Origin of the sequence: Streptomyces sp. NPDC048420, from assembly GCF_040651535.1 — a bacterium.
Lineage (GTDB): Bacteria > Actinomycetota > Actinomycetes > Streptomycetales > Streptomycetaceae > Streptomyces.
Window position 1 is genome coordinate 1 of sequence record NZ_JBEZKG010000025.1, and the last position, 115058, is coordinate 115058.

The window sequence follows — 115058 nt, forward strand, 5'->3', positions numbered from 1 at the left end:
GTACCGCTTCGTGTACTTGCTTCCCACCTGGTGCTACTTCCTCTGGAACCTCAAGATCCCAGTCTCCAGGTGTCCACGATCAAGGGGAAGCTTCACAAGTCCTTCCATTTCCGGCGAGGCTCTGTCGTATGGTGAAAGAACGCCTTTAGCACCACGCGGACCTTCAGTGATGAGTTGACACTGAAGGTCTCTTTTGTGCCCCGATCAGCAAGGAACCACCATGGCGTCCAGCCTGACGAAGGACTCGGTGAACCCGGGCACCCCCGGAACCGACAGGACCTTCCTCGGCCACCCCCTCGGACTGGCCACGCTCTTCATGACCGAGATGTGGGAGAGGTTCTCCTACTACGGCATGAAGGCCCTGCTCACCGTCTACCTGCTCTCCGGCGGACCCGATGCCGGCAAGGGCAGCATGGGCGGCGGCCTCGCGATGGACGTGGCGACCACCACCGTGATCGTCTCGGTCTACTCCGCGATGGTCTATCTGCTCGCCATGCCCGGCGGCTGGCTCGGCGACCGCGTCTGGGGCCCGCGCAAGACGGTCACCATCGCCGCCGTCACGATCATGGCCGGCCACCTCACGCTGGCGCTGCCCGGCGGCCAGGCCCCGTTCTTCGTGGGCCTGGTGCTGGTCGCGGCCGGTTCCGGCCTGCTCAAGGCCAACATCTCCACGATGGTGGGCCACCTCTACGACGGCCCGGACGACCCGCGCCGCGACGGTGGCTTCACCGTCTTCTACATGGGCATCAACGCGGGCGCGTTCTTCGCCCCGCTGGCCATCGGCACCGTCGGCCAGGAGGTCAGCTGGCACCTCGGCTTCGGCCTGGCCGCGGTCGGCATGGCGATCGGCCTCGCCGCGTTCCTCATCGGCTCCCGCACGCTGAACCCGCGCAGCAGCCTCGTCCCGAAGCCGCTGGCGGCCGAGGAGCGCGCGGCCTGGCTGCGCAAGGGCCTGCTCTGGGTGATCGCCGCGACCGTCTTCTACGGCGTCGTCGGCTACACCGGTCACTTCACGCTGAACTGGGCGATGATCCCGCTCACCGTCATCGGTCTGATCATCCCGGCCGGTGTGCTGCTGCGCATCAAGCGGGACAAGGAGCTGTCGGCCACCGAGCAGTCGAAGATGACCGGCTACATCTGGTTCTTCGTCGCGGCCGCCGTGTTCTGGATGATCTACGACCAGGGCGCGTCCACGGTCCAGGCGTTCGGCTCGAACGACCAGAAGACGGCCGGTTCGCTGCTCGGCTTCGACTTCCCGACCTCCTGGTACCAGTCGCTGAACCCGCTGTTCATCATGGCGCTGGCCCCGGTCTTCGCCTGGCTGTGGGTGTGGCTGAACCGCAAGGGCAAGGAGCCCAGCACCATCGTGAAGTTCTCGATGGGCCTGGTCCTGGTCGGTGTCTCGTTCTTCTTCTTCCTGATCCCGATCGCCATGGCGGCGAACGGCACCGCGGTCAGCCCGATGTGGCTGGTGGGCATCTACTTCATCCAGACCGTGGGTGAGCTGTGCCTGTCCCCGGTCGGTCTGTCGGTGACGACGAAGATGGCTCCCGCGAAGTACGCCTCGCAGATGATGGGCGTCTGGTTCCTCGCGGTCACCGCGGGCGACTCGATCACCGGGCTGCTGTCCAACCCCGCGATCGCCGGGGTCGATCTCAGCGGGACGCCCGCGGTGTTCGGGGAGGCGGCGCTTGCGGCTCTCGCCGGGTTCGCGGTGTGGATGTACCGGCGGAAGGTGAAGTCTCTCATGGGGGACGTTCGTTAGGGCCGGGCTGAACCGACGGGGCCGCTGCACCTGCCCGGGTGCGGCGGCCCTGCGCGTTTCACCGGCGTGCGCGGTTCCCCGCGCCCCTGAGTGGGTCAGCGCACCCTTCTCCCGGGCATGAACGTGAACACGGCCGCCCCCAGCAGCACCGCCGTTCCCGCCACCAGGCCCAGGGCCTTCAGTGCCGCGTGGTCGTCCGAACCCGTCGCCGCCAGGCCGCCGCTCGTCGACCCGCCCGCTGACGAGCCGCCGGAGGTCGACGAACCGCCCGACGCCCCGCCCTCCTGCTCCTCGGTGGTCAGGGTCAGGGAGACCTGCGTCCTGTCCGGTTTGCAGGTCGTGGTCGTGCCCAGGGCCTTGATCGTCAGGACACCCGGCGACAGGGTCGAATCACCCGTCGCACCCGGCTTGTACGTGCCCGTCATGTCCGGGATCTCTATCGGGTCGCCCGACTTGATGGCCGCGGAGTTGGTGGGGCCCTCGACATGGACCGAGCCCGTGTCGTCGCCGCCCAGAACCACGTCCATGGAGGGCTTCACCGAGTCCGCGGGGATGTCGGCGGGGCTGTCCATCGGGGAGTTCTTGAACTGCACGGTGAGGCCGTAACTGCCGCCGTCCTTCTTGGCGTTGATCTGGATCGTGGAGGTGGCCTTCTTCTCACCGAGGGGCGACTGGCAGGTGTAGGGGATGTCGACCGCCTTGCCGGTGAAGTCGGTCTGCCCGTCGTCCGACGCGGTGGGGGTCGGACTCGCACTGGTGGTGTCGGTCGGGGTCGCGCTGTCCGTCGGCGTCGCGCTGTCGGTCGGGTCGGGCGAGTCGGTCGGGGTGGTGGTCGGGGTGGTGGTCGGCGTCGACGTCCCGTCCCCCTGGGCCACGTTCACCGTCGCCGCCTTCGGCACCGTCTCCGTCGGAGTGCACACCGTGTTCGTGCCCATGGCGTTCACCGTGTACGGCCCCGGCGTCAGCGTGAGTTCGCCTGCCGCCGTCAGCTTCAGCGTGCCCTTCATGTCGGACAGCACCATGTCGCCGCCCTTGGGGATCGCCGGGTTCTCACGCGGCCCGGTCATGGCGATGTCGGCGCTCTGCGCGCCCGTGACCTTCAACGTGCCGGTCGGCTGCACCGAGTTGGCCGGCAGATCGATGATGTTCGGGTTCTTCGACGCGGCCTGCGTGAACTTCCACACCACGTCGATCTGGTCCCCGACCTTCGCCGTGGCCGGTGCGGTGATCTCGACCTTGGTGGTGCCGTTGACGGGGTCGAGGCCGACGCCCGCGGGCGGTACGCACCGGGTCGCGAACGACACCTCGGCGGCCTGGGCGGGCCCGGCGCCGAGGCCGAGCACCAGGCCCGCCCCGGCCAGCACCAGCGCCGCACCCGCCGCGCCCGCTCTTCTCGGCCCGGCGGCCGGGGTGACTCTCCTTCGCTCGCTCACTTGGATCCCTCTCTGGTGGGAGTCGTGGGACTCGTCGGGCTGTCGTCGTGCGGTGCGGAGAGCCGGTCACCGGCCGCGCCCGGATCGGCGTCCGGGGTGAACCACGGCAGGGTGGAGGCGGGTGGGGCCGCGTGGGCGGCCGTGGAGGGCTTGAACACCGGCAGGCGCAGGGCGAGTTCGGGCAGCCGCAGCCCGCGGTGCCGGATGCCTCCGGCGGGGCGTGGCCGTACCCGGTCCACCACCGCCATGCCGACGCGGAACATCGCCGCCGGCACGACCAGACAGACCAGGATCCAGAACAGGGTCACGCCCCAGGGCCGGCCCACGTCCCAGGGCTGCTCGGCGAGCACCTTGCCGCCGTACTTCAGCGACACGGTGTAGTCGCCGTGCGCGCCGCCCGAGAGCTCCACGGGCAGTTCGATCCGTGCCTTCCCGCCCGGCGGGATCGTGCCGCGCCACGGCTGTTCCTCCCACTGCGGGGCGAACACCCCGTGCGCGGTGCCCACTTGGAAGACCGGGTTCTTGACGTCGGAGGTGCCGACGTTGCCGACGGTGAAGACGAGGGTGCGGGCGGGGGGTGCCCCGAACCAGGTCAGCAGCCCGCCGGAGCCGTCCAGGCCGGTGTCGGTGAGGACGGACAGCCTCCCGCCCGAGGTGTCCGCGGGCAGCGGTTCCACGGCGTGCCCGGCCACCTGGAAGATCGCGTCGGCCTCGGCCTTCGCCCCGGTCACGGTCGCCACGTGCACCACGCAGGGGCAGGGGACCGGCGGTTCGGAGACGGGCAGATTCCTGCTGAAGCGCCCTTCGGAGTCCGTGGTGACGGCCCGACCGTCCGCGTTGGCACAGGAGTTGGTGCCCCCGGGCACCCCGCGCGAGGGCACGGACTGGCCGCAGATCAGGAGCATCAGCAGCGTCCGCTGCCGCCAGCCGCTGCCGGACACGGTGATCGAACTGCCGGTCCCCGCCTGGGACTTGGAGAGCCGCACACTCGGCCCGTCCGCCGCGGCCGCGGTGCCCGCCGTACCCGCCACGGGTCCGAGCAGCAGCGCGAGCACCGCCGCCAACGCCGCGATCCGCACGGTGCGGCTCAAGCTCGCCCTCACGTCGTCCCTCCCGTCAACTCGGCTTCCGCACACGGGGATTCGGGCGCGGATTCGGGCGTACGCCGCCTTGGACGCCGTACGGGAGACCGACCACCGCCCGCCATCGCGCCGTAGCGCGCGCCGGACCGCCCGTCGGCGGCGCGAGCCGGCGGGATCGGCGAGGACAGGCCACGGGCGGTGGACGGCATGGGGCGGCTCCAGCTGTCGTACGAGAGCGAACCGCGCCGCTCAGTGGCGGACGCGGGCCGCCTGGTTGCGCCGGGTCAGCCACAGCGCGCCCGCCGCGCCCGCGAGCAGCACCGTGCCGCCGAGCGTGCCGAGGGCGATGGCCGAGTCCTCGGGGCCGGTCTGCGGGAGTTCGGCGCCCGAGCCGCCGGTGCCGCTGTCGCTCTGGGTGCCGCCGGAGGAGCCCGAGGCCGCGGTGACGTCCAGGGTCAGGGAGGCGCCGGGGCTGTTGGTCGGCGTGCAGGTGGTCGTCGTACCGAGCGCCTTGATGGTGAGGACGCCCGCGGTGAAGGTGACCTTGCCGGACTTCTTCGGGGTGTACGTCCCGGTCAGGTCGTTGATCTTGATGGGGGTGTTGGCGGGCACGACGGCCTGGTTGGCCGGGCCCGTCACGTTCATCGTCCCGCTGTCCGCGCCGCCCAGCTTGATGGTGGCGCTCGGGTTCATCGCGCCCTTGCCGAGGTCGACCGGGCTGGAGGAGACGCCCTTCTGCCAGGACATGGTGATCTTGTAGCCGCCACCGCTCTCGACACCCTTGATGTCGATGGGCGAGACGGCGCTCTTGTCCCCGATCGGTGTCTTGCACTGGTAGTTGACGTTCACGACCTCGGCCCTGGCCGCGGGGGCGGCCATCAACACCGCCGAGCCGGCCAGGGCCGCGGCGGTCGCGAGAGCGCGGGTTCGCTTCTGCTTCGCCACGGTCCCCTCATTTCTGACGGCATATCAGATCGGCCGTCAAGGTACGCCGGGGCACGAGAGGAAGGAAGAGAAAGTAAGTGTCGGAACTGTGGGGACACCGCCGGGCGGATGCCGGGCCTGTCCGGCGGATCATGGCGGAGTCGCGGGATCCGGCACGCGCCCCCGGCCGGGTCCCGGCCGTGCTGCCGTCGGTCGCCGCCGCGGCTGATCCACACGGCTGCTCACCCATGTGCGCCGACGCACCGTTTGCGGGAACAGGTCCGGTCCCGCCGGGTCACTCCAGGACAGCTGCTAGGCGGGAGCCCCCAGCTCCGCCCACACGGTCTTGCCGGCCACCCCGGGGGCCCGGACGACTCCCCAGTCCAGGCAGAGCCGCTGCACGATGAACATGCCGTGGCCGCCGGGCCGTCCGGCCCGGTGCGGGGTGCGCGGGGCCGGCTGCCCGGCGCCCTTGTCCGAGATCTCGACCCGGATCACCTTGTTGTCGCAGGAGATCCGCAACTGGTCGGGGCCCTCCGCATGGAGGCAGGCGTTGGTCACCAGTTCGGAGACGACGAGCAGGACGTCCTCCGCCGTGGCGCGCTGGTCCGCGGACGCCGCCGGCAGCCAGCCCCACGCGTACAGCGCCTGCCGGGTGAAGTCGCGTGCGAGGGGAACGACCCCGCTCTCGTCGTCGAAGCTCAGCCGGCGGACCTGCCGACCGGTCGACACCTCGGCTTCGCCGCCAGGCTCCGCGCTGGGCTCCGGGTCACGGTCGCCCGGCGAGTAGGGCCGGGTGGTGCTCATCAGCGCTTCACCTCACCGATTCACCGGTTCACGATTCAAGACGTCACTGCAAGGTCGCTCACCGAACAGTCAGTACGGATGTCTCCTGCCCGGGCGGACCGGCAGAACACCCCTGTATTCGGGACGTATGTCCGGCACGAGGAGTGTGACACCCGATGAGTACCGGCCGGAGAGGACGAGCGGGGCACGACCGGGGGCACCGGGGCGGCCGCTCGGCCCCGCCACCTCAGCCGCCGGCCTCGTCGGCCAAGGCCTCGTCCAGGGTGTCGTGCACGGTGAAGACCGCATCGGCCCCCGTGATCTCGAAGACCCGCGCCACGACCGGCAGCATGCCCGCAAGATGTACGCCACCCCCCGCCGCCTCGGCCTTCAGCCGCGCCCCCAGCAGCACGTTCAGACCGGTGGAGTCACAGAACTCCAGCCGTGTGCAGTCGACGACAAGCCGACTCTTTCCCTTGGCGAGGCAGTCCTCGAGTGGCTCACGCAACAAATCGGCCGTGTGGTGATCCAACTCACCTGCCGGAGTCACGACGGCACTGGAGCCCTCTTGCCGCACTTCAACCAGAAGCCGGCCAGACTGTGCGCTGCCGACCGTCCCGCGGTCCATGCCGTCTCTCTCTCCCGACGTCGTGGCTGCTGATGACGCCCTCGAACACTACGCCTTCTCCACACCCTCCGACACCCGAACAATCACCCACAAACGGACATAACCGCACAGAAAACACTTGCGGTCGTGTCGGGAAACCGGGTAGGGCTAGTAGAGACACGTACTCGACACGGCCGGCTTTGGAGGCGCCGCACACCGCAGTGCACGAACTGGCTTCGGCAGCCTTATGCCGAGAACGATGGAGGACATCATGTCACCCCGGCTCGACGCATCGCATACCCAAGAGGCGACGTCGACATCCCCCCCGGAACATCTGGATCCCATCGAGCAGGACAGCGAAGGCGATGTGCTCGCCGGGCTTCCGGAGATCCCGCCGTACGAAGAGGTGGGCCCGGTCGACGCACGAGCCCTCTCCAAGACCCTCTTCGCGCGGCTGGAGTCGCTGGAGGAGGGCACGCACGAGTATTCGTACGTCCGCAACACGCTCGTCGAACTGAACCTCGCCCTGGTCAAGTTCGCCGCCTCCCGGTTCCGCTCCCGCAGTGAGCCGATGGAGGACATCATCCAGGTCGGCACCATCGGCCTGATCAAGGCGATCGACCGCTTCGAACTGAGTCGCGGAGTGGAGTTCCCCACCTTCGCGATGCCAACCATCGTGGGCGAGATCAAGCGATTCTTCCGGGACACGTCCTGGTCGGTGCGGGTGCCGCGCCGCCTCCAGGAGCTCCGGCTCGACCTGGCCAAGGCAGGTGACGAACTGGCCCAGAAGCTCGACCGCGCCCCCACCGTGGCCGAGCTCGCCGAGCGCCTGGGGCTGTCGAAGGACGAGGTCGTCGAGGGCATGGCCGCGTCCAACGCGTACACCGCCTCCTCCCTGGACGCCCAGCCCGAGGAGGACGACTCCGAGGGCGCGCTGGCCGACCGCATCGGCTACGAGGACCACGGGCTCGAAGGCATCGAGTACGTCGAGTCCCTGAAGCCGCTGATCGCCGAACTGCCGTCCCGGGACCGCCAGATCCTCTCCCTGAGGTTCGTGGCGGGCATGACCCAGTCGGAGATCGGCGACGAGCTCGGCATCTCGCAGATGCATGTCTCGCGGCTGCTGTCGCGGACGCTCGTGCGGCTGCGGAAGGGCCTGACCGTCGAGGAGTGACACGTCGGCGCCACTGACCTGCGCGCGTGCCCGGTGTCCTGTGGGACACCGGGCACCGTGCGTTCGCGGCACCGCTTGATTACTTGGAGAAACCCTTTCCCCAACGGTTCGCTTCCTTCACTATGGTCGCTCACAGACTGGCCGGTACGTCAGGAGGAGGCTCCGCATGGCTCGCCCCGAAGGCGCGTCCGACGCCCGGCTCACCGAGCTGCTGCGCGCCGACCCGGCCACGGCGTACGCGGCCCTGCTGGAGCTCCGAGGCCGCCACCAGCCCTCGGTCCTGGCCTACGCCCGGCTGTGCACGGCCGGTGAGAGCGCCGCCCGGCAGCTGGCCGCGCAGGCCTTCACCCTCGCGGCCCGGGAGACGGCCCGCGGGGTCGACCCCGGCGTCCCCTGGCGGCTGCGGCTCCTGCTGCTGACGGCCCGCTCGGCGGCGGCGTGGGCCGGGGACGAACGCTCGGCCGGCCTGGACGCGAGCGTGCTGCTGCTCCTGAACACGGCGGCGCCCACGGGCCCGGTCCCGCCCCTGCTCACCGCCTTCGAGTCCCTGCCGGCCCGCACCCAGGGCCTGGTCTGGTACGGCCTGGTGGAGCTGGAGCCGGCGCCCCGCACCGCCGACCACCTGGGCCTCACCCCCGAGGACGTGGTCTACGGCACGGAGGGCGCCCTGCAGTCCCTGGCCCAGACGTGTCTCAGGTTCCGCCTCGCGGCCTCGGACGACCCCCGGTGCGCGGACTTCCGCCGCCTCATCGAGGAGTCCGCACGACCGGACAGCCCCCGCGACAGCACCGATCTGCAGACCCACATGACGCGCTGCCCGCACTGCACGGCGGCCTACGAGGAGCTGTGCGCACTGCGGGACGCCCCGCGGGCGGCGCTCGCGGAAGGGCTGCTGCCGTGGGGCGGGACGGCCTACGCGGGGCGGAGCGCGGCCGAGCCGGAGCCGCGAGGCCGGGCGAGCTCCCGCACGCCGGCCGGCACCTGGCCGCGCCCGCGCCGGCTCGTGCTGGCCTCGGCGGCGCTGGGGGTGGCCCTGGCGCCGCTGCTGCTGTTCCTGGTGTCACAGGGGGACGGCTCTCCGGCGGGCGCGTCGGCCTCGGTCCCGGCTTCGGCCTCTGCTCCGGCGGGTGGGGCGCTGCCGGGCCCGCCGCAGGTGACGGTGACGACGACGGTCTCGCCCTCGCCCTCGCCCTCCCCGTCCAGGTCCGCCACGAGCAGACCGCCGTCGCCCTCTCCCACGAAGACTTCGGCACCGCCCCGGAAGACGCCTCCCCCGTTCCGCCCACCCGGTGGCTCCTACGCCCAGGTGGTCAACGTCTCCACGGCCCGCTGCCTGGACGTCCCCGGCGACTTCCACGACGGCACGGACGTCGTCACCGCCCCCTGCACCTCGGCCGCCTCCCAACGCTGGAGCGTCGACACCGGCCGCGGTGTCCTCAGGTCCGCCGCCGATGCCGACTTCTGCCTCGACAGCCGCGGTGACGTCGACAAGGGCCTCGGCATCTGGTCCTGCGACTCGGTCGAGGGCGACAACGGCGACAACCTGCGCTTCACGGTCGACTCCGACGGGGTGATCCGCCCGGCGATCGCCATCGCCACGGCGGTGACGCCGGGGGGTGGGGGCGGGGTGTCGCTGGAGCCGCTGACGGGGGGTGCGGGGCAGCGGTGGCGGGCGGGGGCGTCGTAGGGGTGACCGTGGTCAGACCACGCGCACACCTCTCCGCCAGACCCCGTCGACCAGCGGGACGCCCGGTCGGTAGGCCAGGTGCACATGGCTCGGGGCGTCCAGGAGGATCAGGTCGGCGTAGGCGCCGGGGGTGAGGCGGCCGATGTCCTCGCGGCGGAGGGCTTGGGCACCGCCCGCGGTGGCCGACCAGACCGCCTCGTCCGGGGTCATCCCCATGTCGCGTACCGCGAGTGCGACGCAGAAGGGGACCGAGGACGTGAAGGACGAGCCCGGGTTGCAGTCCGTGGAGAGGGCCACCGTGACGCCCGCGTCCAGGAGGCGGCGGGCGTTCGGCCACTGCGCGCGCGTGGAGAACTCGGCGCCGGGAAGGAGCGTGGCGACCGTGCTGCTGTTGGCCAGGGCGTCCACGTCGTCGTCGGTGAGGTGGGTGCAGTGGTCGGCGCTGGCGGCGTCGAGCTCGACGGCGAGCTGCACTCCGGGGCCGTAGGAGAGCTGGTTGGCGTGGATGCGGGGGTGCAGGCCCTTCGCCTTGCCGGCCGTGAGGATCGCGCGGGCCTGGTCGCCGTCGAAGGCGCCCTTCTCGCAGAAGACGTCGATCCAACGGGCGTACGGGGCACAGGCGTCGAGCATCTCGCCGGTGACCAGGGCCACATAGGCGGCCGGGTCGTCGGCTTGGTCCGGGGAGACGATGTGGGCGCCGAGGTAGGTGACCTCGTCGGTGTGGGCGGCGGCGATGCGCAGGGCGCGGGATTCGTCGTGGGTGGTGAGACCGTAGCCGGACTTGGTCTCGATGGTCGTCGTGCCCTGGCGCAGGGCCTCGGCGAGGTAGCGGGTGAGGTTGCGTTCGAGTTCGCCGTCGCTCGCCGCCCGGGTCGCCGCCACCGTCGTGCGGATGCCGCCCGCGCTGTAGGCCCGGCCGGACATACGGGCGTTGAACTCCTGGGTGCGGTCGCCCGCGAAGACGAGGTGGGAGTGGGAGTCCACGAAGCCCGGGAGGACCGCCCTGCCACCTGCGTCGACCCGATTGTCAGTGGCGGGTGCTTTGCTTTGATCACCGGTCCACACGACGCGGTCGCCCTCGATGGCGACGGCCGCGTCCTGGATCAGTCCGAGGGGAGATCTGTCACCCAGGGAGGGGTCGTTGGTGACGAGGGCGGCGATGTTGGTGATGAGCGTGCTTGCGGTGCTCGCGGAGTGGGCGGGGCTGACGGTCGTCGCGTTGCTCATGGCGTCCTCGGTGGCCTGGTCGGCGGTGGGGGCGGGTCCGGGGGCGGGCCGGGCCGGTGACCGGCCCGGGTTCATCCGCTTCATCCGCTTCGTTCGCTTCGTCCGCGCAGGGCTGCGACGGCGTCCGCGAGGGCTTTCGGCACATCCGGTACGAGGGCGTGCGCCCCGTCCCGTACGACGTGCCGACCTCCCACCACCGTGTGCGACACGTCTGCTGCCGACGCGGCGAATACGGCCGTCTCGGCCCCGAGCCGCGGAAGCGGCCCTGCCGTCCTGACCGAGTCCAGCGCGATGGTGGTGAAGTCGGCGAGGGCGCCCGGTTCCAGGGTGCCCGCGCCGTCCCAGCCGAGGGCCGCGTGGCCGTCGGCCGAGGCCGCCCGCAGGAGGGCCGCCGCCGTCCAGTGACCCCGGGTGCGGGTGCGCAGGCGCTCGTTCAGCTCCATTGCACGCGCCTCTTCGAGCAGGTCGATGACGGCGTGGCTGTCGGAGCCGAGGGAGAGCGGGGAGCCCGCGCGTTGCAGGGCGACGGCGGGGCCGATGCCGTCGGCGAGGTCCCGTTCGGTCGTCGGGCACATGCAGGTGCCGGTGCCGCTGTCGCCGATCAGGGCGATGTCCTCGTCGGTGAGGTGGGTGTTGTGGACGCCGGTGGTGCGCGGCCCCAGCACCCCGTGCTCGGCGAGGAGCCGGGTCGGCGTGCAGCCGTGGGCCTGATGGCAGGCGTCGTTCTCGGCGGTCTGTTCGGACAGGTGGACGTGGAGCGGGGCCCGCCGCTCCTCGGCCCAGCGCGCCACGGTCGCCAACTGGTCGGCGGGCACGGCCCGTACGGAGTGGATCGCCGCACCGATCCTCGCGTGATCCCGGTCCTTGAGAACTGAACAGCGTTCGGCCCAGGCGTCGGCCGTGCCGTCGGAGAAGCGCAGCTGGTGGGTGTTGGGGGCCTCGCCGAAGCCGGAGGAGAGGTAGGCGGTGTCGAGGAGGGTGATGCGGATTCCGGCGTCGGCGGCGGCCTCGACGAGCGCCTCGCCCATCGCGTTGGGGTCGGCGTAACGGGCACCGCCGGGGGCGTGGTGCACGTAGTGGAACTCGCCGACCGCCGTGACACCCGCGAGCGCCATCTCGGCGTACACGGCGCGGGCGAGGGCGTGGTAGGTCTCCGGGGTCAGCCTGTCGGCGAACGAGTACATGACCTCGCGCCAGGTCCAGAAGGTCCCGGAGCCGACCTGGACGGTGCCGCGCAGGGCCCGGTGGAAAGCGTGCGAGTGGGCGTTGGCCAGCCCGGGGAGCGTCAGTCCGCGCAGGATCTCGGCGCCGGGCGGCGGGGCGTCGAGGCCGGTGCGGACGGCGCTGACGCGGCCGTCCAGTACGTCCACGGCCACGCCCGGCTCGACGTGGGTGTCGAGCCAGGCGTGCTCCAGCCAGTACGTCTTCGATGTCACCGGCAGGCCAGCCCTTCCAGTACGTCGGCGAGCGCGAGGACCCCCGCCACGCAGTCGTCCTCGGCGGCGGACTCCGCCGGGGAGTGCGAGACACCCGTGGGGTTGCGCACGAACAGCATGGCGGTCGGGATGCTCCCGGAGAGGATTCCGGCGTCGTGTCCGGCGCCGGTACCCAGGACGGGCACCTTGAGATCGGTGTGGGTGCCCAGGATGCGGGCGAGTTCGTCGCGCAGGGCGTGGTCGAACTCGACGACGGGGGTGAAGGACTCCCGGACGACGTCGAGGTCGATGCCGTGTGCCGTCGCGTACTCCCTTGCCGCCTTCTCGACGCCGCCGACCACCTGGTCCAGGCTCGCCTGATCGGCGGCGCGGGAGTCGAGCCAGCCGCGCACGAGGGAGGGGATCGCGTTGACGCCGTTCGGCTCGACGGAGATCTTGCCGAAGGTGGCGACGGCACCGGCGAGTTCGGCCTCGCGACGGGCCGCCAGCACGGTCTCGGCGTACGACAGCATGGGGTCGCGCCGGTCCACGAGGCGGGTGGTGCCGGCGTGGTTGGCCTCGCCCCGGAAGTCGAACCGCCAGCGGCCGTGCGGCCAGATGGCACTGGCGATGCCGACCCGGTCGCCGGAGAGGTCCAGCGCCCTGCCCTGCTCGACGTGCAGTTCGACGAAGGCGCCGATACGAGCGAGCCGTTCGGGGTCGGCGCCGATGCCGTCGGGGTCGTAACCGGCGGCCTCCATGGCCCGCGGCAGGGTGACCCCGTCCCCGTCGGTCAGCCGGTGTGCCTGCTCGACGGTGAGCTGCCCGGCGGTGAGCCGCGACCCGACACAGGCGAGCCCGAACCGGGCGCCCTCCTCGTCACCGAAGTTGACGAGGGCGAGGGGCCTGGCGAACTCGGCCCGCCGCGCCCGCAGTTCATCGAGTGCGGCGAAGGAGGACACGACTCCGAGGGGGCCGTCGAAGGCGCCGCCGTCGGGCACGGAGTCCAGGTGCGACCCGGTGACGACGGCGTCCCCGGCGGCCGGGTCCCCGAGCCAGGCCCACTGGTTCCCGTTCCGGTCGACCTCGTAGGCCAGTCCGCGAGCTTCGGCCTGCTGCTTGAACCAGGCCCGGCACTCGGCGTCGGCCGCGGTCCAGGCGAACCGGCGGTAGCCGTGGGAGTCGGGGTGCCGGCCGATGGGGACCAGCTCATGCCACATCTCGTGAAAGGAGGGGGTGTGTTGGCCAGGCTGTGGGCAGTCGTTCCGCAGGGCGGAACGGGTGGGCTCAGCCTGACCCGCGCACGGCGACGGAACACCCGCCCCCACCGAAGAGTTGCCGCCCACCGTCACTCCGAGCCACCTTCACGCATCGGCACCCGCACGCCCCGCTCATCGGCAACAGACTCCGCGATGTCGTACCCCGCGTCCACGTGCCGGATCACACCCATCCCCGGGTCGTTCGTCAGCACCCGCCGGACCTTCTCCCCGCCCAGCGCCGTACCGTCGGCCACCGTCACCTGCCCGGCGTGGATGGACCGCCCCATCCCCACCCCACCCCCGTGGTGAATGGACACCCAGGACGCCCCCGACGCCACGTTGACCATGGCGTTCAGCAGCGGCCAGTCGGCGATCGCGTCGGACCCGTCGAGCATGGCCTCCGTCTCCCGGTAGGGGGAGGCGACGGACCCGGCGTCCAGGTGGTCCCGTCCGATCGCCAGCGGTGCCGCCAGCTCACCGGAAGCCACCATGTCGTTGAACCGCTCGCCGGCCTTGTCCCGCTCCCCGTAACCCAGCCAGCAGATGCGGGCAGGCAGCCCCTGGAAGTGCACCCGCTCACCCGCCATCTTGATCCACCGCGCGAGGGACTCGTTCTCGGGGAACAGCTCCAGGATCGCCTTGTCGGTCTTGGCGATGTCGGAGGCCTCACCCGACAGCGCGGCCCAGCGGAAGGGCCCCTTGCCCTCGCAGAACAGCGGTCGGATGTAGGCGGGGACGAACCCGGGGAAGGTGAACGCCCGGTCGTACCCGGCGAGTTGGGCCTCGCCGCGGATCGAGTTGCCGTAGTCGAAGACCTCGGCGCCTGCGTCCATGAAGCCGACCATGGCCTCGACATGCCGGGCCATGGACTCGCGGGCACGCACCGTGAACCCTGCCGGGTCCTTGGCGGCGGCGGACGCCATGTCGTCGAAGTCGACGCCCACCGGCAGATACGCCAGCGGGTCGTGCGCGGAGGTCTGGTCGGTGACGATGTCGACGGGCGCGCCCTCGGCGAGCATGCGCGGCAGCAGTTCGGCGGCGTTGCCCAGCAGTCCGATGGAGAGCGGCCGGCGGGCGTCACGGGCCTCGACGGCGAGCTGGAGCGCGTGCTCCAGGTTGTCGGCCTTCACGTCGAGGTAGCGGTGCTCGATGCGCCGTTCGATGGCACGCGGGTCGCAGTCGATGCAGATCGCGACGCCGTCGTTCATGGTGACCGCGAGGGGCTGGGCGCCGCCCATGCCGCCGAGGCCGGCGGTGAGGGTGATCGTGCCCGCCAGTGTGCCGCCGAACTTCTTCGCGGCGACGGCGGCGAAGGTCTCATAGGTGCCCTGGAGGATGCCCTGGGTGCCGATGTAGATCCAGGAACCGGCGGTCATCTGCCCGTACATGGTCAGCCCCAGCTGCTCCAGGCGCCGGAACTCCTCCCAGTTCGCCCAGTCGCCCACCAGGTTGGAGTTGGCGATCAGGACGCGCGGGGCCCACTCGTGGGTCTGCATGACGCCGACGGGGCGGCCGGACTGGACGAGCATGGTCTCGTCCTGCTTGAGGGTGCGCAGCGTGCGGACCATGGCGTCGAAGGAGCGCCAGTCGCGGGCCGCCTTGCCGGTGCCGCCGTAGACGACGAGCTTGTCGGGGTGCTCGGCGACCTCGGGGTCGAGGTTGTTCTGCAGCATCCGCAGGGCGGCTTCCTGCTGCCATCCCAGGGCGCTCAGTTCCGTACCGCGCGGCGCTCGTACGGGGCGGGGTCCTGACATGGTCTGCCTCCTGGGGGCTCAGCTTCGGATTGCTGCTGCGGACTGCTGCTGCTGATATTCACATCCTGGCTTTCTGAATAGAACTAGTCAATACGTTCTCGCGTCAGCCTCGGTGGGGAACGGATGTTTCGCTGGGCATGAGGACGCGGAGGACGGAGACATGGTGAACGGGTACAGCGACACCGCGCGGGACCGGGCCGTGCGCCGCGACGAGGCGGTGCGGGCCGCGGTCGAGCGGGGCCTGCTCGGACCGGACTCCCCCATCGTCGGACTCCTCGACGTCACCGGCATCCAGGAGTCGGCCGGGGAGCTGCGCGCTGCCTTCGACGAGGTCACCGCGCCCGGCACCCCGGTGCTGCACGCGTTCGCGGTGAAGGCGACCCCGCTGGTGCCGGTGCTGCGGCTGTTGCATGAGGAGGGCATCGGCGCGGAGGTGGCGAGCCCGGGTGAGCTGGCGCTGGCACGGGCGGCGGGGGTGTCACCGGACCGGACCGTCCTGGACTCGCCGGCCAAGACACCGGCCGAACTGCGGGAGGCGCTGGCGCTGGGGATCGCCGTCAACGCGGACAACCCGCAGGAGCTGGACCGTATCGACGCCTTGGTGCTCCCCCATAGCCCGAAAGGCATGGGAGGTGCCCCCATGGCGGCCAGCCGCTCCCCGCTCGGCATCCGGGTCAACCCGCAGGTCGGCGGGGGTTCCATCGGGGCGACGTCCACGGCCACGGCGACCTCGAAGTTCGGTGTGGCGCTGCGGGACGCGGGGGCGCGGGAGTGGGTGGTGCGCGCTTACGCCGAGCGGCCCTGGCTGTCCCGGCTGCACGCACACACCGGCTCGCAGGGCATCCCGCTCGCTCTGATGACCCAGGGGGTCGCGGAGACGTACGCGCTCGCCGAGGAGATCAACCGGTACATCGGGCGGCCGCAGATCGACACGATCGACATCGGTGGCGGGCTGCCGGTCAACTTCGCCTCGGAGGCGACGGCGCCGACGTACACGGAGTACGCGCGGGCGCTGAAGGAGGCGGTGCCAGGGCTGTTCGACGGACGGTACGGACTGGTCACCGAGTTCGGGCGGTCGCTGCTGGCAAAGCACGGCACGATCGTGGCGCGGGTGGAGTACGCCAAGAGCGCGGGCGGGCGGCCGGTGGCGGTGACGCACGCGGGCGTGCAGGTGGCGACGCGGACGGTGTACGTGCCGGGGTCGTGGCCGCTGAGGATCGCGGCGTACGACGGCAAGGGGCGGCCGAAGAGCGGGCCCGACGTGGTGCAGGACGTGGCGGGGCCCGCCTGTTTCGCGGGCGACCTGCTGGCCGAGGGGCGCGCGCTGCCGCTTCTGGAGCAGGGCGACTACGCGGCGGCACTGGACACGGGCGCGTACTACTTCGCGCACCACTACGCGTACAACTCGCTGGCCCGGCCGGGCATCTACGGCTTCGCCCCCGACCAGGCGGGAGGCGTCCGCTTCGCGACCGTACGGGATCCCCAGACGCTCGCCTCGATCGTGGCCGAATCCGGAGGGGCGCACGCCGGTGCACTCACCACCCTCCACGCGCCCGGGAGCCGTTGACACACACCGGCCGGTCCGCTGATCAATTTGCCTGTAAAACAAGGCAAGTTGACCCACTCTAGCCACCCTGAGCATGTTCCACCGGAAAATGCCAGATCCCTCACCCCTCGCGCACACGTTGCGTAGTTTCGGCGTCACTCAGCCGAACCGCAGGCAGGAGGGGAGCCACGGTGCAGGGAATCGACGAGTGCCTGCTGGAAGCCATGCGGCTGCCGGGTGCGCGGGGGGCCGCGCTGGTCGACTGGACGAGCGGGCTGGCCCTGGGAGCCGTGGGGGAATCCCCGGGCGGCGACCAGGAGGCGGCCGCCGCGGAGGCCGCCGAGCTCGCCCGGCTCGCCGCCGAGCAGCGCGCCTTCGCCTCCGGGAGCTCCGACACCGGTGACGCGGGGGCGGCGGGTGACGAGCCGGACCCGCCGGTCGAGGACCTCATCCTCAGCAACCGGGACAGCTACCACGTCCTGCGGTTCGTGCCGACGTCCTTCGACAGCAGCGTGTTCCTGCACCTGTGGCTGGCCCGCGCGGAGGGCAATCTCGCGCTGGCCCGGATCCGGCTCGGCGAGATGGCGGGACGGCTGGAACTCGGATGACGACCGTGAAGGCCACCCACGCCACCCCGCCGCCCCGGCTGCCGGTCCGCGACAAGGCGGCCGCCCTCGGTCGCGGCTGGGGCGGTGTCTCGCCGATGCTGACCCGGCTGGCCGCCGAGCGCGCCACCGGCGTCCTGGTGCGCGAGCGCGGCACACTGCACCTCGCCGACGGCAAGGTCGTGCACGCCGAGAGCCCGACCGCCCCCGGCGCCCACGTCCTCCTCGCCGCCCACGGCACACTCGACCCCGACGTCTGGCGCCAGGCCCTGGCCGAGAGCATCGCGAGCACCGGCGGCGCCGGCACCGGGACCCGCCGCCTCACCGGCGCGGAGGCCGTGCACCGGGCGGGCCGCCGACTGGTCGCGGGCGGGCTGCTGCCCCCGGGCGCCCTGGAGATGTGCCGACTGACGGCCCTGTACGACGCGGCCTACTTCGCCCTGGCCCCGAGCAGCACGCCGGGCCGCTTCCGCTACGGCACGGAGGACGGCCCCGGCGACTTCACCGACCCGGACAGCGCCTCGGGCGCACTCGGCAGCGCCGGTACCTCCGCCGACACCTCGGGCACGCTCGACGCCCGCGGGGCCTCCGCCCGTGCCCCGGAGGCGCTCGGCACCCGGGAGGTACTCGACACCGCCGCCACTCGCACCGGCACCCCTGGCCCACTCGCCGGCAGCACCCGGCGCGGCGCACCGGGCGGTGCGACAGACAGCGGCCTCGGCGGCACCCCCACCGTCCCGCACACCGACCCCCTGACCGACTCACTCAGCGCCCCACCCACCAACCCACCCACCACCCCCGGCACCCCCCACCCCGTCCCCGTCGCCGACCTGGAGCGTGAGACGCTGCGCCGCCGCGACCTCCTGCACCGCATCTGGCCGGACGCGCTGCCGGACGAGGCCCCGCTGACCCGCGAGTACCGGCTCGCGCTCCCCCTGCTCCCGGCCCGGCGGCAGGCCGTACTGGCCCTCGTGAACGGCGTTCGCACCGCGTCGGACATCGCCCGCGAGCTGGGCCGCCCGGCCTTCCACACTCTGGTGGACATACGGCGGCTGGTGGCGGCCGGAGCCGTGTCGCCGTGTCCCCCGATGCCCACGGCCGACCCGCTGTGCGGGCCGATGTCCGGTCTGCCGGGTGGGCCGGAGGGCACCGGCCCACCCGTCGATCTCACCGGCGCCGTCGCACCCGTCGATCCCCACATCACGCTGCTGAAGAGGCTCAGGGATGCGCTGGAGGCCCTTTGAACGGCAGCGGATCCGCGCCGAGAGGAGAGACCTGATGGCAGCAGCTCAGGACGGGATCCTGGAGGAGCTGCGTCGGCTCAGGGCCCGTGTGCCGCAGCTCACCGGCGCCCTCGCGGCCGACGCCGACGGTCTCGTCCTGGCCCAGGACACCCCGGGCGTCGACCCGGAGACCGTGGCCGCGCTCGCCGGGGCCACTCGCACCCTCGCCGCCCAGCTGGCCGACGAGACCGGCCAGGGCGACCTGCGTGAACTGCTCGTGCGGGGCTTGTACGGCTACGTCGCCTCGTACGCGGCGGGCGCCGGGGCCGTCGTCACACTGCTCGCCCAGGACCGCGTCAACGTCGGCCGCCTCCACCTGGAGGGCCGCCGGGCGGGCGCCCGCATCGGGGAGCTCGTCGACAGCGCGGCCGCCACAGCCGGGGCGGCCACCGCGGCCACCGCGCCCACCACCGAGACCACCGCGAAGGCGCCCGCCAAGCCCGCTCCGGCACGTCCCAGAGCGGCCCGCACGTCCCGGGCCAAGCCCGCGGACGCCCGCGCCACGGCCACCGCACCGACGGTGGCCCGCACCACCACCGAAAGTTGACAGAACCGAGGAGACACAGTCATGGCCAACACCGAAACCGCACTGAAGGAGGCCCTCGCCTCCATCGAGGGCGCGACCGGCGTCGCGCTCGTCGACTACACCAGCGGCATGGCGCTCGGCACCATGGGCGGCAGCAAGGGCTTCGACCTGAACGTGGCCGCCGCCGGCAACACCGATGTGGTCCGCGCCAAGATGCGCACGATGGAACACCTCGGCCTCAAGGGCCAGATCGAGGACATCCTGATCACCCTGTCCGACCAGTACCACCTGATCCGCCTCATCAGCGGACGCGGCGGCAACGGGCTCTTCCTCTACCTGGTCCTGGACGCCAAGCGCTCCAACCTGGCGATGGCCCGCCACCAGCTGCGGGCGATCGAGGCCGACCTGGAGGTGTGACCCCGTACCGAAAACGCTAGACCAGTGCCGCGGTGCGGCGGCGCGCCCCGCCCGGGGCCGCGTCGCCCGCCGCGACACCCGTGCTGCGGTACGCCTTGACGGTCTTGCCGGCCGGGCGGCCGCCGTTCGCGGCGAGCCAGTCGACCCGCACCCACAGCAGCGCGTCCCCGTCCCGCTCGCGCCGCCCGAGCCAGGCGGCCTTGAGCCTGAGGCCCGTACCGCACCCGGCGAGCAGCAGGCCGCCCGCGACGGGCACGGCGAAGTTGCAGCCCAGCGCGGCCAGCCAGGCCAGCAGCAGCCACCAGCGGTGCCCGCGGCGCCAGTTGCGCACACTGACCGCGCGGTCCTGGAGCACGTCGTGCCTGCCCGCGCGAGCCGCTGCCCGCTCCAGCGTGGTGTACCGCCCGCGGCGGCCGTACGACACCACGGCCACGGCCACGATGAACAGCGCCGCGCCCGCCATAACCCCGATCCGGCGCCCGGTCAGCCCCGGGATGAGCAGCCCGACGCCCGCCGCGAACAGCCCGAGCCACCACAGGGGTGCGGCCCCGGCGCGCACGACGACGGCCACCCGAGCCAGCCCCTGAGCCCTGCGATCTGCGTGTGCCACGTCCCGCCTCCTCGTCGTCCTGGCACAGTCCTGCCGGTCGGGGAGGGTAGCGAGCGAACGTGAGACGAGTCTGAAAAAGCGCCTACTCGACGAACAGCCCCCGCGTCGCCGCCCGCGCGTCGAACTCCTCCAGGCGGGCCTGCGCGTCCGGCAGGTCGTCGCACATCGCCTCCAGGAGGACCCGGCCGAGGAGCATCGGCGCGCAGGCCGTGTCGAAGGCGAGGCCCGTGCCGACGGCGGCGGGCAGCAGCAGGTCGGAGACCTTGGCGACCGGGGCGAAGGCGGAGTCCGCGACCGTGACGACGGTGAGCCCGGCCTCCTTGGCGTAGGCGAGGGTGTCCACGACCTCGCGGGGATGCCGGGGCAGCGCGAAGCACAGCAGGGTCGAGGCGCCCGCGCGGACGGCGGCGTCGATCCGGTCGTGGATCATCGTGCCGCCCTCGTTGAGCAGCCGTACGTCCGGATGGACCTTGGCGGCGAAGTACGCGAAGCCGTACGCCTGTGAGGCCGCGGCCCGCAGCCCGAGCACCGGCAGGGGGCGGGAGGCGGCGAGCAGCCGCCCTGCCTTCTGCACCGGCCGCGGGTCGGCGAGGACCTCCGCCAGGTGCCTGAGGTTCTCGATCTCCGCCTCTACGGCCTGCTGGTACTCGTTGTACGACGCCGAGTCCGCCGACTGCTCGGCGGGTGCGACCTCGCGCAGGTGCCGGCGCAGGGCGGGGTAGCCGTCGAAGCCGAGGGCGACGGCGAAGCGGGTGACGGAGGGCTGGCTGACGCCGGCCAGTTCGGCCAGCTCCACGCTGGACAGGAACGGCACGTCGGCGGCCCGGCGCACCATGCTGTGCGCGATGCGCCGCTGGGTCGGTGTGAGCCGGTGCCCCTCGAACAGTGCCTGCAGTCGTCCGGCAGGAGTGTCCGCCACACCCGTCCCACCCATGTCGCTCATGCCCCGCTCCCCCTCCAGATGTCCGTGAACCGGTCCAGCAGTGCGGCCGCCGCCGTCACGTCGCCCGTGAGCGGCCGGTCGGCCGGGTCCTCCTCCAGCACCGATTCGGCGAGCTCCAGCGCGCGGCCCACCGGGAGGTCCGGGTCGGGCCTGAGGTCGCGCTGGCGCAACGCTCTTACGGCGGCGACGAGTTCGCAGCCGACCACGAGACGGTACGCGCCGCACGCACGCAGTGTCTGACGGGCGGCGAGCGAGGCGAAGCTGGCCTGTTCCTCGACGCCTCGGGAGAGTACAGCGTGGCCGAGGGAGGCGGGCGCTGAGAAGGCCCGCAGGTCGCCGAGGGCGGCTCCGGCGGCGTACTCCAGGATCATCACGCCGGAGGAGGCGGGCTCCGGGTCGGCAAGGAAGGGCCTGAGGCGGGTGAAGGCGGGCTCGTTGAGGGTGGAGAGCCGGGACGTGGACAGCCGGGCGACCTGGGTGAGGGCGAGCCTGAAGTGGTCCAGGGCGAGAGCGAGTTGGGCCTGGTAGAAGCCGCCGTGGTGGTAGGCGGCCATGTCCTCGGGGGAGATGAGGGGGTTCTCGGCGGCCGCGTTGATCTCGATCGTGAGGACCTCCTCCAGGGCGTCGGCCGCGTCATGGGCGGGGCCGTGGATCTGGGGCAGGCAGCGGAAGCCGTACGGGTCCTGGATCCGGCCGAGCGGCGGCGTGGGCCGGTCCTCGGCGCCGATCAACTGCCGCATCCGCCGGGCCACTTCGGCTGACCCGCGGTGCGGCCGGGCCGCGTGCACGGGAGCGGCGTACGCCTCGTGCGAGCCGTCCACGGCGAGCAGCGACAGCGCCCCGACGACCTGCGTGGCCTCGACGAGCCCGCGCAGCTCGTGCAGGGCGAGGGCGGCCTGCCCGAGGGTGAGGGCGTTGCTGCTGATGAAGGCGAGGGCGTCGTTGTTGTCGAGGGGCTGCGGCCGGGGGGCTCCGACGACGCCCCGCCACGGGTGTTCCCCAGTGAGCGCCAGCCCCGCCTGGGCGAGCGCCGCGATGTCCCCGGTGCCGACCGAGCCGAACTCGTTGACGACCGGGTACGCCCCGTTCTCCAGCGCCTCGCACAGGGCCGTCACCACCGTCGGCCGCAGTCCCGCGCCGCCCGCCAGCAGCTGGTTGGCGCGGACCGCGAGCATCGCGCGGACCTGCCTCGCCGGGAGCTCCTCGCCGATCGCGCCGGCGTGGCTGCGCAGCAGCCGCAGACCGTGTTCGGCGGCCGCCTCGGTGGGCACGTCCTCATTCCGGTTGGCACCGACTCCGGTCGAGCGGCCGTAGACGCGTCCGGTCGCGGCGATCTGCCGGGCGGCGTCCCAGGACTCGGTGACCCGCTTCATCGCGTCGGTCCCGGGCACCGGTCGCGCGCTCCCGTCGGCGAGGCGGGCGACGTCCGCGACACCGAGCCCGATCCCGTCGAGGATCACCAGACCGGTGTGCCCGACCGCGACGGGATCAGGAGAGTCCACGATCCGAGACGACATATTGCCCAAACTCCCCTCAACGCGGACACCTGATCTTGCCTGGCGGTCATCCGTTACCTCGGATTAACACCGAACCGTTGACAAACTATTCAGCTACCAAGAACTCTGCATGACGTTATACAGCCGGGCAAGGGACATCTCATGATCCAGTTCGACGCGGTCCACAAACGCTTCCCCAACGGCACGACAGCAGTGCACGATCTCACCCTCGACATGCCGGAAGGCGGCGTGACCGTCCTCGTCGGATCTTCCGGTTGCGGCAAGACGACCACCCTCAGGATGATCAACCGGATGGTCGAACCGACCTCCGGCACCGTCAAGGTCGGCGGCAAGGACGTCACCGAGCAGGACGCGGCCGAGCTCCGCCGCTCCATCGGCTACGTCATCCAGCAGTCCGGCCTCTTCCCGCACCGCACGGTGCTGGACAACATCGCCACCGTCCCGCTCCTGCTCGGTCACGGCCGCAGGAAGGCCCGGGCCAGGGCGGCGGAACTGCTGGAGACGGTCGGCCTGACCGCCGAGTCCGGCAAGCGCTACCCGCACCAGCTCTCCGGCGGCCAGCAGCAGCGCGTCGGCGTCGCCCGCGCGCTCGCCGCCGACCCGCCGGTGCTGCTCATGGACGAGCCCTTCGGCGCGGTCGACCCGGTGGTGCGCACCCAGCTCCAGGACGAACTGCTCAGACTCCAGAAGGAGTTGAGCAAGACCATCGTCTTCGTCACGCACGACATCGACGAGGCCGTCCGCCTCGGCGACCGCATCGCGATCTTCCGCACCGGCGGCCACCTCGTCCAGTGCGCCCCGCCCACCGAACTCCTCGCCCGCCCCGCCGACGACTTCGTGGCCGACTTCCTCGGCGCCGAGCGCGGCCTGAAGCTGCTCTCGCTGAAGACCCTGGCCGAGGTCCCGCAGGGCCCCGCGCCGGAAGGGACCGCCTGGTCCCTCGTGTGCGACGCGGCAGGCAGGCCCCTGCACTGGGCGACCGACGACGCCGAAGTCCCCGTACGACCGCTCAGGGACGGCGACTCCCTGCTCGCCGCCCTCGACGAGTCCGTGGCCTCCCCCACCGGCCTGGTCGCCCGCGTGGACGCGAACGGCGTCCTCACCGGTGTCACCTCCCGCGACGACGTCCACCGGCACGCCGGCCGGGCGCACACGGAAGCCCGGGTGGCCGCATGACCATCGACTGGTCGTGGATCTCCGGCCACACCGACGACCTGACCACCCTCACGGTCTCCCACCTCCAGGCAGCCCTGAGCGCCGTCTTCTTCGGCCTGCTGATCAGCCTCCCCCTCGCCGTGGTCGCCCACCGGATCCGCCCCCTGCGCGGCTTCCTGCTCGGCCTCTCCAACGTCCTGTTCACGATCCCCTCGATCGCGATCTTCGTGCTGCTCCTGCCGGTCAGCGGCCTGACCCGCACCACCACCGTGATCGGCCTGACCGTCTACACGCTGGTCGTCCTGCTGCGGAACACAGTCGAGGGCCTCGACTCGGTCCCCGCGAAGACCAAGGAGGCCGCGAGGGCGATGGGCACCCGCCCTCTGCGCACCCTCCTGACCGTCGAACTCCCCCTGGCACTCCCGGTGATCATGGCGGGCGTCCGCATCGCGACCGTCATGTCGATCTCCCTGGTGTCGGTCGCCACCTACATCGGCGACGGCGGTCTCGGCCAGCTCTTCACCGACGGCTTCCAGCGCGACTTCCCGACCCCGGTGATCGTGGGCGTGGTCCTGACCATCCTCCTCGCCGTGGTCGCGGACGCCCTGCTGGTGGCCGTGCAGTACGCCCTGACCCCGTGGCGCCGGAAGCGAGCCTGAGCGATGTACGAACTCCTCAAGAACCTCGGCACGTGGCTGACCAGCGGCTCCCAGTGGGCCGGCTCCGACGGCATCGCCCACCGCCTCGCCGAGCACCTCCAGTACTCGCTCCTCGCGACCCTCATCGCGGCCGCGATCGGCCTGCCCCTCGGCCTGCTCATCGGCCACACCGGCAAGGGCGCCTTCCTCGCGATCAACCTCGCGTCCTTCGGCCGCGCCCTGCCGACCGTCGGCCTGGTCGTGCTGGTCTTCCTGGCCGGCGGACTGTCCATGCTCCCGGTCTACGTCGCCCTCGTCGCCCTCGCGGTCCCTGCGATCGTCACCAACACCTACGCCGGCATGACGGCCGTCGACCCTGACGTGCGCGACGCCGCCCGCGGCCAGGGCATGCGCGGCCACCAGGTCCTCTTCCAGGTCGAACTGCCCCTCGCGCTCCCCCTGATCATGACCGGCCTGCGCCTGGCACTGATCCAGGTCGTCGCCACCGCGACCATCGCGGCCTACGTCTCCTTCGGCGGCCTCGGCCGCTACGTGTTCGACGGCCTCGCCCAGCGCGACCTCGTGCAGGTGCTCGGCGGCGCGGTGCTGGTCGCCGTCATCGCCGTAGCCCTCGACCTGCTCCTCTCCGCCCTCCAGCGCTTCCTCTTCCGCCACCGCACCGCCTAAGGACCCCTGAGATGAACCGACGCACCCTCCTCGGCGGCCTCTTCGCAGCGGCCTCCGTGCCCGCCCTCGCCGCCTGCTCCAGCGGCATCACCTCCCTCGACGGCGGCGGAACCACCTCCGGCGGCAGCGGCTCCAGCAAGGGCGGAATCACCATCGGCACCGCCAACTTCACCGAGAACCAGGTCCTCGGCTACCTCTACGCGGCGGTGCTCCAGCAGGCCGGCGTCAAGGTCAAGGTCCGCCCCAACCTCGGCACCCGAGAGATCGTGATCCCCGCCCTCAAGGCGGGCGACATCGACCTGCTCCCCGAGTACCAGGGCGCCCTCCTCAACTACCTCGCCCCCAAGGACACCTCCGCCGAACCGGGCACCATGCAGAACGCCCTCACCCTGGCCCTGCCAGGCGGCCTCCAGGTGCTCCCCTACGGCCAGGCGGCCGACTCCGACTGCTTCGTCGTCACCCGGGCCACCGCCGAGAAGTACGGCCTCGTCACCCTCGCCGACCTCGCCAAGCAGAACGGCAAACTGGTCATCGGCGCCGCCCCCGAGGTGAAGAAGCGCCAGGTGGGCGTGGTCGGCCTGAAGGACGTGTACGGCGTCGAGTTCAAGGAGTTCAAGTCACTCGACTCGGACGGCCCCCTGGTCAAGGGCGCCCTGAAGAAGGGGGACGTGGACGTGGCGAACCTCTTCACCACCGACACCGACATCGCCGCCCACGACTGGGTCGTACTGACCGACCCCAAGAACCTCATCCCCAGCCAGCACATCGTCCCCCTGATCGCCGACCGCAAGGCCGACGACACCGTCCGCAAGGCCCTCGCCCGCCTCGGCAACATCCTGACCACGGCCCAGCTCACCCAGCTCAACAGCCAGGTCGACAACGACAAGAAGGACCCGGAGGACGTGGCGAACGCGTACGCGAAGCAGCACGGTCTGACGACCTCCTGAGATCCCGACCCCGAACACGGGGGCTAACCCCCGTGCAGCGGGGCGCGGGGCTCCCTACCGTGGAACCCATGACCGGAATGGACGCGCGGGACCCCGAACTCAAGAAGGAACTCAACGCCACCCTGCAGGCCCGCAGGGAACTGGGCGAGGAGTACGAGTCCGCGCTGGTCGACTCGTTCCTGGAGAAGGTCGACCAGCGGATCGACGGCGCGGTGGACCGCCGGCTGCGCAGGCAGCTCGCGGAACAGCAGATGGTGACGGCGCGCGGCGCCCGCTCACCGAAGCCGACCGACTCGTTCGGCGAACGCTTCGGCTTCGGCATCGTCTCCATGGTGCTGGCGATCCCGCTCTCCGCGATCGGCGGCGGCATCGCCCACCTCCCGGGCCTCCTGGTGGCCTGGGCCGGCATCGTGGGCGTGAACGCCTTCCAGGCAGCGAAGACCAACCCGGAACTGTTCCGGGGCCGCCGCGACCGGCGCGGCAGCGACTGGCAGGACTGAGGGGCGCCCCGTAGGGGCGCGGGGCTGTATCGACATGCGGCTCCGCCGCGCGGGCGCGACCAGCCCCCATGAACCCGCACCCGCCCCACAACAGCCCCACCCGAGCTCTTGGGCGAACCTCACACCTGACGCGTAGGCAACACCACAACCTGCCGCAGATTCACATGCCGAGGCCGACTGGCAACGTAGGCGACCACATCCGCCAGCTCGCCCGGCGCCAACGCGCCGAACGCCTCGACCAGCCCCCCGACCATCTCCTGCCCGCCCTCGTCGAGATGCGAGACGATCTCCGTCTCCGTCACCCCCGGCTCGATGTTGGTCACCCGTACCCCCCGCGGCCCGAACTCGCTCCGCAGCAGAGCCGAGAGATGCGTGACCGCGGCCTTCGTCGCCCCGTACACCGCGACGCCGGGATAGCCGGTCAGATGCGCGGCGATGGACGAGACGTTCACCAGATCCGCGCTGCCGCCCCGCGCCGCCGCCTCCCCGAGGTCCTTGGCGAACGCGCCGGTGATCCGCAGCACGCCGGTGAGGTTGGTGTCGATCATCGCCTGCCACTCGTCGACGCGCGCGTCCTCGATCGGGTTCGGCTGCATGACGCCCGCGTTGTTGACGACCAGGTCGACGGACCCGTAGGCCTCATGGATCCGCTCCACCGCGGCCGCGACCGACGCGTCGTCCGTGACGTCGGCGACCACGGCCAGCGCCTGCCCGCCGTCCGCCCGGATCTTCTCCACGACGGCGTCGAGCCGCTCCGCGCGCCGCGCCAGCAGCGCGACCCTCGCCCCCTGCGCGGCCAGCGTCACGGCGACCGCCTCACCGATCCCGCTCGCGGCCCCGGTGACGACGGCGGTTCGGCCGGCCAGATTCTCGTACGACATTCAGGTGCTCCTCGGCTGAAAGGTCCGCCGGGGTGTGTCCCCGGCCTCGGCCCTCACCCTCCGCCGCCCGGGCGGCCGTACCCAGGGATGAGCTTTTCCTGGGTCTGCCAGTACCAGGTTCGAATCCTGGCCCTCCCCTACGATCGAACCCATGGACGGGGATCTCGGAGACTTCCTGCGCTCGCGCCGCGCCCGCATCCAGCCCGAGGACGTGGGGCTGCCCTCGTACGGCAGGCGCCGGGTGCCCGGGCTGCGCCGCGAGGAGGTGGCGCAGCTGGCCGGGGTGAGCGTCGACTACTACATCCGCCTGGAGCAGGGCCGCGGGCCGAGCGTCTCCGACGCGGTCCTGGACGCCATCGCCCGGGTGCTGCGCATGGACGGGACCGAGCACGCCTATCTGCGCACGGTGGCCCGGCCACCGAAGAAGGACAGGCACCGCCACAGCACACCACCCCCAGGTGTCCGCCCCGGCGTCCAGCGGCTGCTCGACAGCATGGAGCACACTCCGGCCTTCGTCCTCGGCCCCGCCATGGAGGCACTCGCCTGGAACTCCCTCGGGGACGCCCTGCAAGGCTTCAGCCGCCTGGCTCCCGCCCGGCGCAACGTCGTCCGCCAGCTCTTCCTGGAACCCGAGGGCCGCGACCTCTATCCCGAATGGAACACGGTCGCCGCGCAGTGCGTCGCCACCCTGCGGCTGAGGGCGGGCGAGTACGCCGACGACCGGGACGTGCGCGAGCTGGTCGGCGAACTCTCCCTCAAGAGCGAGGACTTCCGCCGACTGTGGGCCGACCACCAGGTCAGGGCGTGCATGTACGGCGTGAAGCGCTTCCGGCACCCGGTCGCAGGCCCGCTGACCCTGTCGTACGAGTCGCTGACGCTGCCGGAGTCACCGGAGCAGACGCTGGTGGTCTACACCCCGGAGCCGGGCTCGGAGACGGCTGAGCGCCTGGCGCTGCTGGGAAGTTGGGCGACCGCCCACTGAACCGGGAAAGATTGTGCGCGGGGACCGCCGCACCCCCGTTACCGGGGGGCGGGACGACGGCGGTCCCCGCGAGGGACGTCGACCGGGTCAGGGCCAGGTCTGACGTCCGGCGTCCTTGGAGGTCCGGGAGCCGCTCCGGAGGTCCTTGGACGTTCGGTGCCGGCCTGGGCGGGGAGCCGCTCCCGCCCTGCCGACATCCACTAATGTGCCGGACCCGTGTTAAGCGTGTGCTGCGTGGACGTGACGCGCTCGTACCAGTTCCGCGAACCCCACCCGATGGGTGGGAAACCGCAACTTCACCACGTCCACGCCCCGTTCACCGGACGTTTGCCGTCACTTGCCGCCCTTGGCGAGGAAGGCCAGCAGATCCTGCCGGCTGATGACTCCGGTGGGCTTGCCCTCGACGAGGACGATCGCCGCGTCCGCGGAACCCAGCACCTGCATCAGGTCACCGACCGGTTCGCCGGAGCCGACCTGGGGCAGCGGGGCCGACATGTGCTTCTCCAGCGGGTCCTCCAAGGACGCCCGCTTGGCGAACAGGGCGTCGAGCAGTTCGCGTTCGACGACCGAGCCGACGACCTCGGCGGCCATCACGTCCGGGTGACCGGCGCCCGGCTTCACGATCGGCATCTGCGAGACGCCGTACTCCCGCAGGACCTCGATGGCCTGGCCGACGGTCTCGTCGGGATGCATGTGGACGAGGGAGGGGATGGCGCCGTGCACCTTGTCGCTCAGGACGTCGGCGACGCGGGCGCTGGGGCCCTCGTCCTCCAGGAAGCCGTAGTCCGCCATCCACTCGTCGTTGAAGATCTTCGAGAGGTAGCCGCGTCCGCTGTCCGGCAGCAGCACGACCACCACGCCGTTCTCGTCCAGCCGCTCGGCCACCCGCAGCGCCGCCACGACCGCCATCCCGCAGGAGCCGCCCACCAGCAGGCCCTCCTCCTTGGCGAGGCGGCGGGTCATCTGGAAGGAGTCCTTGTCGGAGACGGCGACGATCTCGTCGGCCACGGTCCGGTCGTAGGCCGTCGGCCAGAAGTCCTCGCCGACGCCCTCGACGAGATACGGCCGCCCGGAGCCGCCCGAGTACACCGAGCCTTCGGGGTCGGCGCCGATGACCTGGACCTTGCCGTCGCTCGCGTCCTTCAGATAGCGGCCGGTCCCGGAGATGGTGCCGCCGGTGCCGACGCCCGCCACGAAGTGGGTGACCTTCCCCTCCGTCTGCTCCCACAGCTCGGGGCCGGTGGAGTGGTAGTGGGAGAGCGGGTTGTTGGGGTTGGAGTACTGGTCGGGCTTCCACGCGCCCGGCGTCTCACGGACCAGCCGGTCGGAGACGTTGTAGTACGAGTCCGGGTGCTCGGGGTCGACGGCGGTCGGGCAGACGACCACATCCGCCCCGTACGCCCGCAGCACGTTGATCTTGTCCGTGCTCACCTTGTCGGGGCACACGAAGATGCACTTGTACCCCTTCTGCTGCGCCACGATGGCGAGTCCGACCCCGGTGTTGCCGCTGGTCGGCTCGACGATCGTGCCGCCGGGCTTGAGCGCGCCGCTCTCCTCCGCCGCCTCGATCATGCGCAGGGCGATGCGGTCCTTCACGGAACCGCCGGGGTTGAAGTACTCCACCTTGGCCAGGACGGTCGCCCGAATGCCCTTGGTCACGCTGTTGAGCCTCACCAGCGGGGTGTTGCCGACGAGGCTGATCATCGAGTCGTGGAATTGCACCGTTGTCTCCGGATGCTGCAAAAGAAGTGGTCGTAGTGGTTCCGCCAGCCTATGGCCTGTTCGGGCGCCATGACGGCCGTTCACTCCCCGTTGGGATTGGGCCACGGTCGGTGCGGGGCAAGGAGTGGGTGTAGCCCAGTACGACGGAGGTGGCGGCGACGTATGACGAGCATGTCGAGGGCGAGGGTGGCCCGGCGGATCGCGGCCGGCGCGGCATACGGCGGCGGCGGGATCGGTCTGGTCGGCGCGGCGGCCATGGGCCTGCTGCTGGCGGAGGTGCGGCTGGCCAAGCGGCAGGTGGGCAACGGCACGACGCCGCACGTCCCGCAGGCCGAGGGCCGGTACGGCCATGTCTACACCGTCCCCGGCGAACCTCCCCTGCGTCTGGTGATGCTGGGCGACTCCACGGCCGCGGGCCAGGGGGTGCACCGGGCGGCCCAGACCCCGGGCGCCCTGCTGGCCTCGGGTCTCGCAGCGGTGGCGGAGCGCCCGGTGGAGTTCCGTAACGTCGCCCTGCCCGGGGCCACCTCGGACGACCTGGACCGCCAGGTCGCGCTGGTCCTGTCGGACCCCGCGCGGGTGCCCGACATCTGCGTGATCATGATCGGCGCGAACGACGTCACCCACCGGATGCCGGCGACCCGTTCGGTCCGTCACCTCTCTTCGGCGGTACGGCGGCTGCGCACGGCCGGTGCCGAGGTCGTCGTCGGGACCTGCCCCGACCTGGGCACGATCGAGCCGGTCCAGCAGCCGCTGCGGTGGCTGGCCCGCAGAGCCTCCCGGCAGCTGGCGGCCGCCCAGACGATCGGCGCGGTCGAGCAGGGCGGCCGCACGGTGTCCCTCGGTGACCTGCTGGGCCCGGAGTTCGAGGCGAACCCCCGCGAGCTGTTCGGCCCCGACAACTACCACCCCTCCGCGGAGGGGTACGCGACGGCGGCCATGGCGGTCCTCCCCACGGTGTGCGCGGCCCTCGGCCTGTGGCCGGCCGACGAGGACCGCCCGGACGTCTCCCGCCGCGAGGGCTTCCTGCCGGTGGCGAGGGCGGCGGCGGAAGCGGCCTCGGAGGCAGGCACGGAGGTCGCGGCGGCGATGCCGACGGGTCCCAGGGGCCCGTGGGCCCTGCTGAAGCGCAGGCGGAGGCAGCGGGTCAGGGCGACGGAGCCTTCACCCACCAGCGTGACAGGCGTCCAGTGAACAGTGCCGGTTCGGGCACTTTCAGCCTGTCCGGCGCTTGAGGACGAGGCCCTTCGGGCCGATGGGGGTCTGGGGGCGCAGCCCCCAGGACGCACGCCCTCACCGGCCCGCAGTCCTGTCGGCTGAACCGCCGGAGGACCAAGCAAGCGCTTAGACATAGGTCACACCGCCGTCCCCGTGACCCGGGCCATACGTCCGGGTAACTTCGCAAGCAACCACGCCCGGAAGAACACCCTGTACGCCAATGGAGCCGTGATGCCCGAAGCCGTGATCGTCTCGACCGCCCGCTCCCCCATCGGCCGCGCCGTCAAGGGCTCGCTCAAGGACCTGCGCCCCGACGACCTCACCGCCACGATCATCCAGGCCGCCCTCGCCAAGGTCCCCGAGCTGGACCCGCACGACATCGACGACCTGATGCTCGGCTGCGGCCTCCCCGGCGGTGAGCAGGGCTACAACCTGGGCCGCATCGTCGCCGTACAGATGGGCATGGACCACCTGCCGGGCTGCACGATCACCCGTTACTGTTCCTCCTCGCTGCAGACGAGCCGCATGGCCCTGCACGCCATCAAGGCCGGCGAGGGCGACGTCTTCATCTCGGCCGGTGTCGAGACGGTCTCCCGCTTCGCCAAGGGCAGCTCGGACGGCCTCCCGGACACCACGAACCCAATCTTCGCCGAGGCCCAGGCCCGCACCGCCGCCACCGCCGCGTCCGAGGGCTCCACCTGGCACGACCCGCGCGAGGACGGCCTGCTCCCCGACCCGTACATCGCGATGGGCCAGACCGCGGAGAACCTGGCCCGCAGCAAGGGCGTCACCCGTCAGGACATGGACGAGTTCGGTGTCCGTTCGCAGAACCTCGCCGAGGAAGCCATCAAGAACGGCTTCTGGGAGCGCGAGATCACCCCGGTCACGCTTCCCGACGGCACCGTGGTCAGCAAGGACGACGGCCCCCGCGCCGGCGTCACCCTGGAGGGCGTGCAGGGCCTGAAGCCGGTCTTCCGCCCCGACGGACTCGTGACCGCCGGCAACTGCTGCCCGCTCAACGACGGCGCCGCCGCGGTCGTCATCATGAGCGACACCAAGGCGCGCGAGCTCGGCCTCACCCCGCTCGCCCGCATCGTGTCGACCGGCGTCTCGGGCCTGTCCCCCGAGATCATGGGCCTCGGCCCGGTGGAGGCGTCGAACCAGGCCCTGCGCCGCGCCGGTCTCACGATCGACGACATCGACCTGGTCGAGATCAACGAGGCGTTCGCCGCCCAGGTGATCCCGTCCTACCGCGACCTGAACATCCCGCTGGAGAAGCTGAACGTCAACGGCGGCGCGATCGCGGTGGGCCACCCCTTCGGCATGACGGGCGCCCGCATCACCGGCACCCTCATCAACTCCCTCCAGTTCCACGACAAGCAGTTCGGTCTGGAGACGATGTGCGTGGGTGGTGGCCAGGGCATGGCCATGGTCATCGAGCGCCTCAGCTGACGGACCGTATCCAGGCGGAAACCCAGCGCCACCCTTTGGCCCAGAACCAAGGAAAGTCCAAGGTTCTGGGCCGATTTGTGATCCAATCTCCCCCAGGATGTGACCTATATCGCTCGCGGCGGGATTTCCGCAGGTCACACCCTTCCCTCGCTAAACCCCGGGCCCAAAGTCCTGTCCGTTTCGTGACGTTACGCACTGACAGTTGGATAGTCCGCCCTTCAAGCTGATGTAGGAAGTCGGGGGTCGACTTTGAACCGGGAGTACGTCAGTGAGCGCCATGCCGATCGCCTTGTTGGTCACCACGGCCGCCACGGGCGCCGTGGGCGTCGCCGTCCTGCGCACCCTCATGGTGCTGCGCCGGCAGGTCGCCGCCCTGCACACCGAGCTCGCCAGGAACAACACCGCGCCCGTACGGGGTCTCGTACCGGCCGCCCGCCCCGCCACTGACGTCGACGAGATACGCGCCGCCGTTGCCGAGGCCCTCGCCGAGGAGCGGGAGCGGGAGCTCGCCGAGGCGCGGGCGTTCTGGGCAGCCCAGGAGTCGCGTGAAGCCTCCGACGCGCCCTCACTGCTCGGCCTCCCCGACAGCGAGCTGTTCCTGCCCCGTCAGGCCGACTTCGTGGGTCTGGAGCCGCTGGAGCCGGTGACGGAGCCGACCGCGGACACCGACGAGTTCGCCGCCGACAGCCCTGAACTGGCCGCGGCCCGCCGCCGCCACCCCTCGCACCCGGACTTCGTGCCGGTCGCCTCACCGATGGTGAACGACCACGAACGCACGGTGGCCACCCTGGAGGAACTGGCCTCCTCCGGCACCGAGCTGGCGGATGTCCGCCCGGGCCCCCTCGGCACCCTGGACGTCTACGTCTTCGCCGACGGTACGACCCTCTGCATGACCCCGGGCCACAGGGAAACCGCCGAACGCCTCGCGGCAGCCCTCCGCGTAGGCCAGACCCCGGTCCTGCTGGGCGGCTCGGGCATCTCGGGCGCGTACACACTGACGTTCGCGTGCGGAGAAGAGAACGTCTACATCTTGGCGGACAGGGTCATAGCAAGTCTTTGAGGGGCTCGCCTCGGGGCGCAGGGCAACTGCAACTCCCAGGGGCGCGGGGAACTGCGCGACTAGCCCCCACCGGGCCCGCAGTCGCCACGAAACCTCAAACCCCCGCCCTCTTCTGCGCCTCCTCCACCAACCGCACAGCCTCATCAACCTGGCCCTCGTCATCCAGCACGAGGGCCAAGTCATGCACAGCCACGGTGATCTGGTCGGCCGCGGCGAACATCCCCGCCTCCGGCATCTCACGCAGCGACGTCCCCGGCTCCTCCAGAACCTGCGCCCGACGAGCGAACTCCCGGGCCAACTGCAAAGCCTCAGCGGCAGCGCCCCGCTGCAAACGGGACTGCGGCGCGGCCCGCAACCGGTCGGCGAAGTGGTCCACAGCCTGGGTCAGACGCGAGGTATCAGCCACGCCGCAACCGTACGCGTCCCACCGGGACTGTTGCCAACACGCGAACGCTCAGGCACGGTGACCTGAAGGACCGGCTTACATCCCATGCGCACGGAGGCGCCGATGTCCCAAGTCTTCTCCGAGGAGACCCACCGCAACATGCTCGCCCGCATCCCCCATTGCACCGGTCGTGAAGTGTCCGACTGGCTGCGCACCGTCGACGAAGGCCCGGCCCTCTTCCGCTTCGAGGAAAAGGTCAGCTGGCTCCGCCACGAACACAACCTCGCGTACGGCCACGCGAAGGCGATCATCCACGAGTACGACCTGAGGAGGGCCGCGCGCAGGTACTTCTGAGCCGCGCACATGCCGAAGGGCCCCGGGTGGCAGACCCGGGGCCCTTCGTCGTACGACCGTCGGAGGCTAGTCGTTGCTGTTGAGGATCGCGATGAGCCTCAGGAACTCCATGTAGATCCAGACCAGCGTCAGCGTCAGACCGAACGCCGCCAGCCAGGCCTCCTCCTTCGGCGCGCCGAAGGCGATGCCGTCCTCGACCTGCTTGAAGTCGAGGGCCAGGAAGCACGCGCCGAGCAGGACGCCGATGATGCCGAACAGGATGCCGAGGCCGCCGCTGCGGAAGCCGAGGCCGTCACCGCCGCCGAAGACGGCGAACAGCATGTTGACCACCATCAGCAGCACGAAGCCGAGCGTGGCCGCCATGACGAAGCCGTAGAACCGGCGGTTGACGCGGATCCAGCCGGCCTTGTACGCCACGAGTACGGCGGTGAAGACCGCCAGCGTGCCGATCACGGCCTGCATGGCCGCGCCGCTCGCGATGCGGTTGTCGACGATGCTGGAGATGACGCCGAGGAACACGCCCTCGAACGCGGCGTACGACACGATCAGCGCGGGCGTGGCCGTGCGCTTGAAGGACTGGACGAGCGCCAGGACCATGCCGATGACCGCGGCACCGATGCCGATGCCGTACGAGCGGCCGATGTTGGCGTCGTCGACGGGCAGCAGCGCCCAGGCGAGCGCGGCCGTGACGACCAGGACGCCGAGCGTGGTGCCGGTGCGCATGACGACGTCGTCCATCGTCATCCGGCCGGTGGTGACCGGGGCCTGCGGCGGCGCGCCCTGCTGAAGGTCCTGGGCGTAGGGGTTGGTCGCATAGGGGTTGGTCGCGTACGGGTTGGTGCCCTGCGCGCCTACGGCTGCGCCCCCGGCCTGCGGCGCGGTGTTGAAGCCCGCGTAGCCGTTGTCGCGGCTGAACCCCCGTCGCGAGAAGACCGGGTTGCTGCTCCTCATTTCACTCCTCCATGGCCACCGTGTGTGGGCCTTGCCTCAAGAGTAATGGGTAGGCAAAGGAATGACCCTAGTGCTTGAGGAGGATCTTCCCTCGTTGTGCTGGCCAACACGCTACGCGCACGCGTGATTCCCGGCACCGGGAGGGGCCTCACTCGAAGGGGAAGCCGGTGTACCCCTCCGCGAGGTCCGTCTCGGCCGCCTTCGACCCGGCGATCCGCTCCAGCCGGGCCCGCTGCATCCGGTCCTCGAAGGGAGTGGCCTCGGGCGCCCGGTGCAGGAGGCTCGTCATGTCGTACGAGAACCGTTCGGCCTGCCACACCCGGCGCAGGCAGGTCTCGGAGTAGGCGTCGAGGCGCTCGGCCGAACCGGTCTCCTTCTGGTACGTCAGCGCCCTCGCGAAGGTCACGACGTCCCCCACGGCGAGGTTCAGGCCCTTGGCGCCGGTGGGCGGGACGATGTGCGCCGCGTCGCCGGCCAGGAAGAGGCGGCCGTACCGCATGGGCTCGTGGACGTAGGACCGCATGGGGGTGACGGACTTCTGGGTGATCGGGCCCCGGTCGAGCGTCCAGTCGTCGTCGGTCTCGAAGCGGCGCTCCAGCTCGTCCCAGATCTCCTCGTCGCCCCAGCTGTCCGCGTCGGTGCCCTCGGGGACCTGGAGGTAGAGGCGGGAGACGGACGGGGAGCGCATGGACAGCAGGGCGAAGCCGCGGTCGTGGCGGGCGTAGACGAGTTCGTCGTGGGAGGGCGGGACGTCGGCGAGGATGCCGAGCCAGCCGAAGGGGTACGTCCGCTCGAAGACCTTGGTCAGCTCGGCAGGGATCGCCTTCCTCGCGACGCCCCAGGAGCCGTCGCAGCCGACGACGTACTCGCACTCCAGGACGTCCTCACGCCCCTCGTGCCGGAAGCGGATCTTCGGGGCGTCGGTGTCGGCGCCCTCGACGGCCAGGGCCTCGGCCTCGAAGAGGAGCGGGCCGCCGTCCTTGAGCTGGAGGGCGATGAGGTCCTTGCAGACCTCGGTCTGGGCGTAGACCATCACGGACCGGCCGCCGGTGAGGGCGGGGAAGTCGACGCGGTGGCGCTTCTTGTCATAGCGCAGCTCGATACCGTCGTGCTGGAGCCCCTCGCGGTCCATGCGCTCACCGGCGCCGGCCTCGCGCAGGACGTCGACCGTGCCCTGCTCCAGGATTCCGGCACGCTGGCGGTGCTCGACGTAGGCGCGGTCGCGGCTCTCCAGGACGACCGAGTCGATGCCTGCGTTGTGGAGGAGGCGGGCGAGGAGGAGGCCGGCGGGGCCGGCTCCGATGATGCCGACGGTGGTGCGCATCGGGCGTTCCCTTCGGAGAACCGTTGTTCGCATGGTGAAGTTTTTTTCACTTTACGAGGTGAGTCTGCGCTGCGGGTCTGCCGGTGTCAATGGTCCGCGCGGTCCGTCCGGCCCACGGAAGGCTGCCGTGGGCCGGACGGGCGGTCGGATCAGCGGGGTGGCCAGCCGTCCAGGTGGCGGCGCATGGTGACGTCCTCCTGGGCGTCGCCCTTCGGGGCGCTGTCCACGGCGTCCTTGAGGATGCCGTTGACCTCGGCGGCCAGGGCGTCGGCCTGGGTGCGCAGGTCGGTCGCGGGGATCTTGGAGCGGGTCAGGGTGTCCAGTCGGCGGTGGACGTCGGCGAGTTGGCGGCGGTGGGCGGTGTCGAGGGTGAGCGGGGTGGGCGTGGAGACCACGAACTGGTAGGCGCCGGCCAGGGTCTGGCAGCCGGTGCAGCTCTTGTTGGCGGCGTCACTGAGGTTCACGGCGTTGAGCCGTGTCTGCTCACCGGCGAAGGTGACGATCTGGAAGGACAGCGCGACCGAACGGCAGGCGTCGTCGGCGGAACAGCCCGACGAGACCGCGTTGGCCTGGTTCCGCACGTTGGCTGCGCTCACCTTGCCGTACTGGCGGATGGTGAACGAGTCCTTCGACTCCGTGTGGTCGAGCTGGTTGGCCCGGCTGAACACATGGTCCGAGGCGACGGCGACCTTCGAGGGACCGCCGGTGGAGGCCTGCGCCGGCACAGCGGTCGCCACACCGGCGACACCGGCGGCGAACAGCCCCACACGCATGGCACGCCGGGTGAGTGGGGTGGTGGTACGGGGTTTTCGGTGGCTGCTCAAGGGATCTCCTTGGGTGGATGGATCGTACGGAAGTGGGGGGTGACGGACGAAGCCGACCGCCGGAACCGGCCACTACGGGGGCTACGGGGGGCGGGCGGAGCGCGGCCTGGGAGGCGGGCGGAGCGCGGCCCGGGACGAGGGCCGAGCGGGACCCGGAACGAGGGCCGAGGCCGGGCCCCGGAAAGCGGACCCGGGCGTGGCCTCGAACGCCGGCGCAGTACCGCCGCCCCCCCAGGACCCGGGCCGAACGTGACTCCCGGGACGAGAGCCGATTTTGTTGAACCCCGGAACGCGGACCCGGGCGTGGCCCTGCAACGCGGGCGCAGTACCAGCCCCGGACCCCGGGCCGAGCGCCCCACCGGGACGAGAACCGAGCGCACCCCCGGAACGCGGGCCAAGGCCGGACCCCGGAAAGCGGACCCGGGCGTGGCCCTGCAACGCGGGCGCAGTACCAGCCCCAGGCCCGGGCCGAACGCACCCCCGTAACGAGAACCGAGCGCGCCACCGGAACACGGGCCAAGGCCAGGCCCCAAAACGCGGACCCGAGCGCGGCCCTGCAACACCGACGCAGTACCAGCCCCAGGCCCGGGCCGAACGTGACCCCGGGACAAGAACGCGGCCGCAGTGCCGGCCCCAGAGGACGGGCGCACTGGCCCCAGGACGAGAACCGAGCCCCGCCTCCAGGCCGGCCCTGTGGCACGCGCGGAAGGTCGCGTCGGGCCTGGGCCGGGATATGGGCACCCACCGACGAGCCATCGGCCGGACCTGGGAGCGGGAAGGCATTGCTCGAATCGGCCCGCACAGCAGTGCCCCCTCAGGACGCCCCCGGTGAACCGCTCGCCGGTGACGGGGACGGGGTGTCCGGCGGGGACGGCGGGATGCTCTCCGACGGGGTCGGGGAGGGATCGGGGGTCGAAGAGCCCTGCCCCGTGCCCGGTGACGACGGCTGCGGGCCCGCCGACGTGCCCTGGGTCGGGGACGCGGGCCCGCCGGACGCGCCGGTCGACGCGCCCGGCGCCTTCGCCGAGGGTGCCGGTGAGGCGGACGCCGACGCACCCTTGGACGCCCCGGGCGAGGAGGCGCCGCCGGAGCCCGAGGGGCGTACCGCGTCCGACTGCGGGACCCCGCCGGGTACCGTGCCCGCGGGGTCGTCGGAGCCGTCCCCGTCCGACGTCGACGTGTTGCCGTCCGGAGTCGTGGCCTGGCGGGGCCCCGGTTCCTCCGTCGACACCCCGGGCTGGAGGATCGGCGCGATCGGGGGTTTCTTGGGGAGCGGCTGGGGTGTCAGCCCGGACGTCCAGGCGTAACTGAGCCCCGTCAGACCGGCGAGGACGCACGCGCACAGGGCCAGCCGCAGCTTCGGCCGCCCCGCCGTCGAGCGCTTCGCGGCGCGGACGATCCGCCCCCCGATCTTCACGGTGAGATAGACGACCCCGCCCATCGGGATCAGCAGCATCAGACAGCCCAGCACCCCGACGAGTCCTTCGACGACCTTGCCGTCCGCGAGGGCCGACCCGGTGCCGGAGAACTGCTCGACCATGGACCGGGTGATCGTGGCGATGATCCTCGGCAGGTTCCACAGCGCGTACGCCAGCTCGCCGATGATCAACGGCACCATGGTCAGCACCCAGGTCGCCACGACGGTCCGCGCCGACTTCTTCAGCCCGGCGACCTCCTTGCGGGCGGCCCGCCCCCTCCGCCCCGGCACCAGACCGAGGAGGATCGGCTTGATCTTGCCGTAGAGGTCGGGGACACCCGCGAGGTCGCCCAGGATGTAGTAGCCGTCCAGGCGTACCGCCGGCATCAGCTGTTCGAGGATCTCGAAGTGTCCGAGATAGACCGCGGCGAGGAAGAACGGCTCCCCCGTGGCGAAGTACAGGCCGGCCATGGCCAGCATGAAGACCACATTGAAGTAGACCCCGCCCAGGTCGGTCCTGATCCGCCCGCCGCGTCCGATCCGGTAGACGTCGGTGACGTCGGTGTACATCGACGGCCAGATCAGGAAGATCCCGCAGCCGATGCACCCGGGCCGGGCGCCGCCGTATCTGCACGCGGAGGCGTGGCCGAACTCGTGGAAGACGAGCGAGGCCACGGTCAGGACGAACACGACCAGGATCAGCACCGGCTGGTCGAGGACCTCCAGGACCGGTTCGATCGCCCCGTAGAAGGCGAACAGCCAGACGTCCATGGCCACGGCCGCCGCCATCATGACCGCGACCACGACCGGCCGGTGCAGCCACGTGAACATCCGCGCGATCCGTGCCGTACGGCGCTCGTTGAAGATGACCCGGTGGCCCTTGAGGGCGAGCAGCAGGTCGGAGCGCGGTGCGTCGACCTCGTCGCTCTCCTGGCCCTCGGGGACCGTCACCCCGAGTGGTTCGAGCTTCTTCTCCACCAGGTAGCGGATGTTCTCGCCGCTGACCTCGCGGCCGAATCTCGCGCTCACCCGGTGGGCGATCGACTCGATGTCGCGTACGCCGTCCACGGACGACGCCACGAGATACAGCAGCCGTGACAGCTGCACGACCTGCCCGTCCCCCCGACGGGCGATGTACTTGGGCTCGGTGAACCCCGATCCCTGGTACTCGCCGTGCAGTTGAAGCCCCGCGCTCAGCCGCGGCACCAGCTGCTGTTCGACGACCGGCAGGCTGCCCGTCGCCACCTGCTCGTAGGTCACCGGCCGGCCGCCGGGCCCGGGCACCGGCCCGGGGTCGTACAGCGTCGGGGTCCCGTCTCCGAGCACTGTCATATGTGGTCTCCCCCCATGTCCTGCCCCCCTCATGGCCGCCGGGGCGGACCGCGCACAGGTGCGGTCCGCCCCGGCGGCCGTCGTCAGCGCAGGGTCACTGCTTGACGGAGATCGTCTGCCCGGCCTGCGACTCGGCGACCGACCACGCGGAGTGGTCGTTGACGGCGGCGGACTGGTTGTCGGCCTGGATGTTGGCGATGTGCTTGGTGACGTTGGTCGTCCGGTTGAAGGTGAACTTCAGCTTGCCCAGGGCCTCGCGGCCCGGCAGCAGCTCCGCGGACTCGGTGTCCAGCTCGTGCATGTTCATGCTCATGACAGATGTCCTCTCAGAAGATGACGCTGGTGGTGGTGCTGGTGGAGGTGGTGCGCGGGCGCTACTGCGTGACGCTGATCGTCTGCGAGGCGCTGGAGGCGGCCGCGGACCCGACCGAGTGGTCGTTGAGGGCGAGGGACGAGTTGTGCGCCTCGATGTTGGCGACGTGCTTGGTCACGTTCGTCGTCCGGTTGAAGGTGAACTTCAACTTGCCCAGGGCCTCCCGGCCCGGCAGCAGTTCGGCGGACTCGGCCTCGAGCTCGTGGGCATCCATCATGGTCAGTTCCCCCTCAGGGATGGGCGTTTCCGGTCGGACCGAGTCAGGTTCCCCCCACACTCCGTCCAACTTGGTCGGACGGGCTGTCCAACGAGATTGGACACTAGGGCCTCGCGGGGGCGTTGCGCAACCCGTTCGGGGAATCACCCTTTCGGCGGCGGGTGGGCCCGCCCGTAGAATCGGCCCCGACATGGACGGTTCCGCCGAGCGGCGAGCAGGAAGTGACCCACCCGTGGCCAACGCACTCCAGCAGTTGATCCGTGAGCGCCTCGACCGCAAGGGCTGGTCCTACGGCGACGTGGCCCGACGCGGTGGCGTGCCGCGCTCCACCGTCCACCACCTGGCGACCACCGACAGGGTCGTCCGCATGCCCCAGTCGACCACGTTGGAGGGCCTGTCCAAGGGCCTGGAACTCCCGCTGGACACCGTCCGCCGCGCCGCCGCCGAGGCCTGCGGCATCCACGTGTACGGCACCCCCGCCACCGAGGACACCGCCGCCCACCCGGCCGACCCCGAGGTCGACCTCCTCATCGCCAGCGTCCAGAAACTCTCAGCCGACGACCGCCGCCACGTGGCCGCGCTGGTCGAGTCCCTGCTGGACCGCACCCCGAAGAACTAACCCCGGACAAGCCGGCCCCCTCCGCGAACCCGACCCCGAAAAGCCGACTCACCCCGGCGGCACCGACCCCCAGCAATCCGACCCACACCGCGGAAGAGCCCACCCTCAAGCGAGACCACACCGGGAAGCCGACCCACTCCGCGGAAGAGACCGGCCCGAAAACCAGCCAGCACCCCGGAACCACCCCCGGGAAGCCGACCCACCCCGCGAGACCCCCGAGACCCGCCCCGCCACCGACGACGAGACCGCCCGAAACCCGGGCGGCACCGCGGAGGAGGCAGGCCACCCGGGAACCGAACCCAGCCCCGGACGCATCTCCACAAGCCGCCGCGAGCTATCCGGACCCCGCACCGGAGAGGGGCGTACGAGACAGGGCCGTACGGCCCGCACCGCGAAGCACCCCGGGCCCGCCCCCGCCCCCACCCCCAGCCAACGGCCCGGCCCCACCCCGGCCACCCACAACTCCCCCCACACCCCAGAAACGCCACCCCCCGAAAGCTCCCACACCCCAACCCCTGGCCAAGGAAGTGACCGTCCGGAAGCCGGTCCCGGCGGTCCGCGATCGCGGATGTTCACTCTTCCGTGAAGTCGGAAAAAGAATTCGACTGTGGCCGAAAGCGCCGGACTCCCCCCGCTAGTCTCTCGTCCTGCCCGAGGAGCGAGAGCCGCACGACCCCGGGCTCCCAGGGGGGAATGTGTTGTTCGTGCATGGCGGCCCGGCCACAGCCGTGGTCCGCGGGCCCGCCGGTGAATCGGTCGTTCTGCTCTCCGGCGAACTGCCCGACGTACTGACCGACGAGTCAGTGATGGAACTCGTACAACTGGCCGCCGCCGTCCTGGACGCGGACGAACTGCCCGTCTTCCACACGTGTCTGAGAACACTGCGCCGCGACGGCCTGCGCGCCGGCCGCAGGATCGAGATCGACGGTGCCGTACTGACCGTCTACGAGGGATGACGCCGGGGTGACGACGGAGTGACGGCCCACGCGCGCGAGATCACCGCGTGGGCGGGAAGTGCCCGGAGCCGGACTTGAACCGGCACGCCCGCGAAGGGGCAGCGAGGTTTAAGCTCGCCGTGTCTGCATTCCACCATCCGGGCAGGTCATGGGCTCCGCGTTTGAAGTTCCGAGCCTATCGGGACGCATCCTTCCAACAGCGGACGGGCGGACCGATGTTGTCTTATTTTATTGATGTCTGAGGGTGCATCAGACCATGGAACAGGCCATCCGCACTTGCCAATAGCGTTGCGTGGGGCACTCGGCCGCGCATGCGGAATGACGGAATTTCACCGCCCGAACGAGGGGGCTCCACCTGTTCTCCGCGCGCGCCGGGATCAGGCCCCGCCGTCATCCCCAGGTATGACGCCGAGCCGTCCGGTCCGTCCGAAGTCTGCCTTCGGAACCAGGACTGGGACTGACTACACGCCCCGGGACGGCCAGCACGATGGAAGGCGTACTTCAACGACGCCGTCCCGCTAGGAGTTCCATCCCGTGACCACCACCCCCGTCGCCGGCCGGACCACCACCGTGGCCGCACGCGCCACGGATCTGTCGAAGATCTACGGACAGGGCGAGACCCAGGTGGTCGCCCTGGACCGGGTCACCTGCGAGTTCCGGCAGGCCGAGTTCACCGCGATCATGGGCCCCTCCGGCTCCGGCAAGTCCACGCTGATGCACTGCGTGGCCGGCCTGGACACCTTCTCCTCCGGTTCGGTCCGCATCGGCGAGACCGAACTGGGCTCACTGAAGGACAAGCAGCTGACCAAGCTGCGGCGGGACAAGATCGGCTTCATCTTCCAGGCGTTCAACCTGCTGCCGACCCTGACCGCCCTGGAGAACATCACGCTCCCGATGGACATCGCTGGCCGCAAACCGGACAAGCAGTGGCTGGATTCGGTCATCCAGATGGTCGGACTGCGGGACCGTCTGAGCCATCGTCCCGCCCAGCTCTCCGGCGGCCAGCAACAGCGCGTCGCCGTGGCCCGGGCGCTCGCGTCCAAGCCCGACATCATCTTCGGCGACGAACCGACCGGAAACCTCGACTCGCGCTCCGGCGCCGAGGTCCTGGGCTTCCTGCGCAACTCCGTACGGGAGCTGGGGCAGACGGTCGTCATGGTGACCCACGACCCGGTGGCCGCGGCGTACGCGGACCGGGTGGTGTTCCTCGCCGACGGCCGGATCGTCGACGAGATGTACCAGCCCACCGCCGACAACGTGCTTGATTTCATGAAGCAGTTCGACGCGAAGGGCCGTACCTCCTGATGTTCCGCACCGCCCTGCGCAACGTACTCGCGCACAAGGCCAGGCTGCTGATGACCGTGCTCGCCGTGATGCTCGGCGTGGCGTTCGTGTCCGGCACCCTCGTCTTCACCAACACCATCTCCGAGGCCTACCAGAAGAGTTCGGCCAAGGGATTCGACCAGGTCGACGTCGCCGTCACCCCCAAATGGGACGAGGACAAGGGCAACAGGATCGGCAAGCGCCACGAGCTGACCCAGGCCCTGCTGGACAAGAGCGCCAAGGTCCCGGGCGCGGCGAACGCCATCGGCGTCGTCAGCGGCTTCACCGCCATCGCCGACAAGGACGGCAAGCTCATCGGCGGCGGCTTCCAGTCGCAGGGCGGCAACTACTACGGGTCCAAGGACCCCCGGTACCCGCTGGCCGAGGGCGCCGCACCGCACGGCGCGAACCAGGTCGCGATCGACTCGGAGACCGCGAAGCGGGCCGGCTACAAGGTCGGCGACACCGTGCGCATCTCGGTCGACGGCCCGGTGCTGAAGCCGGTCGTCACCGGCATCTTCACCACCGACGACGGCAATGTCGCGGCCGGCGGCAGCCTCGCGCTGTTCGACACGGCCACCGCCCAGAAGCTGTTCGGCAAGCCGGGGACGTACGACGAGATCGACGTGAAGGCGGCCTCCGGCACCTCCCAGACCGCGCTGCGGGCGGCACTGGACAAGGCGCTCCCCTCGGACCTGGTGGAGACCGAGACCGGTGAGCAACTGGCCGACGACCAGGCCGAGATGATCTCCGCCTCGATGGCCGGTCTCAAGCAGGGCCTGCTGGTCTTCGCGGGCATCGCGCTGTTCGTCGGCACCTTCATCATCGCCAACACCTTCACCATGCTGGTCGCCCAGCGCACCAAGGAGCTCGCGCTGCTGCGGGCGGTCGGCGCGTCCCGTAGGCAGGTCACGCGGTCGGTGCTGATCGAGGCGTTCGTGGTCGGTCTGGTCGCCGCCGTGACGGGTCTGGTGGCCGGTATCGGGATCGGGGCCGGGCTCAAGTCGCTGATGGGCACGCTCGGCGCGACCGTCCCGGACGGCCCGCTCATCGTCACCCCGGGCACGGTCGGAGCGGCCCTCGCGGTCGGTGTCCTGATCACCATGCTGGCGGCCTGGCTCCCGGGCCGCAGGGCCGCGAAGATCCCGCCGGTCGCGGCGATGAGCAGCGTGCACGCGAAGGCGACGACCAAGTCGCTGGTGCTGCGCAACACGCTGGGCGCGCTGTTCAGCGGGGCGGGTGTCGCCGTCATCCTGGCCGCGACGACGATGGAGGGCTCGGACGGTCAGGCCCCCATGGGTCTGGGCGCGGTCCTGCTGATCATCGGTGTCTTCATCCTCACCCCCCTCCTGTCCCGACCGCTGATCGCGGCTGCGGCCCCGCTCATGCGTGTGTTCGGCATCTCCGGGAAGCTGGCCCGCCAGAACTCCGTGCGCAACCCGCGCCGTACGGCCGCCACCGCCTCCGCGCTGATGATCGGCCTCACCCTGATCACCGGCATGACGGTGATGGCGGGCAGCCTCCAGAAGTCGATCGACAAGATGGCGTCGGCAGCCGTCAAGGCGGACTACGTGGTCTCCATGGCGAACGGCAACGAGCTCTCGCCGGACGTCGAGAAGAAGCTGGCGAAGGTCGACGACGTCACCGCCGTCAGCCCGTTGCGCAACGCGGCCTCCCGCATCGACGGCCAGACCGAGTACCTGACCGGCGTCAACGGCTCCGCTATCGGCAAGCTGACGGACCTCAAGGTCGACGACGGCACCTTCGAGGTCGGCGGCACGCAGGTGGTCGTGGACAAGGACAGGGCCAAGTCCTTCGGCTGGAAGGCGGGTTCGACCTTCACCGTCCACTACGAGGACGGCAAGTCGCAGCGGCTCACGGTCGCCGGGGTCTACGAGGGCAACGAGCTGATCAGCGGCATCATGCTCGACACCGCGACCCTCAGTCCGCACCTGAGCGAGCTGTCCGACATGCAGGTCATGCTGAAGACGTCCGGCGGCACCTCCGACGCCACCAAGGACAGGCTGGAGAAGGCCCTCGGCTCCAACCCGGCCATCAAGGTCCAGGACAAGAAGGACCTCTCCGACTCCATCGCGCAGATGTTCACGCTGATGCTGAACATGCTCTACGGCCTGCTCGCCATGGCCGTGATCGTCGCGGTCCTCGGGGTCGTCAACACCCTTGCCATGTCGGTCTTCGAGCGCTCCCAGGAGATCGGGATGCTCCGTGCGATCGGCCTGGACCGCAAGGGCATCAAGCGGATGGTCCGTCTGGAGTCCCTGGTGATCTCCCTGTTCGGCGGGGTACTCGGCATCGGCCTGGGCGTGTTCTTCGGCTGGGCGGCCGGTGAGCTGCTCGGCACGAGGATGGCGACGTACGAACTCGTCCTGCCCTGGGCCCGGATGGCGGTCTTCCTCCTCCTGGCGGCGACGGTCGGCATCCTCGCCGCGCTGTGGCCGGCCCGCAGGGCGGCGAGGATGAACATGCTGGCCGCCATCAAGGCGGAGTAGCCGCACCCGGTCGGGGCCCGTCGCGGAGGGGGCGGCGGGCCCTTCTCCCGGCCCGCCCCACCGACAAGACCGCCACGGACACCGAGAGCGACGCCGAAGACGAGCCAGACCATCTCGACACCGGCGACTGGGACCCCCAGGGGCGCGGGGCTGTGTCGATGTGCGGCTACCGCCGCGTGGGCGCGACCAGCCACAGACGACCCGCAGCCGGACAACACGCCCCCGGCCGGTCCCCGGACTCAGTTCCAGGTGCGGGCCCGCAACGGCAGGCCGGAGGTGCCGGATTCCGGGGTGCGGACGGCGAGGACCTGGTTGACGCCGATGCGGTTGCGTTCGAAGGCGAGGGCGCAGGCGGCCATGTAGAGCCGCCAGACGCGGGCCCGCCCGGGACCGGCGCTGTGGACCGCGCGCTCCCACTGGGACTCCAGGTTGGTGACCCAGCGACGCAGGGTGTGGGCGTAGTGCTCACGGATCGACTCGACGTCCCGCACCTCGAACCCGGCCCGCTCCAGCTGGGTCACGGTGGTGCCGAGCGGGGCGAGTTCGCCGTCGGGAAAGACGTACGCGTCGATGAACCCGTCGAGGTGGTACGCCGATTCGTCGCGCTGCGGGCGCCGGGCGATCTGGTGGTTGAGCAGCCGCCCGCCGGGCTTGAGGAGCTTCAGCAGGCTCTCGGCGTACTCCAAATACCGTTCAGCACCGACGTGTTCGGCCATGCCGATGGACGAGATCGCGTCGTACGGCCCGTCGGCGACGTCCCGGTAGTCCTGCACCCGGATCTCGACCCGGTCGGTGAGTCCCTCGTCGGCGACGCGCTTGCGGGCGTAGGCCGCCTGCTCCTGGGAGAGGGTGATGCCGACGACGTTCACGCCGTACTCGCGGGCGGCGTGGATGGCCATCGAGCCCCAGCCGCAGCCGACGTCGAGGAGTCTCTGCCCGGCCCCGAGGCCGAGCTTGCGGCAGACGAGGTCGAGCTTGTCGCGCTGGGCGTCCTCCAGGGTGCCGTCGGGCTCGGGCGCCTCCCAGTAGGCGCACGAGTACACCATCGAGGGGCCGAGGACGATCTCGTAGAAGCCGTTGCCGACGTCGTAGTGGTGGCTGACGGCCCGCTTGTCGCTGCGCCTGGTGTGCAGATGGCCGCGGGCCCTTCGGATCTCCTCGGGCGGCGGGGCGGGCGGCAGCGGCGGTCCGGCGAGGGCGACCAGGCCGCGTACGGCGGACCGCACCTCGGGGTCGCGCAGGGCCTGCGTCAGGGTCCTGGCGTCCTCCCCGCGCTCCCAGACGAGCCCGGAGACCAGGTCGAGCGCCGTGTAGAGGTCGCCTTCGATGTCCAGGTCACCTGCGACCCAGGCACGCGCCAGCCCCAGTTCACCCGGTTTGAACAGCAGTCGGCGCACGGCCCGCCGGTTGCGCACGACCAGCGCGGGGGCGTCGGGCGGCCCCGCCTCCGAGCCGTCCCAGGCGCGGATCCGCACCGGTAGCGGCACGCCCAGCAATTGTTCGAAGAGGCCTCTGAGCCGCAGCGCGGCATCTGCCATTGCGCACACCTCCGTGACGAGGATCCCGGAATTGTCCACTTTGGTAAACAGCGACGCGGCGGGGAGCAGTCCCGGAGTCAGGTCATGTCCGAGCAAAACAGATGCAGCAACCATGTATATCCGTCGCGGCCGGGGAACGCCGAAGGACCTCCCGCACCACGGATGGCGGGAGGTCCTTCGGCGTCGATCAGTGACCGGAACCGGTCAGGAGGCCTTGGCCTCGGTCTTCTTCGGCTCGGCGGCCGGCACGGGCTTCGCGGCCTCGTAGAACTCCTCGCGCGGGTGCTCCATCGCGCCGAGGGAGACGACCTCGCGCTTGAGGAACATACCGAGGGTCCAGTCGGCGAAGACGCGGACCTTGCGGTTCCAGGTCGGCATGGCCAGACCGTGGTAGCCGCGGTGCATGTACCAGGCGAGACGGCCCTTGAGCTTGATCTTCATCTTGCCCATGACGATCATCGCGACGCCCTTGTGCAGGCCGAGACCCGCGACGGCGCCCTTGTTGGAGTGCGCGTACTCCTTCTGCGGGAAGCCGCGCATCCCGGAGATCACGTTGTCGCCGAGGACCCGCGCCTGCCGCAGCGCGTGCTGCGCGTTCGGCGGGCACCAGGCGTTCTCGACGCCGGCCTTGCGGGCGGCGACGTCCGGGACCTGGGCGTTGTCGCCGGCGGCCCAGATGTAGTCGGTGCCCTGGACCTGGAGGGTCGGGGCGGTGTCCACGTGGCCGCGCGGGCCCAGCGGAAGGCCGTAGCGGGCGAGGACCGGGTTCGGCTTGACGCCGGCGGTCCACACGATGGTGCTGGAGTCGACCTCCAGGCCGTTCTTCAGCACCACGTGGCCGTCAACGCAGGAGTCCATCGAGGTGGAGAGGTAGATCTCCACGCCCCGGCTCTCCAGGTGCTCCTTGCCGTACTGGCCGAGCTTGGGGCCGACCTCGGGAAGGATCTTGTCGGCGGCGTCGACGAGGATGAAGCGCATGTCCTCGCGGGAGACGTTGGTGTAGTACTTGGCCGCGTCGCGGGCCAGGTCCTCGACCTCGCCGATGGTCTCGGCGCCGGCGAAGCCACCGCCGATGAAGCAGAAGGTGAGCGCCTTGCGGCGGATCTCCTCGTCGGTCGTGGAGTCGGCCTTGTCGAGCTGCTCAAGGACGTGGTTGCGCAGGCCGATGGCCTCCTCGATGCCCTTCATGCCGATGCCCTGCTCGGCGAGGCCGGGGATCGGGAAGGTGCGGGAGACCGCGCCGAGCGCGATCACCAGGTAGTCGAAGGGCAGCTCGTACGCCTCGCCGACCAGCGGGGCGATCGTGGCGACCTTGCGGTCCTGGTCGATGGTGGTGACCCGACCGGTGAGAACCTCCGCCTTCGGCAGCACGCGTCGCAGCGGGACGACGACGTGGCGCGGGGAGATGTTGCCGGCGGCGGTTTCGGGGAGGAAGGGCTGGTAGGTCATGTACGACCGGGGGTCGACGACCGTGACGGTCGCCTCGCCGTAGCGCATCTTCTTGAGAATGCGCCGAGCTGCGTACAGGCCTACGTACCCACCGCCTACTACGAGGATCCTGGGACGCTCCGTGGTGCTCATGCCATCGAGTATCCACCCGCCTCAGGGGGGTCGCTCGTGCGCCCCTTCACAAGCTCTTGCAGAGGGTGTGTTATCCTCCGCCGCTCGCGTGATCCACGTCATGTTGCGGAACAGGAACCACCGTGCAGGGCCTCCCGTTGTCAATGCCGCGTGAGCTGCCTCTCCGTGCTGAAGACGGTCCCGTGAGGGGCCCTCGCGACCCGCTCACGCACCCCTCGCACGAGGTCCGCATCCCACCGTTTTGAACGTGTTCACACGGGCGTTGGGCCCCCGGAAGGGTCAACCGGCCCACATTCGTCGTCCGACAGGGCCCAATTCCTTGTGAAGAACTTCACGAACTTTCTCGGCGCCACGTCAGCGAGGGGCCCCGAAGGGCCCCTCGGACGCGCTCATACGTTGTTCTTCCTGCTCAGCAGAGGTGCCTGCACAGGGCTACGCGATCGACCACGCGATGCCGTCGAGGATGTCGTGCTCGCTCACGACGACCTCGCGGGCCCCGATCCACTCCATGATCAGGCGGAGTACGAGGGCACCGGACGCGATCACGTCGACCCGGCCCGGGTGTATGACCGTCTTGGCCGCACGCTCGGCATGCGTGGAGGTCAGTAGCCAGTCGGTGAGCTCGGCGACCTTCTCGAAGGGAATCCGGGACTGGTGGATCGCCGCGGAGTCGTACTCGTCCAGGCCGAGTGCGAGCGCCGCCACCGTCGTCACCGAGCCGGCCAGGCCGACCAGCGTGCGGGCCGCGGTCAGCGGCACCACCTGTGTCACCAGGTCCAGCGCCTCGACGATGTCCTGCCGGATCGCCTCGATCTGTTCAGCGGTCGGCGGGTCGCTGACCTGGCCGTTCCCGTCGACGAGATGGCGCTCGGTCATCCGTACGCAGCCGATGTCGACGGACCGGCCCGCGATCACGGTGTCCTCGCCGACGACGAACTCCGTCGACCCGCCGCCGATGTCCACGACGAGATACGGCTTGGCCAGGTGGTCGCTGCCCGTGAGCTCCTTGGTCGCCCCGGTGAAGGAGAACTCCGCCTCCTGGTCCCCCGAGATGACCTCCGGCTCGACCCCGAGGATGTCGAGGACCCCCCGTACGAACTCGTCCCGGTTCTCCGCGTCCCGGGACGCGGACGTGGCGACGAACCGCAGCCGCTCCGCCCCGTGCTCCTTGATCACCGCCGCGTACTCCCGGCACGCCGCGAAGGTCCGCTCCAGCGCCTCGGGCGCGAGCCGCCCGGTCCGGTCGACCCCCTGTCCAAGGCGCACGATGGTCATACGGCGGTCCAGTTCGACGAGTTCACCCGTGACCGGGTCACAGTCGGCGACGAGCAGCCGGATCGAGTTCGTACCGCAGTCGACGGCGGCGACCCGGGTCACTGGTCGCCCTCCTTCTGCTCGGCGAGGCTCACACACGCCCCCTTGCGCCACCACTCCGGCAGCATCGCGATCGCCTCGTCGCCCAGCGGGTTGACGCCCGGGCCCGCGGCCAGCGAGTGGCCCACCAGGACGTGCAGGCACTTCACCCGGTCCGGCATGCCGCCCGCGCTGGGGAAGCCCTCCAGGACCTCGATGGCGTCACGTCGGGCGATGTAGTCCTCGTGCGCGGCACGGTACGCGGCGGCGAGCTCGGGGTCGGTCTGCAGCCGCTCCGTCATCTCCTTCATGACGCCGTTCGCCTCCAGCGTGCCGATCGCCGAGGCGGCACGCGGGCACGTCAGGTAGTACGTCGTCGGGAAGGGCGTGCCGTCGGGGAGGCGAGGGGCCGTCTCCACCACGTCCGGCTGTCCGCAGGGGCAGCGGTGCGCGATCGCCCGCAGCCCGCGCGGCGGCCGCCCGAGCTGCTGCTTGAAGGCCTCGACGTCGGCGTCGGTGGGCTCGGTGCGGGGCGTGCTCGGCGGGGGCGTTTCCATGCCTGTCTTTCTCTAGCTCTCTGGGACTCTGAGTCTCACGGTCTCACTGGTCGGAGGCGTCGGACTTGTCGACCCCGTCCCAGACGTTGGCGTACCAGGGGCGGTCGGCCGCCCCGAGGTCGGTGCGCGACTGCTTGGCCGCGTCCGGGTCGACGACGATGAACCCCGTCTCCCCCGGCATCACGTAGTGCAACCGCTGCCGGATCTGCTGCTCCGCGTACGCGTCGTCCTGCCAGCGCGCCTTGAGGTCACGCAGCTTCTCGACGCGCTCGGCGGCCTGCGCCTTCTCCCGCTGGAGGTCGGCGATCTCGGCACGCTGGGAGACGTACTGCCTTATCGGGTACGCCAGCGCCACCACCAGCGTGCACACCACGAGGGCGAGCAGCGCGGCCCGGCCGGTCAGCCGGGAGCGGCGGGCCTGCCGTCTGGTCTGAGACCGGTAGACACGGGCCGCCGTCTGCTCACCGAGCAGCTTGATCCTGGTCGCGGTGGAGAAACGGTCCCGGTCCTTGACGGCCATGTCCCCATCTCTCCTTACTCACACGCGCGTACGTCCCCGCACACGGTACGGGACCGGTGCGGGGACGTACGTACGACTGGCGAAGCCTTAGCCCTGCCGAGATCAGCCCTTGAAGCGCGGGAACGCCGAACGGCCGGCGTACACCGCCGCGTCGTCCAGGATCTCCTCGATGCGCAGGAGCTGGTTGTACTTGGCGACGCGGTCCGAGCGGGCCGGGGCGCCGGTCTTGATCTGGCCGCAGTTCACCGCGACGGCGAGGTCGGCGATGGTGACGTCCTCGGTCTCGCCGGAGCGGTGGGACATCATGCACTTGAAGCCGTTGCGCTGGGCCATCTCGACGGCGTCCAGGGTCTCGGTCAGCGAACCGATCTGGTTCACCTTGACCAGGAGGGCGTTGGCGGAGCCCTCCTCGATGCCGCGGGCCAGGCGCTCCGGGTTGGTGACGAAGAGGTCGTCGCCGACGATCTGGACCTTGTCGCCCAGCTTGTCGGTGATGACCTTCCAGCCGGCCCAGTCGTCCTCGAACAGCGGGTCCTCGATGGAGACGAGCGGGTAGGCCGCCACGAGCTCCTCGTAGTACTCGGTCATCTCGGCGGCCGAGCGGGACTTGCCCTCGAACTCGTACTTGCCGTCCTTGTAGAACTCGGACGCGGCGACGTCGAGCGCGAGCGCGATCTGCTCACCGGGGACGTAACCGGCCTGCTTGATGGCCTCGACGATGAGGTCGAGCGCGGCGCGGTTGGACTCCAGGTTCGGGGCGAAGCCGCCCTCGTCGCCGAGGCCCGTGGACAGGCCCTTGGTCTTCAGCACCTTCTTGAGGGTGTGGTAGACCTCGGCGCCCCAGCGCAGCGCCTCGGAGAAGGACTCCGCGCCGATCGGGGCGATCATGAACTCCTGGATGTCCACGTTGGAGTCGGCGTGCGAGCCGCCGTTCAGGATGTTCATCATCGGCACCGGCAGCAGGTGCGCGTTCGGGCCGCCCAGGTAGCGGAAGAGCGGGAGGTCGCTGGCCTCGGAGGCGGCGTGGGCGACGGCGAGGGAGACACCGAGGATGGCGTTGGCGCCGAGCGCGCCCTTGTTGTCGGTGGCGTCCAGGTCGAACATCGCCTGGTCGATCAGGCGCTGCTCGGTGGCGTCGTAGCCGACGAGCTCCGGGCCGATCTGGTCCATGACGGCGAGGACGGCCTTCTCGACACCCTTGCCCAGGTAGCGGTTGGGGTCGCCGTCGCGGAGCTCGATGGCCTCGAAGGCGCCCGTGGAGGCGCCGGACGGGACGGCGGCACGACCCGTGCTGCCGTCGTCGAGGCCGACCTCGACCTCGACCGTGGGGTTGCCTCGGGAGTCCAGGATTTCCCGGGCTACGACGACGTCGATGGACGGCACGAGCATCTCCTTCTTGGGATGTGACACGGTCCGCCGGGACCGCGGTGGGTTCTGCGAGACCGAGCCTAACCGGCTCGGGTGGATCGGCCACCGCGTGGACCGCCCCCTGGACAGAACCGAGAGTAAATTGTTTCTGAACTGAACAAAGACGCTCCCGGAAACCGGGCAGAAAAAACCCCGCCCCGGTGCGTACGGGGGAACACGCACCGGAGCGGGGAGCCCGTGGGGACGGGGGGACCCTCACGAGGCCTTCAGTATGAGGACCACGGATGTGAGGGCGCTGTGGTTCAGCTGGGCCTTACTTGAGGTGCAGCTGCTGGCCCGGGTAGATGAGGTTCGCGTCCTCGATGATGTCCTTGTTCAGCTTGAACAGCGTCTGGTAGCCGCCCTTGACCTTGTGCTTCTCGGCGATCGAGCTGAGGGTGTCACCCTTGACGACCTTGTACTCGCCGTCGCCCTTCTTGACCTTCTTGCCGGTCGGGGTGGTGACGGTCTTCTTCGTGGCCGGACGCTCGGACGAACGCGAGGCGCTCTGCTCCTCGGTCGAACGGCTGCTCGTGTTCGAGTCCGAGTCCGCGGAGCTCGAGGAGGGGCTGCTGCCGTTGTAGGCGGCGCTGGACAGGCCCACACCGCAGTTCGGCCAGGCACCCTTGCCCTGGGAGGCGAGGACCTTCTCGGCGACGGCTATCTGCTGGGCCTTGGAGGCCTGGTTGGCCTGCGCGGCGTAGGCGGTGCCGCCGTACGCGGCCCAGGTGGAGGCGGAGAACTGCAGACCGCCGTAGTAGCCGTTGCCGGTGTTGATGGACCAGTTGCCACCGGACTCGCACTGGGCGACGGCGTCCCACTCGGAGGCGGTGGCGGCGGAGGCGGTGCCGGTCGCCATCAGCGGGGCGGCGATGGCGACACCGGTGACGCCGGCGATGGCGGCGGCGCGGGTGGCCTTGGACGGACGACGGTGCTTGCCCTTGCCGGAAAACAGCATGGTGGATCCCCTCACCGACGCCTGCGAGGTGAGCTGTCGGGTTCGGGCCGGTTGAGTTGCCCGGTCACGCGAGTTGCGTGACTTCACCCCAAGCCGGTCCAGCGTGAACTGCTGGGCCCGGCGCTTACCTTGGGTCCCCCGCTCCTGCCTACGGCGCTTGACGCGACGACTGTTCCCGTACGGCCGCTGGCAGGATTCGGCGTTGCGACAGACGGGGCTCGGGTTGCCGAGCGGTGTTGACCGTAGACATGCGCTCGGCGGAATTTCAAAGACGATCAGGGCTTCTGAGACTCATCCCACACTTTCACCAAAGTGGACATTCGGTGCGAAGTGTGACGTGAACTGCCGCTGTTTTTCAGGTCTTTTCGACCCTATTCAGCCCCTGTGTCGAGCGTCTGACCGGCGACGATGTTGCTCGGGTCGGCCCCGATGCGGTCCTTGTTCTCGGCATAGAGGGCCCGCCACCCGCCGTCGAGGCCAAGGGAGTCGGCGATGGAGGCGAGGGAGTCGCCCGCGCGGACGGTGTAGGTGGCGGCGGCATGACGGCCGGCGGAGGAGGCCGCGCTCTTCGTCGACAGGCTCTTGTCCGCACCCTCGTCCGCGCTGGTGCCGCGGTGCTTGCCGGAGCCGAGGGCGCCGACATCGACGAGGGCCGAAGAGCCGCCCTCCTGCCACGACTTGTCCGCTTCATCCTCTTCTGCGCTCACCACGGGCGAGCCGTCGGAGGACTGCGAGTCTTCCCTGGCGGAGCTCTCGGGATCAGGAGAGTTGGATTTGTCCGACTTGGCGGATTCGTCATCACCGGTCGACGGAGAAGCCGACGGCGAGGGCGTCGCGGACGAACCGTCCAGCGAGTCGAGCAGACCGGGAGAGTCCTCGGCGCCCGACGAGTTCGAGGAATCGGAAGAGACGGATGAACCGGACGATCGGGACGACTGCGACGAACCGGATGCCGAGGACGAGGGCGTCCCGCTCCCCACACCCGTGTCGACGTCGGCCGAACTCGAGTCCTTGCTGAGGCCGGAGAGCAGACCGCAGGTCGGCCACGCGGCGATGCCCTGGTCCGCGAGGAGCTTCTCGGCCACGGCTATCTGCTGGTTGCGGCTGGCCTGGTCCGCGGTCTCGGCGTATTCGAGGCCGCCGTACTTCTCCCAGTTCTCCTGGGACACCTGCAGGCCGCCGTAGTAGCCGTTGCCGTCGTTCGCGCTCCAGGAGCCACCGCTCTCGCACTCCGCGACCCGGTCCCAGGTGGTGCCGGTGGCGGCGCTCGCTCCGCTAGCCGCGAGCAGTGGGATCGCGATGGCGGATCCCGTCACACCGGCCGCCACAAGGAGAGCCGGAGCCTGACGGGGGCGACGGTGACGACCGTTCCCGGAGAGCATGCGGGGACCTTTCCCAAGACAGCAGAAACCCGCGCGGCGAGTGGTACGGGGCACCGCGCTGGTCCGTGAACGTATAGGGGTTCGATCACTTGTCACAAGTTAATGCCGCGTAGATCACGTGAAGATCACAGACTTGAGGGCGCGTCATGTTTACGCGGCCCCGCACGGGGATAGCCCGGACCCTTCGGCCGATTACCGGACGGGCGTGAACTCCACGGGCAAAGTGCGCAGTCCACGCATGATGAGCCCACCACGCCAGCGCAAATCACTTGAATCCACCGCGAGTTGCAGATCCGGGAGACGGGTGAGGAGCGTGGCCAGCGCGGTCTGACCCTCCAGACGGGCGAGTGGAGCCCCGAGGCAGTAGTGGATGCCGTGGCCGTAACCGAGGTGCTGATTGTCACGGCGGGACACGTCCAGGACATCGGGGTCGGCGAACCGCTCCGGATCCCGGTCCGCCGCCGCGAGCACGACGAGCACGGGGTCTCCGGCCGCGATGTCCTGCCCGCCGATCCGCAGGGGCTCGGTGGCGAACCGCCAGGTGGCCAGCTCGACGGGGCCGTCGTAACGGAGGAGTTCTTCTACGCCCGTCTCCAGAAGGTCCCTTTCCCGCCTGGCCAGGGACTCCTGGAGCCGGTTCCGCTGCTCGGGGTGGGTGAGCAGGGCGTGGACGCCGTTGCCGATGAGGTTGACCGTGGTCTCGAAACCTGCGAACAGGAGGATGAAGGCCATGGCCGCGGCCTCGTTCTCGGTGAGGTGCTCGCCGTGGTCGGAGGCGCGGATCAGCCCGGAGATGAGGTCCTCGCCGGGGGTCGACTCGTCGGACAGGGCCTCGCGCTTGCGGTGGATCAGGTCGGAGAGATAGCCGCGCATCTTCTTGACCGACCGTGCGACGCCGCCCCGAGGGCCTCCGCCGTGCCGGATCATCATGCCCGCCCAGTCCCGGAAGTCGTCCTGGTCCTCGCGCGGGACGCCGAGCAGGTCGCAGATCGCGTAGATGGGGAGCGGGAAGGCGAACTCGTGGATGAGGTCGGCTGAACCCTTCTCCGCGAACCCGTCGATGAGACGGTCGGTCAACTCCTGCACCCGCGGCGCGAACTCGGCGACTCTCCTGGGCGTGAACGCCTTGCTGACGAGCCGTCGGAGCCTGGTGTGGTCCGGCGGGTCGATGTTCAGCAGATGCGTCATCAACTCGGCCTTGCGCTCCCCCGGGATGCCGGTCTTGCCCTTGGCGTGGGCGGGCTCGTCGTGGTGCGCCGGGTTCTTGCTGAGCCGCTGGTCGGCGAGAGCCTGCTTGGCCTCGGTGTACCGGGTGACCAACCAGGCCTCCACACCGCTGGGCAGCCGGGTCTTGTGGACGGGGGCGTGCTCGCGGAGCCAGGCGTAGGCGGGGTAGGGGTCGGTGGCGAACTCCCAGGAGAAGAGCTCGGGGGTGGGAGCCGAGGGGGTGGGAGTCGCCTCGGTGGGAGTCGCCTCGGTGGGGGTCGCCTCGGTGGGGGTCGCCTCGGTGGGGGTCGCCTCGGTGGGGGTCGCCTCGGTGGGGGCGGGCTGGTCGGTCACTCCTTGACGTTATCCGGCGGGATCGGCGGCGACGCTATCCGGCGGTGCGGGCGGGGTCGGCGGGATCGGCGGCGACGGGGTCGACGGGGTCGGCGGGGTCGGCGGGGTCGGCGGGGTCGGCGGGGTCGGCGGGGTCGGCGGGGTCGGCGGCGACGCTATCCGGCGGTGTGGGCGGCCTCGACCTCCCGGATCGCGTCCCGGTAAGCCCGTGCCGCCGCCCTCAGTGCTGCCTCCGGGTCGATGCCCTGCGCCTCGGCGTGGGTGGCCAGGGCGAGGAGTTCGTAGCCGATGCCTTCAGTGGTCGGGAGGGGGACCTCCAGGCCTGCCGTGCGGACGCGGGAGGCGAGCTTGGCGGCGAGGGCCAGGCCCGGCTGGCCGAGGGGGATGCCTTCGGTCACCGAGGTGCGCTGCTTCTCTATCGCCTTGGTGCGCAGCCAGTGCGCCTTGACCTCCTCGGGGGTGGTGGCCGTCTCGTCGCCGAAGACATGCGGGTGGCGGTGGATGAGCTTGGCGACGATGCCGCCGGCGACGTCGTCGATGGAGAAGGGGGCCTCCGGGTCGTCCTCGGCGATACGGGAGTGGAAGATCACCTGGAGCAGGACGTCGCCGAGTTCCTCGCGGAGTTCGTCGCGGTCGCCCTCCTCGATGGCCTCGACGAGTTCGTAGGCCTCCTCGATGCCGTACTTCGCCAGGCCCTTGTGGGTCTGCTGGGAGGACCACGGGCACTCGGCGCGGATGCGGTCCATGACCTGCACGAGGTCGAGCAGGCGGGCGCCCGGCAGGTCGTAGGAGGCGGGGAGCAGCTCCAGCTCGGGCATCTGCACACGTCCGGAGCCGGCGAGGCGTGCCAGGCCGTCGGTCAGGGCGGGCTCGCCCTCGCCCGTGGCCACGACGACCGCCGTGTGGCCGCCCGCACACGACCCGACCAGTTCCTCGGCGGTCGGGGACGCCTCGTCGACCCGTATCCCCGCCTCGCGCAGATAGGGGAGCTGGGGATGGGCCCCGTCCGCGCAGAGCACACGGTCCGACGCGTGCAGCGCCTGCCAGGCGGGCCAGGACAACAGCCCGGGGGCGACGCGGTGGCTGGTGGTGAGCAGGACGATGCGGCCGGGGGCGGTCTCGGGACCGGGGCCGGGTGTGGTGGCGGGGGTGGCTTCGGGGTCGGTTGCGTTCACAGTTCGAAGCTAACGCACGGCGCCGACCGGGAGATCGGTTTGTCCACAGGCCAGGAGTGATGGTGCGATCGTATGATCTTCCACCTGTGCTGTGGGCGGTTGCCGCCGCCCCGCTACGCCGGCTGCTCGCTCCCCGCCGCCGTGACCTCACGTACCCACGGCGTCTTCGCGTCGACGCGGGTGCTCTTCTTGACGTCCCAGGTGCCGTAGCGCGGGTTGAGGTCGACGTCGAGTTCCTTGGAGGCCTTGCTGAGGGCGTTCCAGAAGGTGGCGTCGCCGGTGTCGGTGCCGAGGGTGGCGGCGAGCTTCTGGGCCTCCAGCTGGAGGCGGAGGTTGTCGTCGAGGCGTTCGGGCGCGATGCCGTACTGCTGGAGCCAGGCCGACTCCAGGCCCTTGGCGCCGCCGGCCTGTTCCTCCAGGCCGGAGCGGAGTTCCTGGACCTGCTTGCGGGTCACGGTCACGCCCGCGTCCTCGGCCGCCCGGTGCAGCACCTGGTCGAGGACCATGCCGTGCAGGACGTCACGGGTGAGGGTGCCGGTCTTGGCGATGGCCTGCTCGTACTGAGCCTCGTCCGTGACGGCCGCCCGCTGGGCGTCGCGCACCTCGGTCACCCGGTTCTCCAGCTGCGCGACGGTGATCCGCTGGCCGCCGACGACGGCCGCCGCGCCGGGATGCGCGTCGCTTCCGCAGGCGGTGAGAAGGGGGGCCGCGGCGGCGAGGGCGGCGGAGAGGACGAGCGCGGTGCGACGACGGCGGTGCAAGGAAGCCTCCCGAGGAGATTGTGCGACGGTGCACAAAGTCTTGCGGTGATCGATGGTAGGCAGGGGACCGGCTCTGGCCAACCCATTCGACCAACGATTCACCAGGACTTCGGGCACCGCCGCGCCCTCACCGCACGCACACGCGCGTGCCGCCGTCAGCCGGTGATCGCCACCGGCCCGTCCCAGGCGTCCCGGTCCACGGTGATCGTGTAGCCGTTCCGCGACTCCTTGCTGTTCACCAGGTACTGGTGACCGCGGCTGTGGTCGGTGTACTGGGTGGTGCCGAACGGCCAGTCCGTCGTCGTGGTGTTCTGCTTGTCCCACAGCGCGTACCAGAGGTTGCCCGGCAGGTCGGTCTTGTCGGTGGCGTTGGCGATCGCCTTGGCGCTGGAGCTGGTGAAGCCGTAGAAGCCCGCGCGGTAGGTCTTGGCACGCAGGGTCTTGTCGAAGGCGCGCACATAGGTGAGCACGGCGTCGTTGCACGACTTGTTCGTGATGTCGTACGCCTCCATGTCCAGGAAGATCGGGCTGCCGACCTTCATGCCGAGCGCGGCGGCCTTGGCGACCGCGTCCGCGCCGTCCGTCGCGCCCAGGGAGGCGGCGGTGGAGGCGGTGAGCTTCTCCGGGTTGGAGCCGCTCTGGCAGGGCGGCTGGGCGCCGACGTAGAGCGGGATGAGCTTCCAGCCGACGGTGCTGACCGACTTGACCCAGGAGGCGGTGAGGTTGGGCTGGGAGCAGCCGCGGTTCTTGCCTCCGACGTAGACGGCGGCGGCGCCGTAGAGGCCGCCGTGCCAGGCCTTCATCGCGGACAGGGAGGGGGCGGCGCAGGTGTCGAAGGCGCGTCCGGTGTACGTCTTCTGGGCGGGCCAGGTGGTCGCGGCCATCGAGGTCTGCGCGGCGAGGCCGGCGCCGGCGAGGACGGCTGCTCCGGCGACGGCCCAGGTGACGTATCTGCGCTTCTTCGACTGACGATGGCTGGACCTGGACGACATGGACGAACCCCACCCCTGGTTGTGCTGTGCAGTGCATGGCTTGCATGGCTGAAACGAAGCGCAAAGCTATCCGGGGTCGGTCATGGGTTTTGGAAACACAACTTCCTTGGGATCACAAGATTCCCTCAGCACCCGGCAAAATCTAGCCGCGCACCTGGCTCAGCCATTGCAGCGTCCGTCGGACCTCCGCCGCGAGCGGGTGCGCGGGTCCCTGGAGTCGTTCCACGTCGTGGAGGAGTCGCGCGAGCGTGTCGTGGGCGGCCGGGCGGTCGCCGAGGGCGAGCAGGAGGTGGCCGATGCGGCGGCGGACGTCATGGGCGAGTTCGGGGCCGCCGGCCACGTACTGGTTCTCGTAGTACGGCAGCAGTGCGCGGTATTCGGCCAGTGCCGCCGCCGGTTCACCGAGCTGTTCCAGGCACTGGGCGGCGTCGTAGCGGAAGCGCAGGGACTGCGGGTCGGCCTGGCCCGCCTCGGCGGCGCGTTCGTCGGCGAGGCGGCGCAGTTCGGGCAGGGCGCGCCGGTACTGGCCGTCGTCCATGAGGGTGGCGGCGTACTGCTTGCGCAGGGTGCGTACGACCGGTGAGTGCGGTCCGTGCTGTTCTGCGGCCGCGGGCAGGATCGCGCCGAGGATGTCGACGGCCTGGGTGATACGGCCCTCGCCGAGGAGCCGCTTGACCTCGTCGACAGCGCGCGCGACGTCCGGTTTCTCGGCCTTCTCGGGGACGGGCGTGACCGGGGCGGGCTGGGGAGCGGGGGTGCGCGCCCGGTCCGGCCAGGGGGCGTGCGGGCGCAGGAAGGGGCGCGTCGGGTCGAGGGGCGCTCCGGTGGGCGTCCCGCGCGCGGGCAGGAGCAGTGCCAGGTCCTCGTACACGTCCTGAGCGGAGGCCGGGCGGTGCTGCGGGTCCTTGGCGAGCAGCCGCAGGACGAGCGCTTCCAGGGCCTCGGGGACCTCGGGGCGGGTGCGGCGCACGGGCAGTGGGGGCTCGTACAGGTGCCGGTGCAGTACGCCGAGCGCCGTCGATCCCGCGAACGGGACGTCTCCGCTGAGGAGTTCGTGCAGCAGTACGCCGAGTGCGTACAGGTCGGTGTACGGGCCGACCGCGCCGCCCATGGCCTGCTCGGGCGCCATGTAGGCGGGCGAGCCGATGGGCGAACCGGTGTGCGTGAGGCGGGTCGTGTCGGTGTCCATGACCGAGGCCACGCCCAGGTCGAGGACGGTGACCGTGCCGTCCTGCTTCACCATCACGTTGCGCGGCTTGAGGTCGCGGTGGACGATCGGCACGGCGTGCACGGCGCTCAGTACGGCGCACAGTTGCGCGGCGACCGCGACCGCCCACTGCCAGGGGTACGGGTCGTGCTCGGCGAGATGGTCGGAGAGGTCCGCGCCGTCGACGTACTGCATGACGAGGAACAGCTCCTCGCCCTCGCTGCCCGCGTCGTGCACGGTGACGAGCCCCGGGTGGTCGACCTGCGCGGTGACCCGGCACTCGCGCACGAACCGGCGGCGCAGTTCGTCGGCCTCCTGTCCTGCCACCTTGTCGGGGCGCAGCAGCTTCACCGCCACGCGCCGGTCGAGCCGCTGGTCGTAGGCCGTCCACACCTGTCCCATGCCGCCCTGGCCGATGAGCGTGGACAGCTCGTAGCGGCCGGCGACGACTCGCCCTGTCGCCACGCTCACCTGCCGCCCTCATGGTTGCCGTTGTGATCGCCGTCGTGGTTGCTGTCGTGCTTGCGCAGGTAGTCGCTGAGCTCGTCGAGTTCGGCGCGCACCTGGTCGATGCGGGCGGGCGCGGGGCGTTGGGGCGGCGCGGGTGGTTGGGGCGGCGCGGGTGGTTGCGGTTGCGGCACGAGCGTCGTGTACGGCGGTGGCGCGGGCTGCGGATAGCCGTACCCCGTGTGGACGGTCGGACCGTGGGGCGGCGGATAGCCCACGAACCGGCGCTGCTGGTGGATCCTGATGTCCGTCACCAGGAAGTACGCGCTGCTGAAGAGCCCCAGGAGCAGGACGAGCGACAGGGCGATGTCGGTCTTGGGGTCGGTCTCCGGCAGTGAGCCGACCACCGCGAAACACGCGATGGACAGCGGAAGGCTCGCCCAGGACAGCACCCAGTCGATCGGCCGCCCCCGCAGGAAGGCGACCCGGAACAGCGGAGCGCAGGCGAACAGGCCGCACGAGAGGAAGCCGGCGGCGGCGAACAGCACGCGCAAGACGATGACGGTGCCCGAGCTGCGGGCGGGCGGCGCCGCGCCGTGGCCGTACATGAACGCTCCTGAACCGGGATTCGATGTGGGGTTCGAGCGTATAGGCCGACACCGACAAGCGGTCACGGGTTGTACCGAACCGTTGTCGTCCTGATCAGTCGGGCGCCACCGTGCCGTCGGTGAGTCCGTCGTACATCCCGCGCACGAGCTGCTCCCCGAGCCGGCCCGCGTGCCTGAGCGCCCGCTCGAACTCGTCGAGCGCGCGGAAGCGTTCGCCGTAGCGTCGCTGTTCGTCGAGCGGGAGCCGGGGCAGCTTAAGTCGGCGTACGTCCAGGCGGGTCGCGGTGGAGGCATAGCTGCTGGCCTGGCGGTTGTTGGCGGAGCCGCGCAGGAAGCCGGCGAGGAACCAGGGGTCGAGCGCCGCGGAATCGGGGCGCAGGAGCACGAGGTTGCGCCCCAGGGCGGCGCCCCCGGTCGCCTCGTCGATCACGCGCGCGACCGAGCCGCCGCCGATCACCGGGACGACGACGTCGCCCGGTTCCGTCAGCACGGCCTCCTCGTCGCTCTCGGACAGCGTTCCTGAGGGGTCGGACCCGGAGAGGACGTCATGGTCGGTGAGAACGGGCACGCGCGCGTGGCCGCCGTTCCCGCCGGTGCGCAGCAACAGGGCGCCTCCGCGCGCGAGTTCGCCGATGGTGGTGAGCGGCCACCGCGCGGGGTGCGCGGTGGCCGCTCGTGGCGGGGTGAGGTCGGCGGTCAGGCGCAGGGTCTCGCCCAGGCGTTCGCGTACGGCCGTGAGCTGTTCGGCGCCGTCGGCCGCCGTGGGGGGCGGCAGGTGGCGGGCGGGCGCCAGGTCCACGTCGTCGTCGAGGAGTTCGATGACGGGCAGCGCGCGGGCCAGGCCGGGCCGTTCGGTGAAACGGCCGGCCCGGCCGAAGGCCTGCCAGGCGTCGAGGACGGTCTCGCGCACGGCCCGCCAGTCCGGCCCGCCGCGCCCCTCCCCCGCGAACTGCCCCACGTCGACGAGCAGTACCTCCGGTTGCGCGGGCGCCTTCACCGGCCGGCGCAGCACCCACAGGTGCAGCGGGATGTTGTACGGCGGTGCCGCCCCGACCGGCAGGGCGATCACGGCGCGCAGGGCACCGCGGCGCAGCAGGTCGGCGCGGATACGGCGGCCGGAGCGGCGGGAGGCGGCGGCGGGCGGCATGAGCAGGACTCCGGCGCCGCCGTCCTTGAGTCGGGCGAGCGCGTGCTGGACCCAGGCCAGCTCGGACTCGGTGCGGGCCGGGAAGCCGTACTCCCAGCGGGGGTCGTAGGCGAGTTCGTCGTGGCCCCAATTGCGTTCGTTGAACGGCGGGTGGCACAGGACGGCGTCGGCGTGCAGCCGGGGGTAGGCGTCTGCGCGCAGGGTGTCGCCGACGGCGCCGCGCACGGTGGACCAGGTGTGCAGGGCCAGCCTGAGCGTGGTGAGCGCCGCGAGTTCGGGGGCGCTGTCCTGGGCGTGGAGCGCCTGGTCGGGGCGGGTGGCGGCGGCCCTCAGGAGGGCGCCGGTGCCGCAGGCGGGGTCGAGGACGGTGCGGGCGGGGCCGACGAGGTCGGCCATGAGACCGGCCAGGTCGGCGGGGGTGAGCGTGTACTGGCGCGGGTTGGCGTCGAGGTGCCGACCGAGGAGGAACTCGAAGGTCTGGCGGGCGCCCAGCTCGGCGGCCAGCTCGGCGGCGCCGCGCAGGAGGGCGGCGGAGGGGAGGAGTTCGGGGGTCGTGGGGGCGTGAACCGCCACTCGGGTGTTCACGGGGGGTGGGGCGTTCACAGCGGAGGGGTTGGCGGCATCCGACGGGGCGTGAACCGTGCCGGGTGTGTTCACAGCGGCCAGGGTGTTCACGTTGCCCGGGGTGTTTACCGCTGACGAGGTGGTCACGGGATCACCGGTGTTCACGGAATCCTGAGTGTTTACGGCACCCGGGCTGTTCACGGCATCCGAAGTGTCCACGGCACCAGGGGCGTTCACGGAATCCAGGGCGCTCACGGCCGACGCCGTCCCGAAGCGCGGGGTCAGCACCTCCCTCAGCGCCCCCGGCAGCAGCTGCGCGAGGCGTTCGTCGGAGCCGGCGCTCACGTCCAGCCAGACCGGCGGCCGGTCGCGGATCAGCAGCAGGGCGCAGCCCGCGTGGATGAGTGCCGTGACCGGGCCCGCGGGATGGCCGGAGAGTTGTTGCCAGACGCGTTCCCGGAGGGGCACCTCGGCGAGTTTTCCCTGCTTGCGCAGCCAGGACTCGACTTCGGCCAGGGCGAAGGAGGGGCTGGTCTCGGTACCGCCGACGGGTCTCGGGAAGTCGGCGTGCCGACGGCGCCAGTTGCTGACGGCCGCGCGGCCCACGCCGGCCAGCCGCGCAATACCGGCGGCGGTCACCTCAGTCGCGTTGTCCTGCACCGCCCGCTCCCCTCGACGTACCGCGCCGGCACTGGGCCCGGCTTGTGACGCCGAGCATACCGACGTATGCAAGATCTACGCATTCACGGCCGTGTACGCGAGAGTCCTTGTGAACCGTGTTGACTCGGTTCACAGGCTCTGCTCTTATTGACCCAGCGAACGAGCGGCCGCCGAAACGGACGGCGGCCGCCGCGTCGGGAGGGGACACAGCCATGGGCATGAAGGGCAAGATCGCGCTGGGCGCCGTCGTGGGAGTCGTCGTCATCGGAGTCGTGTCGGCGAACGCCGGGGACAACGGAGGCAGCGGGGACAGTGACACCGCGAGCAGCGGCGGCAAGAGCTCTTCGGCGTCCGCGGAGCGCGAGTCCGGGGGCAAGAAGGGCAGCCAGGACGCCGGCAAGGTCGAGGTCGCCGAGAAGAAGGCCGCGTTCTCGGGGGACGGCGACTTCCAGGTCGGTTCGGACGTCAAGCCCGGCACGTACCGCACCACCGGCAACAGCGACGGCATGTGCTACTGGGAGCGGGCCAAGGACGCCTCGGGCGAGATGGACTCGCTGCTGGCCAACGACAATGTCACCGGCACCGGTTACGTCACCGTCAAGGCCACCGACAAGCTCTTCAAGTCGAGCGACTGCAACGACTGGGAGACGGTCGACGAGAAGGCGAAGGGCTCCCCCGCCACCAAGATGTCCGGCGGCGGCGGCATGTTCAGAGTCGGCGCCGACATCGCCCCGGGCACCTACAAGTCCACCGGCAACACTGACGATTCCTGCTACTGGGAGCGCACCAAGGACGCCGAGCAGGGCCTCGACTCGATTCTGGCGAACGACAACGTCAACGGCACGGCCGTCGTCAGGATCAGCGCCTCGGACGGGTACTTCAAGACGGCCGGCTGCAAGGACTGGACGAAGACCGGCTGAGCCGGCCGCCCAGGGCGACCCGAGCGTCCGGTCGAACCGCCCCGCCCCGCCGCTCTCCCCGCACACTCCGGCGCGTGCCGCCGTACGGCACCGCCGCGCCCGGCGCGACGGGCCTCAGCCCCTCGCGCCCCACTTCCTCATCTCACCGCATCCCCTCCCCACCAAGGAATCACCATGCGTCGTACCGCACTTGCCGCTCTCTGCATCGCCGCCACGGCCGCCGCAGGACTCACCGGCTGCCAGCCGGGCCAGGACACGGCGGACAACGGGACGAGCGCGTCCAGCGCGTCCGCCGAGCCGAGCGCGTCGGCCGCGAAGAAGGAACCGTTCGCCGGGCTGACCGGCGGCGAGATAGCGGACCGGGCCACGCAGGCGACGACCGGCGCCTCCTCGCTGCGCATGAAGGGCGACATCCCCGACGACGAGAGCGGCGGCACCATCAGCCTCGACGTACTCCTGAACAAGAAGGGCGAGTGCGCCGGCACGATCGGCATGGGCGGCAAGGGCAAGGCCGAGCTGATCAAGACCGGCGACCTCGTGTACATGAAGTTCGACGAGGCGCTCCTGCGCGAGCAGAGCGAGGGCGAGTCGAAGGCGGACACCGACGCGGCCGTGGCCATGCTGGCCGGGAAGTGGACCAAGACCAAGGCGACGGGCGCGGACGCCAAGGAGTTCGAGGACTTCTGCGACCTGGGCGCGGTGCTCGACGGCGCCGAGGACGGCAACTCCGACGCGAGCCGCGGGAAGACGACCACCGTCGACGGGGCGGAGGCGATCACGCTGCACGAGAAGGACGGCAAGGACCGCTACACGCTGTACGTCGCCACCGAGGGCAAGCCGTATCTGCTGCGGATCGACAGCACGGCCGGCGCCGACCAGGGGTCGGTCACCTTCAGCGACTTCGACGAGCCGGTCCCCACGCAGAAGCCGGCCGGGCAGATCCTGGACCTCGACGCCCTGGGCGGCTGAGCGACCGGGACCGACACCTCGGCAGTGGATGCGGAACGCTCAAAGGGCGTGCCGCATCCACACGTTGGGCTCGACGTACACCGCGTAGCCGCGCTCCGGCTCGCACCGCACCGGCACCAGCGCCCCGGGCACCTCGATGTCTCCATGGGTGTCGAAGGGCAGTCCGGTCCAGCGGCGCCACTGCTCCAGCGAGCCGGAGACCGTCATGGAGGCCGGGGCCACCGCGTGGACGGCGGCGCCGGCCCGGGCGTGGACGCGCAGCCAGGGGTCGTACGGCAGGCCGTCGGGGCGTACCCGGTAGGCGTACTCCCGCATCGGGGTGTGCGGTTCCAGGTGCTTGCCGCTGGGGCGGACGGGGGCGACGACCTCGCCGAAGCCGTGGGCGCGGGCGTTGTCACGCATCGCCGAGAGCATCCGGGCGGACAGGCCGTGGCCCTGGAGACGCGGATCGACGACGACCGAGATCGCGCTGACGGTGTCGGGCCGCACTCCGCTGCGCAGGTCACTGAAGGCCCACACCAGCACCTCGTCCCAGCCCCGGTCGGGGAGTTCACCGCGGCCCTCGACATGCAAGGCGAAGGGCACGCTGTGGGCGTGCGCGACGATCTCGCCCCGCTCGTCCTCGGCGAACAGCACGTACTCGGGGAGTTCACCGGAGATCCGTCCGTAGTGGGCGTTGCCCACGGGATCCTCGGTCACGAACTCCGGCCAGCTGTTGGCCATGTCGAGGACGCGCTCCCGCGTCTCGGGACGCTCGGCGAGACTCGATACCTTCAGCTCCATGCGGTCACCGTAGGCGCGGCCCCGCCCACCGGAAAGCGCATTTCCAGCGCCCTCAGTCCGCGTGGAACCGCGGCGGTGCCGCCGTCGGGTTGCCGCCGGTCGGCAGCTTCTGTCCGGGGCAGCCCGTAAGGACCTTCTCCATCGCGGACTTCTCGGCGGACGTGACCCACAGGTCGTACTTCTTCTTCACGGCCACCTGGGCGGCCACATACGTGCACCGGTACGCCTTGTTGGGCGGCAGCCAAGTCGCCGTGTCGCCGTCGCCCTTGGAACGGTTGGTGCTCGCGTCGACAGCGAGGAGGTTGAGGGGGTCGTTGGCGAGAGCTATGCGTTTGCTGGGGACCCAGTACTTGGCGCCCTTCTGCCAGGCGTCGGAGAGCGCGACCACGTGGTCGATGTCGACCTGGCTGCGGCCCCGCCGATAGGTCACCTCCTTGCCGGAGTAAGGGTCCGACTCCAGCACGCCGTAGGACACCTTGCAGTCGCCGCCGGTGAACTTCACGTCCTCCAGGTCGCGTTTGAGTATGTCGTCGCGGGTGTCGCAGTCGTTGGAGTCGGTGTCCGCCCACGCGGTGCCGAACCTGTCGCGGTCGTACCCCGTCCTGGGCGCCCGCCCCTTCACGGTGAGGGACTCGGCGGCGGTGAGGGCCGCACCCGATCCCCCGGTCTCCTCCGGTCCTCCGGACCCCGCGGTCGTCTCCGCCTTGCACCCGGCCACGGCGAACACCAGCACGACGGCGGCCGCGGCCCCGCCCCTCAGACGCATCACGTGCGCCCCTCCCCTTGCAACCCGGTCCGCCCCCGCAGGGAGCGCCTTCCCTCGTACGGCCTCGCGCACACCGTAGCGAGCGGGCGCACCGCGGCATTCATGAGGTCCAGACCACCGCCCACTCGACTGGGCATCACGGACATAGCGGCCGTATCGTCATTCCTGAGTCGCCTCCGGAAGGAGCTCTGGATGGGCATCTTCGACAGGTTCAAGAGCAACCGCCAGATGCAGGACAAGACCAAGGACATGTCCGACATGGCGGAACGCAAGGTCAACGACAGGACGGGCAACAAGCACGAGAGCCAGGTCGACGACGCACAGCAGAAGATCGAAAGGTCGCTCGGCATGGATCGCGACAGGCCCGAACAGCCGTAGGACCGAAGACCCACGGAGGACACCGGACCCGCCGGGCACGGCCCGAGCGGACTCCCCCACCACACGCTGAACCGAGGCCGTCCGCGGAGCTTTGCCTCCCGCGGGCGGCTTCGGCACTCCGGAAGGGTCAGGTCGGCCACGGCAGCACGGTGAGCTCCGGCCATTCCCCCTTCCAGCGCGCGGCTTTGGCCTCGTAGACCTGCCTCGGGGCGAGCACCGGGTTGGGACGGACCACGAGGTTGAAGACGTCGGACAGCCCGTGGGGTGCGTAGACGCGCCACTTGCCGCCGGGTTCCAGCCGCACACCCAGACAGCAGGTCGTCGCGGCGAAGCGGTCGATGGCGGACTCCGTGGAGTCGTACGGCGGGCAGGGCACCCCGAACTTCTGCTCGTACCAGAGGTGCACCCGGGCCTCGTTGCGGATCTCCACCTCGGCCGGCAGGCCGGCGAAGACCTCCTGCCCCGCCTGGATCACGGCGTCCTCGGCCTCCCAGGAGAGGTCGGTGGCGTCGAAGTAGAAGACGTCGTAGTCACGGATGCCCTGGGCCGGTGGTCTGCCGGTGACCACGTTCCACACGGTCTGGAACAGGCAGCCTGCCGTCACGTACCAGCCGGGCAGGTCAAGCGTCGCCGTCCTGGTCATCACCTCGGTCAGTATCTCGTTCCGGCCGAGGACGGAACGGAACGCGTCCAGTTGTTCCGCGAGAGGAAGTCGGCCTGACATCCGTCCTGAATATCACCTCAGACCCTGCCTATGCCCAGCGTGGTCTCCGACGGGAGCAGCCCGGAGGACAGCACCGCGACCCAGAAGTCGCCGAGCAGGTCCGCGAGCCGAGCGGTGTGCTGCGAACCGAGCAACTGCCATGGGGCAGCCGCGAGTTGGTCGGTGTGGTGTTCCACGCGGTGCCGGAGGTCGCGGCCTGCGTCCGTGGCCGCGCCGCTCTCGTCGACCAGGCCACGCACCGTCAGACGCTCCCGCGCGGACTCCCATTCCGCCGCACTCCAGCCGCGGCTCGCGAAGCGCTCCACGGACGCGGCACCGATCGCGGCGAAGGAGACCAGCGACTCGACCGGGTCGAGGCCGGCCACGAGCAGGGCCGCGAGGTGGCCGTCACCGCGGTGCTCACGCAGGATCGTCGCCGCCTGCCACAGCTGGAGGTGGGGAGCCTCGGGCCACTCCACCTCGGCGTTGGCCGCGGCGAGTGGGCGGCCCGCGGTGTTCACCGATTCCGCGGCCCGCCGGGCGAGGGCGGCGGCCTCCGCCAGCTCGGGGCCGTCGACGCGGTCGCCGAATATCGCGCGGTAGGCCCGGTCGATGCCCCTCGACCTCGCCGCCAGCACCGCGGCGGGGTCGGCGGTCGCCCACGCGGAGTCGATGTGCTCGGCGACCATGCGTGGGCTGAAGCTGTAGAAGGCGGAGGTCACGCGCTCGGCACCCACCGGCCCCAACGGTGCGGCACGCAGGGGGAAGTAGCTCGGCCAGCGCTCCTTCGTGTCGTACCCGAGCGCCGCGGCCTCTTCGAAGACCGCCGGCGCGTAGTAGAGCACCGCGTGCAGGGGCTCCAGAAGGTGCCAGAGCTGGCGTACGCGAGTCAGCTCCACAGCTCCCACAGCACCCACACCGATTCCGTCGTCGTACCTCGTCATGAGCAACCCCCGTCACATCGCACCCCACACCGAACTTGACACTGACTAGATTACCCTGCCCCTCCGAACTTGTCAATGCCTAGTTCGGGCGTACGCTGCTGACCATGGCACCTGCGGAATCCAAGAAGCCGAAAGCCCGGAACATGAACGACCGGAACCCGAAGCCCGAGGGGCCTGACTCCGGCCGCCCCTACCACCACGGCGACCTCCGCCAGGCGATCCTCACCGCCGCGCTCGACGTCATCGCCGACGCCGGCCCCGCCGGGCTGAGCCTGCGCGACCTCGCCCGCCGCGCCGGTGTCTCGCACGCGGCCCCCGCCCACCACTTCAAGGACCGCACCGGACTCCTCACGGCGATCGCCGCCGAAGGCTTCGGGCTGCTCGCGGCCGCCCTCGCCGAGGCCTCGGATCTCAAGGACGCGGGCGTGCGCTACGTGCGCTTCGCCCGCGAGCAACCGGCCCACTTCCAGGTGATGTTCACGCCCGAGCTGCTGCGCGCCGACGACCTCGAACTGGCCACGGCCCGCGCCCTCGCCGCCGACGCCCTGCGCACCACGGTCGCGGCCGTGCGAGCGGAGGAGTTCGGCATCGACAGCCGCCTGGCGGGTGTCGCCGCCTGGTCCCTGGCCCACGGCTTCGCCACGCTGCTCCTCGGTCACAACCTGGACGGCGCGGTCGGCGACCGGGATCCCGAGGAGGTGTTCCGGACCCTGGCGAACACGTTGTTCCGAAGCATCTGAGCAGCGGCTCCGAACCGCTTCAGCGGGGTGGACGAGCGGCGTAGGTCACCGTCGCCTCACCGCTCCGGCTCAGGACCGGCTCGCAGGAGTCGGTGTCACTCACACAGGCACCCGACCATCCCAGGAAGCGGAAACCGCTGTCCGAGATGGAGGCGGTCAACGTCTGTCCGCTGTCCGAGATCTGGAACACGCACGGTGTGCCCGGGTCGGGATTGTCGATGTCGAGATCGGCCTTCATCGCGCAGTCCTCTCCGGTCAGACTGTCCGTGATCGTGACCGTACGGTCGGACGCCCCGGTGGTCCGGACCGTGAGCGACGCGAATCCCGTACCGGTCAGTCCGGCCGTGTACGACCTCCCTCCGGACGTGATCGTGAGCTGATCGCTGCCGGGCCCTGTGCGGCTCGGCGCGAACTCGACGGACACCGTGCAGGATTCGTTGGCCCCCAACCGGTCCGAGCAGGTGCCGTCCGCGTACGAGAAACCGCTCTCGCCGGGGACGGTCGCGCGGCCGAGATCGATGGCCTCGTCGTTGGGGTTGGTGATCTGGAATTCCGCCACCGGCGCCTCCACGGACGGGTAGGTGGGCGTCAGCCCGAAGTCATGCGCGGCCGGGGTGATGACGGGCCCGGAGAGCGTGATGGGCGTCCCGCCGTTTCCTGTCGTGGTCCGGCCAGTCGTGGTTTCACCGGTCGTCCGGCCTGTCGTGGTCTGGCCCGTCGTGGTTTCACCGGTGGTCTGCCCTGTCGTGGTCTGCCCTGTCGTGGTCTGGCCCGTCGTGGTCTCACCCGTTGTCGTACCGCCACTGCTGTCGGTCCCCCCGACCCCCGAAGACCCCACGGAAGACGAGCCGCCGCCACTCCCTCCGTCGCCACCCCCTCCCCCACCGACCGCCTGCACGATCGCCGTTCCCCCCACCAGCACCGCCACCACCCCGGCGACCGCCGCCATCACCAACCGCCGGGAGTGCGCGGCCCCGGACACGGTCGGGGGCGCCGGAGGCATCGGCGGCAGCGGAGGCGGTTCCAGCAGGGCCAGGTTGGCCTGGGTGACCGCCGCGCCCGCCATGTCTCCCCCTTGGGTACGGAGGTCGAGCGCCCGTCGCAACAGCCGTCGGGCATGCTCCACGCGGTCGTGGAGGAAGTGCTGGACGCCCTGCTGATGGGTGAAGTACGCCTCGGCGGCGCTGTCCCCGGCCGCCTGCGCGGCGGTGATCCCCTGCGCAAGGGTGTTCTGCCATGCCTGCCAGTGCCCTTGGACGAACAGCACCCGCTCGACGACCGTCGCCAGCCGGACGACCGCCTGCCACTGGCGCTGCTCGGCCGCGATGCCGAGCAGGCTCAGCGCCGCGTCGACAGCCCCGCGCGCCTCCTGTCCAGCGAGGTCCCCGGAGGCCAGCCAGTCGCCCAACGAGCGCAGCGCGGAGGCCAGTCCGACGTAGTGGTACAGGATGGTCCGGTAGGACTCGGACTTGCAGACCGGCAACCCGAAGCGGTCCTCCGCCTGTTCGGCCAGACCGCGCGCCGACAGCGACTCCAGGGTCTCGGCGACATACGCGATGTCGGCCATCTGAGCGACCAGCGCTCCGGGCAGCAGCGCACCGCCCACCAGCGCGAGCACCGCCAGCGCACGCTTGGCCTGGGGGCCGACGGCCGAGATGCTCAGCTCGTCCAGCGCCCCCGGGTCGGACTCCGCCCGAGCGGCGAGTTCGGCGAAGGAACGGCCGTCGAACCGAACCAGTGCGCCCGCCTGCCGCAGCTGCAGCGGCTGTCCGCCGACAGCGGCCACCAGGCGTCGTACGGCGGCCATCTCGGGGTGTGGAATGTAGCGGCCCAGCTCGCGCGAGAGCAGAGCCACCGCCGCCGCTTCCGGCAGCCCCGGCAGCCGCTGTGAGGTCCCCAGGGTGCCGAGCACCGGTGTCGTTGCCCCGATCACCAGCGAACAGCCCGGCAACACCCTGCGCAGGTAGTCGAGTTGTTCGGGAGTGAGGGACACGTCGTCGAGTACGACGGCTCCGGTGACGTACCCGAGCGCCCGAGCGCACTGCTCCGTGCTCAGCCGTACACCGTCGGGTCCGGGATAGACGTAGAACTGCCGCATCAAGTCCTGGAGGAGGTCCTCCAGTTCGGTGCCGGCGACGCGCACGTAGCATCCACCGACGGTCGCCGCGTTCCTCAGCAGCGTGGTCTTTCCCGCGCCGCAGGGGCCGGTGAACTCCACCGCGCCCCGTTCCCGGACCGCCCTGCGGACGAGGGCCGACTGTTCCTCACGGCCGACGACGAACGGCGGCGCGGAGACGCCCGGCCCGTGCGGGAGCCGTACGAGCCGGGGGTCGGGTGTGCGCAGCGGCAGGCGCGTGAGACGGGCCCCGCGCCGGTCGGTGAGAGTGACGCTGAGATTGCCGAAGACGACACTGTTCATTCCTCCCCCTGGAATGAACGGGGCGCCAGGCAGGCGCCGTTGCGTCAACCATGGGAGCCGGTCCTGCCGGTGTCAAGAAAGGCGCTACCGGCCGTCACCCACAAGGGTGACGGCCCTCACGACACCGGAATCGACGCCCCCTTGCGATTCCTCCGGACCCTCCGGACCCTCCGGACCCTCCGGACCCTACGAGCCCTACGAGCCCTACGAGCCCAGGATCGAAGCCAGGAACTCTCCGGTCCACCCGAGCAACTCCCGCCCCATCAACGGCTTCCCCCCCACCTTCGCCGTCTTCGGCCGCGGCACCAGTACCTGGTGCACAGCCGGCTTGATGACGGTTCCCGGGTACAGCCGCTTGAGACGCAGTTCCTGCGACTCCCGCAACTCGACCGGTGCGAAGCGGATGTTGGTGCCCTGGAGGACGATCTCGCCGACGCCACACGCGCGTGCCAGCATCCGGAGACCGGCGACCAGGAGGAGGTTCTCGACCGGCTCGGGCAACTTGCCGTAGCGGTCGACGAGTTCCTCGCGTACGGCCTTGACGTCCTCCTCGGTGTTGACCGAGGCGATCGCGCGGTAGGCCTGCAGACGCAACCGCTCGCCCGGCGCGTAGTCGTGCGGGACGTGCGCGTCGACCGGCAGCTCGATCTTGACCTCCAGCGGCGGCTCCTCCTCGACACCGCCCTCCAGGGAGGCCCGGTAGTCCGCGACGGCCTCGCCGACCATGCGGACGTACAGGTCGAAGCCGACGCCCGCGATGTGCCCGGACTGCTCACCGCCGAGGAGGTTTCCGGCTCCCCGGATCTCCAGGTCCTTCATCGCCACGTACATGCCCGCGCCCATCTCGGTGTGCTGGGCGATGGTCGCGAGCCGCTCGTGAGCCGTCTCCGTCAGCGGCTTCTCCGGGGGGTAGAGGAAGTAGGCGTAGCCGCGCTCGCGGCCACGGCCGACCCGGCCGCGCAGCTGGTGCAGCTGCGAGAGGCCGAAGTTGTCGCCGCGCTCCACGATCAGCGTGTTCGCGTTGGAGATGTCGATGCCGGACTCGACGATCGTGGTCGACACGAGGACGTCGAACTTCTTCTCCCAGAAGTCGACGACGACCTGCTCCAGCGCCTGCTCCGACATCTGGCCGTGCGCGGTCGCGATGCGTGCCTCGGGGACGATCTCCCGCAGACGCGCGGCCGCCCGGTCGATCGACTCGACACGGTTGTGGATGTAGAAGACCTGGCCCTCGCGCAGCAGTTCACGACGGATGGCCGCGCCGATCTGCTTCTCCTCGTACGGCCCCACGAAGGTGAGCACCGGGTGGCGCTCCTCCGGGGGCGTCGTGATCGTCGACATCTCGCGGATGCCGGTGACCGCCATCTCCAGCGTGCGCGGGATCGGGGTGGCCGACATGGTCAGCACGTCGACGTTGGCCCGCAGCTTCTTCAGCTGCTCCTTGTGCTCGACGCCGAAACGCTGCTCCTCGTCGACGATGACCAGCCCGAGGTCCTTGAACTTGGTCTCGGAGGAGAACAGCCGGTGGGTGCCGATGACGACGTCCACGGAGCCCTCGCGCAGGCTCTCCAGGGTGGCCTTCGCCTCGGTGTCCGTCTGGAAGCGGCTGAGCGCCTTCACGACCACCGGGAACTGCGAGTACCGCTCGGAGAACGTCCCGAAGTGCTGCTGCACCAGCAGGGTGGTCGGGACGAGGACCGCGACCTGCTTGCCGTCCTGGACGGCCTTGAAGGCGGCCCGTACGGCGATCTCCGTCTTGCCGTAGCCGACGTCGCCGCAGATCAGGCGGTCCATGGGAACCGACTTCTCCATGTCCTCCTTGACCTCGGCGATGGTGGTCAGCTGGTCGGGGGTCTCCGCGTACGGGAAGGCGTCCTCCAGCTCGCGCTGCCACGGGGTGTCCGGTCCGAAGGTGTGCCCCGGGGCCGCCATCCGCGCGCTGTACAGCTTGATCAGGTCGGCGGCGATCTCCTTGACGGCCTTCTTCGCGCGCGCCTTGGTCTTGGTCCAGTCGGCGCCGCCGAGCCGGTGCAGGGTGGGCGCCTCGCCACCGACGTACTTGGTGATCTGTTCCAGCTGGTCGGTGGGGATGTAGAGGCGGTCGCCGGGCTGGCCGCGCTTGGCGGGGGCGTACTCGACGACGAGGTACTCACGCGTGGCGCCCTGCACGGTCCGCTGGACCATCTCGATGTAGCGGCCGACGCCGTGCTGTTCGTGGACGATGTAGTCGCCCGTCTCCAGGGTGAGCGGGTCGATCGTCTTGCGGCGCCTGGCGGGCATCCGGGCGCCGTCCTTGCCGGCCGCCTTCTGCCCGGTCAGGTCGGTCTCGGTCAGGACGGCGAGTCTGAGCGACGGGTCGACGAAGCCGTACTCGATCGAGCCGCACGCCACGTGCACGACGGACGGGGAGATCTCCCCGAGGTCGGAGTCGAGGCGGGCCGCGACGCCCTCGCCGCCCAGCACCTCGACGGTACGGGCGGCCGGTCCGTGGGCCTCGGTCACGAAGACCGCGCGCCAGCCGTCGGCGAGCCAGCCCTTGGTGTCGGCGAGGGCCTTGGCGGTGTCGCCGCGGTAGGTCTCGGGCGCGTGCATGCCGAGCTTGAGGGTGTCCGCCTCCAGTTCGAGATCCGCGGCGAACGGCGACACCGACCACCACATCATGTCCAGTTCGCGCGCGCGGTCCCGGACGTCGGCGATGGACCACAGGGAGGCCGCGCCGACGTCGATGGGCGCCTCGCCGCCGCCCGCGGTGGCCGCCCAGGAGGCCTGGAGGAACTCCTGCGAGGTCGCGACGAGATCGGACGCACGCGTGCGTACCCGCTCCGGATCGCATACGACGGCCATGGCGCCCTTGGGCAGGACGTCGATCAGGAGCTCCATGTCGTCGACGAGCACCGGCGCCAGGGACTCCATGCCCTCCACGGCGATCCCCTCGGCGATCCTGCCCAGCAGCTCGCCCAGCTCGGGGTGCTGCTCGGCGAGGGCACGCGCGCGTGACCGTACGTCGTCCGTCAGGAGCAGTTCCCGGCAGGGCGGGGCCCACAGGCCGTGTTCGGCGACCTCCAGGGAGCGCTGGTCGGCGACCTTGAAGTAGCGGATCTCCTCGACGTCGTCGCCCCAGAACTCGACGCGCAGGGGGTGTTCCTCGGTGGGCGGGAAGACGTCCAGGATGCCGCCCCGAACGGCGAACTCGCCGCGCTTCTCGACGAGTTCCACACGCGCGTAGGCGGCCGCGGCGAGGGCCTCCACGATGGTGTTCAGGTCGGCGGTCTGTCCCGTCCGCAGGGCGACCGGTTCCAGGTCGCCGAGGCCCTTGACCTGCGGCTGGAGCACGGAGCGTACGGGCGCGACGACCACGGAGACCGGGCCGGTCTCGGGGTCGTCGGGTCGGGGGTGGGCCAGGCGCCGCAGGACGGCCAGACGGCGGCCGACGGTGTCGCTGCGGGGGCTGAGGCGCTCGTGCGGGAGGGTCTCCCAGGACGGGTACTCCACGACCCCCTCCGGCGGGAGCAGGGAGCGCAGGGCCGCGGCCAGGTCCTCCGCCTCCCGGCCGGTCGCCGTCACCGCGAGCACCGGCCGGCCCGCCTCGCGCGCGAGGGCGGCGACCGCGAAGGGGCGGGCAGCCGGGGGACCGACCAGGTCGACGTGCATCCGGTTGCTGTCCTGGGCGGCCGCGATCGCTTCCGCGAGGGCGGGGTCCTTGACGACGGCGTCGAGCAGACCGTGCAGGCTCATTCTGGCGGCTTCCGTCCGGGGGGTGTCTGGGGGGTGGGCAACGCGAAGGGCCCGACGCGGTGACCGGCCGGGGGGTCTCCAGCGTACGACGCGGCGGCGGCCGGTGCGGGGGCTGTGGATAACGCCGGTTTTCCGCCGGGTCCGTTTTCCACAGGCTCCGTTTCCACGGAACGGGTGCGGGGGCGGGCCCGCGGTTTTCTCGCCCCCGCCGCCCCTACCCGTCCCATCCCCAGGGGCGCTGCCCCTTCGACCCCGTTCCTGGGGCTGCGCCCCCAGAGGGGGTGCCCCCAGACGGACTGAAAAGCACGAACCCGGCGCCGAGAAGTCCCCCGTGACTTCTCGGCGCCGGGCGTTTCCCCCGTCCCCAGGGTGGCTACTCGGTCGCGATCGCCTTCAGGACGTTCATCCGGCCCGCCCGGAACGCCGGGATCAAGGCGGCGAACAGGCCCACGAAGGCCGATCCGACGAAGACCGCCGCGATCGTCGGCCAGGGGATCTCCAGGACCTTCAGGCCCTCCAGGGCGAGGAGCTTCTGGGCGGTCGCGCCCCAGCCCATGCCGAGGCCCAGGCCGAGCAGTGCCCCGAAGAGGGCGATGACCACCGACTCCATGCGGATCATCCGCCGCAGCTGGCGCCGCGAGAGGCCGATCGCCCGCATCAGGCCGATCTCCCGGGTCCGCTCGACCACCGAGAGCGCCAGGGTGTTCACGACACCCAGGATCGCGACGATGATCGCGAGGGCCAGAAGGCCGTAGATCATGTTCAGGAGCTGCCCGATCTGGTCCTTGAGGGCTTCCTTGTAGTCGCTCTGGTCGCGCACGGTGTACTGCGGGTAGTCGTGCAGCGCCGACTTCAGGGACTTGTACGCGGCGTCCGTCTGCCCCTCCTTCGCCGAGGCGAAGACGAGCTGGTCGAGGGGCATCTTGTCGGCCGGCACGTACTTGGCGAGCGTGGCGATGGAGATGTACTTGGAGCCCGCGTCGATGATTCCGTCGCTGCTGGTGATGGCCCGCACCGTCAGGTTCGCGGTGGCACCGTCGTCGAACGCCACCTTGATCTTCGAGCCCAGGCGGATGCCGTGCTCCTTGGCGAACCTCTCGTGCACGGACATCGAGTCGGGCTGGTAGGCGTCGGCAAGCTTTCCGGCGACCGTCTTGGTCTGCAGGTCGGTCGCGTACGTCGGGTCGGCCGCAGTGATGTCGGTGTTCTTGAGCGTCTTGCCGTCGGGGGTCGTGTAGTCGGCCTCCGTGATCTTGTACTCGGTGACCCGCTCAAGACCCGGCGTGTCCTTGACGGCCTTCACAGCCGCCGGGGTGATCAGCTGCCCGCTGTCGGACTGGATGATGAAGTCCGTGCCGACCGTCTTGTCGAGCTGGTCCGTGGCCGAGGCGACCATGGACGAGCTGACGACCGACAGACAGGCGACCAGCGCGAGGCCGATCATCAGGGCGGCGCCGGTCGCTCCCGTACGGCGCGGGTTGCGCAGGGCGTTGCGCTCGGCCATGCGGCCCACCGGACCGAACACCCTGAGGACGACCGCGCCCAGGACGCGCACCACGCCACCGGCGAGGAGCGGGCCGATCACGACGAAGCCGATCAGGGAGAGCACCACGCCGAGGCCGAGCCACGAGGAGCCCTCCTTGGCCTTGTCGGCCTCGGCGGCGAGGTAGAGGGCGTAGGCGCCGCCGCCGGTCAGGACGGTGCCCACCAGGGCCCGTATGCGGCCCGCCTTGGCGTCGGCGGGGGCACCGGCGTCGCGCAGGGCGGCCATCGGCGAGACCTTGCCCGCGCGGCGGGCCGGCAGCCAGGCGGCGAGGACGGTGACGACCACGCCGAGCAGCAGGCCGACCACCGGGGTCGTCCAGGCGACGGTCAGATCGCTGGTCGACAGGTTCATGCCCATGGAGCCCATGAGCTTCATCAGCCCGATCGCGAGCCCGACGCCCGCGCCGACCCCGAGCACCGACCCGAACACGCCCAGGAGGAGCGCCTCGGCCAGCACGGACCGGTTGACCTGCTTGCGCGAGGACCCGATCGCCCGCATGAGGCCGATCTCGCGGGTGCGCTGCGCGACGAGCATCGAGAAGGTGTTGATGATCAGGAAGATGCCGACGAGGAAGGCGATCCCGGCGAAGCCGAGCATCGCGTACTTCATGACGTTCATGAAGCCCTCGACGTCCTTCTGGTTGGCGTCGGCGGTCTCCTTGGCCGTCTGCACCTTGTAGCCGCCGCCCACCTCGGCCGCGACGTTCGTCTTCAGCTGGGTGTCGGTGACACCGGAGGCGGCCGTGACGTTGACGTTCGTGAAGACGCCCGTCGCGCCGACCAGCGCCTCCTGGGCGGTCTTCGTGTCCAGGTAGAAGATCGCCGCACCGGGGTTGGTGACCTGGAACTCGGCGACTCCGGAGATCTTCGCGGTGTGCGTGCCGACGGCGCTGATCACACCGATCTCGTCACCGAGCTTCAGGTGGTGCTTGTCGACGGTGTCCTTGTCGACCATGACCTGGCCGGAGTTCTTCGGCGCCGTACCGGAGGTGATCTTCATGGTGCGGGCGTCGTTGCCGTTCCAGCTGCCGACGATGGTCGGGCCGCCGCCGGACGGCGAGAGGCTGTCCTTGTCGGCGTCCACCACGGTCACCGAGGTCGAGAAGACGGTCCCCTCCGCCGACTTCACGCCCTGCGCCTCGCGCACCTTGGTCAGCACGGAGGCCGGCATGACCGGCGGCTTGCCGTTGTCCGAGGTGGTCTCGCCGCTGTCGGAGGCGCCCTTGGCGCTCACCGTCACGTCCGAGGACGTGGCCGCGAAGAGCTTGTCGAAGGTGGTGTTCATGGTGTCGGTGAACACCAGCGTCCCGCAGACGAAGGCGACCGACAGCAGGACGGCGACGGCCGACAGGGCCATGCGTCCCTTGTGCGCGAAGAAGTTGCGCATCGAGGTCTTCATGACGGTCATGACGTGCGCCCCCGGGCGTCGAAGTCCTTCATGCGGTCCAGGACGGCCTCGGCGGTCGGCTTGTACATCTCGTCGACGATCCGGCCGTCGGCGAGGTACAGCACCCGGTCCGAGTACGAGGCGGCCACCGGGTCGTGCGTGACGATCACGATGGTCTGCCCGAGCTCGTCGACGGACTTGCGCAGGAAGCCCAGAACCTCGGCGCCCGCGCGCGAGTCGAGATTTCCGGTCGGCTCGTCACCGAAGATGATCTCGGGCCGGGCGGCCAGGGCGCGGGCCACGGCGACGCGCTGCTGCTGTCCGCCGGAGAGCTGGGTGGGCCGGTGCTTGAGCCTCTGTGCGAGCCCCACGGTGTCGACGACCCTGGCGAGCCACTGCTTGTCGGGCTTACGGCCCGCGATGTCCATGGGCAGCGTGATGTTCTCGAGCGCGTTGAGCGTCGGAAGCAGGTTGAACGCCTGGAAGATGAACCCGACCCGGTCCCGGCGCAGCTGCGTGAGCTTCTTGTCCTTCAGGCCGGTGATCTCGGTGTCGTCCAGATAGATCTGACCGCTCGTCACGGTGTCGAGTCCGGCGAGGCAGTGCATGAGGGTGGACTTGCCGGACCCCGAGGGGCCCATGATCGCGGTGAACTGTCCTCGCGCGATGTCCACGTCCACATGGTCGAGGGCGACGACGCGGGTCTCGCCGGACCCGTACGCCTTGACGACCTGCCGCGCCCGCGCGGCAACGGCCGTACGCCCGCCAGTGCCCCCGTGCCTGGTGATGGTCACAGCCGATGTCACGGTATGTCTCCTATGTCGGTCATTGGATGAACAGCCGACCGCTGGGGCGATCGGTTCGATTGCTCGGGTACGGCGTTCAGTCTGGTCCCGCGAGAGGGTCCGCCGCGCTGGTGCTCAGCACCCTCTTCTACGGGGGAAAACCCCACCCCCGCGGATCCGGTCGACCTCCCCCTGCCGCTCCCCAACGGCGTAAAGCCAGGTTAAGGACGGACCGTGGCCCGTCTCCTCCTCCGGCGGTACGAACCCGCCCCCAGCCGTAGTACGGAGATACCCCTAGGGGCAGTCCACCGGCAGGTGGAGGCGATCTAGGGGTCGGCTCCACCCTCCGGTCCACAGAGGCTGCACCCTGCCGCCGCGTGAGGGTCAAGTGGGAGAGTGGTCGCCGGCAGATAGATGCAGGGGGAAGGAATCGCGTGGACGACACCAAGCCGGCGATACGGGAGTCCGGGCGGCGCGTCTCCACGAACCGGCGCGGGGCTGTCGTAGCGGCCCTGATGCTCGCGATGGCACTGGCGGCCCTGGACGCCACCATCGTCTCCACGGCGGTCCCGCAGATCGTCGGCGACCTGGGCGGCTTCTCGGTCTTCTCCTGGCTGTTCTCCGGCTATCTGCTGGCCGTGACGGTGACGCTGCCCCTGTACGGCAAGCTCTCCGACACCTTCGGGCGCAAGCCGGTGCTGATCGCGGGCTCGGCGCTGTTCCTGCTCGGCTCCCTGCTGTGCGCGGTGGCCTGGAACATGGGCGCGCTGATCGCGTTCCGGATCGTGCAGGGCCTCGGCGGCGGCGCGCTTCAGGGCACGGTCCAGACGCTCGCCGCCGACCTGTACCCGCTGGAGGAGCGCCCGAGGATCCAGGCCAAGCTGTCCACGGTGTGGGCGGTGGCGGCGGTCGCGGGCCCGGGGATCGGCGGGGTTCTGGCCGCGTACGCGGACTGGCGGTGGATCTTCCTGGTCAACCTGCCGATCGGCGCGGCCGCGCTGTGGCTGGTCGCCCGCCACCTGCACGAGCCGGTCCGGGAAGCGCGCTCCACGCGCGCGCGTGTCGACTGGGCGGGCGCGCTCGCGGTGTTCGCCTGCGGGGGCGTGCTGTTGACGGCGCTCGTGCAGGGCGGGGTGGCGTGGGCGTGGCTGTCGTGGCCGTCACTGGCCCTGTTCGGCACGGGACTTGCTTTGGTGGCCGCCGTGGTCCTGGTCGAACGCCGGGCGGCCGAGCCGATCATCCCCGGCTGGGTGTGGCGCCGCCGCACGATCGCCGCGGTGAACCTGGCGCTCGGCGCGCTGGGCCTGCTCATGGTCGCCCCCACGGTCTTCCTGCCGACGTACGCCCAGTCCGTGCTCGGTCTCACCCCGGTCGCCGCCGGATTCGTGCTGTCCGTATGGACGTTGAGCTGGCCGGTCTCCGCGGCGCTCAGCCAGCACGTGTACCGGCGCATCGGCTTCCGCAACACGGCGATGCTGGGCATCGGCGCGGCGGCCGTGATCCTCTTCGCGTTCCCCTTCCTGCCCTACCCGGGCGCGGCCTGGCAGCCGACCCTCCTGATGCTGCTCCTGGGCGCCGCGCTGGGCCTGTTCCAACTCCCCCTGATCGTCGGGGTCCAGTCGACGGTCGGCTGGACGGAACGCGGCACGACGACCGCGTCCGTCCTCTTCTGCCGCCAGACCGGCCAGACGGTCGGCGCGGCGGTCTTCGGTGCGGTCGCCAACAGCGTGCTGGCGGACCGCCTGGGCGGCGCGAGCGACCTCGACTCCGTCACGCGCGCGTTGGACGCCGGTACGGCCCCGGAGGCGACCCGCGCGGCGATCGCGGACGCGGTGCACATGGTGTACGTGGGGGCGGGGTGCGCGGCGGCCCTGGCGTTCGTGGCGCTGTTGCTGCTGGCGCCACGGAGGTTTCCGGTGATCGAGGAGCGGTGAGCCTACGCGCGCGTGCACCTCGGACACCGGCACGGCGGGAAACGGCCGGCCAGATCGATCGGAGCGTCCCTCCTGGACGGCTGATACGTCACGGTGGGTCCCCAGGTGCGACCCCCGTCCCGCGAGACCTGGAGGGTGATCTGGGCCCCCGCCATGCCCTCTTCCTGCTCTTTCGTGAGGTCCACACCATCGCCTTTCACTTTCTGTACTGATGCATGCACAGAGTGACGCGACGCTGGGTACGCTCGGAAGGTAGCCGAGCGTGACAATGGGGTCCGCACGAGGGGGAGTTGATCGGTGGCGATCGAGGACAATCCGCTGACGAGGCAGCAGTACGGCGCCGAGCTGAAACGACGCCGGGAGGCGGCCGGACTCACGCAGGAGGAGCTGAGCGTGCGTGCCGTGATGTCGCGCACGCACATCGCGCACATCGAGGCGGGGCGGCGGAGGCCGGACGTGGAGGACGCGCGGCGGCTGGATCAGGTGCTGGAGACGGGCGGCTTCTTCGAGAACTTCCTGCCTGCCCTGGACGGCAGGAAGGTGGCGGAACACTTCGCGGAGGCGCTGGAGTTCGAGGGGAGGGCGACGGAGATCCGGGAGTACGCCCCCAAGTTGGTGCCCGGCATCCTTCAGACTCCGGCCTACGCGCGCGAGGTGCTCAGTTCGGGCGCCTCGCCCAAGAGCGCCGACGAACGTGACGAGCTCCTCGTCACGCGCCTCGAACGCGCCAGCATCCTCGACGACTTCCACTCACCGAAGGTGTGGATCCTGCTCGACGAGGCGGTGCTACGGCGACCGATCGGCGGTCCAGAGGTGATGTGCGAGCAGCTCCGGCACATCGCGACCCTGGGCGAGGGCAACCGCATCCGGGTCCATGTGCTGCCCTTCTCCGTCGGCTACCACGCCCTCATGGAAGGCTTCGTCTCGCTGATGTGGTTCGAGGACCTGCCGCCCATCGCCTACGCGGAAGGCCTCAAGTCCGGCCGGATCCTGGAACTCCCGTCCGTGGTCCGGGAGTGCCAGGTGTCCTACGATCATGCGCTGGGCGACGCCTTGTCGCACCGTAAGTCCCTGGTATTGATCAGGTCGGTCGCAGAGGATTACGAGCATGAAGCGCAACGAGCACAGCATCCCTGACGCCTCTGCCCTGATCTCGTGGCGAAAGTCCAGCTACAGCGGCGGAAGCAGCGGCGACTGCCTCGAAGTGACCGACACCGCCCACCCGTTCGTCCCCGTCCGCGACAGCAAGCTCCCCACGGGCCCGGCGATCGTCTTCTCCGCTCCCGCCTGGTCCGCGTTCGTCGCCGACGTGCGTCACAGCTGATCGTCGTCGAAGGCGTTGCGCAGGTCCGCCAAGTCGCTGGGGTCGCAGGGCCTCAGCCGGGCCTGTCGGGCCACTCCCACAACGGTCTCGGCGATTCGCTGGACCACGTCCTCGTACTCACGACGGTCGCCGGTTTCCAACAGGCCGCTCAGTCCCTCCTGGATGTACCTCCGGCTGAGGGACGCCGACGAGTACTGGATGCTCCGTGCCGCCAACGGCAGTTGTTCCTCATCCGTGGGGAGCCAGATCACGGGCACGATGGCCGACACCGCCCGACCGTCGAGGGAGGCGCCCCACTCCATTCGCCGGTGGAAAGCGTCGAATTCCCTGCCGCACCATTCGCTCTTGAAGTAGCTGGGCGAATAGAGGGGGACGAGCACCTGGGCCTCGGCCAGTGCCCGCCTCAGCTCCTCCTCCCAACTCGCCCCCGGGGGAATCGCCCTGTCGTTGAAGCCCGTGGTCGATGGTTCAGAACCGGTGATCTCCGAGACGCTCCTGCTCAGGTCCCTGAAGAACCGCGACTCCAGGTCGCGCTGGCGGGATCCGACGGACGGCCTACGGGCATAACTCAGATAGAAGACCGGCGGCGTGGGACCCGGTTGCGTGAAACCCGGCGCAGGATGGATCCGCCACGCCTTCATGCCGGTGGGAGTCTCCCGCACAAGGGCGCAGAGCCGTCCGTCCTCGTCGATCAGCACCGCTCCCGGAACGACGTCGTTCAGCTCCCGTGAGACGGATCGGAGCTGGAGGCCCGGTGTTCCCAAGGCTCCCGCGTTCCGGAACCAGAGCGCGGCGAAGGGCCGGCTGTCGTCGGCCACGACAGCCACCGCTTCCCGGGACAGTTCTTCAGAAAGACTCAGCAGGGCCAGCCCCGCCGGACCGAATTCCTGCACCCGAGTCACGTCAAGACCTCGACCGAGGAGTCGATGAACGCGCAGTACCCCCGGGGCCGGGTCGACGACGCCGGTCACGACCGTGTTGGTTCCCACGACGACCCCGGTTCCGATGAACCGGCCGTCTCGGGTGATCCACACGAGCGACGGTTCAATCCGTCTGATCCCCTCACTGCTCGCCAGCGTCCGCATGATCCTGAAGCGGACCGACATGTCCTTCGTCTTGATCACTGACACGGCATGCGCAAGCGCACCCGGGTTCGTTCCCGTCACCTCGACCAACTCGGCCGGCTCGGAGTCCTTTTCCCAGAACCGCCCCCGGGGACCGAGCGAAAGCCGGACGTACCGCACTGCCTCGTCCCAGGTGAAGTCGTCCAGCTCAAGGTGCTCGTGAGGCATGACCACCCTCTCCGCGCGCACGGAGCAGGTCACCAGCATGCTGCCGTACGCATCCGCCACCAGCGGCAGCCGATCCACGAAAGCGAGAACTTCCGCCGTTGCTCCATCGAGGACCAGCAGCAGGTCGGGATCGCTCGCGAAGTGGGCGTAGACGTCCGCCATGAGAGAGTCCACGTCGACCACCTCGCCGTGGCGGATGACGCCCAGGTCGCGGGCGTATCTGACGAGATCCTCCTCCAGGACCTCGCGGCTGTGCCCTCTGACCCATCGGACGGTTGTGAAGTCCATGGCCAGTTCCCGTGCGCAGGCGATGGCCAGCGTGGTCTTCCCGGCGCCGGGATGCCCCGTCAGCACGACGATGCTCGGACCCCTGGAACCGCTTCCGCGCGAGCGGCTGCCCCTGCGCAGTACCTCCAGGACACGACCGGTCTCCGACCGCGGGACGTAGTGATCCGGAAGCGGGGGGACCTTGTTCGACGCCCCCGCCGAAGAGCCCTCGTCCCCGTCAGAGCCGACGTCCCCGTCAGAACCCTCGTCCCCGTCAGAGCCGACGTCACGCCGTCGCCGCCATGGAAGCGACCACCCTCGACGGCTCCGCCACCCCGCCTCGACCTCCTCGGCGTCGTCCTGATCCGGCACCAGCACCTGGCCCGCGCCACCAACGCCCAGCCGCGCCGCCAACGCCGCGTAGTCACCGCCCGCCCCGCCGATCACCGCCAACGCCACCTCCGCGAACGCCCGGCTCTCCGCAGGCAGTTCGACACCGTCCAGGCCGCCCTCCGCCCCGGCGGCCGTCAACAGCGCCGCGAAGTCCGTCACTCCACCCAGCGTCCGGGACACCCGTTCGCTGACGCCCGCCATCACCTCCCGAAGCACCCGCAGCGACTCCGTGCGCGTCAGGCGGTCCAGCAGCGCCTCGCGGACACCGTCCCGGAAGTCGTACAGGACCGTGTCCGGATCCTCTCCCGGGCGGGCCGGTGAGCGGCGGACCAGGAGGCCGGAGAGGAAGATCTCTGCCAGGTGCATGGGGGTCGACGACGGCAGCATCGTCTGCTGGACCAGCCGCATCACGGGCAGGCTGAGCGGGGCCGCCGCGAGGAGGCGCAGAAGGCGGAAGGCTTCCGGGGAGTAGCCCTCCTCGAAGCGCTCGATCCACGCGGCCGGGGTGGTCCGGTCGTCCTGCTGGTCGACCGCCGGGCCGGGACGGTCGGCCACGGTGAGCGGGTTAGCCAGCAGCGGGGTCCAGTCCGTGGCCCGGCCCGCGACCAGGCGTGCCCACGGATCGAGCCAGGGGCCGGAGAGCTCCAGCACCGGCAGCCAGCTGATCCGGGCCCGGTCGGCCGCTCCCGCGCGCCCTCGGGCGATGCCCGGCAGGGGTCCGGAGGAACTGACCTCGATCGTCGCGCGGGCCACTTCCGTACCGCGGGCCCGGACCGCCGAGGTACGCAGGGCGGTCCGATGCCACAGACGGCTGGGCAGCACTTGGAGCGCGGCCACGGGGCGCTCCCGGGACCATTCGGCGAGAGTTCCGGGCAGTTCGGTGCCGTACCAGGCCGGGCTCACCCCGTCCGTCAGGACCAGGACGGCCCTGCGGCCGGTGGGGTCGGCCAGGACTTCGCGCCAGCGGCGCGTCGGTGACACGGCCCGCGTACCTCGCCGGAAGGGCGACAGGCGCGGCTCCGGCTTGTCCGTGTGCAGCGCCCAGGCACGTACGTCGGCGAAGGCGCCGTGCCGGGTGAGGAGGGTACCCAGTTCGTCCGCGAGTCGGTGCCAGACCCCCATCGTCGTACCCGTGTCGATCAACAGGTCGACGGAGAAACGGAGTTCGCTCGCCGGGCGCAGGACCGGAAGGAGTAGCCCGGTGTCGCCTGAGGTGGCGGCCGTGGCCTCCACGTCGAGGACCCGGGTACGAGCGGAGGAGACCGTCTGGCGCAGCGGGCGCAGGGCGCGGGCCAGGGGCAGGGCGTCGGGGAGGGCGTGCGGCTGGGTCACGCGGACGGCGTGCGCGCCGCCGGGACGCGGCGGTGCCGTGCCGGTGCCTCCGGGCAGGTGCAGGCGGGCCGAGGGGGGCCGCGGACCGGTGTCGTGAGTGGGGTGGGGCACGGGCGGGGGAGCCGGCAGCGGACCAGAGCCCTGCGCGCCGGTCGTCGGGTCGGTGCCGTCACCGATCCGGGCCCAGTCCAGGGGGCCTAGACCGCTGAGCCGGGCGATCCACAGGACGTCGAGGGCGTCGCCCGCGTCCGGGCGGCCGTCCGGGTTCAGCAGCCGGGCGAGTTCCTCGCGCAGGACGGCGTCCGGGACGGTCGACCGTGGACCCGGGTGCGGCCCGGCCGGCGAAGCGTCTGAGGAGCCTCGCGCCCTCACGTACCCGGCGGACGCCCAAGGCCCCCGCCACCGCCCCATCACCCCCGGTCCAATGGCCGCAGCAGGTGGTCCCGCACCAGCTCCCGCCCCGTCTCCCCGTCCCACAGCCCACGCTCCGCCATCAGGAGCGCGTTGAGCAGTTGGTCGTTGGCCAGCGCTCCCATCTCCCGCTGCCGGGTGAGGAATTCGGCGATCAGCTCGGACCGCGGCCCGACCGCGGTGTCCGTCCCGCCGAGATGGGCCGCGACCATGCCGGCCAGTCGCTTCGGGTCCGGGGTGCCGATCTCCAGGCGGATGCAGCGGCGCAGGAAGGCCATCGGGAACTCTCGCTCCTCGTTGCTGGTCAGCACCACGAACGGGAACTCCGCGCAGGCCACTTCGCCTCCGACGACCTCGACCGGTCGGCGATCGGCGGTCATCACCCGCTGTGCCCCGCTTCCCAGCCGGGCCAGTTCGGGGATGACGAACTCGCCTTCCTCGAAGACGTTCAGCAGATCGTTGGGGAAGTCCATGTCGCTCTTGTCGATCTCGTCGATCAGCAGGACCCGCGGGCGCCGCCAGGGCAGCAGTGCGGTGCCCAGCGGGCCGAGCCACATGTACTGGCCGATGTCGGGCGGTTCGGCTACCGGGCCGCCGAGGTCGCCCCGCAGTCCAGCGTTGCGCAGTCCGGCGTCGTAGAGGCGGCCCACGGCGTCGTACTCGTACAGCCCGTCCTTGAGGGTCGACCTGCTGGTGATCGGCCAGCGCAGCACCGGCCCCAGGTCCAGTTCGTGCGCGACCGCGTAGGCCAGCGTGGACTTACCCGTGCCTGGCTTGCCGGTGAGGAGCAGGGGGCGGCGCAGGTGGAGGGCGAGATTGACAAGGTGGATCTCGCGTTCGCCTGCCTGGTAGGCGGCGCCCTGGCCCCGTCGGCCCAGGTGGCGCTGAACGGCGTCGTCGTCAGGGGCGGGCGGTGGTTCGGGGAGATCACCGGGGATCCCGCCCGCATGTCGGAAGGCGCGCCAGGGAGGCGCCTCGGGCAGTCGGTGGATGCCCTCGTGCGGGGTGCCGGTACCCCGGTAGACCCACCAGTCCTGCGGCTCGGTCATGCTGCTCCTTCACCGGTTCCGGCCCCGCGGGTGCCGGGCATCTGGCTGTTCTGGTTCCTGAAGACGCATGACGGGTCGTCCCAGAGCAGGCTGATGTGACTGCCCACGCTCAGCGGGTCACGGCGGCGCTGTTGTCGCGCCCCACGGACGCTCTCGGGCAGCTCGGCGAGCAGAGCAGGCGGACAGCCGTGGCGCAGTGCGTCCAGCAGCAGCCGGGGGTCGCCCGCGTCACGCCGCCAGACGACGACGGGGATGCCGTCGTACATCAGGGCGTCACGAACGGCCTCCCGCATGAGGGGGTCGTGCAGTTCGTACGGGGCACCCAGTCCCAGGCAGGTCAGATCCTTGTGGTCGCGCAGCCAGTCCTCCACCTGCGCGGCGTCGGTCAGCCGCAGCGGCGGGTACCGGCCGGGCGGACAACTCCAGCCTGTGTCCTTGGAGTTCACGGTGTCGGGGCCCATCCATCCGATGCGCTCCAGCGCGTCGCCGGGCTCGCAGTCACGGTCGAGCGCGTCCCAACGGCGGGCCCACTGATGATGGATCGAGCTGTCGTCGTAGCGTGTCAGGGACCGTACGACGACCTGGCAGCCATGGCTCAGCGGAACCCCGGCGGGACCTCCCGGCCACAGCTCGACGGGGTGGCCGAGCAGTTCGTCGGGGAGCAGGAACTCGTAGCGCGTGACACCGCCCGCGCCGGAACCCGCCTGTTGGTGCCAGGTGAGCAGGAACTCCCGTCCTCGAAGGTCCAGTTCGGCTCCCGGAAAGACCTCGGTGGGGTCCGTGGCTCGGTGGAACCGCGGCTCGTCGGCGCCCGTGCGGTCGTAGCGGAAGCCGCGGAGGAAGTAGCTGCGCCGTGTGAACGGCATGTGCGCCTCGACCGGCGGGCCCGCCTCCTGAACCCGTATCTGGATGATGACCTGGCACTCGCGGCCCTCCGGCTCCGGGAGCGCCTCCCCGGGGGAAGGACCGGCGGCGGCGCCACGCCGGCCCGGGACACGAGCGAGCAACCCGGCCAAGCGTTCGCCCTGTTCATGGGCCCGCGCCTCCTCCGCGAGCAGTCCGAGGAAGTGCGTCATCCGGGTCAGGGGGCCGCCGGGTTCGGCGGGGTCCTCCTGGGCGTCGTAAAGCCCCGACAGTGCGACGGGGAGACCGTCGGCGTCCAGCGGGCGGCCCGCTCTGCGCCGCTCGGCCTTGTACCGATCGACGGTGCTCATGCCGAACTCCGGTGGTAATTCCCTCAGTTCGTGAATGAGATGGAGCATGTACCCGGCGGGCAGCGGGCCGGAAGCGGTGAGGACGGTGACCGCGAGCGCGAACCAGTGGGCGCCGACATCCTGCGGCTCGGCCTCCAGCAGCACGTCCCGCAGCTCGGGCAGGGTCCTGGTGCGGCGGCTGGTGCGGACGACCTCCCTGAGATGGTCACGGGGCCGGCCGTGCTCCCGTACGACGTCCCTCAGCTTGGGTCCGACGTCGTAGACGAGGTCCAGACGGCTCTGGCGCGTCTGGAGTCCCGGGATGTCGGCCAGGATGGCCGCCAACAGTCGGTCGTCCCGCCACGAGTGACCGGGCATCCAAGCACCTGCCCGGCGCGACCACGGGCGTCGGCGGCCCACTTCACTCCTCCCCGAGGTCCAGCCCGGCGCCGACCAGCACCGCCCGCACGCCGGCTGTGCCCACATCGTCCGGGGCGATCTCCTCAAGTGCCACGAACAGGGCCTTCAAGGCCGCGTCGCGGGTCAGGGTGCGGCTGACGGCGCGGACGAGAGACCGCAGATGCGTGCGGGTGTCGGGGCTTTCGGGGGCGGGGAACGCGTGGCCCAGGCCGAGGTGCTCCCCCATCATCAGCACCAGTTCGTTACGGACGGCAAGCGTGTGGATGCCGGTACAGGCCATGAGGGCGTCGACGAGGGCCCTTTGGTCAGGGAACGTGAAGGTGGCACGGGGCGGTTGCGGGGACGGGACCGGAGCGGGCTCCGTGACCGGGGCGGGCAGCTCCAGGGGCTGCCGGGCGGCTTCTTCTCGGGGTGCCAGCATGGGCACCGGCCCCAACTCCGGCACAGTTTCGTACGGCTGCCCGGTCAACAGCCGCAGCAGCGGCTCCGCGCCGGGAACGGTGAAGTCCTCGACCCGGTAGTAAGTGGTGGTGGCGCCGCCCAGCCAGTCGGGCAGGTCGGTAGCGGATCCGTAGGGCAGGACGACGGGAACGATCCGGCCCAGGGCCCCGGCCGGATCCTCGTAGACGAGTCTTCGCAGCAGGCCGGCCTCCCACTGCACGCCCATGCCCTCGCCCGCCGCCGCGTCGCCCTCTGCGCGCCGCTTGTACTGGGGCGAGGCGACGACGAGGGCGTAACGACTGTCACGGATGCCGCGCAGCATCCACAGGGACCAGTCCTGACGCCGTTCATTGGCGGGCAGATCCAGTTCGGCGTCGATTCCGCAGGACCGCAGGAAGCGCCAGAAGTCCCGGACCCGGTCCACGTGTTTCTGATCGTCATGGGCGTACGAGATGAACACCCGCGCAGACGACGTCTCACTCATGTGGCCTCCCCCTTGCTCACCGCGCACCACAGAGAGTGAGTTCATGATGACTCAACAACGGCTACCGGGCTCCCTGTTTGACGGCACAGACCAAAAGTCTGCGTTAACGCGGGTAACACCGCAGGTCGGATAAGTAAGCGCATACCGACCGATCAGTTTGGTGAAAGGGGTGTACAACTCCGAACCGGTGAGTAACGTACGGGGCTCCGCTCACCCGTCCAAGGAGCACCGGGATGTCGCCCACCTACCCCTGGCAGCCGCCCGAACCGGTCGAACCGGTCAGGCGAGCCCCGCGTCACCGGTCCCCGATCGGGCACCACAGCGATCTGCGGGTGCTGCGCGGCGCGTATCGCCGGCAGCGGCGCACCGCCACGTTCACCGCGCTCGGGTACTTCACGCTCTTCCTGGTGCTGTCCGCGTACGCCCCGTCCTTCATGGCGAGCAGCGTCACCGACGGACTGCCCACCGGGCTGCTCCTCGCCCTGCTCCAACTCCCCGTCACCGGGCTGGCGATCGCGGTGTACGAGCACACCGCGCGCCGCTACGTCGACCCGCTCGCGGACCGCATCCGCAAGGAGTCCGAGGTGGACGCCAGGCGAGGGGCGGGCGCCCGGTGACCGGCTTCAGCGACTCCGCGCAGGCGATGAGCCTGGTGGCGTTCTCCGCCGTCGCCACCCTCACCCTCCTGCTGTGCGTGATGACCGGCCCGGACGGCGACGACCTCGACGAGTTCTACACCGGCTACAGCTCCCTGTCCGCCATGCGCAACGGCCTCGCGATCGCGGGCGACTACATCTCCGCCGCGACCGTCCTCGGCACCGGCGGGGTCATCGCTCTTTACGGCTACGACGGCATCGTCCTCGCCCTGAGCACCGCCCTGTCGCTGATGCTGCTGATGTTCCTGCTGGCCGAACCCCTGCGCAACGCGGGCCGGTTCACCATGGGCGACGCGCTCGCACGCCGGATGCCGGGACGCGCGGTACGCATCGCCGCGTGCCTGGTCACCCTCGCCGCGCTGCTGCCGCTGATGCTGGTGCAGCTCGCGGGGACCGGCCAACTGCTGGCGTTCATCCTGGGGTTCTCCGGTGACTCACTGAAGACGGGCTTCATCATCGGCCTGGGAATCCTGATGATCAGCTACGCGGCCATCGGCGGCATGAAGGGCACCGCCCTCATCCAGATCCTGAAGATGGTCATGCTGCTCGGCTCGGGCGCCCTGGTCGCCGTACTGGTCCTGAACCGGTACTCCTGGAACCCGGCCGCGCTGTTCGACGCGGCGGCCCAGGGAAGCGGGGTGGGGCCGGAGTTCCTCCGGTCCGGGCTGGAGTTCGCGGGCGGGCCGTATCCGCGCGTCGACATGATCACCTCTCAGCTCGCCGTCGTCATCGGCGGGGCGTGTCTGCCGCATGTCACCATGCGCATGTACACCGCCAACAGCGCCCGCCAGGTGCGGCGTTCGATGTCCTGGGCGGTGTCCGCGGTGGCGGTGTTCGTCCTCGTCATCACGGTCGTCGGGGCCGGGGCCACCGCCATGGTCGGGCGGGCGGTGATCGCGGCGGCGGACCCGCAGGGCAACACGGCGTATCTGCTGGGGTCGCGGGCGGCGTTCGGGCCGGAGGTGTCGACCGGCGAGACGCTTCTGTTCACCACCGTCACCACGGCGCTCTTCCTCACCCTCCTCGCCTCCGTCGCGGGCATGATCCTCGCCTGCGCCAACTCCCTCGCGCACGACGTGTTCGCGGCGCGGGCGCAGCCGATGTCACCGCGCCGGGAGATCCTGCTGGCCCGGGTCTCGGCACTGGCGGTCAGCGTCCCCACGATCTTCCTCGCGACGCTGATCCAGCACCGCAGTCTGCAGCCGCTGGTGATCCTGTCGTTCTGCGTCGGTGCGTCCGCGCTGGCGCCGGCGCTCGTGTACAGCCTGTTCTGGCGGCGCTACACGCGAACGGGACTGCTGTGCACACTGATCGGCGGCACGCTGACGGTGATCACGCTGATGCCGGCGACGAATCTCGTGTCGGGGTCCCCCGTGTCCGCGTTCCCCGAGGCCGACTTCAACTGGTTGCCGTTCACGACCACGGCGGTGGTTTCGGTGCCTGCCGGGTTCCTGTTCGGGTGGCTGGGGACGGTGGTGTCCGGGCGGCGGAAGGCGGAGGAGCAGCGGCGGCAGTACGAGGCGGTGGAGGGGTGGATTCTGGCGGGGGCGGTGCGGAGGGGGTGAGGCGGGGAGGTTGTGTGTTGGGTGCGCGCCGGTGGGGGCTGGTCGCGCCCACGCGGCGGAGCCGCATATCGATACAGCCCCGCGCCCCTGGGTGGGTTGCGGCCGCCGTCGGCCGATATGCCGCCCAGCACCTGACACCCCGTCACTCCAACGGCGCCGCCCGCCCCGTAAGCGCCGTCAAGCTGCTGCGCACATGGTCCATCTGTGCCTGTACGTCGTCCCAGCGCTCGCCGTGCTCGCGCAGCACCCGTTCCGTCTCCCGGGCAATCCGCTCCTCCCGTACCCGCGCCTCCGCGAGGATCTCCGCGGCACGCGCGTGTGCCTCCTCCTCGTGTCGCACCACTGAGGCCTCCGCCTCCGCGAAGCCCCGCTTCGCGTCCGACAGCGCCGCCTGCGCCCGGGCCATCCGTTCGGCGCCCCACGCATCCACCTCGGCGGCACGTCTCTCCTCCGCGCGCTCCAGCTCCGCCCACAGCTCCGCATGCTCCTTGGCCTGCTCGGCGAGCATCCCGATGGTGCGCTGCCGTACTTCGCGCAACGCGGCGAGCGCCTCTCCGCGCCCCTCCTTCACCTCACGCCGGGCGGTGACACGGATCTCGTCGGCCTCGGCGCGTGCCGCGAGCAGCCGGTGGCGGGCGCGGTCGTCGGCCTCGGCGCGTACGGCGTCGGCGTGCGCCTGTGCGGCATCCCGTACGCCGTCCCCGTACGCCCGTGCCTCGTCGACAAGGTGACGCGCCTCCTGCCGGGCCCCCTCCTGGACAGCCGCGGCCTCCTCCTGGCCCAGCTCGAAGAGCCGCCGCGCGCGCTCGCCGAGCGACTCGTACGTCTGCGGAGCCAGCGCCGCCACCACCTCCCGCATCCGTACCGCCTCCGCCTCCATCTCCTTGGCGAGCACGGTGAGCCGGGCGGCTCGTTCCCAGGCGGCGTCGCGGTCCCGGGACAGGGCGGCGGCGAACGCGTCCACCTGTTCGGGGCGGTAGCCGCGCCCCCGTACGGCCACGAACCCCTGGTGCGACACCGGTGCGCTGCTCATCCTGGAACCCCTCTCCGCCGAAACAACACGAACGGACACGAAATGATGATTTCGCGCACATCTTGATGTATCGGAGGGAAATGTTCATAACGCGACACTCCGCCCACGAAAAGGGCCGGACCCGGTCACATGTACCTGGTCCGGCCCTCCACGCGCGCGTGGATCAGCGGCGGGGCGTCACAGCAGCCCGTCCCACATCTGCTCAAGCAGCACCGACCACCAGCTCTCCGGCGAACCCAGGGCCGCCGGGTCGAGCGAGGCCAGCTGGGCCTGGAAGTCGACGGTCCAACGGCCCGCCTGCTCCTGGTTCAGGCCGAAGCGCAGCCGCCACATCCGGCCGAGCAGCGCCAGGCAGCGCTGGAACTCGGGCAGCCCCGTGTTCACGAACTGCGGTGGTACGGGGGTCCCGCCCGGGCCCGCCTCCACGGGCACGGCGACGATGTTCGCCGTCCCGTACTGCACGCACAGCGCCTTGCCGAAGTCGCTGCCCATGACGAGGTACGAGCCCGCGTCCGCGGCCGGCTGCACCCCGCGCTCGGCCGCCAGCTCCGCCAGCGTGGGCACCGGCCGCCCCTGCTGGGCCTGCGCCCAGAAGAACGGGCCCATGTCCAACGGCAGCCCCGCGACGACCAGCGAGTGCGCGACGACCGGCGGTACGCCCTGCCGGGACACCGCGGCCTGCTCGAACCGGAAGACACCCGGACCGAACGCCCCGGCCAGCTCCTGCGCCACGCCCTCCGGCGGGATCGGCGGCGCGGCCTGCACCGGTGGCAAGGGGGTGCGTGCGGGTGCCGGGCGGGCCGGTCCGTCGGCCACCTGGTGCAACTCGCCCTGGTGCGCGAGCAGTTGCTGCATGCCCTGCTGCCGGCTCGCGTGATCCGTGCCGTACGGTGCGATGCTCGCGATCCGCGCCTGCGGCCACTGCTCCCGGATCATCCGCGCACAGTACGCACCCGGCAGCTCGCACGACTCCAACTCGGTGTGCAGCTCCAGGACCTGGTCCGGCGGCACGTTCATGCCCCGCAGCTCGTGGAAGATCTGCCACTCCGGGTGCGGGGTCCCCGGCGCGGAACGCCGGATCAGCTGCTGCTCGGACCCGTCCTGCGCACGGTAGCGGAGGACGGCCTGGTAGCCGGGGCCGACGGTGGGCTGCGACTGGTGGGGGAAGCCGTAGGCCGACGGTTGGCTGGGGGCCGGTTGCCCGGGCGCGGGCGGCGCAGGCATGGCGTGCCCGGGCGGAGGCACAGGCCCCGGGGACGGAACGGCACCCGGCGGCGGGGGCGGGGGCGGCATCGTGCCCGGGGGCATCGACTGGGGAGCACCCGGAGCCGCCGCGGGGGCGCCCGGAACACCGGATGCGCCCGGCACGCCTGGACCGCCAGGAACGCCAGCGCCTGGTCCGCTGGGAGCGCCGGGCACGCCGGGGGGCTGCGGCGGCGGAGGTACACCGGGACCGCCGGGACCGCTGAGACCGCCGGGACCACCGGAACCGTCGGGAGTTCCGGATGCGCCCGGTCCCCCCGGGGCGCCGGAAGCGCCGGGCACACCGGGGGGCTGCGGCGGCGGAGGTACACCGGGACCGCCGGGACCGCCGGGACCGCCGGAACCGCCGGGAGTCCCGGATGCGCCCGGTCCCCCCAGGGCGCCGGAAGCGCCGGGCACACCGGGGGGCTGCGGCGGCGGAGGTACACCGGGACCGCCCACCGGGGGCGTGGACAGCACGGTCTCCGCGTGATGCACAGCCCCACTCGCGGCGCCCGGAACACCGGGGGCGCCAGGAGGCTGCGGCGCACCACCGGAAGCCGAAGGGGCCCCCGGATAACCCGGCGCACCCGTCCCCTGCGGTGCACCAGGGCCAGGACCACCAGGCGGCTGACCTACGCCAGGCACAGCCCCCGCACCCGGAGCGTTCGGAAATCCCGGTGCGCCGGGCGGATTCGGCATACCCGGGGTCCCCGTGGCGCCCGGGGTGCCCGGGGTGCCATGACCCCCCGCCGCTCCGGGCGGAGGAGGAGTAGGAGCACCTCCGTAAACCGGCGGCGCCCCGGGAGGCTGCGGTGCCCCCGACGGCCCCTCCACACCCGGCGCCGACACGAACTGGGTGGGCACATACCCGCCCCCGGGCGCGGGCGGCGGAGGCGGACTCCCCGGCTGCACACCGGGCGCACTCGGTGGAGGCGGTGGGGCCGAACCCCCGCCCTGCGCACCCCTCGACGGAGGCGCCAGCTTGCTGGTGGCGACATCGGCGATGTCCTCGGCACTCGGCGCAGGCCCGGGAGCGCCAGGCACCCCCGGCGGCCGAGCCGCCCCAGGATCACCGCCGGGCCCCTGCGGATACCCGTACGAAGACGCCCGCTGCCCACCCTCGGCCTGCGGATACCCGTACGAAGACGCCCGCTGCCCACCCTCGGCCTGCGGATACCCGTACGAAGACGCCCCCGGCCCAGACGGAGAAACCCCCGCATCCGAACCACCCGGACCCTGCGGATACCCGTACGACGCCCGGTCGGCCTCAGGCGAAGGCGGCGGCGGCGGCGAGAACACCGTCTCCGGCAACGCCACAGAGAGGTCCTCGCCCCCGTTGGTGTCAGTCCCCGTCCAGGGCCTGGCCCCGGCGGGCACCTCAGGCCCACCGTCCCCCTCAGCCGTGGCACCGGCACCGTCCTGAGCAGCTTCGTCCTCGCCCCGCCGGTCCCCGATCCCCAACTTGTCCGCCGCGTCCTGCAACCACTCCGGCGGCGTCAGAAGGAACGACGTCTGGTTGAGGTCGACCCGGGAGGCCGCCGCACCACCCGCCCCCACGTCCTCGACCCCGCCCTCACGCCCGTACTCCTCCTCGTACCGGCGGATCACCTCCCCCACCGGCAGCGAGGGCCACAGCGTGGCCTCCCCGCTGTCCCGGGCGATGACCAGCCGCTGGGCGCCGCCGTCCGAACGCGGACCGTCCGCACGGTCCTCCGCCCACACCACGAACCCGAGGTCGAACTCCCGCACCCGCACCTCACGGTGCTGGTACGACGGCACGTCCCCGTTGATCCACTCTTCCGCGCGCTCCTGCGCCTGCGCGAACGTCACCATCGGTCAGTTCACTCCCCAGCCACCGGAACGGACCGCGCGAACCCGCCGTCCACCATCAGGTTCGCCACCGTCTCCAACTCCGGTGGATTACCGGCCAGTCGGGACAGGAACACGTCGAAGTCGGCGCCGCAGGGCAGCAACAGCCGCCGCACCCGCTCGGCCGGCGCCAGCGCCGCGTCGACGTCGCGCGCGTCGTCGTAGGCGCAGAACCACACCGAACCGATCCCCTCGCCCTTCACCTTGACGGCCAGCAGACCGCCCTGGACGAAGCCGACGCCGAGGTAGTCCTTGGTCAGATGGTCCCGCAGGCACTTGTTGACGTACACGAGGTCGTTGACCGCCGCCTCGTCCCGCACCGTGAAGAACGGCTGGTCGACCAGGAGCCCCAACTCCGCGTCCAGCGCGGCCCCCACCGGTGCCGACCCGCCCGCCGCCTTCAGAAAGGACCGGTACGCGCCCGGCAGCCGGTACCCGAGGTCCTCCTCGACCCCCTGCACCTGCGACTCCGTCACCGCGACAGCGGACTTGGGCAGACCGAAGTGCGCCGGACGGGTCTCCTGCAACGGCCGTGTCCCGCGCTTGTTCTGGTCGACACGTGTCGTCGCGATGCCGCCATGGTGCCGCAGCAGCGCCTTCACCTCGACCGGGACCAGTTCCAGGCGCCGCGAACCCACCACGTGGTGCCACGTCCAGCCGTGCGGGGTCGCCACCGCGGGCACCGTGTCCCACAGCTCGTGGCCGGTCGCCGACAGGGCCGCGTTCGCCGACACGTAGTCCGTCAGCCGCAGTTCGTCGACGCCGAAACCCTCCGGCGGCTCGGCGATCTCGGCGGCGGCACGCGCGTAGGGCGAGAAGTCGGGGTAGCCACGCTCGTCCACCCGCACCCCCCTCGGGTGACGCGCGGCCCGGACCGGATCCGGGAAATGCACGACCTGCCCGGCATAGGCCGCGTTCGGCGGCGCGGCTTGTTGCCCGAGCCGACCTGTCGTCATGGCGAAAGCCCCCTGCGGCGCTCTGGTACGGCGCGCGGCGACCCCCTGGGCAAAGCAGGGCCGCCACGCACCGTATCGACTGTCTCGTCCGTCTCCACGCGTCAACCGCGCGCATCGCGGCGACCACTTGGATCGCGGTGCCGACAGCCTATGCGGTACGACGACACCGGTCACCGGGCGCCGGTCAGCCCCGCCCCGCTTCCGTGACCAGCCGTCACCCCGCTGTGACAGCCCGCCCAAACCCGGGCGTGTCGCGACGCCCCAGCTTCCGCAGGAGCCCCGGCATTTGGCAGTCTGTGACATCCGGGGGGATGCTCGGGAGGGGATGACGATCATGAACACGACGCAGACGGGACCGCGCCAAGGACCGCACACCGGCACCACGACCGGCACGAACGGCCACCCGCACACCGGTGCCGGGGGCGATCCCCGTATCGGCTGGAGCAGCGCCGAGAGACCCCACGCGCCCGCCCTCCGCCACCGCCGCGACGGCATACTGCCCACGATCGCCGCCGCCCTCTCGGTCCGCGGCGCCACCCTCACCTCCACCGCGGCCCGCGGCGATCAGGCCCCGCCGCTGCACCCGCTCGTCCAGGACTTCCTCGACACCCTCGGCAGCGACCGGCGCGACCGCTTCACCGGCCGCTGCGCCGAGACCATGCTCATATCCCGGCACATCGCGGCCGCCGACGAAGCCCGCAGCAAGCGCGCCGCCCGCAAGCCGATGACCAACGGCGAGGCCCGCCGCGCCCTCAAGCAGGCCAAACTCACCGCCCGCCGCATTCGCGAGGACGGCGACCCGCTGCACGGCAGCTTCGCCGCCCCCTGCCGCGCCTGCACCGCCCTCAGCGCCCACTTCGGCGTACGCATCGTCGACCCGGCGGAGAACGGCGGCTGACAGCCCCACACCCCCACCTGAACGACCCGCACGACGGCGCCCCCGCTCACCACGGCACTCACCCATGACCTCGACGAACGCGAAGGGCAGATGCACCCCGACCGCACCGGCACCACCCGCTTCCCCGTCCCCGTCGACGCCGTTCTGCGCGCCGCCGGCTGGCAGCCCGGCCGCTGGGACATAAAACAGGCCGAGATCTGGGCCGACGCCCTGCGCGACCACACCTCGCCCGCCGGACACCGGCACGCCGTGTTCCCCGCGGCCGTCGAGGCCTGGGCCGAGTTCGGCGGACTCCACCTGACCCCCGCCGGCCCCGGCCGCCAGGTCGCCCCCGCCCGCCTCCACCTCGACCCGCTGCACGGCCTCCACATGGCCCGCACCCTCGGCGACCTCGGCCGCGCCCTCGACACCGAGGTCTGCCCCCTCGGCGCCGAGACCGACACCCACGCGCTCCTCGCCATCGACACCGAGGGCCGTGTCTACGTCCTCGACCACACCGGCGACTGGTACCTCGGCCCCGACATCGACCAGGCCCTGGCCGGTCTGGTCTCCGGCATCGAACCGGCCCGCCTCACCGCGAGCTGAGCCCGCAGCGCCCTACGCCGCCGGAATCACCGCCGACACCCGGAATCCCCCCGCCTCCGTCGGCCCCGACACGAACACCCCGCCCAGCGCGGAGACCCGCTCCTTCATCCCCACCAGGCCGTTGCCCCCCGAGGGCAACCGGGCCGAGGTGAGGGAGGACACCTCGGGCGGCGGTTCGTTCTCCACCTGCATCGCGATCTCCGACACCCGGTGCGCGAGGCGTACGTGCGTCTTGGCACCCGCCGCGTGCTTGTGGGCGTTCGTCAACGCCTCCTGCACCACCCGGAACGCCGTCTGCTCGATCTGCGCGGGATACGACCGCACGTCACCCTCGACCGACAGGTCCACCGCCATCCCCGCCTCGGCCGACTGCCCGATCAACGCCTCCAGATCGTCCAGACAGGGCCCGTCGGACTCGTCCACAGCCCGCGAGGCCGCCGCTGCCGCCGCCACCCCCACCGCGACGAGCGGGACCGCCGACCGCTCCCGCCGCCCGAAACCGTCCCCGCTGCGCAGCACGCCGAGCATCTCCCGCAGCTCGGTGAGCGCCTGGCGCCCCATGTCCCCCACCAGGGCCGCGTTCTTCACGGCCTTCTCGGGATCCTTCCGGGCCACGGCCTGCAACGCGGCCGCGTGCACCACCATCAGGCTCACCCGATGCGCGACGACGTCATGCATCTCACGGGCGATCCGCGTCCGCTCCTCGTTCCGCGCCCACTCCGCCCGCTCCTCGGCCCGCTCGGCGAGCAGCTGAAGCTCCCGCTCAAGGTCGTCGGCCCGCTCGCGGAGACTCTCCATGAGCCGCCGCCGCGCCCCCACGTACAGCCCCAGCAGCAGGGGCGGGGCGGTCATGCCGATGGCGGTGGTGATCGACACGAACGGTACGAACCAGTCCCCCAGGTCCAGATCGGCCCGCCCCGGGTCCTGCCGCACCCGCACGAACATCACGATCAGCATCCCGACCAGCGACATCCCCGCCAGCGAGCCGATGATCCGGCGCGGCAACTCGGACGCGGAGAGCGTGTAGAGGCCGACGATGCCCATGAGATAGCCCATCTGGGCGGGCGTGATGGCGATCGACACCAGCACCACGGCGATCGGCCACTTCCGCCGGATCAACAGCGTGGATCCGGCCAACACCCCGAACACGATCCCCGCCGCCATCGGGATCCCGGCGTCCTCCGCGAACCGGATCCCCTCGAACGCACACTCCACCGCGGACGCCGAAGCCAGCCCTGCGTCCAGCGCCGCACTACGCCACCGCACCCACCACCACGGCCCCGTCTGAGCCTCGGTGGTGTCTTCCCCCGTCGTGGTCATGCCTCCAGCCTACGTTCGGCAGTGCGAGGTTTTCCGGTGCATTTCGACGACTGGCCTACACCACATTGAGTGACCGATCGACCACGAAACGACCCGATTCGTGATTTACGGGCAGTCAGGGCGGCGATGTGCACCGTCGCATGGAGGGCGCCTGGTACGGCATAGTAGGAGCCGCCACTCGGCGACCTGACTGAATGTCCGGTTCAGCCGGAGCCATTCCCCCGTGGTGTAATTGGCAGCACCGTGGCTTTTGGTGCCATTTGTCCGGGTTCGAGTCCTGGCGGGGGAGCCACGCTCTGTTCGGGCCCTGACAGCACTGTCGGGGCCCGCTCCCATGTCCGCCATGAAACGCCCCGGTATCCTGCGGGTGTCACCCCACCCCCTCCACAGCCGAAGGGCATCCCGTGAGCGCCATTCGCCCGGCAGCCGTCGTCGTTCTCGCAGCGGGTGAGGGCACCCGTATGAAGTCGGCCACACCCAAGGTCCTGCACGAGATCTGCGGCCGCAGTCTCGTCGGGCATGTGCTCGCCGCCGCCCGTGAGCTGGACCCCGAGAACCTCGTCGTCGTCGTGGGACACGCGCGCGAGAAGGTCGTCGCCCATCTCGCCGGTACCGACGCCGACGTACGAACCGCCGTGCAGGCCCAGCAGAACGGCACCGGGCACGCCGTACGGATGGCGCTGGAGGAGCTCGGCGGCGGTGTCGACGGGACCGTCGTGGTGGTGTGCGGGGACACCCCCCTGCTGACCGGCGAGACGCTCAACGCCCTTGCCGCCACGCACTCCACGGACGGCAACGCGGTCACCGTGCTGACCGCGCAGATGCCGGACGCGACCGGGTACGGGCGGATCGTGCGGGACGAGACCTCGGGTGCCGTGACCGCGATCGTGGAGCACAAGGACGCGAGCGAGACGCAGCGGGCGATCCGGGAGATCAACTCCGGTGTGTTCGCCTTCGACGGGCAGCTCCTCGCCGACGCGCTGAAGAAGGTGCGTACGGACAACAGCCAGGGTGAGGAGTACCTGACCGACGTGCTCGGGATCCTGCGGGAAGCCGGTCACCGGGTGGGCGCCTCCGTCGCCGCCGACCACCGCGAGATCGCCGGCATCAACAACCGGGTGCAGCTCTCCGAGGCGCGGCGGATCCTCAACGACCGGCTGCTGACCGCCGCCATGCTCTCCGGTGTCACCGTCATCGACCCGGCCACCACGTGGGTCGACGTGACCGTCACCTTCGGCCAGGACGCCGTCGTCCACCCGGGCACACAGCTGCACGGTGCCACGCACATCGGCGAGGGCGCCGAGGTCGGCCCCAACAGCCGGCTGACGGACACCGTCGTCGACGCGGGCGCCCGGGTCGACAACACCGTCTCCTATAGCTCCCACATCGGCGCCGGCGCGAGCGTGGGGCCGTTCGCCTACCTGCGTCCCGGCACCTGCCTGGGCGCCAAGGGCAAGATCGGCACGTACGTCGAGACGAAGAACGCCTCCATCGGGGAGGGGACGAAGATCCCGCACCTCTCCTATGTCGGGGACGCGACCATCGGTGAGTACACCAACATCGGGGCCGCCAGCGTGTTCGTGAACTACGACGGGCAGGACAAGCACCACACGACCGTCGGGTCGCATTGCCGTACGGGTTCGGACAACATGTTTGTGGCGCCTGTCACGGTCGGGGACGGTGCGTACACCGCCGCAGGGTCGGTGATCACGAAGGATGTGCCGCCCGGTTCGCTGGCCGTGGCCCGTGGCCAGCAGCGGAATATCGAGGGCTGGGTGGCCCGGAAGCGTCCGGGGAGCGCGGCGGCGAAGGCCGCGGAAGCGGCCTCTGGCCAGCATGAGCGCGAGAGCTGACCGGAAACAGGTGCGCCGAAGTCGTCGTACCGTGATAAGTGCACACCCCGCTGTAGACACCTCTGAGGAGACAGCTGTGACCGGGATCAAGACGACCGGCGAGAAGAAGATGATGTTCTTCTCCGGCCGCGCCCACCCCGAGCTTGCCGAGGAGGTCGCCCAGCAGCTGGGGGTCGGGGTCGTCCCGACCAAGGCCTTCGACTTCGCCAACGGCGAGATCTACGTCCGCTACCAGGAGTCGGCGCGCGGTGCGGACTGCTTCGTGATCCAGAGCCACACGGCTCCGATCAACCAGTGGATCATGGAGCAGCTCATCATGATCGACGCGCTGAAGAGGGCTTCGGCGCGCTCCATCACGGTCATCGTGCCGTTCTACGGTTACGCGCGGCAGGACAAGAAGCACCGCGGCCGTGAACCGATCTCGGCGCGGCTGATCGCGGACCTGATGAAGACGGCCGGTGCGGACCGCATCCTGACGGTCGATCTGCACACCGACCAGATCCAGGGCTTCTTCGACGGGCCCGTCGACCACCTGTTCGCGCTTCCGCTGCTCGCGGACTACGTGGGCCGGAAGGTGGACCGGAACAAGCTGACGGTCGTGTCCCCGGACGCGGGCCGGGTGCGGGTCGCGGACCGCTGGTGCGACCGGCTGGGTGCGCCGCTGGCCATCGTGCACAAGCGGCGTGACAAGGACGTGGCGAACCAGGTGACCGTCCACGAGGTGGTCGGTGAGGTCAAGGGCCGGGTGTGTGTCCTGGTCGACGACATGATCGACACCGGTGGCACGATCTGCGCCGCGGCGGACGCGCTGTTCGCACACGGCGCCGAGGACGTCATCGTGACGGCGACACACGGTGTGCTGTCGGGTCCGGCGGCGGACCGGCTGAAGAACTCCCGGGTGAGCGAGTTCGTGTTCACGAACACGCTGCCGACGCCGGGTGAGCTCGGCCGGGACCTGGACAAGCTGACGGTCCTGTCGATCGCGCCGACGATCGCGAGCGCGGTGCGTGAGGTGTTCGAGGACGGCTCGGTGACCAGCCTCTTCGACGAGCAGTAAGCGCGCCGGTACGCCGTAAAACGCTTCTGCATGATCGATTTTCCTACGGCCTTCCGCGCCGAGTAGACTGCCCCAGTTGCTCGGCGAGGGAGGCCGTATCCATGGATGCGGCGCTCCGTTATCGACGCGCTCTTCGTAGCAGGCCGTTCGTGGCCGGGTGACCTCCCCCACTCTCGACTCCGCTCGAGCGGGGGGACCCCCATCGCCACCAGTTCTACGAGGAGTGATCCGCATGTCCGAGGTCAAGATCTCCGCTCAGACCCGTTCCGAGTTCGGCAAGGGTGCCGCCCGCCGCATCCGCCGTGACTCCAAGGTTCCCGGTGTTCTGTACGGTCACGGTTCCGACCCCATCCACCTGACCCTCCCGGGCCACGAGCTGCTGCTCGCGCTGCGTACGTCGAACGTCCTGATCTCCCTGGACATCGACGGCAAGACCAACGAGCTGGCGATCCCGAAGTCCGTGCAGCGTGACCCGATCAAGGGCTTCCTGGAGCACGTCGACCTGCAGCTGGTCAAGCGCGGCGAGCAGGTCAACGTCGAGATCTACGTCCACACCGAGGGTGACCTGGCCCCGGGTGCCTTCCTGCTGGAGCACGTCCTGAACGCGCTTCCGGTCGAGGCCGAGGCCACGCACATCCCCGAGTCCGTCACCGTCTCCATCGAGGGTCTGACGGCCGGCGACTCGGTCCTCGCCAAGGACATCCCGCTGCCGAAGGGCACCAAGCTGGCTGTCGACGAGGACACCGTCGTCCTGCAGGTCCTGGCCGCGCAGGCCGAGGAGTCCGAGGGCGAGGCCGCCGAGGGCGACGAGGCCGCGGAGGCCTGAGCCCGAGCGCTCGCCGTATAAGCTCCAGCCGCTGCCCCCTCGGGGGGCGGCGGCTGTTGCACGTGAGGAGAGATGGACGTGACCACCCCCACCAACGCCCCCTGGCTGATCGTCGGCCTCGGCAACCCGGGGCCCGAGTACGCCGGCAACCGGCACAACGTGGGTTTCATGGTGGCCGATCTGCTGGCCGAGCGGGTCGGGGGCCGGTTCAAGCGGGCCGGGAAGGCGCAGGCGCAGGTCGTGGAGGGGCGGATCGGTCCGCCCGGCCCGGCGAACCGGCGGGTGATCCTGGCGAAGCCCATGTCGTTCATGAACCTCTCCGGCGGGCCGGTGAACGCCCTCAAGGGCTTCTACAAGGTGCCGGTGGCGAACATCGTGGCGATCCATGACGAGCTGGACATCGACTACGGCGTCCTGCGGCTGAAGCTGGGCGGCGGGGACAACGGTCACAACGGGCTGAAGTCGATGACCAAGGCGTTCGGGCCGGACTACCACCGGGTGCGGTTCGGGATCGGGCGCCCTCCGGGCCGTATGCAGGTCGCGGACTTCGTGCTGAAGGACTTCGCGTCGAGTGAGCGCAAGGAGCTCGACTACTTCGTGGACCGGGCCGCCGACGCGGCGGAGGCGCTGGTGATCGAGGGTCTTGAGCGGGCGCAGGGCACGTACAACTCCTGACCCGCATTGACTTCGGGCAATCCCATGGCCAATGATCCCGGCCATGCCTGCCACCGCCACCGCCGCCGCCTCCCGTCGAGCCGCCCGCCAGACGTCGACCGCCGCGCTGCGGTTCGGGCGGTTCGCGTCGATGGGCACGATCGCGCTGGTGATCCTGATCGCCGGGGTGTGGGCGTCCTGGGGCAACGCCCAGTACGTGATGCTCACCAAGGGGCGCGAGCGCGGGACGATCGAGGTCGCGCGGTGCGCTGAGGACGTGTGCAGCGGGCCCTACACACCGTTGTCGCACGGGTCCGAGGCGCGGGACCGGGCCGTGATCGAGAAGACGGTGGCGGTGCACAAGGGGCAGACCTACACGGTCGTGGTCAAGCCCGGTACCGATGACGTCGTACGGTCCGGACCGGCCGGAGTGCTCTACTCCTGGGTGCCGATGGGCGGGGCGCTGCTGCTCGCGTCGGTGGTCGTGGCGGGCGGTCTGCGCCGGACGCGGCTCGGGTGGGTGCTGGCGGGGTCGGGGATCGCACTGCTCACCGCCGCTTTCGTGACCGTCTGACGGCTTTCGCCGTTCTCCGGTTCTGTGGAGAACGGGACTGTTGTCAGTTTGTGATTGACCAGAGGTCAGTGATGGCTGGATGCTGAGCCGCCCCCTCCACATCTTCCCGTTTCACTCTCGAAGATGGATTACTGCCCCATGCGCACCCTCACCCGCTTCGGCGTCCTGTCCGCCGTGGCCTCGGCGGCCTTCCTGGTCGCCCCCGCCGCCCACGCCACCCCTCCCGGTGACAACGGGACCGTGAAGATCCACGACGCCACCACCGGCGAAGAACTCCGCAAGAACGAGCCGCACGTCTGCACCTTCTACCTGGACGCCTTCGGCTTCGACGCCGTCCAGGAGGTCGACTGGCACATCGAGGCCTGGGCGCCGACGGCCGACGTCAAGGGCGAGACCGTGAAGTCCGGCGAGATCACGCTGGACGCCGACGGTCACGGCCGTACGGACGACCTGTCGCTGCCCGACGGGCACTACAAGCTGTTCTGGAACTTCGAGGGCGAGAACTCCCAGGCCGCCAAGCACAAGGTGTTCTGGACGGACTGCTCGGAGGAGGAAGGCGGCGGCGGTACGGCCACGCCGACCGCGTCGGCCTCCGGCACCCCGGGGTCGGGTGAGTCCGGCTCCCCCGGCGCCGACCCCAGCACCGACCCCAGCGAGTCCACCGAGGCCGGGGCTTCCCCGTCGGCCTCTTCCTCCGCGTCCGCGCAGGGCTCCGCCGGTGACCTCGCCGAGACCGGCAACGGCGCTCCCGTCGGTCTGCTCGCGGGTGTCGCCGCGGGGCTGATGGCGGCGGGCGGCTACCTCGTGGTCAGGCGGCGCCGGGCCTGACGTAGAAGCGAAAGGCGGTGCCCCTGAGACTCAGGGGCACCGCTTCTTTCTGCCCGAAGGCCCGAACGTCAGCCGGTGTTGCGCAGACCGGCGGCGACGCCGTTGACCGTGAGCAGCAGGGCGCGGGCGAGCAGCGGGTCGGCGGGCTCGCCGGCGGCGGCCGCGTCGCGCTGGCGCTTGAGCAGGGTCACCTGGAGGTAGGAGATCGGGTCCAGGTAGGCGTCGCGGATGGCGAAGGTCTGCTTCAACACCGGGGTGGCGTCGAGGAGTTCCGCCTCGCCGGTGATCTTCAGGACCTCGCGGACGGTGAGCTCGTGCTCGGCCTCGATGTCGGCGAAGACGTGCTGGAGCTCGGCGGGGACGAGGGTCTCGACGTAGTGGCGGGCGATGCGCAGGTCGGTCTTCGCGAGCGTCATCTCGACGTTGGAGATGAAGTTCCGGAAGAAGTGCCACTGCTCGTGCATCTCGTCGAGCACGGTGTCCAGGCCCGCCTCGCGCAGGGCCTTGAGGCCTGAGCCGACGCCGAACCAGCCCGGGACGATCTGCCGGGACTGGGTCCAGCCGAACACCCACGGGATGGCGCGCAGTCCGTCGAGGGAGACGCCCGAGCCGGGGCGGCGGGAGGGCCGTGAGCCGAGGTGCAGGTCGGCGAGCTGGTCCACCGGCGTGGAGGCGAGGAAGTACGTCGGCAGGTCCGGGTCCTCGACGAGCCTGCGGTACGCGGCGTGCGCGGCGTCCGAGACGACGTCCATCGCCGCGTCCCAGCGGGCCAGCGCCTCGTCGGACTGGCGGGGGGCGGTGTGCAGGGCGGACGCCTGGAGCGTGGCCGCGACCGTGAGTTCCAGGTTCTCGCGGGCCAGCGAGGGCACGAGGTACTTGTCGGAGATGACCTCGCCCTGCTCGGTCACCTTGATCTCACCCTCCAGGGTGCCCCAGGGCTGGGCGAGGATCGCGTCGTGCGAGGGGCCGCCACCGCGGCCGACGGTGCCGCCGCGGCCGTGGAAGAGTCGCAGCCGTACGCCGTAGCGGTGGGCGACGTCGCGCAGGCGTCGCTGGGCGCGGTGGATCTCCCACTGGCTGGTGGTGATGCCGCCGAACTTCGAGGAGTCGGAGTAACCGAGCATGACCTCCTGGACGTCCCCGCGCAGGGCCACGAGCCTGCGGTACGACGGGTCGGAGAGCATCTCCTCCAGGATGGTGTCGGCGGCCTTGAGCTCGTCCGTGGTCTCCAGGAGCGGCACGATGCCGATCTTCGCCCAGCCGGCGTGCAGGTCGAGCAGGCCGGCCTCGCGGGCCAGGACGGCCGCCGCGAAGACGTCGTCGGCGCCCTGGCACATCGAGATGATGTACGACTCGATGACCTCGGGTCCGAAGACCTCCAGGGCCCGCTTCACGGTCTGGAACACGCCGAGGGTCTTCTCGCCGGCCGCGTCCACCGGCGCCGGGGTCGGTGCGAGGGGCCTGCGGGAGCGGAGCTCCTTCGCCAGCAGCTTGGCCCGGTACTCGCGGGGCATGTCGATGTAGCGCCAGGACTCCTCGCCCAGGCGGTCGAAGAGCTGGCCGAGGGCGTGGTGGTGGGCGTCGGCGTGCTCGCGGACGTCCATGGTGGCGAGCTGGAGGCCGAAGGCGGACAGGGTGCGGATGGTGCGGTCCATCCGGCCGTCGGCGAAGAGGCCGCCGCGGTGCTCGCGCAGGGAGGTCTGGATGAGCGTGAGGTCCCTGAGCAGCTCGCTGGTGCCGAGGTAGTCGCGGCCGTCCTCGTGCGGGATGCCCCTGGCCAGGCGCTGCTTGGTGTTCTCCAGCTTCTGCCGGATGCAGGTGGCCTTGAGCCGGTAGGGCTCCTCGGAGTTCAGCCGCTTGTAGCGCGGGCTGATCTCGGGCAGCCGCTCCAGGTCGACGCGCAGGGACTCCAGGAGTTCCTCGGTGGCGCCGGTGTAGCGGATGGAGTTCGACAGGAAGCCGCGCAGCTCGTCGATGAGCTCCAGGGCGTCGTTGATGCCGTGCTCGTGCTGGAGGATCAGGACGTCCCAGGTCACCTGGGGGGTGACGTTGGGGTTGCCGTCGCGGTCGCCGCCGATCCAGGTGCCGAAGGTGAGGGGGCGGGTGGCGTCGGGGAGCCTGACGCCGACGCGCTCCAGCTCGGCGGTGAGGTCCTCCAGGACGTCTCCGACGGCGTTCGCATGCAGCTCGTCGAGGTAGTAGATGGCGTTGCGGGCCTCGTCGGCGGGCTCGGGGCGCACGACCCGCAGCTCGTCGGTCTGCCAGACGAGGTCGATGTTCTCGGCCAGACGGGTGTCGTAGCGGCGCCGGTCCGTCTCGATGACCGGTGTCTCCAGGAGCGCGGCGATCCTGCGCAGCTTGTTCAGCACCGAGCGGCGGGCGGCCTCGGTCGGGTGGGCGGTGAAGACCGGGCGGACGTTGAGGTTGGCGACGGTCTGGCGCAGGTGCTCGGGGTCGGCGTCCTTGAGGCGGTCGGCCGTACGGGCGAGGAGACCGCCCTCGGCGGCCCGGCGGGCCCGCAGCTCACGGCCACGGTGCACCTGCTCGGTGACATTGGCCAGGTGGAAGTAGGTGGAGAAGGCGCGCACCAGCTTGGCGGCGGTCTCCAGTTCGGTGCCGCGCAGCAGCTCGGCGGCGGCCTCGCCGTCCTCACGGGTGAGGCGGCGCACCTTCTCGACGAGTTCCAGCAGCTCGGGGCCCTCCTGGCGGACGAGGGTCTCGCCCAGGAGGTCACCCAGCCGGCGGATGTCGGCGCGCAGCTCACTACTGGTCGACGTGGCGCTCGTAGTCAGGTCGTCGGCACTGCTCACAGGTGCGGCTCCTTGCAGTGTTGAAGCTCGTCCGGGAGGGAACCCGGAGGTCGGTCGTGCGGCAGCCGCCGCATACGGGCCGGACATCCGGGAAGAAATCAGAGCGGACCGCGCTGTCCGACCGACTCCAAGGATAGGTGTCGATGCGGACGCGCAGACTTTTGGGCTCTTGCCGTGAGACGGCGACGCACTGCCATACTTACGACGCCGTAGGTTACGGAACCGTAGGGTCCGCTGTAACGGAACCCGGGAAGGATTCCCGCAGCCCGGCACCTGTTCCCAACCCTCGAAACCCCACAGGGGACGCCCATGACCACGAGCTCCGATGTGATCGAAGACGCCCCGAAGGCGCCCGACAACCCCACTCCCTCGGCAACCCTCGGCGGCGACAGCAAGGGGTCCGTTGAGCAGCTGGCCCTTCTCCTCTTCATCGTCGTCCCCTTCCTGGCCCTCCTCGCGGCGGTACCGCTGGCCTGGGGCTGGGGCGTGAGCTGGCTGGACCTGGGTCTGCTGGTCTTCTTCTACTACCTGGGCTGTCACGGTGTGACGATCGGCTTCCACCGCTACTTCACCCACGGTTCCTTCAAGGCCAAACGGCCGCTGCGGATCGCGCTGGCGCTCGCCGGTTCGATGGCGGTCGAGGGCCCGCTGGTCCGCTGGGTCGCCGACCACCGAAAGCACCACAAGTTCTCCGACGCCGAGGGTGACCCCCACTCGCCGTGGCGTTTCGGCGAGACGCTGCCCGCGCTGATGAAGGGCCTGTGGTGGGCGCACATCGGCTGGATGTTCGACGAGGAGCGGACCCCGCAGGACAAGTACGCGCCGGATCTGATCAAGGACCCGGCGATCCGGGCGATCTCCCGTCAGTTCATCTACTGGACGATGCTGTCGCTGGCCCTGCCGGCGCTGATCGGCGGCCTGGTGACGATGTCCTGGTGGGGCGCGTTCACCGGCTTCTTCTGGGGCTCCCTGGTCCGCGTCTGCCTGCTGCACCACGTGACCTGGTCGATCAACTCGATCTGTCACGCGGTCGGCAAGCGGCCCTTCAAGTCGCGGGACCGCTCGGGCAACGTGTGGTGGCTGGCCGTGCTGTCCTGCGGTGAGTCCTGGCACAACCTGCACCACGCCGACCCGACCTCGGCGCGGCACGGGGTGATGCGGGGCCAGGTGGACTCCTCTGCTCGGATCATCCGCTGGTTCGAGATGCTCGGCTGGGCGTACGACGTGCGCTGGCCGTCACGCTCGCGTATCGATTCGCGCCGGAACACGGACGGGGACGGCTCCCGGCGCAAGAAGGTGGCCGCCGAGGCGGCATGATGGACGCCGTGGCGACCGACTCCAGCAGTACCCCGAGCAACGAAGCGAAGCCGCGGCGCGTCCGGCGTACCCGGATGACGGGGGCCGAGCGCCGCGCGCAGCTTCTGGAGATCGGTCGCACGCTGTTCGCGTCGAAGGGCTTCGAGGCCACGTCGGTGGAGGAGATCGCCGCGAAGGCGGGCGTCTCCAAGCCGGTGGTGTACGAGCACTTCGGCGGCAAGGAGGGCCTGTACGCGGTGGTGGTGGACCGCGAGATGCGGCGCCTGCTGGACATGGTGACGAGTTCCCTGACCGCCGGTCACCCCCGCGAACTGTGCGAACAGGCGGCGTTCGCCCTCCTGGACTACATCGAGGAGTACACGGACGGCTTCCGCATCCTCGTCCGCGACTCCCCCATCCCCCAGTCCACGGGCTCCTTCGCCTCGCTGATCTCCGACATCGCGACCCAGGTGGAGGACATCCTGGGCCGCGAGTTCAAGCGCCGCGGCTTCGACCCGAAGCTGGCCCCCCTCTACGCCCAGGCCCTGGTCGGCATGGTCGCCCTGACCGGCCAGTGGTGGCTGGACGTACGCCGTCCGAAGAAGGCGGAGGTGGCGGCCCACCTGGTGAACCTGGCGTGGCACGGCCTGGACGGCCTGGAGGCGAAGCCGCGCCTGATAGGGCGCCGGAAGAGCTAGGGCCTGTCCGGCGGATCATGCCGGCGGCGCGGGGTCTGGCACGCACATCTGCCGCGTTTTCGGCGGTGGCCCCGCGCCCCGGCAGGGACGCGGGGTCACCCGCTGTGTGCGCCCCCTCGAACGGGTCAGCGCACCACGGTTCCGAACGCGACGCCCGCCGCGGGCAGCCCGTCCGAACCCGGCGCGAGCACGGCGACCGTCTCCGTACCGGCGGCGAGGACGTTGCCCCACGGCACCACGTAGGCCGACCCGAACGACCCGGCCTTCGGCATCCCGATGTACAGGTGCGTACCCGTGGTGTGCAGGGAAGAGCCCATGTTGGCCGACGCCACGGGTGCACCCGGAACCCCGTAACGGCCGGGCTCGACGGGACGGTCGTTCGCGCCGGGCGCGCCCACCGGGCTGAACACGTACACGGAGCCCGCGTCCGCGGCCGTCCCCAGGTCCTCGCCGGGGATACCGACGGCGATCAGCGTGTTCGTGGCCGAGGCCACCGCACCCGGCGCCGCGGCCACCGCGGACACCTGCTCGCCGAACCGGTCCCCCGCCTCCGTCGACCCGGCCACGTCGGCGACGTCCTGGTGGAGATCGGGAAGTTCCGTGACCGTGCCCGCCGGGGTGACGCGCAGCACGATCACCCGGCCGCCGTCGGCCCGGGTGTCGAAGTCCTCCCCGGGGATGCCGATGGCGAGCACCGAGTCCGTCGGGGCCGTGGCCGAGGAGGCCGTGGCCCGGTAGGGCACCATCGCGACGGCCGCGCCGAGCTTGTCACTGGTCTCCGACGCGCCGCTGATGTCGGGCCCGGTGACGTCCTGGTCGATGCCCCTGAGGGGGGTGGGGAGGCCGTCGGCGTTGATGGTGTGGGTGAACAGCTGCACGGTGCCCGCGTCACCCTTGTCGCCGATGTTCTCGAACGGCGTGCCGATCGCGATGTGCGTCGGTGAGGCGGCGACGGTGGTGCCGTACCGGTCGCTGGTCTCGGCGTCACCGGGGACGCCGGGCTTGGGCTGGCTGATCGCGGCGTTGACGCTGCCGCGCACATAGAAGCTGTTGCCCGCGTCGGCGACGCCGTCGAGGTCCTCGCCGGGGGCGCCGATCACGAGGACGGGGTCGCCCGCGGTGGTGACGCTCGCGGCGAGCGCGTGGCCGAAGCGGTCACCGGCCTCGGAGGCGGACGCCCCGATCGCGCCGGAGCCCTCGCCCTGCTGGAACCGCACCTCGGCGGGGCCCTTGGCGAGGCCGTCCGCGGAGCCGTGGATCACCTGGACGACACCGGCGTCGGCGGCGCCGTCCAGGTCTTCTGCCGGGGTGGCGACGACAAGGTCGGTGTAGCCGTCGAGGTTGTGGTCGACGGTGGCCAGCGCAGAGCCGAACTGGTCGCCCTCCTCCACTCCGCCGCTGACAGCCGCGGTGTTCTGGGAGAGCTCCTGGGTGCCCTTGCCGCCGCCGAGGACGACGCGGACGAGGCCGGCGGTCTTGACGCCCGCGACGGTGGCCTGGGGGTCGGCGACGGCGGTGTCGCGGACGCCGTCACCGTTGAAATCGACGATGCGGGCGGCCTGGACCCGGGTGGTGACCCAGTCGCGGATGTCGTCGAGTCGGGTGGCGAGGGCGCCGGTGCGGGTCTCCGTGGAGTTGTAGCAACCGCCCTGCCAGGAACGGCTGTTGACACCGGCGAGCTGAGGGCTGCCGTTGACCGTGCGGAACAGGGGGCCGCCGGTGTCGCCGGCGCAGATCGCGTCTGCGCCCTTGCCGGTGACGGCGAGGGTCTCCACGCCGACGGTGTCGACGGAGAAGTCGCCCTGGTGCATGCGCAGGGGCGCCCACTCGGTGGCGGTACGGCCGTATCCGGTGCTGAGGAGGGACTCGCCGGTGACCGGCATGCCGGCGGCGACCGCGGCCGGGGTGATGTCGGTGACCGGTCGGTTCAGCCGGGCGAGGACCAGGTCGCGGTCGGTGCGCGGGGCGAGTTCGACGACCGTGCGGGACTGGCCGGTGGTGGCGGTGGTGTCGGTGCGGCCGATGACCGCCCTGGTGGCCTGGGCGGGCTTGCCGGCACGGATCTGGAAGCTGCCGGACGGGTCGTCGGCGAAGCAGCTCGCGGCGGTCAGCACCCAGTAGGGGTCGACCAGGGCACCGGAGCAGCGGCGGGCGCCGTCACCGATGTCGATGCGGGCGGTGAAGGCGTATGTGCCGTCGGCGGCGGGGTCGCCCACGACGGCGTGAGCGGCGGGCGCGAGGCCGGTGACGCCGAGCGCGACGGACGCGACGAGCAGGGCGCCGGTGAGCGCCGTACGGGGTCTGTGGTGGGCCACGGTGAGGTTGTCCCTTGTGAGTGGGGTGCGCGGAGAGGTGTCAGCCGGTGACGCGGAGTTCGAGCAGGATGGTGGGGGCGCCGCCGACGCCCTCGCCGACGCCCTTGAACTCGCCCTTGGCGACGTCGACGGTCTGGGTCTGGCCCTCGGCGCTCAGCTCGGCGCGGACGGCGCGGGCCTCGGTGGCGAGGGCGTACACCTCGGGGACCTCCAGGGTGAGCCAGCCGGTGGCGGCGGTGGAGCGGAAGCAGAACTTGCCGTCGCCGCTCTCCCGGGTCCAGACCTCGATCTGGTTGGTGGCTGCCGCGTCGCAGGTGGCGAGGGTGACGCGGCCGTCACCGCGCTTGAGGGTGATGCCCTGCTCGGCGAGGATCTTGGCGGCTCCGGGGTAGGTGAAGTCCTCCACGGCGACCGGCGGGACGTCGTCGGCCGCGGCCTGGACGGCGGCGGGCGGGGCGGCGACGGCGTAGGCGGCCGCACCGACGAGGACCGCGGCACCGGCGAGACCGGCGCCCAGCAGTCTGCGGGTTCTGGATATCACAGAGATTTCCTTCCGGCGAATGCGTGGAATAGAGCGCAGCAGGAATGGACCGAGCGGCTTT

The 115058-nt window shown here is 70.9% G+C and carries 96 protein-coding genes, 2 tRNA genes and 1 riboswitch; of the genes, 42 read left to right on the forward strand and 56 right to left on the reverse strand.

Annotated features, from left to right (window positions below):
- The first annotated feature begins 220 nt into the window (after nucleotides 1–220).
- Entirely contained in the window at nucleotides 221–1765 is a 1545-nt protein-coding gene (locus tag AB0D34_RS36680; RefSeq protein WP_362669799.1) for an oligopeptide:H+ symporter, read from the forward strand.
- A gap of 95 nt (nucleotides 1766–1860) precedes the next feature.
- Here the strand turns inward: AB0D34_RS36680 and AB0D34_RS36685 are convergent, their stop codons facing one another.
- The 5 genes from AB0D34_RS36685 to AB0D34_RS36705 all read right to left on the reverse strand — a co-directional run bounded on the left by AB0D34_RS36685 (nucleotide 1861) and on the right by AB0D34_RS36705 (nucleotide 6618).
- Entirely contained in the window at nucleotides 1861–3129 is a 1269-nt protein-coding gene (locus AB0D34_RS36685) for a hypothetical protein (RefSeq protein ID WP_362670035.1), read from the reverse strand.
- 65 nt (nucleotides 3130–3194) lie between these two features.
- The gene (locus AB0D34_RS36690; RefSeq protein ID WP_362670038.1) at nucleotides 3195–4289 is read right to left on the reverse strand and encodes a hypothetical protein; all 1095 of its coding nucleotides are present in this window, start codon (nucleotides 4287–4289) and stop codon (nucleotides 3195–3197) included.
- A 240-nt stretch (nucleotides 4290–4529) separates the two neighbouring features.
- Nucleotides 4530–5225 carry an LPXTG cell wall anchor domain-containing protein gene (locus AB0D34_RS36695; protein WP_362669802.1) on the reverse strand — a complete coding sequence of 232 codons (696 nt, stop codon included), beginning with the start codon at nucleotides 5223–5225 and terminating at the stop codon, nucleotides 4530–4532.
- Nucleotides 5226–5516: 291 nt separating this feature from the next.
- Nucleotides 5517–6011 carry an ATP-binding protein gene (locus AB0D34_RS36700; protein ID WP_362669804.1) on the reverse strand — a complete coding sequence of 165 codons (495 nt, stop codon included), beginning with the start codon at nucleotides 6009–6011 and terminating at the stop codon, nucleotides 5517–5519.
- A gap of 226 nt (nucleotides 6012–6237) precedes the next feature.
- On the reverse strand, nucleotides 6238–6618 hold the full coding sequence (locus tag AB0D34_RS36705; RefSeq protein ID WP_362669807.1) for an STAS domain-containing protein: 381 nt from the start codon (nucleotides 6616–6618) through the stop codon (nucleotides 6238–6240).
- A 238-nt stretch (nucleotides 6619–6856) separates the two neighbouring features.
- Here AB0D34_RS36705 and AB0D34_RS36710 point away from each other — a divergent pair, with 238 nt between their 5' ends.
- Together AB0D34_RS36710 and AB0D34_RS36715 are read left to right on the forward strand one after the other, a co-directional pair.
- Complete coding sequence (locus tag AB0D34_RS36710; protein ID WP_362669809.1) at nucleotides 6857–7771, forward strand: RNA polymerase sigma factor SigF; 915 nt, start codon at nucleotides 6857–6859, stop codon at nucleotides 7769–7771.
- Nucleotides 7772–7937: 166 nt separating this feature from the next.
- The gene (locus AB0D34_RS36715) at nucleotides 7938–9458 is read left to right on the forward strand and encodes an RICIN domain-containing protein (protein ID WP_362669812.1); all 1521 of its coding nucleotides are present in this window, start codon (nucleotides 7938–7940) and stop codon (nucleotides 9456–9458) included.
- A 12-nt stretch (nucleotides 9459–9470) separates the two neighbouring features.
- Here AB0D34_RS36715 and hutI read toward each other — a convergent pair whose 3' ends face one another.
- From hutI to hutU, 4 genes are all read right to left on the reverse strand, one after another.
- Complete coding sequence (gene hutI / locus AB0D34_RS36720; RefSeq protein ID WP_362670041.1) at nucleotides 9471–10760, reverse strand: imidazolonepropionase; 1290 nt, start codon at nucleotides 10758–10760, stop codon at nucleotides 9471–9473.
- A gap of 5 nt (nucleotides 10761–10765) precedes the next feature.
- Nucleotides 10766–12121: a formimidoylglutamate deiminase gene (locus AB0D34_RS36725; protein ID WP_362669814.1), complete on the reverse strand. Its 1356-nt coding sequence runs from the start codon at nucleotides 12119–12121 to the stop codon at nucleotides 10766–10768.
- Nucleotides 12118–13320: an allantoate amidohydrolase gene (locus AB0D34_RS36730; RefSeq protein WP_362669817.1), complete on the reverse strand. Its 1203-nt coding sequence runs from the start codon at nucleotides 13318–13320 to the stop codon at nucleotides 12118–12120. Before AB0D34_RS36730 ends, AB0D34_RS36725 begins: the two co-directional genes overlap by 4 nt.
- Nucleotides 13321–13448: 128 nt before the next feature.
- Nucleotides 13449–15113: a urocanate hydratase gene (gene hutU, locus AB0D34_RS36735; RefSeq protein ID WP_362669819.1), complete on the reverse strand. Its 1665-nt coding sequence runs from the start codon at nucleotides 15111–15113 to the stop codon at nucleotides 13449–13451.
- 160 nt (nucleotides 15114–15273) lie between these two features.
- Between hutU and AB0D34_RS36740 the strand changes: the two genes are divergently transcribed.
- From AB0D34_RS36740 to AB0D34_RS36760, 5 genes are all read left to right on the forward strand, one after another.
- A complete protein-coding gene (locus tag AB0D34_RS36740) occupies nucleotides 15274–16680 on the forward strand; it encodes a diaminopimelate decarboxylase (RefSeq protein WP_362669821.1) in 1407 nt (468 codons plus the stop codon).
- Between the two features lie 170 nt (nucleotides 16681–16850).
- Nucleotides 16851–17267, forward strand: coding sequence for a hypothetical protein (locus AB0D34_RS36745; RefSeq protein ID WP_362669823.1), 417 nt, complete (start codon nucleotides 16851–16853; stop codon nucleotides 17265–17267).
- Nucleotides 17264–18508, forward strand: a complete 1245-nt coding sequence (locus AB0D34_RS36750; RefSeq protein ID WP_362669825.1) for a hypothetical protein — start codon at nucleotides 17264–17266, stop codon at nucleotides 18506–18508. The genes AB0D34_RS36745 and AB0D34_RS36750 overlap by 4 nt, the downstream gene beginning before the upstream one ends.
- A 34-nt stretch (nucleotides 18509–18542) precedes the next feature.
- Entirely contained in the window at nucleotides 18543–19094 is a 552-nt protein-coding gene (locus tag AB0D34_RS36755) for a roadblock/LC7 domain-containing protein (RefSeq protein WP_362669828.1), read from the forward strand.
- A gap of 21 nt (nucleotides 19095–19115) precedes the next feature.
- A complete protein-coding gene (locus AB0D34_RS36760) occupies nucleotides 19116–19490 on the forward strand; it encodes a hypothetical protein (protein WP_053852631.1) in 375 nt (124 codons plus the stop codon).
- A gap of 16 nt (nucleotides 19491–19506) precedes the next feature.
- Here the strand turns inward: AB0D34_RS36760 and AB0D34_RS36765 are convergent, their stop codons facing one another.
- The 3 genes from AB0D34_RS36765 to AB0D34_RS36775 all read right to left on the reverse strand — a co-directional run bounded on the left by AB0D34_RS36765 (nucleotide 19507) and on the right by AB0D34_RS36775 (nucleotide 22560).
- Nucleotides 19507–20100 (reverse strand): hypothetical protein, encoded by a 594-nt coding sequence (locus AB0D34_RS36765; protein ID WP_362669830.1) that lies wholly within the window; start codon nucleotides 20098–20100, stop codon nucleotides 19507–19509.
- Nucleotides 20101–20182: 82 nt separating this feature from the next.
- Nucleotides 20183–21034 carry a MurR/RpiR family transcriptional regulator gene (locus tag AB0D34_RS36770; protein ID WP_362670043.1) on the reverse strand — a complete coding sequence of 284 codons (852 nt, stop codon included), beginning with the start codon at nucleotides 21032–21034 and terminating at the stop codon, nucleotides 20183–20185.
- Between the two features lie 5 nt (nucleotides 21035–21039).
- A complete protein-coding gene (locus AB0D34_RS36775; RefSeq protein WP_362669832.1) occupies nucleotides 21040–22560 on the reverse strand; it encodes an aromatic amino acid ammonia-lyase in 1521 nt (506 codons plus the stop codon).
- A gap of 141 nt (nucleotides 22561–22701) precedes the next feature.
- Between AB0D34_RS36775 and AB0D34_RS36780 the strand changes: the two genes are divergently transcribed.
- From AB0D34_RS36780 to AB0D34_RS36800, 5 genes are all read left to right on the forward strand, one after another.
- Complete coding sequence (locus AB0D34_RS36780) at nucleotides 22702–23736, forward strand: ABC transporter ATP-binding protein (RefSeq protein WP_362669835.1); 1035 nt, start codon at nucleotides 22702–22704, stop codon at nucleotides 23734–23736.
- Nucleotides 23733–24374 (forward strand): ABC transporter permease, encoded by a 642-nt coding sequence (locus tag AB0D34_RS36785; RefSeq protein WP_362669838.1) that lies wholly within the window; start codon nucleotides 23733–23735, stop codon nucleotides 24372–24374. Before AB0D34_RS36780 ends, AB0D34_RS36785 begins: the two co-directional genes overlap by 4 nt.
- A gap of 3 nt (nucleotides 24375–24377) precedes the next feature.
- Entirely contained in the window at nucleotides 24378–25040 is a 663-nt protein-coding gene (locus AB0D34_RS36790) for an ABC transporter permease (protein ID WP_362669840.1), read from the forward strand.
- Between the two features lie 11 nt (nucleotides 25041–25051).
- Entirely contained in the window at nucleotides 25052–25987 is a 936-nt protein-coding gene (locus AB0D34_RS36795) for an ABC transporter substrate-binding protein (RefSeq protein WP_362669842.1), read from the forward strand.
- 77 nt (nucleotides 25988–26064) lie between these two features.
- On the forward strand, nucleotides 26065–26487 hold the full coding sequence (locus AB0D34_RS36800) for a hypothetical protein (RefSeq protein ID WP_362670046.1): 423 nt from the start codon (nucleotides 26065–26067) through the stop codon (nucleotides 26485–26487).
- A gap of 119 nt (nucleotides 26488–26606) precedes the next feature.
- On the opposite strand, the gene AB0D34_RS36805 is transcribed toward AB0D34_RS36800, so the two are convergent.
- Nucleotides 26607–27368: an SDR family oxidoreductase gene (locus AB0D34_RS36805; RefSeq protein WP_362669845.1), complete on the reverse strand. Its 762-nt coding sequence runs from the start codon at nucleotides 27366–27368 to the stop codon at nucleotides 26607–26609.
- Between the two features lie 151 nt (nucleotides 27369–27519).
- Here AB0D34_RS36805 and AB0D34_RS36810 point away from each other — a divergent pair, with 151 nt between their 5' ends.
- The gene (locus tag AB0D34_RS36810; protein ID WP_362669847.1) at nucleotides 27520–28350 is read left to right on the forward strand and encodes a helix-turn-helix transcriptional regulator; all 831 of its coding nucleotides are present in this window, start codon (nucleotides 27520–27522) and stop codon (nucleotides 28348–28350) included.
- A gap of 333 nt (nucleotides 28351–28683) precedes the next feature.
- Here the strand turns inward: AB0D34_RS36810 and AB0D34_RS36815 are convergent, their stop codons facing one another.
- Nucleotides 28684–30072 carry a cystathionine beta-synthase gene (locus AB0D34_RS36815; protein WP_362669850.1) on the reverse strand — a complete coding sequence of 463 codons (1389 nt, stop codon included), beginning with the start codon at nucleotides 30070–30072 and terminating at the stop codon, nucleotides 28684–28686.
- 162 nt (nucleotides 30073–30234) lie between these two features.
- Here AB0D34_RS36815 and AB0D34_RS36820 point away from each other — a divergent pair, with 162 nt between their 5' ends.
- The 3 genes from AB0D34_RS36820 to AB0D34_RS36830 all read left to right on the forward strand — a co-directional run bounded on the left by AB0D34_RS36820 (nucleotide 30235) and on the right by AB0D34_RS36830 (nucleotide 33802).
- Nucleotides 30235–31266 carry an SGNH/GDSL hydrolase family protein gene (locus AB0D34_RS36820; RefSeq protein WP_362669853.1) on the forward strand — a complete coding sequence of 344 codons (1032 nt, stop codon included), beginning with the start codon at nucleotides 30235–30237 and terminating at the stop codon, nucleotides 31264–31266.
- Between the two features lie 255 nt (nucleotides 31267–31521).
- Complete coding sequence (locus tag AB0D34_RS36825) at nucleotides 31522–32742, forward strand: acetyl-CoA C-acetyltransferase (RefSeq protein WP_362669856.1); 1221 nt, start codon at nucleotides 31522–31524, stop codon at nucleotides 32740–32742.
- A gap of 277 nt (nucleotides 32743–33019) precedes the next feature.
- Nucleotides 33020–33802: a hypothetical protein gene (locus AB0D34_RS36830; RefSeq protein WP_362670048.1), complete on the forward strand. Its 783-nt coding sequence runs from the start codon at nucleotides 33020–33022 to the stop codon at nucleotides 33800–33802.
- Nucleotides 33803–33896: 94 nt separating this feature from the next.
- Here AB0D34_RS36830 and AB0D34_RS36835 read toward each other — a convergent pair whose 3' ends face one another.
- On the reverse strand, nucleotides 33897–34208 hold the full coding sequence (locus AB0D34_RS36835; RefSeq protein ID WP_362669859.1) for a hypothetical protein: 312 nt from the start codon (nucleotides 34206–34208) through the stop codon (nucleotides 33897–33899).
- Between the two features lie 102 nt (nucleotides 34209–34310).
- On the opposite strand from AB0D34_RS36835, the gene AB0D34_RS36840 reads away from it, so the two are divergent.
- Nucleotides 34311–34541, forward strand: coding sequence for a DUF4287 domain-containing protein (locus tag AB0D34_RS36840; RefSeq protein ID WP_020137875.1), 231 nt, complete (start codon nucleotides 34311–34313; stop codon nucleotides 34539–34541).
- A gap of 66 nt (nucleotides 34542–34607) precedes the next feature.
- Here AB0D34_RS36840 and AB0D34_RS36845 read toward each other — a convergent pair whose 3' ends face one another.
- The 6 genes from AB0D34_RS36845 to AB0D34_RS36870 form a co-directional block, all read right to left on the reverse strand.
- On the reverse strand, nucleotides 34608–35492 hold the full coding sequence (locus AB0D34_RS36845; RefSeq protein ID WP_362669861.1) for a Bax inhibitor-1/YccA family protein: 885 nt from the start codon (nucleotides 35490–35492) through the stop codon (nucleotides 34608–34610).
- 148 nt (nucleotides 35493–35640) lie between these two features.
- Entirely contained in the window at nucleotides 35641–36816 is a 1176-nt protein-coding gene (locus tag AB0D34_RS36850; protein ID WP_362669864.1) for a 4-hydroxybenzoate 3-monooxygenase, read from the reverse strand.
- Nucleotides 36817–36965: 149 nt separating this feature from the next.
- Nucleotides 36966–37640 (reverse strand): hypothetical protein, encoded by a 675-nt coding sequence (locus tag AB0D34_RS36855; protein ID WP_362669867.1) that lies wholly within the window; start codon nucleotides 37638–37640, stop codon nucleotides 36966–36968.
- Nucleotides 37641–38454: 814 nt separating this feature from the next.
- Nucleotides 38455–40389, reverse strand: a complete 1935-nt coding sequence (locus AB0D34_RS36860) for a hypothetical protein (RefSeq protein WP_362669869.1) — start codon at nucleotides 40387–40389, stop codon at nucleotides 38455–38457.
- 94 nt (nucleotides 40390–40483) lie between these two features.
- Nucleotides 40484–40702 carry a hypothetical protein gene (locus AB0D34_RS36865; protein WP_362669872.1) on the reverse strand — a complete coding sequence of 73 codons (219 nt, stop codon included), beginning with the start codon at nucleotides 40700–40702 and terminating at the stop codon, nucleotides 40484–40486.
- Nucleotides 40703–40763: 61 nt separating this feature from the next.
- Nucleotides 40764–40979, reverse strand: coding sequence for a hypothetical protein (locus tag AB0D34_RS36870; protein ID WP_362669875.1), 216 nt, complete (start codon nucleotides 40977–40979; stop codon nucleotides 40764–40766).
- A 232-nt stretch (nucleotides 40980–41211) separates the two neighbouring features.
- Here AB0D34_RS36870 and AB0D34_RS36875 point away from each other — a divergent pair, with 232 nt between their 5' ends.
- Entirely contained in the window at nucleotides 41212–41598 is a 387-nt protein-coding gene (locus AB0D34_RS36875) for a helix-turn-helix transcriptional regulator (RefSeq protein WP_362669878.1), read from the forward strand.
- 695 nt (nucleotides 41599–42293) lie between these two features.
- Nucleotides 42294–42554, forward strand: coding sequence for a hypothetical protein (locus tag AB0D34_RS36880; RefSeq protein WP_362669880.1), 261 nt, complete (start codon nucleotides 42294–42296; stop codon nucleotides 42552–42554).
- A gap of 59 nt (nucleotides 42555–42613) precedes the next feature.
- Here the strand turns inward: AB0D34_RS36880 and AB0D34_RS36885 are convergent.
- Nucleotides 42614–42697: transfer RNA gene (locus tag AB0D34_RS36885), tRNA-Leu, on the reverse strand.
- A 391-nt stretch (nucleotides 42698–43088) separates the two neighbouring features.
- On the opposite strand from AB0D34_RS36885, the gene AB0D34_RS36890 reads away from it, so the two are divergent.
- Together AB0D34_RS36890 and AB0D34_RS36895 are read left to right on the forward strand one after the other, a co-directional pair.
- Nucleotides 43089–43859 (forward strand): ABC transporter ATP-binding protein, encoded by a 771-nt coding sequence (locus AB0D34_RS36890; RefSeq protein WP_362669883.1) that lies wholly within the window; start codon nucleotides 43089–43091, stop codon nucleotides 43857–43859.
- Nucleotides 43859–46387 (forward strand): FtsX-like permease family protein, encoded by a 2529-nt coding sequence (locus AB0D34_RS36895; protein ID WP_362669886.1) that lies wholly within the window; start codon nucleotides 43859–43861, stop codon nucleotides 46385–46387. The genes AB0D34_RS36890 and AB0D34_RS36895 overlap by 1 nt, the downstream gene beginning before the upstream one ends.
- Nucleotides 46388–46626: 239 nt before the next feature.
- Here AB0D34_RS36895 and AB0D34_RS36900 read toward each other — a convergent pair whose 3' ends face one another.
- The 15 genes from AB0D34_RS36900 to AB0D34_RS36970 all read right to left on the reverse strand — a co-directional run bounded on the left by AB0D34_RS36900 (nucleotide 46627) and on the right by AB0D34_RS36970 (nucleotide 64804).
- Nucleotides 46627–47925 (reverse strand): class I SAM-dependent methyltransferase, encoded by a 1299-nt coding sequence (locus AB0D34_RS36900; RefSeq protein WP_362669888.1) that lies wholly within the window; start codon nucleotides 47923–47925, stop codon nucleotides 46627–46629.
- A gap of 204 nt (nucleotides 47926–48129) precedes the next feature.
- A complete protein-coding gene (locus AB0D34_RS36905; RefSeq protein ID WP_362669891.1) occupies nucleotides 48130–49506 on the reverse strand; it encodes an NAD(P)/FAD-dependent oxidoreductase in 1377 nt (458 codons plus the stop codon).
- Between the two features lie 432 nt (nucleotides 49507–49938).
- The gene (locus tag AB0D34_RS36910) at nucleotides 49939–50883 is read right to left on the reverse strand and encodes a Ppx/GppA phosphatase family protein (protein ID WP_362669894.1); all 945 of its coding nucleotides are present in this window, start codon (nucleotides 50881–50883) and stop codon (nucleotides 49939–49941) included.
- On the reverse strand, nucleotides 50880–51416 hold the full coding sequence (locus tag AB0D34_RS36915) for a DUF501 domain-containing protein (RefSeq protein ID WP_362669897.1): 537 nt from the start codon (nucleotides 51414–51416) through the stop codon (nucleotides 50880–50882). Before AB0D34_RS36915 ends, AB0D34_RS36910 begins: the two co-directional genes overlap by 4 nt.
- A 43-nt stretch (nucleotides 51417–51459) precedes the next feature.
- Nucleotides 51460–51936 carry a septum formation initiator family protein gene (locus tag AB0D34_RS36920; RefSeq protein ID WP_362669901.1) on the reverse strand — a complete coding sequence of 159 codons (477 nt, stop codon included), beginning with the start codon at nucleotides 51934–51936 and terminating at the stop codon, nucleotides 51460–51462.
- 102 nt (nucleotides 51937–52038) lie between these two features.
- Nucleotides 52039–53325, reverse strand: a complete 1287-nt coding sequence (gene eno, locus AB0D34_RS36925; protein WP_362670051.1) for a phosphopyruvate hydratase — start codon at nucleotides 53323–53325, stop codon at nucleotides 52039–52041.
- 292 nt (nucleotides 53326–53617) lie between these two features.
- A complete protein-coding gene (locus tag AB0D34_RS36930) occupies nucleotides 53618–54301 on the reverse strand; it encodes a transglycosylase family protein (RefSeq protein ID WP_362669903.1) in 684 nt (227 codons plus the stop codon).
- A 3-nt stretch (nucleotides 54302–54304) separates the two neighbouring features.
- A riboswitch (cyclic di-AMP (ydaO/yuaA leader) is annotated at nucleotides 54305–54467 on the reverse strand.
- A gap of 205 nt (nucleotides 54468–54672) precedes the next feature.
- A complete protein-coding gene (locus AB0D34_RS36935; RefSeq protein ID WP_362669906.1) occupies nucleotides 54673–55683 on the reverse strand; it encodes a transglycosylase family protein in 1011 nt (336 codons plus the stop codon).
- A gap of 192 nt (nucleotides 55684–55875) precedes the next feature.
- Complete coding sequence (locus AB0D34_RS36940; RefSeq protein WP_362669908.1) at nucleotides 55876–57243, reverse strand: cytochrome P450; 1368 nt, start codon at nucleotides 57241–57243, stop codon at nucleotides 55876–55878.
- Between the two features lie 155 nt (nucleotides 57244–57398).
- Nucleotides 57399–58418 carry a nucleoside triphosphate pyrophosphohydrolase gene (locus AB0D34_RS36945; RefSeq protein ID WP_362669911.1) on the reverse strand — a complete coding sequence of 340 codons (1020 nt, stop codon included), beginning with the start codon at nucleotides 58416–58418 and terminating at the stop codon, nucleotides 57399–57401.
- 113 nt (nucleotides 58419–58531) lie between these two features.
- Entirely contained in the window at nucleotides 58532–59179 is a 648-nt protein-coding gene (locus AB0D34_RS36950; RefSeq protein ID WP_362669913.1) for a SurA N-terminal domain-containing protein, read from the reverse strand.
- A 155-nt stretch (nucleotides 59180–59334) separates the two neighbouring features.
- On the reverse strand, nucleotides 59335–60171 hold the full coding sequence (locus AB0D34_RS36955) for a glycoside hydrolase domain-containing protein (RefSeq protein ID WP_362669916.1): 837 nt from the start codon (nucleotides 60169–60171) through the stop codon (nucleotides 59335–59337).
- Nucleotides 60172–60313: 142 nt separating this feature from the next.
- On the reverse strand, nucleotides 60314–61807 hold the full coding sequence (locus AB0D34_RS36960; RefSeq protein ID WP_362670053.1) for a serine/threonine-protein kinase: 1494 nt from the start codon (nucleotides 61805–61807) through the stop codon (nucleotides 60314–60316).
- A gap of 38 nt (nucleotides 61808–61845) precedes the next feature.
- A complete protein-coding gene (locus AB0D34_RS36965) occupies nucleotides 61846–62433 on the reverse strand; it encodes a hypothetical protein (RefSeq protein ID WP_362669919.1) in 588 nt (195 codons plus the stop codon).
- Between the two features lie 94 nt (nucleotides 62434–62527).
- Nucleotides 62528–64804 carry an N-6 DNA methylase gene (locus AB0D34_RS36970; RefSeq protein WP_362669922.1) on the reverse strand — a complete coding sequence of 759 codons (2277 nt, stop codon included), beginning with the start codon at nucleotides 64802–64804 and terminating at the stop codon, nucleotides 62528–62530.
- A 212-nt stretch (nucleotides 64805–65016) separates the two neighbouring features.
- On the opposite strand from AB0D34_RS36970, the gene AB0D34_RS36975 reads away from it, so the two are divergent.
- Nucleotides 65017–65724 carry a hypothetical protein gene (locus AB0D34_RS36975; protein WP_362669925.1) on the forward strand — a complete coding sequence of 236 codons (708 nt, stop codon included), beginning with the start codon at nucleotides 65017–65019 and terminating at the stop codon, nucleotides 65722–65724.
- A 174-nt stretch (nucleotides 65725–65898) separates the two neighbouring features.
- Nucleotides 65899–66693: a hypothetical protein gene (locus tag AB0D34_RS36980; RefSeq protein WP_362669928.1), complete on the forward strand. Its 795-nt coding sequence runs from the start codon at nucleotides 65899–65901 to the stop codon at nucleotides 66691–66693.
- A 39-nt stretch (nucleotides 66694–66732) separates the two neighbouring features.
- On the opposite strand, the gene AB0D34_RS36985 is transcribed toward AB0D34_RS36980, so the two are convergent.
- Nucleotides 66733–67476 (reverse strand): GNAT family N-acetyltransferase, encoded by a 744-nt coding sequence (locus AB0D34_RS36985; protein WP_362669931.1) that lies wholly within the window; start codon nucleotides 67474–67476, stop codon nucleotides 66733–66735.
- 52 nt (nucleotides 67477–67528) lie between these two features.
- Nucleotides 67529–68242: an HNH endonuclease family protein gene (locus AB0D34_RS36990; protein WP_362670056.1), complete on the reverse strand. Its 714-nt coding sequence runs from the start codon at nucleotides 68240–68242 to the stop codon at nucleotides 67529–67531.
- A gap of 192 nt (nucleotides 68243–68434) precedes the next feature.
- On the opposite strand from AB0D34_RS36990, the gene AB0D34_RS36995 reads away from it, so the two are divergent.
- Nucleotides 68435–68620, forward strand: a complete 186-nt coding sequence (locus tag AB0D34_RS36995; protein WP_362669933.1) for an antitoxin — start codon at nucleotides 68435–68437, stop codon at nucleotides 68618–68620.
- 127 nt (nucleotides 68621–68747) lie between these two features.
- Here AB0D34_RS36995 and AB0D34_RS37000 read toward each other — a convergent pair whose 3' ends face one another.
- A complete protein-coding gene (locus AB0D34_RS37000; RefSeq protein WP_362669935.1) occupies nucleotides 68748–69344 on the reverse strand; it encodes a nucleotidyltransferase family protein in 597 nt (198 codons plus the stop codon).
- A 17-nt stretch (nucleotides 69345–69361) separates the two neighbouring features.
- Complete coding sequence (locus AB0D34_RS37005; RefSeq protein WP_362669937.1) at nucleotides 69362–70267, reverse strand: hypothetical protein; 906 nt, start codon at nucleotides 70265–70267, stop codon at nucleotides 69362–69364.
- Between the two features lie 143 nt (nucleotides 70268–70410).
- On the opposite strand from AB0D34_RS37005, the gene AB0D34_RS37010 reads away from it, so the two are divergent.
- Nucleotides 70411–71007, forward strand: a complete 597-nt coding sequence (locus AB0D34_RS37010) for a TetR/AcrR family transcriptional regulator (RefSeq protein WP_362670059.1) — start codon at nucleotides 70411–70413, stop codon at nucleotides 71005–71007.
- 19 nt (nucleotides 71008–71026) lie between these two features.
- On the opposite strand, the gene AB0D34_RS37015 is transcribed toward AB0D34_RS37010, so the two are convergent.
- The 4 genes from AB0D34_RS37015 to AB0D34_RS37030 form a co-directional block, all read right to left on the reverse strand.
- Entirely contained in the window at nucleotides 71027–73426 is a 2400-nt protein-coding gene (locus tag AB0D34_RS37015; RefSeq protein ID WP_362669939.1) for a hypothetical protein, read from the reverse strand.
- A gap of 204 nt (nucleotides 73427–73630) precedes the next feature.
- Nucleotides 73631–77161 (reverse strand): transcription-repair coupling factor, encoded by a 3531-nt coding sequence (gene mfd / locus AB0D34_RS37020; protein WP_362669942.1) that lies wholly within the window; start codon nucleotides 77159–77161, stop codon nucleotides 73631–73633.
- 373 nt (nucleotides 77162–77534) lie between these two features.
- Nucleotides 77535–80114: an FtsX-like permease family protein gene (locus tag AB0D34_RS37025; protein WP_362669944.1), complete on the reverse strand. Its 2580-nt coding sequence runs from the start codon at nucleotides 80112–80114 to the stop codon at nucleotides 77535–77537.
- On the reverse strand, nucleotides 80111–80899 hold the full coding sequence (locus AB0D34_RS37030) for an ABC transporter ATP-binding protein (RefSeq protein ID WP_362669946.1): 789 nt from the start codon (nucleotides 80897–80899) through the stop codon (nucleotides 80111–80113). The genes AB0D34_RS37025 and AB0D34_RS37030 overlap by 4 nt, the downstream gene beginning before the upstream one ends.
- Before the next feature lie 413 nt (nucleotides 80900–81312).
- Here AB0D34_RS37030 and AB0D34_RS37035 point away from each other — a divergent pair, with 413 nt between their 5' ends.
- From AB0D34_RS37035 to AB0D34_RS37045, 3 genes are all read left to right on the forward strand, one after another.
- Nucleotides 81313–82812, forward strand: a complete 1500-nt coding sequence (locus tag AB0D34_RS37035) for an MFS transporter (RefSeq protein ID WP_362669948.1) — start codon at nucleotides 81313–81315, stop codon at nucleotides 82810–82812.
- Between the two features lie 297 nt (nucleotides 82813–83109).
- A complete protein-coding gene (locus AB0D34_RS37040) occupies nucleotides 83110–83949 on the forward strand; it encodes a helix-turn-helix transcriptional regulator (protein ID WP_362669950.1) in 840 nt (279 codons plus the stop codon).
- Nucleotides 83921–84136 carry a DUF397 domain-containing protein gene (locus tag AB0D34_RS37045; protein ID WP_362669952.1) on the forward strand — a complete coding sequence of 72 codons (216 nt, stop codon included), beginning with the start codon at nucleotides 83921–83923 and terminating at the stop codon, nucleotides 84134–84136. The genes AB0D34_RS37040 and AB0D34_RS37045 overlap by 29 nt, the downstream gene beginning before the upstream one ends.
- On the opposite strand, the gene AB0D34_RS37050 is transcribed toward AB0D34_RS37045, so the two are convergent.
- Genes AB0D34_RS37050 through AB0D34_RS37065 form a run of 4 tightly spaced genes read right to left on the reverse strand, consistent with a single transcriptional unit; the run spans nucleotide 84127 to nucleotide 91418 of the window.
- Nucleotides 84127–87792 carry a TIR-like protein FxsC gene (locus AB0D34_RS37050; RefSeq protein WP_362669954.1) on the reverse strand — a complete coding sequence of 1222 codons (3666 nt, stop codon included), beginning with the start codon at nucleotides 87790–87792 and terminating at the stop codon, nucleotides 84127–84129. The two genes, AB0D34_RS37045 and AB0D34_RS37050, sit on opposite strands and share 10 nt — an antisense overlap.
- 38 nt (nucleotides 87793–87830) lie before the next feature.
- The gene (locus AB0D34_RS37055; RefSeq protein WP_362669956.1) at nucleotides 87831–88880 is read right to left on the reverse strand and encodes a MoxR family ATPase; all 1050 of its coding nucleotides are present in this window, start codon (nucleotides 88878–88880) and stop codon (nucleotides 87831–87833) included.
- The gene (locus AB0D34_RS37060; RefSeq protein ID WP_362669958.1) at nucleotides 88877–90451 is read right to left on the reverse strand and encodes a hypothetical protein; all 1575 of its coding nucleotides are present in this window, start codon (nucleotides 90449–90451) and stop codon (nucleotides 88877–88879) included. Before AB0D34_RS37060 ends, AB0D34_RS37055 begins: the two co-directional genes overlap by 4 nt.
- A gap of 43 nt (nucleotides 90452–90494) precedes the next feature.
- A complete protein-coding gene (locus AB0D34_RS37065; protein WP_362669961.1) occupies nucleotides 90495–91418 on the reverse strand; it encodes a TIR domain-containing protein in 924 nt (307 codons plus the stop codon).
- Nucleotides 91419–91651: 233 nt separating this feature from the next.
- Here AB0D34_RS37065 and AB0D34_RS37070 point away from each other — a divergent pair, with 233 nt between their 5' ends.
- Both AB0D34_RS37070 and AB0D34_RS37075 read left to right on the forward strand, forming a co-directional pair.
- Nucleotides 91652–92035, forward strand: a complete 384-nt coding sequence (locus AB0D34_RS37070) for a DUF485 domain-containing protein (RefSeq protein ID WP_362669963.1) — start codon at nucleotides 91652–91654, stop codon at nucleotides 92033–92035.
- Nucleotides 92032–93639 (forward strand): cation acetate symporter, encoded by a 1608-nt coding sequence (locus AB0D34_RS37075; protein WP_362669966.1) that lies wholly within the window; start codon nucleotides 92032–92034, stop codon nucleotides 93637–93639. Before AB0D34_RS37070 ends, AB0D34_RS37075 begins: the two co-directional genes overlap by 4 nt.
- Nucleotides 93640–93781: 142 nt before the next feature.
- Here the strand turns inward: AB0D34_RS37075 and AB0D34_RS37080 are convergent, their stop codons facing one another.
- From AB0D34_RS37080 to AB0D34_RS37090, 3 genes are all read right to left on the reverse strand, one after another.
- Nucleotides 93782–94672, reverse strand: a complete 891-nt coding sequence (locus AB0D34_RS37080; protein ID WP_362669967.1) for a cellulose-binding protein — start codon at nucleotides 94670–94672, stop codon at nucleotides 93782–93784.
- Between the two features lie 177 nt (nucleotides 94673–94849).
- On the reverse strand, nucleotides 94850–97750 hold the full coding sequence (locus AB0D34_RS37085) for an SUKH-4 family immunity protein (RefSeq protein ID WP_362669969.1): 2901 nt from the start codon (nucleotides 97748–97750) through the stop codon (nucleotides 94850–94852).
- A gap of 8 nt (nucleotides 97751–97758) precedes the next feature.
- Nucleotides 97759–98742 (reverse strand): SMI1/KNR4 family protein, encoded by a 984-nt coding sequence (locus AB0D34_RS37090; RefSeq protein WP_362669971.1) that lies wholly within the window; start codon nucleotides 98740–98742, stop codon nucleotides 97759–97761.
- Nucleotides 98743–99067: 325 nt separating this feature from the next.
- Here AB0D34_RS37090 and AB0D34_RS37095 point away from each other — a divergent pair, with 325 nt between their 5' ends.
- Together AB0D34_RS37095 and AB0D34_RS37100 are read left to right on the forward strand one after the other, a co-directional pair.
- On the forward strand, nucleotides 99068–99640 hold the full coding sequence (locus AB0D34_RS37095; protein WP_362669974.1) for a YwqJ-related putative deaminase: 573 nt from the start codon (nucleotides 99068–99070) through the stop codon (nucleotides 99638–99640).
- A 90-nt stretch (nucleotides 99641–99730) separates the two neighbouring features.
- Complete coding sequence (locus AB0D34_RS37100) at nucleotides 99731–100225, forward strand: SUKH-3 domain-containing protein (RefSeq protein ID WP_362669976.1); 495 nt, start codon at nucleotides 99731–99733, stop codon at nucleotides 100223–100225.
- 12 nt (nucleotides 100226–100237) lie between these two features.
- On the opposite strand, the gene AB0D34_RS37105 is transcribed toward AB0D34_RS37100, so the two are convergent.
- Nucleotides 100238–101545: a histidine kinase gene (locus AB0D34_RS37105; RefSeq protein WP_362669979.1), complete on the reverse strand. Its 1308-nt coding sequence runs from the start codon at nucleotides 101543–101545 to the stop codon at nucleotides 100238–100240.
- 217 nt (nucleotides 101546–101762) lie between these two features.
- Between AB0D34_RS37105 and AB0D34_RS37110 the strand changes: the two genes are divergently transcribed.
- The 7 genes from AB0D34_RS37110 (at nucleotide 101763) to AB0D34_RS37140 (ending at nucleotide 107337) form a co-directional block, all read left to right on the forward strand.
- Nucleotides 101763–101837: transfer RNA gene (locus AB0D34_RS37110), tRNA-Gln, on the forward strand.
- A gap of 112 nt (nucleotides 101838–101949) precedes the next feature.
- Nucleotides 101950–103398 (forward strand): bifunctional UDP-N-acetylglucosamine diphosphorylase/glucosamine-1-phosphate N-acetyltransferase GlmU, encoded by a 1449-nt coding sequence (gene glmU, locus AB0D34_RS37115; protein ID WP_362669982.1) that lies wholly within the window; start codon nucleotides 101950–101952, stop codon nucleotides 103396–103398.
- 76 nt (nucleotides 103399–103474) lie between these two features.
- On the forward strand, nucleotides 103475–104455 hold the full coding sequence (locus AB0D34_RS37120; protein ID WP_123989805.1) for a ribose-phosphate diphosphokinase: 981 nt from the start codon (nucleotides 103475–103477) through the stop codon (nucleotides 104453–104455).
- A gap of 232 nt (nucleotides 104456–104687) precedes the next feature.
- The gene (locus AB0D34_RS37125) at nucleotides 104688–105281 is read left to right on the forward strand and encodes a 50S ribosomal protein L25/general stress protein Ctc (protein WP_362669984.1); all 594 of its coding nucleotides are present in this window, start codon (nucleotides 104688–104690) and stop codon (nucleotides 105279–105281) included.
- A gap of 72 nt (nucleotides 105282–105353) precedes the next feature.
- On the forward strand, nucleotides 105354–105956 hold the full coding sequence (gene pth, locus AB0D34_RS37130; protein WP_362669987.1) for an aminoacyl-tRNA hydrolase: 603 nt from the start codon (nucleotides 105354–105356) through the stop codon (nucleotides 105954–105956).
- A gap of 43 nt (nucleotides 105957–105999) precedes the next feature.
- On the forward strand, nucleotides 106000–106509 hold the full coding sequence (locus AB0D34_RS37135; RefSeq protein WP_362669988.1) for a hypothetical protein: 510 nt from the start codon (nucleotides 106000–106002) through the stop codon (nucleotides 106507–106509).
- A gap of 138 nt (nucleotides 106510–106647) precedes the next feature.
- Complete coding sequence (locus AB0D34_RS37140) at nucleotides 106648–107337, forward strand: LPXTG cell wall anchor domain-containing protein (RefSeq protein WP_362669991.1); 690 nt, start codon at nucleotides 106648–106650, stop codon at nucleotides 107335–107337.
- Nucleotides 107338–107405: 68 nt separating this feature from the next.
- On the opposite strand, the gene ppc is transcribed toward AB0D34_RS37140, so the two are convergent.
- The gene (ppc, locus tag AB0D34_RS37145; RefSeq protein ID WP_362669994.1) at nucleotides 107406–110147 is read right to left on the reverse strand and encodes a phosphoenolpyruvate carboxylase; all 2742 of its coding nucleotides are present in this window, start codon (nucleotides 110145–110147) and stop codon (nucleotides 107406–107408) included.
- A 309-nt stretch (nucleotides 110148–110456) separates the two neighbouring features.
- Here ppc and AB0D34_RS37150 point away from each other — a divergent pair, with 309 nt between their 5' ends.
- Together AB0D34_RS37150 and AB0D34_RS37155 are read left to right on the forward strand one after the other, a co-directional pair.
- Nucleotides 110457–111464 carry a fatty acid desaturase gene (locus tag AB0D34_RS37150; protein ID WP_362669996.1) on the forward strand — a complete coding sequence of 336 codons (1008 nt, stop codon included), beginning with the start codon at nucleotides 110457–110459 and terminating at the stop codon, nucleotides 111462–111464.
- Nucleotides 111461–112141: a TetR/AcrR family transcriptional regulator gene (locus AB0D34_RS37155; RefSeq protein WP_362669999.1), complete on the forward strand. Its 681-nt coding sequence runs from the start codon at nucleotides 111461–111463 to the stop codon at nucleotides 112139–112141. Before AB0D34_RS37150 ends, AB0D34_RS37155 begins: the two co-directional genes overlap by 4 nt.
- 125 nt (nucleotides 112142–112266) lie before the next feature.
- Here the strand turns inward: AB0D34_RS37155 and AB0D34_RS37160 are convergent, their stop codons facing one another.
- The gene (locus AB0D34_RS37160) at nucleotides 112267–114456 is read right to left on the reverse strand and encodes a trypsin-like serine protease (protein ID WP_362670002.1); all 2190 of its coding nucleotides are present in this window, start codon (nucleotides 114454–114456) and stop codon (nucleotides 112267–112269) included.
- Between the two features lie 40 nt (nucleotides 114457–114496).
- Nucleotides 114497–114997 (reverse strand): hypothetical protein, encoded by a 501-nt coding sequence (locus AB0D34_RS37165; RefSeq protein ID WP_362670004.1) that lies wholly within the window; start codon nucleotides 114995–114997, stop codon nucleotides 114497–114499.
- Nucleotides 114998–115058: the final 61 nt, after the last annotated feature.

Bases quoted from the DNA above. Each gene is read 5' to 3' on its own strand.
- AB0D34_RS36760 (WP_053852631.1), top strand. From the start codon at position 19,116: ATGGCCAACACCGAAACCGCACTGAAGGAGGCCCTCGCCTCCATCGAG.
- AB0D34_RS37085 (WP_362669969.1), bottom strand. From the start codon at position 97,750: ATGGTGACGTTCGCGCAGGCGCAGGAGCGCGCGGAAGAGTGGATCAAC.
- AB0D34_RS37155 (WP_362669999.1), top strand. From the start codon at position 111,461: ATGATGGACGCCGTGGCGACCGACTCCAGCAGTACCCCGAGCAACGAA.
- AB0D34_RS36790 (WP_362669840.1), top strand. From the start codon at position 24,378: ATGTACGAACTCCTCAAGAACCTCGGCACGTGGCTGACCAGCGGCTCC.
- AB0D34_RS37080 (WP_362669967.1), bottom strand. From the start codon at position 94,672: ATGAGCAGCGCACCGGTGTCGCACCAGGGGTTCGTGGCCGTACGGGGG.
- AB0D34_RS36770 (WP_362670043.1), bottom strand. From the start codon at position 21,034: ATGGGTGGGACGGGTGTGGCGGACACTCCTGCCGGACGACTGCAGGCA.
- AB0D34_RS36705 (WP_362669807.1), bottom strand. From the start codon at position 6,618: ATGGACCGCGGGACGGTCGGCAGCGCACAGTCTGGCCGGCTTCTGGTT.
- AB0D34_RS36680 (WP_362669799.1), top strand. From the start codon at position 221: ATGGCGTCCAGCCTGACGAAGGACTCGGTGAACCCGGGCACCCCCGGA.
- AB0D34_RS36740 (WP_362669821.1), top strand. From the start codon at position 15,274: ATGGTGAACGGGTACAGCGACACCGCGCGGGACCGGGCCGTGCGCCGC.
- AB0D34_RS36965 (WP_362669919.1), bottom strand. From the start codon at position 62,433: ATGTACGGCCACGGCGCGGCGCCGCCCGCCCGCAGCTCGGGCACCGTC.
- AB0D34_RS36865 (WP_362669872.1), bottom strand. From the start codon at position 40,702: ATGAGCATGAACATGCACGAGCTGGACACCGAGTCCGCGGAGCTGCTG.
- AB0D34_RS36780 (WP_362669835.1), top strand. From the start codon at position 22,702: ATGATCCAGTTCGACGCGGTCCACAAACGCTTCCCCAACGGCACGACA.
- AB0D34_RS37070 (WP_362669963.1), top strand. From the start codon at position 91,652: ATGTCGCCCACCTACCCCTGGCAGCCGCCCGAACCGGTCGAACCGGTC.
- AB0D34_RS37045 (WP_362669952.1), top strand. From the start codon at position 83,921: ATGAAGCGCAACGAGCACAGCATCCCTGACGCCTCTGCCCTGATCTCG.
- AB0D34_RS36895 (WP_362669886.1), top strand. From the start codon at position 43,859: ATGTTCCGCACCGCCCTGCGCAACGTACTCGCGCACAAGGCCAGGCTG.
- AB0D34_RS36870 (WP_362669875.1), bottom strand. From the start codon at position 40,979: ATGATGGATGCCCACGAGCTCGAGGCCGAGTCCGCCGAACTGCTGCCG.
- AB0D34_RS37065 (WP_362669961.1), bottom strand. From the start codon at position 91,418: ATGAGTGAGACGTCGTCTGCGCGGGTGTTCATCTCGTACGCCCATGAC.
- AB0D34_RS37125 (WP_362669984.1), top strand. From the start codon at position 104,688: ATGTCCGAGGTCAAGATCTCCGCTCAGACCCGTTCCGAGTTCGGCAAG.
- hutI (WP_362670041.1), bottom strand. From the start codon at position 10,760: ATGAACCCGGGCCGGTCACCGGCCCGGCCCGCCCCCGGACCCGCCCCC.
- AB0D34_RS36915 (WP_362669897.1), bottom strand. From the start codon at position 51,416: ATGGAAACGCCCCCGCCGAGCACGCCCCGCACCGAGCCCACCGACGCC.
- AB0D34_RS37095 (WP_362669974.1), top strand. From the start codon at position 99,068: ATGACGATCATGAACACGACGCAGACGGGACCGCGCCAAGGACCGCAC.
- AB0D34_RS36920 (WP_362669901.1), bottom strand. From the start codon at position 51,936: ATGGCCGTCAAGGACCGGGACCGTTTCTCCACCGCGACCAGGATCAAG.
- AB0D34_RS36860 (WP_362669869.1), bottom strand. From the start codon at position 40,389: ATGACAGTGCTCGGAGACGGGACCCCGACGCTGTACGACCCCGGGCCG.
- AB0D34_RS36840 (WP_020137875.1), top strand. From the start codon at position 34,311: ATGTCCCAAGTCTTCTCCGAGGAGACCCACCGCAACATGCTCGCCCGC.
- AB0D34_RS37105 (WP_362669979.1), bottom strand. From the start codon at position 101,545: ATGACCACGACGGGGGAAGACACCACCGAGGCTCAGACGGGGCCGTGG.
- mfd (WP_362669942.1), bottom strand. From the start codon at position 77,161: ATGAGCCTGCACGGTCTGCTCGACGCCGTCGTCAAGGACCCCGCCCTC.
- AB0D34_RS36785 (WP_362669838.1), top strand. From the start codon at position 23,733: ATGACCATCGACTGGTCGTGGATCTCCGGCCACACCGACGACCTGACC.
- AB0D34_RS37025 (WP_362669944.1), bottom strand. From the start codon at position 80,114: ATGACCGTCATGAAGACCTCGATGCGCAACTTCTTCGCGCACAAGGGA.
- AB0D34_RS37150 (WP_362669996.1), top strand. From the start codon at position 110,457: ATGACCACGAGCTCCGATGTGATCGAAGACGCCCCGAAGGCGCCCGAC.
- AB0D34_RS36955 (WP_362669916.1), bottom strand. From the start codon at position 60,171: ATGTCGTCCAGGTCCAGCCATCGTCAGTCGAAGAAGCGCAGATACGTC.
- AB0D34_RS36755 (WP_362669828.1), top strand. From the start codon at position 18,543: ATGGCAGCAGCTCAGGACGGGATCCTGGAGGAGCTGCGTCGGCTCAGG.
- AB0D34_RS37060 (WP_362669958.1), bottom strand. From the start codon at position 90,451: ATGCCCGGTCACTCGTGGCGGGACGACCGACTGTTGGCGGCCATCCTG.
- AB0D34_RS36710 (WP_362669809.1), top strand. From the start codon at position 6,857: ATGGAGGACATCATGTCACCCCGGCTCGACGCATCGCATACCCAAGAG.
- hutU (WP_362669819.1), bottom strand. From the start codon at position 15,113: ATGTCAGGACCCCGCCCCGTACGAGCGCCGCGCGGTACGGAACTGAGC.
- AB0D34_RS36820 (WP_362669853.1), top strand. From the start codon at position 30,235: ATGACGAGCATGTCGAGGGCGAGGGTGGCCCGGCGGATCGCGGCCGGC.
- AB0D34_RS37000 (WP_362669935.1), bottom strand. From the start codon at position 69,344: ATGTCAGGCCGACTTCCTCTCGCGGAACAACTGGACGCGTTCCGTTCC.
- AB0D34_RS37015 (WP_362669939.1), bottom strand. From the start codon at position 73,426: ATGAACAGTGTCGTCTTCGGCAATCTCAGCGTCACTCTCACCGACCGG.
- AB0D34_RS36715 (WP_362669812.1), top strand. From the start codon at position 7,938: ATGGCTCGCCCCGAAGGCGCGTCCGACGCCCGGCTCACCGAGCTGCTG.
- AB0D34_RS37135 (WP_362669988.1), top strand. From the start codon at position 106,000: ATGCCTGCCACCGCCACCGCCGCCGCCTCCCGTCGAGCCGCCCGCCAG.
- AB0D34_RS36900 (WP_362669888.1), bottom strand. From the start codon at position 47,925: ATGGCAGATGCCGCGCTGCGGCTCAGAGGCCTCTTCGAACAATTGCTG.
- AB0D34_RS36795 (WP_362669842.1), top strand. From the start codon at position 25,052: ATGAACCGACGCACCCTCCTCGGCGGCCTCTTCGCAGCGGCCTCCGTG.
- AB0D34_RS36810 (WP_362669847.1), top strand. From the start codon at position 27,520: ATGGACGGGGATCTCGGAGACTTCCTGCGCTCGCGCCGCGCCCGCATC.
- AB0D34_RS36805 (WP_362669845.1), bottom strand. From the start codon at position 27,368: ATGTCGTACGAGAATCTGGCCGGCCGAACCGCCGTCGTCACCGGGGCC.
- AB0D34_RS36700 (WP_362669804.1), bottom strand. From the start codon at position 6,011: ATGAGCACCACCCGGCCCTACTCGCCGGGCGACCGTGACCCGGAGCCC.
- AB0D34_RS36980 (WP_362669928.1), top strand. From the start codon at position 65,899: ATGCGTCGTACCGCACTTGCCGCTCTCTGCATCGCCGCCACGGCCGCC.
- AB0D34_RS36775 (WP_362669832.1), bottom strand. From the start codon at position 22,560: ATGTCGTCTCGGATCGTGGACTCTCCTGATCCCGTCGCGGTCGGGCAC.
- AB0D34_RS36750 (WP_362669825.1), top strand. From the start codon at position 17,264: ATGACGACCGTGAAGGCCACCCACGCCACCCCGCCGCCCCGGCTGCCG.
- AB0D34_RS36975 (WP_362669925.1), top strand. From the start codon at position 65,017: ATGGGCATGAAGGGCAAGATCGCGCTGGGCGCCGTCGTGGGAGTCGTC.
- AB0D34_RS36905 (WP_362669891.1), bottom strand. From the start codon at position 49,506: ATGAGCACCACGGAGCGTCCCAGGATCCTCGTAGTAGGCGGTGGGTAC.
- AB0D34_RS36830 (WP_362670048.1), top strand. From the start codon at position 33,020: ATGCCGATCGCCTTGTTGGTCACCACGGCCGCCACGGGCGCCGTGGGC.
- eno (WP_362670051.1), bottom strand. From the start codon at position 53,325: ATGCTCGTGCCGTCCATCGACGTCGTCGTAGCCCGGGAAATCCTGGAC.
- AB0D34_RS36800 (WP_362670046.1), top strand. From the start codon at position 26,065: ATGGACGCGCGGGACCCCGAACTCAAGAAGGAACTCAACGCCACCCTG.
- AB0D34_RS36935 (WP_362669906.1), bottom strand. From the start codon at position 55,683: ATGCTCTCCGGGAACGGTCGTCACCGTCGCCCCCGTCAGGCTCCGGCT.
- AB0D34_RS36985 (WP_362669931.1), bottom strand. From the start codon at position 67,476: ATGGAGCTGAAGGTATCGAGTCTCGCCGAGCGTCCCGAGACGCGGGAG.
- AB0D34_RS36845 (WP_362669861.1), bottom strand. From the start codon at position 35,492: ATGAGGAGCAGCAACCCGGTCTTCTCGCGACGGGGGTTCAGCCGCGAC.
- AB0D34_RS37010 (WP_362670059.1), top strand. From the start codon at position 70,411: ATGAACGACCGGAACCCGAAGCCCGAGGGGCCTGACTCCGGCCGCCCC.
- AB0D34_RS36990 (WP_362670056.1), bottom strand. From the start codon at position 68,242: ATGCGTCTGAGGGGCGGGGCCGCGGCCGCCGTCGTGCTGGTGTTCGCC.
- AB0D34_RS36850 (WP_362669864.1), bottom strand. From the start codon at position 36,816: ATGCGCACCACCGTCGGCATCATCGGAGCCGGCCCCGCCGGCCTCCTC.
- AB0D34_RS36730 (WP_362669817.1), bottom strand. From the start codon at position 13,320: ATGTGGCATGAGCTGGTCCCCATCGGCCGGCACCCCGACTCCCACGGC.
- AB0D34_RS37055 (WP_362669956.1), bottom strand. From the start codon at position 88,880: ATGACCGAGCCGCAGGACTGGTGGGTCTACCGGGGTACCGGCACCCCG.
- AB0D34_RS37090 (WP_362669971.1), bottom strand. From the start codon at position 98,742: ATGACGACAGGTCGGCTCGGGCAACAAGCCGCGCCGCCGAACGCGGCC.
- AB0D34_RS37005 (WP_362669937.1), bottom strand. From the start codon at position 70,267: ATGACGAGGTACGACGACGGAATCGGTGTGGGTGCTGTGGGAGCTGTG.
- AB0D34_RS36930 (WP_362669903.1), bottom strand. From the start codon at position 54,301: ATGCTGTTTTCCGGCAAGGGCAAGCACCGTCGTCCGTCCAAGGCCACC.
- AB0D34_RS36825 (WP_362669856.1), top strand. From the start codon at position 31,522: ATGCCCGAAGCCGTGATCGTCTCGACCGCCCGCTCCCCCATCGGCCGC.
- AB0D34_RS37140 (WP_362669991.1), top strand. From the start codon at position 106,648: ATGCGCACCCTCACCCGCTTCGGCGTCCTGTCCGCCGTGGCCTCGGCG.
- AB0D34_RS36995 (WP_362669933.1), top strand. From the start codon at position 68,435: ATGGGCATCTTCGACAGGTTCAAGAGCAACCGCCAGATGCAGGACAAG.
- AB0D34_RS37100 (WP_362669976.1), top strand. From the start codon at position 99,731: ATGCACCCCGACCGCACCGGCACCACCCGCTTCCCCGTCCCCGTCGAC.
- pth (WP_362669987.1), top strand. From the start codon at position 105,354: ATGGACGTGACCACCCCCACCAACGCCCCCTGGCTGATCGTCGGCCTC.